101 protein-coding genes and 5 tRNA genes (2 of these 106 only partly in view) are annotated in these 115,343 nt (G+C 57.6%); 30 read left to right on the forward strand and 76 right to left on the reverse strand.

What is annotated here, in order from left to right; all coding sequences use genetic code 11:
- Both R5R33_RS06175 and R5R33_RS06180 read left to right on the forward strand, forming a co-directional pair.
- Window positions 1-5,087, forward strand: partial view of a non-ribosomal peptide synthetase gene (locus R5R33_RS06175; RefSeq protein WP_318955165.1) — the 3' portion only. 709 nt of this gene lie to the left of the window's left edge; 5,087 of the gene's 5,796 nt are visible here — the last part of the coding sequence; the start codon falls outside the window, past its left edge; the stop codon is at window positions 5,085-5,087.
- Window positions 5,088-5,161: 74 nt separating this feature from the next.
- Entirely contained in the window at window positions 5,162-6,412 is a 1,251-nt protein-coding gene (locus R5R33_RS06180; protein WP_318955166.1) for a GNAT family N-acetyltransferase, read from the forward strand.
- 24 nt (window positions 6,413-6,436) lie between these two features.
- On the opposite strand, the gene R5R33_RS06185 is transcribed toward R5R33_RS06180, so the two are convergent.
- The 4 genes from R5R33_RS06185 to R5R33_RS06200 form a co-directional block, all read right to left on the reverse strand.
- Window positions 6,437-7,282 (reverse strand): glycosyltransferase, encoded by an 846-nt coding sequence (locus R5R33_RS06185; RefSeq protein WP_318955167.1) that lies wholly within the window; start codon window positions 7,280-7,282, stop codon window positions 6,437-6,439.
- 1 nt (window position 7,283) lies between these two features.
- Window positions 7,284-8,222, reverse strand: a complete 939-nt coding sequence (locus R5R33_RS06190; protein ID WP_318955168.1) for a glycosyltransferase family 2 protein — start codon at window positions 8,220-8,222, stop codon at window positions 7,284-7,286.
- A gap of 30 nt (window positions 8,223-8,252) precedes the next feature.
- The gene (locus R5R33_RS06195) at window positions 8,253-9,602 is read right to left on the reverse strand and encodes a hypothetical protein (protein ID WP_318955169.1); all 1,350 of its coding nucleotides are present in this window, start codon (window positions 9,600-9,602) and stop codon (window positions 8,253-8,255) included.
- A 234-nt stretch (window positions 9,603-9,836) separates the two neighbouring features.
- The gene (locus R5R33_RS06200) at window positions 9,837-11,102 is read right to left on the reverse strand and encodes a polysaccharide pyruvyl transferase family protein (RefSeq protein WP_318955170.1); all 1,266 of its coding nucleotides are present in this window, start codon (window positions 11,100-11,102) and stop codon (window positions 9,837-9,839) included.
- A 354-nt stretch (window positions 11,103-11,456) separates the two neighbouring features.
- Between R5R33_RS06200 and R5R33_RS06205 the strand changes: the two genes are divergently transcribed.
- The 14 genes from R5R33_RS06205 to R5R33_RS06270 all read left to right on the forward strand — a co-directional run bounded on the left by R5R33_RS06205 (window position 11,457) and on the right by R5R33_RS06270 (window position 27,692).
- Window positions 11,457-12,941 (forward strand): oligosaccharide flippase family protein, encoded by a 1,485-nt coding sequence (locus R5R33_RS06205; protein WP_318955171.1) that lies wholly within the window; start codon window positions 11,457-11,459, stop codon window positions 12,939-12,941.
- A gap of 114 nt (window positions 12,942-13,055) precedes the next feature.
- Window positions 13,056-13,523, forward strand: a complete 468-nt coding sequence (locus tag R5R33_RS06210; RefSeq protein ID WP_318955172.1) for a thioredoxin family protein — start codon at window positions 13,056-13,058, stop codon at window positions 13,521-13,523.
- A 166-nt stretch (window positions 13,524-13,689) separates the two neighbouring features.
- Entirely contained in the window at window positions 13,690-14,118 is a 429-nt protein-coding gene (locus R5R33_RS06215; protein WP_318955173.1) for a hypothetical protein, read from the forward strand.
- A 134-nt stretch (window positions 14,119-14,252) separates the two neighbouring features.
- Window positions 14,253-15,668: an undecaprenyl-phosphate glucose phosphotransferase gene (locus R5R33_RS06220; RefSeq protein WP_318955174.1), complete on the forward strand. Its 1,416-nt coding sequence runs from the start codon at window positions 14,253-14,255 to the stop codon at window positions 15,666-15,668.
- A gap of 160 nt (window positions 15,669-15,828) precedes the next feature.
- Complete coding sequence (locus R5R33_RS06225; RefSeq protein WP_318955175.1) at window positions 15,829-17,013, forward strand: outer membrane beta-barrel protein; 1,185 nt, start codon at window positions 15,829-15,831, stop codon at window positions 17,011-17,013.
- A gap of 18 nt (window positions 17,014-17,031) precedes the next feature.
- Complete coding sequence (locus tag R5R33_RS06230) at window positions 17,032-17,595, forward strand: polysaccharide biosynthesis/export family protein (RefSeq protein WP_318955176.1); 564 nt, start codon at window positions 17,032-17,034, stop codon at window positions 17,593-17,595.
- 12 nt (window positions 17,596-17,607) lie between these two features.
- On the forward strand, window positions 17,608-20,361 hold the full coding sequence (locus R5R33_RS06235; RefSeq protein WP_318955177.1) for a GumC family protein: 2,754 nt from the start codon (window positions 17,608-17,610) through the stop codon (window positions 20,359-20,361).
- A 400-nt stretch (window positions 20,362-20,761) separates the two neighbouring features.
- A complete protein-coding gene (gene wecB / locus R5R33_RS06240) occupies window positions 20,762-21,895 on the forward strand; it encodes a non-hydrolyzing UDP-N-acetylglucosamine 2-epimerase (protein ID WP_318955178.1) in 1,134 nt (377 codons plus the stop codon).
- On the forward strand, window positions 21,870-23,213 hold the full coding sequence (gene wecC / locus R5R33_RS06245) for a UDP-N-acetyl-D-mannosamine dehydrogenase (RefSeq protein ID WP_318955179.1): 1,344 nt from the start codon (window positions 21,870-21,872) through the stop codon (window positions 23,211-23,213). Before wecB ends, wecC begins: the two co-directional genes overlap by 26 nt.
- An 11-nt stretch (window positions 23,214-23,224) precedes the next feature.
- A complete protein-coding gene (locus tag R5R33_RS06250; RefSeq protein ID WP_318955180.1) occupies window positions 23,225-24,247 on the forward strand; it encodes a polysaccharide deacetylase family protein in 1,023 nt (340 codons plus the stop codon).
- Between the two features lie 110 nt (window positions 24,248-24,357).
- Window positions 24,358-25,149, forward strand: a complete 792-nt coding sequence (locus tag R5R33_RS06255; protein ID WP_318955181.1) for a WecB/TagA/CpsF family glycosyltransferase — start codon at window positions 24,358-24,360, stop codon at window positions 25,147-25,149.
- 106 nt (window positions 25,150-25,255) lie between these two features.
- Window positions 25,256-26,005: a 5-oxoprolinase subunit PxpA gene (pxpA, locus tag R5R33_RS06260; RefSeq protein WP_318955182.1), complete on the forward strand. Its 750-nt coding sequence runs from the start codon at window positions 25,256-25,258 to the stop codon at window positions 26,003-26,005.
- A complete protein-coding gene (pxpB, locus tag R5R33_RS06265) occupies window positions 26,002-26,769 on the forward strand; it encodes a 5-oxoprolinase subunit PxpB (protein WP_318955183.1) in 768 nt (255 codons plus the stop codon). The genes pxpA and pxpB overlap by 4 nt, the downstream gene beginning before the upstream one ends.
- Complete coding sequence (locus R5R33_RS06270) at window positions 26,769-27,692, forward strand: 5-oxoprolinase subunit C family protein (protein WP_318955184.1); 924 nt, start codon at window positions 26,769-26,771, stop codon at window positions 27,690-27,692. Before pxpB ends, R5R33_RS06270 begins: the two co-directional genes overlap by 1 nt.
- Window positions 27,693-27,712: 20 nt before the next feature.
- Here the strand turns inward: R5R33_RS06270 and R5R33_RS06275 are convergent, their stop codons facing one another.
- The 29 genes from R5R33_RS06275 to rpsJ all read right to left on the reverse strand — a co-directional run bounded on the left by R5R33_RS06275 (window position 27,713) and on the right by rpsJ (window position 42,275).
- Window positions 27,713-27,994: a DUF1315 family protein gene (locus tag R5R33_RS06275; RefSeq protein WP_318955185.1), complete on the reverse strand. Its 282-nt coding sequence runs from the start codon at window positions 27,992-27,994 to the stop codon at window positions 27,713-27,715.
- A gap of 109 nt (window positions 27,995-28,103) precedes the next feature.
- Window positions 28,104-28,496, reverse strand: a complete 393-nt coding sequence (gene rplQ, locus R5R33_RS06280) for a 50S ribosomal protein L17 (RefSeq protein ID WP_105101947.1) — start codon at window positions 28,494-28,496, stop codon at window positions 28,104-28,106.
- A 121-nt stretch (window positions 28,497-28,617) separates the two neighbouring features.
- Complete coding sequence (locus R5R33_RS06285; protein WP_318955186.1) at window positions 28,618-29,622, reverse strand: DNA-directed RNA polymerase subunit alpha; 1,005 nt, start codon at window positions 29,620-29,622, stop codon at window positions 28,618-28,620.
- Window positions 29,623-29,667: 45 nt separating this feature from the next.
- The gene (rpsD, locus tag R5R33_RS06290; RefSeq protein WP_318955187.1) at window positions 29,668-30,288 is read right to left on the reverse strand and encodes a 30S ribosomal protein S4; all 621 of its coding nucleotides are present in this window, start codon (window positions 30,286-30,288) and stop codon (window positions 29,668-29,670) included.
- A 15-nt stretch (window positions 30,289-30,303) separates the two neighbouring features.
- Entirely contained in the window at window positions 30,304-30,693 is a 390-nt protein-coding gene (gene rpsK / locus R5R33_RS06295) for a 30S ribosomal protein S11 (RefSeq protein WP_043320820.1), read from the reverse strand.
- A 45-nt stretch (window positions 30,694-30,738) separates the two neighbouring features.
- Window positions 30,739-31,095, reverse strand: a complete 357-nt coding sequence (gene rpsM / locus R5R33_RS06300; protein WP_138236927.1) for a 30S ribosomal protein S13 — start codon at window positions 31,093-31,095, stop codon at window positions 30,739-30,741.
- A 452-nt stretch (window positions 31,096-31,547) separates the two neighbouring features.
- Window positions 31,548-31,664, reverse strand: coding sequence for a 50S ribosomal protein L36 (gene rpmJ, locus R5R33_RS06305; protein WP_105101951.1), 117 nt, complete (start codon window positions 31,662-31,664; stop codon window positions 31,548-31,550).
- Between the two features lie 39 nt (window positions 31,665-31,703).
- Window positions 31,704-33,050 (reverse strand): preprotein translocase subunit SecY, encoded by a 1,347-nt coding sequence (secY, locus tag R5R33_RS06310; protein ID WP_318955188.1) that lies wholly within the window; start codon window positions 33,048-33,050, stop codon window positions 31,704-31,706.
- Between the two features lie 12 nt (window positions 33,051-33,062).
- Window positions 33,063-33,497, reverse strand: a complete 435-nt coding sequence (gene rplO, locus R5R33_RS06315; RefSeq protein WP_318955189.1) for a 50S ribosomal protein L15 — start codon at window positions 33,495-33,497, stop codon at window positions 33,063-33,065.
- A gap of 1 nt (window position 33,498) precedes the next feature.
- Entirely contained in the window at window positions 33,499-33,684 is a 186-nt protein-coding gene (gene rpmD / locus R5R33_RS06320; RefSeq protein ID WP_105101954.1) for a 50S ribosomal protein L30, read from the reverse strand.
- A 67-nt stretch (window positions 33,685-33,751) separates the two neighbouring features.
- The gene (gene rpsE / locus R5R33_RS06325; protein ID WP_105101955.1) at window positions 33,752-34,261 is read right to left on the reverse strand and encodes a 30S ribosomal protein S5; all 510 of its coding nucleotides are present in this window, start codon (window positions 34,259-34,261) and stop codon (window positions 33,752-33,754) included.
- 10 nt (window positions 34,262-34,271) lie between these two features.
- Complete coding sequence (rplR, locus tag R5R33_RS06330) at window positions 34,272-34,622, reverse strand: 50S ribosomal protein L18 (RefSeq protein WP_138236930.1); 351 nt, start codon at window positions 34,620-34,622, stop codon at window positions 34,272-34,274.
- A gap of 9 nt (window positions 34,623-34,631) precedes the next feature.
- Window positions 34,632-35,165 (reverse strand): 50S ribosomal protein L6, encoded by a 534-nt coding sequence (gene rplF, locus R5R33_RS06335; RefSeq protein ID WP_318955190.1) that lies wholly within the window; start codon window positions 35,163-35,165, stop codon window positions 34,632-34,634.
- 12 nt (window positions 35,166-35,177) lie between these two features.
- Window positions 35,178-35,570 carry a 30S ribosomal protein S8 gene (gene rpsH, locus R5R33_RS06340; protein ID WP_318955191.1) on the reverse strand — a complete coding sequence of 131 codons (393 nt, stop codon included), beginning with the start codon at window positions 35,568-35,570 and terminating at the stop codon, window positions 35,178-35,180.
- A gap of 26 nt (window positions 35,571-35,596) precedes the next feature.
- Entirely contained in the window at window positions 35,597-35,902 is a 306-nt protein-coding gene (gene rpsN, locus R5R33_RS06345; RefSeq protein ID WP_318955192.1) for a 30S ribosomal protein S14, read from the reverse strand.
- Window positions 35,903-35,911: 9 nt separating this feature from the next.
- Window positions 35,912-36,451, reverse strand: coding sequence for a 50S ribosomal protein L5 (gene rplE, locus R5R33_RS06350; RefSeq protein WP_318955193.1), 540 nt, complete (start codon window positions 36,449-36,451; stop codon window positions 35,912-35,914).
- 14 nt (window positions 36,452-36,465) lie between these two features.
- Entirely contained in the window at window positions 36,466-36,783 is a 318-nt protein-coding gene (rplX, locus tag R5R33_RS06355) for a 50S ribosomal protein L24 (RefSeq protein ID WP_105101961.1), read from the reverse strand.
- Between the two features lie 20 nt (window positions 36,784-36,803).
- A complete protein-coding gene (rplN, locus tag R5R33_RS06360; protein ID WP_318955194.1) occupies window positions 36,804-37,172 on the reverse strand; it encodes a 50S ribosomal protein L14 in 369 nt (122 codons plus the stop codon).
- A gap of 34 nt (window positions 37,173-37,206) precedes the next feature.
- Window positions 37,207-37,470, reverse strand: a complete 264-nt coding sequence (rpsQ, locus tag R5R33_RS06365) for a 30S ribosomal protein S17 (protein WP_318955195.1) — start codon at window positions 37,468-37,470, stop codon at window positions 37,207-37,209.
- A gap of 2 nt (window positions 37,471-37,472) precedes the next feature.
- The gene (rpmC, locus tag R5R33_RS06370; protein ID WP_043320803.1) at window positions 37,473-37,664 is read right to left on the reverse strand and encodes a 50S ribosomal protein L29; all 192 of its coding nucleotides are present in this window, start codon (window positions 37,662-37,664) and stop codon (window positions 37,473-37,475) included.
- Window positions 37,664-38,077, reverse strand: coding sequence for a 50S ribosomal protein L16 (gene rplP / locus R5R33_RS06375; RefSeq protein ID WP_105101964.1), 414 nt, complete (start codon window positions 38,075-38,077; stop codon window positions 37,664-37,666). Before rplP ends, rpmC begins: the two co-directional genes overlap by 1 nt.
- Before the next feature lie 11 nt (window positions 38,078-38,088).
- Window positions 38,089-38,769 carry a 30S ribosomal protein S3 gene (gene rpsC, locus R5R33_RS06380; RefSeq protein WP_318955196.1) on the reverse strand — a complete coding sequence of 227 codons (681 nt, stop codon included), beginning with the start codon at window positions 38,767-38,769 and terminating at the stop codon, window positions 38,089-38,091.
- A 19-nt stretch (window positions 38,770-38,788) separates the two neighbouring features.
- Window positions 38,789-39,121, reverse strand: coding sequence for a 50S ribosomal protein L22 (gene rplV, locus R5R33_RS06385; protein WP_318955197.1), 333 nt, complete (start codon window positions 39,119-39,121; stop codon window positions 38,789-38,791).
- Between the two features lie 15 nt (window positions 39,122-39,136).
- Window positions 39,137-39,415 carry a 30S ribosomal protein S19 gene (gene rpsS / locus R5R33_RS06390; RefSeq protein ID WP_105101967.1) on the reverse strand — a complete coding sequence of 93 codons (279 nt, stop codon included), beginning with the start codon at window positions 39,413-39,415 and terminating at the stop codon, window positions 39,137-39,139.
- 37 nt (window positions 39,416-39,452) lie between these two features.
- The gene (rplB, locus tag R5R33_RS06395) at window positions 39,453-40,277 is read right to left on the reverse strand and encodes a 50S ribosomal protein L2 (protein WP_318955198.1); all 825 of its coding nucleotides are present in this window, start codon (window positions 40,275-40,277) and stop codon (window positions 39,453-39,455) included.
- Between the two features lie 14 nt (window positions 40,278-40,291).
- Entirely contained in the window at window positions 40,292-40,588 is a 297-nt protein-coding gene (gene rplW / locus R5R33_RS06400) for a 50S ribosomal protein L23 (protein WP_318955199.1), read from the reverse strand.
- Entirely contained in the window at window positions 40,585-41,199 is a 615-nt protein-coding gene (gene rplD / locus R5R33_RS06405; protein WP_318955200.1) for a 50S ribosomal protein L4, read from the reverse strand. Before rplD ends, rplW begins: the two co-directional genes overlap by 4 nt.
- An 18-nt stretch (window positions 41,200-41,217) precedes the next feature.
- The gene (gene rplC / locus R5R33_RS06410; protein WP_318955201.1) at window positions 41,218-41,853 is read right to left on the reverse strand and encodes a 50S ribosomal protein L3; all 636 of its coding nucleotides are present in this window, start codon (window positions 41,851-41,853) and stop codon (window positions 41,218-41,220) included.
- A gap of 110 nt (window positions 41,854-41,963) precedes the next feature.
- Entirely contained in the window at window positions 41,964-42,275 is a 312-nt protein-coding gene (gene rpsJ / locus R5R33_RS06415; protein WP_066967210.1) for a 30S ribosomal protein S10, read from the reverse strand.
- A gap of 206 nt (window positions 42,276-42,481) precedes the next feature.
- Here rpsJ and R5R33_RS06420 point away from each other — a divergent pair, with 206 nt between their 5' ends.
- The gene (locus R5R33_RS06420; RefSeq protein WP_318955202.1) at window positions 42,482-42,958 is read left to right on the forward strand and encodes an aminoacyl-tRNA deacylase; all 477 of its coding nucleotides are present in this window, start codon (window positions 42,482-42,484) and stop codon (window positions 42,956-42,958) included.
- Between the two features lie 72 nt (window positions 42,959-43,030).
- Here the strand turns inward: R5R33_RS06420 and tuf (R5R33_RS06425) are convergent, their stop codons facing one another.
- The 25 genes from tuf (R5R33_RS06425) to R5R33_RS06545 all read right to left on the reverse strand — a co-directional run bounded on the left by tuf (R5R33_RS06425) (window position 43,031) and on the right by R5R33_RS06545 (window position 69,798).
- Window positions 43,031-44,224 (reverse strand): elongation factor Tu, encoded by a 1,194-nt coding sequence (gene tuf, locus R5R33_RS06425; RefSeq protein ID WP_318955203.1) that lies wholly within the window; start codon window positions 44,222-44,224, stop codon window positions 43,031-43,033.
- Between the two features lie 41 nt (window positions 44,225-44,265).
- The gene (fusA, locus tag R5R33_RS06430) at window positions 44,266-46,374 is read right to left on the reverse strand and encodes an elongation factor G (protein ID WP_318955204.1); all 2,109 of its coding nucleotides are present in this window, start codon (window positions 46,372-46,374) and stop codon (window positions 44,266-44,268) included.
- A 107-nt stretch (window positions 46,375-46,481) separates the two neighbouring features.
- Complete coding sequence (gene rpsG / locus R5R33_RS06435) at window positions 46,482-46,952, reverse strand: 30S ribosomal protein S7 (RefSeq protein ID WP_010130334.1); 471 nt, start codon at window positions 46,950-46,952, stop codon at window positions 46,482-46,484.
- 116 nt (window positions 46,953-47,068) lie between these two features.
- Window positions 47,069-47,443, reverse strand: coding sequence for a 30S ribosomal protein S12 (rpsL, locus tag R5R33_RS06440; protein ID WP_105101976.1), 375 nt, complete (start codon window positions 47,441-47,443; stop codon window positions 47,069-47,071).
- A 258-nt stretch (window positions 47,444-47,701) separates the two neighbouring features.
- Window positions 47,702-51,931 (reverse strand): DNA-directed RNA polymerase subunit beta', encoded by a 4,230-nt coding sequence (gene rpoC, locus R5R33_RS06445; protein ID WP_318955205.1) that lies wholly within the window; start codon window positions 51,929-51,931, stop codon window positions 47,702-47,704.
- 123 nt (window positions 51,932-52,054) lie between these two features.
- Window positions 52,055-56,128, reverse strand: coding sequence for a DNA-directed RNA polymerase subunit beta (gene rpoB / locus R5R33_RS06450; RefSeq protein ID WP_318955206.1), 4,074 nt, complete (start codon window positions 56,126-56,128; stop codon window positions 52,055-52,057).
- Between the two features lie 309 nt (window positions 56,129-56,437).
- Window positions 56,438-56,803, reverse strand: a complete 366-nt coding sequence (gene rplL, locus R5R33_RS06455; RefSeq protein WP_318955207.1) for a 50S ribosomal protein L7/L12 — start codon at window positions 56,801-56,803, stop codon at window positions 56,438-56,440.
- Between the two features lie 89 nt (window positions 56,804-56,892).
- Window positions 56,893-57,387 carry a 50S ribosomal protein L10 gene (gene rplJ / locus R5R33_RS06460; protein ID WP_318955208.1) on the reverse strand — a complete coding sequence of 165 codons (495 nt, stop codon included), beginning with the start codon at window positions 57,385-57,387 and terminating at the stop codon, window positions 56,893-56,895.
- A 266-nt stretch (window positions 57,388-57,653) separates the two neighbouring features.
- Complete coding sequence (gene rplA / locus R5R33_RS06465; RefSeq protein ID WP_318955209.1) at window positions 57,654-58,352, reverse strand: 50S ribosomal protein L1; 699 nt, start codon at window positions 58,350-58,352, stop codon at window positions 57,654-57,656.
- On the reverse strand, window positions 58,353-58,784 hold the full coding sequence (gene rplK, locus R5R33_RS06470) for a 50S ribosomal protein L11 (RefSeq protein ID WP_318955210.1): 432 nt from the start codon (window positions 58,782-58,784) through the stop codon (window positions 58,353-58,355). It abuts the gene before it with no gap.
- Window positions 58,785-58,953: 169 nt separating this feature from the next.
- Entirely contained in the window at window positions 58,954-59,487 is a 534-nt protein-coding gene (nusG, locus tag R5R33_RS06475) for a transcription termination/antitermination protein NusG (RefSeq protein ID WP_105101983.1), read from the reverse strand.
- Window positions 59,488-59,497: 10 nt separating this feature from the next.
- Window positions 59,498-59,866, reverse strand: a complete 369-nt coding sequence (gene secE, locus R5R33_RS06480; RefSeq protein ID WP_318955211.1) for a preprotein translocase subunit SecE — start codon at window positions 59,864-59,866, stop codon at window positions 59,498-59,500.
- Window positions 59,867-59,983: 117 nt separating this feature from the next.
- Window positions 59,984-60,059, reverse strand: a tRNA-Trp gene (locus R5R33_RS06485).
- A 121-nt stretch (window positions 60,060-60,180) separates the two neighbouring features.
- On the reverse strand, window positions 60,181-61,374 hold the full coding sequence (tuf, locus tag R5R33_RS06490; RefSeq protein WP_318955203.1) for an elongation factor Tu: 1,194 nt from the start codon (window positions 61,372-61,374) through the stop codon (window positions 60,181-60,183).
- Window positions 61,375-61,541: 167 nt separating this feature from the next.
- Window positions 61,542-61,616: transfer RNA gene (locus tag R5R33_RS06495), tRNA-Thr, on the reverse strand.
- A 105-nt stretch (window positions 61,617-61,721) separates the two neighbouring features.
- Window positions 61,722-61,795, reverse strand: a tRNA-Gly gene (locus tag R5R33_RS06500).
- Between the two features lie 81 nt (window positions 61,796-61,876).
- Window positions 61,877-61,960 (reverse strand) — tRNA-Tyr (locus R5R33_RS06505).
- Window positions 61,961-62,069: 109 nt separating this feature from the next.
- Window positions 62,070-62,145: transfer RNA gene (locus tag R5R33_RS06510), tRNA-Thr, on the reverse strand.
- A 170-nt stretch (window positions 62,146-62,315) separates the two neighbouring features.
- Window positions 62,316-63,041 carry an SPOR domain-containing protein gene (locus tag R5R33_RS06515; RefSeq protein ID WP_318955212.1) on the reverse strand — a complete coding sequence of 242 codons (726 nt, stop codon included), beginning with the start codon at window positions 63,039-63,041 and terminating at the stop codon, window positions 62,316-62,318.
- A 188-nt stretch (window positions 63,042-63,229) separates the two neighbouring features.
- Window positions 63,230-64,003 carry a type III pantothenate kinase gene (locus R5R33_RS06520; RefSeq protein WP_318955213.1) on the reverse strand — a complete coding sequence of 258 codons (774 nt, stop codon included), beginning with the start codon at window positions 64,001-64,003 and terminating at the stop codon, window positions 63,230-63,232.
- Window positions 64,000-65,037 (reverse strand): bifunctional biotin--[acetyl-CoA-carboxylase] ligase/biotin operon repressor BirA, encoded by a 1,038-nt coding sequence (gene birA, locus R5R33_RS06525; protein WP_318955214.1) that lies wholly within the window; start codon window positions 65,035-65,037, stop codon window positions 64,000-64,002. The genes R5R33_RS06520 and birA overlap by 4 nt, the downstream gene beginning before the upstream one ends.
- A gap of 37 nt (window positions 65,038-65,074) precedes the next feature.
- Window positions 65,075-66,202, reverse strand: coding sequence for an alanine racemase (gene alr / locus R5R33_RS06530; RefSeq protein WP_318955215.1), 1,128 nt, complete (start codon window positions 66,200-66,202; stop codon window positions 65,075-65,077).
- Window positions 66,203-66,263: 61 nt separating this feature from the next.
- Window positions 66,264-67,466 (reverse strand): ABC transporter permease, encoded by a 1,203-nt coding sequence (locus R5R33_RS06535; RefSeq protein ID WP_318955216.1) that lies wholly within the window; start codon window positions 67,464-67,466, stop codon window positions 66,264-66,266.
- A complete protein-coding gene (locus R5R33_RS06540; RefSeq protein ID WP_318955217.1) occupies window positions 67,463-68,218 on the reverse strand; it encodes an ABC transporter ATP-binding protein in 756 nt (251 codons plus the stop codon). Before R5R33_RS06540 ends, R5R33_RS06535 begins: the two co-directional genes overlap by 4 nt.
- The gene (locus R5R33_RS06545; RefSeq protein WP_318955218.1) at window positions 68,215-69,798 is read right to left on the reverse strand and encodes an alpha/beta hydrolase; all 1,584 of its coding nucleotides are present in this window, start codon (window positions 69,796-69,798) and stop codon (window positions 68,215-68,217) included. The genes R5R33_RS06540 and R5R33_RS06545 overlap by 4 nt, the downstream gene beginning before the upstream one ends.
- Window positions 69,799-69,986: 188 nt before the next feature.
- Here R5R33_RS06545 and R5R33_RS06550 point away from each other — a divergent pair, with 188 nt between their 5' ends.
- Window positions 69,987-70,943 (forward strand): hypothetical protein, encoded by a 957-nt coding sequence (locus tag R5R33_RS06550; protein WP_318955219.1) that lies wholly within the window; start codon window positions 69,987-69,989, stop codon window positions 70,941-70,943.
- 377 nt (window positions 70,944-71,320) lie between these two features.
- Here R5R33_RS06550 and R5R33_RS06555 read toward each other — a convergent pair whose 3' ends face one another.
- The 3 genes from R5R33_RS06555 to R5R33_RS06565 form a co-directional block, all read right to left on the reverse strand.
- Complete coding sequence (locus R5R33_RS06555) at window positions 71,321-72,235, reverse strand: aldo/keto reductase (RefSeq protein ID WP_318955220.1); 915 nt, start codon at window positions 72,233-72,235, stop codon at window positions 71,321-71,323.
- Window positions 72,236-72,331: 96 nt separating this feature from the next.
- Entirely contained in the window at window positions 72,332-74,263 is a 1,932-nt protein-coding gene (locus R5R33_RS06560; protein ID WP_318955221.1) for a phytase, read from the reverse strand.
- Between the two features lie 174 nt (window positions 74,264-74,437).
- Window positions 74,438-77,029, reverse strand: coding sequence for a TonB-dependent receptor (locus tag R5R33_RS06565; protein ID WP_318955222.1), 2,592 nt, complete (start codon window positions 77,027-77,029; stop codon window positions 74,438-74,440).
- Between the two features lie 204 nt (window positions 77,030-77,233).
- Between R5R33_RS06565 and R5R33_RS06570 the strand changes: the two genes are divergently transcribed.
- From R5R33_RS06570 to R5R33_RS06580, 3 genes are all read left to right on the forward strand, one after another.
- Entirely contained in the window at window positions 77,234-79,195 is a 1,962-nt protein-coding gene (locus R5R33_RS06570; protein WP_318955223.1) for a PhoX family protein, read from the forward strand.
- 188 nt (window positions 79,196-79,383) lie between these two features.
- Window positions 79,384-80,610 carry a hypothetical protein gene (locus R5R33_RS06575; RefSeq protein ID WP_318955224.1) on the forward strand — a complete coding sequence of 409 codons (1,227 nt, stop codon included), beginning with the start codon at window positions 79,384-79,386 and terminating at the stop codon, window positions 80,608-80,610.
- Entirely contained in the window at window positions 80,610-81,494 is an 885-nt protein-coding gene (locus R5R33_RS06580; RefSeq protein WP_318955225.1) for a hypothetical protein, read from the forward strand. The genes R5R33_RS06575 and R5R33_RS06580 overlap by 1 nt, the downstream gene beginning before the upstream one ends.
- A gap of 113 nt (window positions 81,495-81,607) precedes the next feature.
- Here R5R33_RS06580 and R5R33_RS06585 read toward each other — a convergent pair whose 3' ends face one another.
- Complete coding sequence (locus R5R33_RS06585; RefSeq protein ID WP_318955226.1) at window positions 81,608-82,228, reverse strand: protein-methionine-sulfoxide reductase heme-binding subunit MsrQ; 621 nt, start codon at window positions 82,226-82,228, stop codon at window positions 81,608-81,610.
- Window positions 82,228-83,238, reverse strand: a complete 1,011-nt coding sequence (gene msrP, locus R5R33_RS06590; RefSeq protein WP_318955227.1) for a protein-methionine-sulfoxide reductase catalytic subunit MsrP — start codon at window positions 83,236-83,238, stop codon at window positions 82,228-82,230. Before msrP ends, R5R33_RS06585 begins: the two co-directional genes overlap by 1 nt.
- Before the next feature lie 244 nt (window positions 83,239-83,482).
- Between msrP and R5R33_RS06595 the strand changes: the two genes are divergently transcribed.
- Complete coding sequence (locus R5R33_RS06595) at window positions 83,483-83,629, forward strand: lmo0937 family membrane protein (protein WP_160154582.1); 147 nt, start codon at window positions 83,483-83,485, stop codon at window positions 83,627-83,629.
- A gap of 155 nt (window positions 83,630-83,784) precedes the next feature.
- Here the strand turns inward: R5R33_RS06595 and R5R33_RS06600 are convergent, their stop codons facing one another.
- Window positions 83,785-84,393 (reverse strand): MarC family protein, encoded by a 609-nt coding sequence (locus tag R5R33_RS06600; protein WP_318955228.1) that lies wholly within the window; start codon window positions 84,391-84,393, stop codon window positions 83,785-83,787.
- A gap of 69 nt (window positions 84,394-84,462) precedes the next feature.
- Between R5R33_RS06600 and aceK the strand changes: the two genes are divergently transcribed.
- Window positions 84,463-86,226 carry a bifunctional isocitrate dehydrogenase kinase/phosphatase gene (gene aceK / locus R5R33_RS06605; RefSeq protein ID WP_318955229.1) on the forward strand — a complete coding sequence of 588 codons (1,764 nt, stop codon included), beginning with the start codon at window positions 84,463-84,465 and terminating at the stop codon, window positions 86,224-86,226.
- Between the two features lie 99 nt (window positions 86,227-86,325).
- On the forward strand, window positions 86,326-86,835 hold the full coding sequence (locus R5R33_RS06610; protein ID WP_318955230.1) for a hypothetical protein: 510 nt from the start codon (window positions 86,326-86,328) through the stop codon (window positions 86,833-86,835).
- A gap of 25 nt (window positions 86,836-86,860) precedes the next feature.
- On the opposite strand, the gene ppk1 is transcribed toward R5R33_RS06610, so the two are convergent.
- Window positions 86,861-88,909 (reverse strand): polyphosphate kinase 1, encoded by a 2,049-nt coding sequence (gene ppk1, locus R5R33_RS06615; protein ID WP_318955231.1) that lies wholly within the window; start codon window positions 88,907-88,909, stop codon window positions 86,861-86,863.
- A gap of 174 nt (window positions 88,910-89,083) precedes the next feature.
- Between ppk1 and R5R33_RS06620 the strand changes: the two genes are divergently transcribed.
- Entirely contained in the window at window positions 89,084-90,574 is a 1,491-nt protein-coding gene (locus R5R33_RS06620; protein ID WP_318955232.1) for a Ppx/GppA phosphatase family protein, read from the forward strand.
- On the forward strand, window positions 90,571-92,055 hold the full coding sequence (locus tag R5R33_RS06625; protein WP_318955233.1) for a protein adenylyltransferase SelO: 1,485 nt from the start codon (window positions 90,571-90,573) through the stop codon (window positions 92,053-92,055). Before R5R33_RS06620 ends, R5R33_RS06625 begins: the two co-directional genes overlap by 4 nt.
- 122 nt (window positions 92,056-92,177) lie before the next feature.
- Here R5R33_RS06625 and R5R33_RS06630 read toward each other — a convergent pair whose 3' ends face one another.
- Window positions 92,178-93,647, reverse strand: a complete 1,470-nt coding sequence (locus R5R33_RS06630) for a CehA/McbA family metallohydrolase (protein WP_318955234.1) — start codon at window positions 93,645-93,647, stop codon at window positions 92,178-92,180.
- A 78-nt stretch (window positions 93,648-93,725) separates the two neighbouring features.
- A complete protein-coding gene (locus tag R5R33_RS06635) occupies window positions 93,726-96,191 on the reverse strand; it encodes a TonB-dependent receptor (RefSeq protein ID WP_318955235.1) in 2,466 nt (821 codons plus the stop codon).
- Window positions 96,192-96,484: 293 nt separating this feature from the next.
- Here R5R33_RS06635 and R5R33_RS06640 point away from each other — a divergent pair, with 293 nt between their 5' ends.
- The gene (locus R5R33_RS06640) at window positions 96,485-96,907 is read left to right on the forward strand and encodes a DUF2147 domain-containing protein (protein ID WP_318955236.1); all 423 of its coding nucleotides are present in this window, start codon (window positions 96,485-96,487) and stop codon (window positions 96,905-96,907) included.
- Window positions 96,908-97,089: 182 nt separating this feature from the next.
- On the opposite strand, the gene R5R33_RS06645 is transcribed toward R5R33_RS06640, so the two are convergent.
- The 6 genes from R5R33_RS06645 to R5R33_RS06670 form a co-directional block, all read right to left on the reverse strand.
- A complete protein-coding gene (locus R5R33_RS06645) occupies window positions 97,090-98,613 on the reverse strand; it encodes a DHA2 family efflux MFS transporter permease subunit (protein ID WP_318955237.1) in 1,524 nt (507 codons plus the stop codon).
- Window positions 98,614-98,628: 15 nt separating this feature from the next.
- Complete coding sequence (locus R5R33_RS06650; RefSeq protein WP_318955238.1) at window positions 98,629-99,708, reverse strand: HlyD family secretion protein; 1,080 nt, start codon at window positions 99,706-99,708, stop codon at window positions 98,629-98,631.
- Window positions 99,705-100,151: a MarR family winged helix-turn-helix transcriptional regulator gene (locus R5R33_RS06655; protein WP_318955239.1), complete on the reverse strand. Its 447-nt coding sequence runs from the start codon at window positions 100,149-100,151 to the stop codon at window positions 99,705-99,707. Before R5R33_RS06655 ends, R5R33_RS06650 begins: the two co-directional genes overlap by 4 nt.
- 168 nt (window positions 100,152-100,319) lie before the next feature.
- Window positions 100,320-101,693, reverse strand: a complete 1,374-nt coding sequence (locus R5R33_RS06660; protein WP_318955240.1) for a DUF1329 domain-containing protein — start codon at window positions 101,691-101,693, stop codon at window positions 100,320-100,322.
- A 12-nt stretch (window positions 101,694-101,705) separates the two neighbouring features.
- Window positions 101,706-103,562: a DUF1302 domain-containing protein gene (locus R5R33_RS06665; protein WP_318955241.1), complete on the reverse strand. Its 1,857-nt coding sequence runs from the start codon at window positions 103,560-103,562 to the stop codon at window positions 101,706-101,708.
- 183 nt (window positions 103,563-103,745) lie between these two features.
- Window positions 103,746-104,783 (reverse strand): AraC family transcriptional regulator, encoded by a 1,038-nt coding sequence (locus R5R33_RS06670; RefSeq protein WP_318955242.1) that lies wholly within the window; start codon window positions 104,781-104,783, stop codon window positions 103,746-103,748.
- Window positions 104,784-105,056: 273 nt separating this feature from the next.
- Here R5R33_RS06670 and R5R33_RS06675 point away from each other — a divergent pair, with 273 nt between their 5' ends.
- Together R5R33_RS06675 and R5R33_RS06680 are read left to right on the forward strand one after the other, a co-directional pair.
- Entirely contained in the window at window positions 105,057-106,166 is a 1,110-nt protein-coding gene (locus R5R33_RS06675; protein WP_318955243.1) for a YCF48-related protein, read from the forward strand.
- Between the two features lie 14 nt (window positions 106,167-106,180).
- Window positions 106,181-108,637, forward strand: a complete 2,457-nt coding sequence (locus R5R33_RS06680; protein ID WP_318955244.1) for an efflux RND transporter permease subunit — start codon at window positions 106,181-106,183, stop codon at window positions 108,635-108,637.
- A gap of 54 nt (window positions 108,638-108,691) precedes the next feature.
- Here the strand turns inward: R5R33_RS06680 and R5R33_RS06685 are convergent, their stop codons facing one another.
- Both R5R33_RS06685 and R5R33_RS06690 read right to left on the reverse strand, forming a co-directional pair.
- Window positions 108,692-111,223: an arylsulfatase gene (locus R5R33_RS06685; protein WP_318955245.1), complete on the reverse strand. Its 2,532-nt coding sequence runs from the start codon at window positions 111,221-111,223 to the stop codon at window positions 108,692-108,694.
- A 220-nt stretch (window positions 111,224-111,443) separates the two neighbouring features.
- Entirely contained in the window at window positions 111,444-112,901 is a 1,458-nt protein-coding gene (locus R5R33_RS06690) for a coniferyl aldehyde dehydrogenase (RefSeq protein WP_318955246.1), read from the reverse strand.
- Between the two features lie 338 nt (window positions 112,902-113,239).
- On the opposite strand from R5R33_RS06690, the gene R5R33_RS06695 reads away from it, so the two are divergent.
- Window positions 113,240-114,853, forward strand: coding sequence for a GMC family oxidoreductase (locus R5R33_RS06695; protein WP_318955247.1), 1,614 nt, complete (start codon window positions 113,240-113,242; stop codon window positions 114,851-114,853).
- Window positions 114,854-114,913: 60 nt separating this feature from the next.
- Here R5R33_RS06695 and R5R33_RS06700 read toward each other — a convergent pair whose 3' ends face one another.
- Window positions 114,914-115,343, reverse strand: the end of a protein-coding gene (locus tag R5R33_RS06700; RefSeq protein WP_318955248.1) for an AraC family transcriptional regulator. Its footprint extends 590 nt past the window's final position; 430 of the gene's 1,020 nt are visible here — the last part of the coding sequence; its start codon lies off the right edge, out of view — the gene reads right to left on this strand; the stop codon is at window positions 114,914-114,916.

Below are 115,343 nucleotides of genomic sequence, written 5' to 3' on the forward strand. Positions count from 1 at the left end.
ACGACTTTCACCGCGACGGCGTGGAAAAACTCGCGGACTGGCTCAAGTCCCGGCGCATTACCATTTATCATTCGGTCGCGTCCCTGTTCCGCGAATTTGCCGCACACTATCGTCGTCAACCCGATGACCACTTCAGTATCCGCCTGGTGACATTTGGCGGCGAGCGGGTTCTCACCAGCGATGTGGAACTGGCGCGTCTGGTCTTCTCCCCGTTTATCGAGTTCTATACCGGGCTCGGTTCCACCGAGACCGGCACCATCCGCTACTTCCACATAGGCCCCGACACCCGCCTCGAGGGCGACGTGGTCCCGATCGGGTACCCGGTGGAAGGGGTTGAGGTAGTACTGCTGGGTGATGACGGCCGCGAAGTGGCGCAGGGTGAGATCGGCGAGATTACTGTGCGCAGTCGCTATCTGGCCCTGGGTTACTGGAAAAACCCGCAGGCGAGCGCCAGCGCCTTCAGCCGAGATCACGAAGATCCCTCTATCACCATCTACCATACGGGCGACCTCGGCCAGATGGATGCCGATGGGCTGCTGCACCACCGCGGACGCAAGGATTTCCAGGTGAAAATCCGCGGCTTCCGCGTTGAGGTCAGCGAAGTGGAAGCTCGCCTGCTTGCACACCCTGACATTGCCGAAGCGGTGGTGGTCGCTCGCGATTTCCGCGGAGAAACCCAGCTGGTGGCCTACCTGGTGCCACTGGAGGGTGCTGCGCCCAGTGTGCAGCAACTGCGCGATTTTCTCGGTGAACAGCTCACTTACTACATGATCCCCACCGTATACGTACGCCTGGATCAACTGCCGAAAACACCCAACAACAAGGTCGATCGCAACGCGCTGCCATCACCGGAAAGTGACAACTTGCTGGCGGGAGCCCCACTGGTAGCGCCGAACGGGCACATCGAGGAATCCCTGGTGGGCTTCTGCCGGGATTTGTTGGCAAGGGACGATATCAGCGTCCGTGAGAATTTTTTTGCCCTCGGTGGCCACTCCCTGAGCGCCGCGCAACTGCTGGCCCGCATCAACGAACAGTTTCATGTGAATCTGGATATGCGCAGTATTTTCGAGGCAGTGGATCTGCGCGCCCTGGCCCAACGTATCGACGCCGCGGCACCCGCGATATCGCAGGACGGTCACAGAGCACCACTCGAGCATGCGCCCGCGGGCGCCCGTATCCCACTCAGCTCCGCCCAGAAGCGCATGTGGCTCGCGGAAAAACTGTGGGGCAACAGCCACGCCTATAAGATTTCCAACACCGTGCTGCTGCGGGGCAAGCTGGAATTTTCCGCGCTGGAGCAGGCCCTCGCCACAATCCTGGCACGCCACGACATACTGCGTACCCGCTTCCCAGAAGACGCCGAGGGTCCGTATCAGCAAGTCGTAGCTGCGGGAGAATTCCACCTGCCGGTAATTGACCTGCGCACGCAACCGCAGCGCGGGCGCGCCAGTCGTGCCAGCCGCGCCCTGGCCTATTGCCGCAAACTTCTGAACGAGCCGGAGTCTTTGGCGCAGGGCCCCCTGTTTCGCGCACTGTTAGTTCGCATCGACGATTCGGCGGCCGTGCTCGCCCTGAGCTTCCACCACATCATCTACGACAATATCTGGTCCAGCGGAATTTTCTTTCGCGAGCTGGGTTTGTGCTATCAGGCATTTGCCCACAACCAGCCTGTGTCACTGGCACCGCTGCCACTGCAGTTCGCCGACTATTCCTACTGGGAGCAGCGGCAGCTCGAGAGCCCAGAGTATCAGCAGCAGCTGGCTTACTGGCGAAACCAGCTCGCCGATTTGCCTGCACCGCTGGATTTCCCGGCAGATCGCCTACGACCACAAACACCAGACTTCAGCGGTGGGATGATCACGTTCAAGTTGCCGGCGGCACTGTCGGCGGCAGTGCGCACCCTCGCGCGGCAAGAGTCCGTGACCAGCTTCATGCTACTGCTTGCCGCCTGGCAACTGTTCCTGCACCGCTATACCCAGCAGACGGACATTGTTGTCGGCACGCCCAGCGGCCGCCGTCAGTATACGCAGACCGAGTCGATGATCGGGCTGTTCATCAACACGTTGGTACTGCGCACCGATTTTTCCGGGGAACTGGATTTCCGCACATTGCTACAGCGCGTGCGCGCGACCACCATTGACGCCTTTGCCAATGACCGGGTGCCGTTTGAAAACCTGGTGGCGGAACTGAATCCCCCCCGCGGAGCGGGCGAATCACCTTTCTTCCGCCACCTGTTTATTCACCGTAATGAGCGCGCCGATCACTGGAAAATCCCGGGATTGAATGTCACCCCGCTGCATACCCACAGCGGTGGGGCGAAATTCGATCTCACCCTCTCCGTTCTCGAGGGCGACAAAGGGATTTCCGGCACGCTCGAATATCGTTCCGCCATGTTCGATCGCGAAACTGCCGTCAGCCTGTGTCGTAACTTTGAACAACTGCTGACGAGTATTGTGGAAATGCCGGAATGCCCACTGCCGCAACTGCCTCTGGTGGCGGCCGCTGAACGCAAGCTGCTGTGCGAAGAGTGGAACCACAGTGAAGCGGAATTGCCGCTGCAGTCGACCGCCGCGCAACTGTTCGAGCGACAGGCGCAGGCGTGTGGAGAGCGCACCGCGCTGGTAAGCCAGGGCGAGCGCCTGAGTTACCGCCAGTTGAATCTGCGAGCCGATGGTCTGGCGCGACAACTGCACGCGCGCGGCCTGCACACCGGCGGACTGGTTGCGGTATGCATGGAGCGCTCGGCAAACCTCATCGTCGCACTGCTCGCGGTATGGAAAGCCGGCGGCGCCTATGTGCCGCTGGACCCGATGTTCCCGGAGGATCGCCTTGCCCACATACTGGAAGACAGCGCTGCAGGTTTTCTGATCACCGATACGGCAAGTAGCGGCAAGCTTGCGAACTTTGCTGGAGAAGTCGTGCTGCTGGACGACAGCCGCCACTTTGAAGCCCGTGACGACGCGGAGCTATCGGATCCCGGCACGCCACTGCCAGGTGCGGACTCCAGCAATACCGCCTATGTAATCTATACCTCCGGGTCCACCGGCAAGCCCAAAGGCGTGCAGATTTCACAGCGCAGCCTGGTCAATTTTCTCTGTTCAATGCAGGCCAAGCCCGGTTTCAGCGCAGACGACACCCTGCTGGCGGTCACCACCGTCTGCTTCGATATCGCCATGCTGGAGCTGTTCGTACCCCTGCTCAGCGGTGGGCGTCTGGTCATTCAGGACTGGAAGCAGTCCCGTGATCCGCTGGCACTACAGGAGAGCCTGCGCCGCGAGAACGTGACCGTTATGCAGGCGACCCCCTCAACCTGGAGAATGCTGCTTGACCACGGCTGGCAGGGCGACCCCGCTGTGCGCGTCTTGTGCGGCGGCGAGGCCATGGGGCGCGACCTGGCCGCACGCCTGCTGGAGCGCCGCCTGGAGATCTGGAACCTCTACGGCCCCACAGAAACCACCATCTGGTCGTCCATCAGCCCCATCCTTGCCCCGGAAGATGCCGCATTTATCGGCGAGCCGATCGCCAATACCAGCCTGTACGTCCTGGACCCGGCGGCGCAGCTGTTGCCCATAGGCGTTCCCGGCGAGCTGTGTATCGGCGGCGAAGGACTGGCGCAGGGCTACCTCAACCGCGAAGAGCTCACCCGCGAAAAATTCTTTGATTGCGCAGCGCTCGACGGCAAACGGCTGTATCGCACCGGAGACCTGGTCGTGCGCCACCGCGATGGCCGTATTGAGTATCTGGGGCGCATGGACCACCAGGTAAAAATCCGCGGCTTTCGTGTCGAGGTGGGTGAAATTGAAGCACTGCTTACGGAAATACCCGCCGTGCGCCAGAGTGTGGTCATTGCCCACGACGACGACAGCGGCAGCAAATACCTGGTGGCCTACCTGATTGCAAACGACAGTGGTGAAGAGTGTCGCGTGCCCGATAGTGAATTACTGCGTCGACACCTGCGGCATTCGCTACCGGAGTACATGGTGCCCTCAGCATTTGTCAGCCTAACGGAGTTTCCGCTTACGCCCAATGGCAAAGTGGATCGCAAGGCGTTTGCGCCACCTAGCGCAACGACGATCAGCGAAATTCCCGACGATATTACCGCGACGATCCGCGGTGTTTTCGAGGCCCTGCTGAAAATCCAGGTTTCCTCTTTGGACACCAGCTTTTTTGACCTCGGCGGACATTCACTATCCGCACTGAATGTCATTGCGAGGCTAAATACACTGTTTGGTATCGAGCTGCCGCCCACCCTGCTGTTCGATTTCCCGAGCGTGAAAGCGCTCGCCCAGGCGGTACAACAGTTCCGCAACGGACAATCGGAACAACAGGTACTGGCCTCCGCCAGTGTGGATGAAAAAACGGAGCAACAGGTCAATGCGATTCTGAACAAATTGCAGCACCTTAAGCACGCCGATGACCTGCCCAACTTCCCCCATGGCATGAAGATGCGCCGCTCTTGGCTGGCGTCACGTGTACTCGCGCCGCTGTTCGCCATTCCCCGTCATTTCGTGCGCGAGCGGGTGCAAAAGCTCATCCTCAAGCTCGAAGGAGGCTCCACATTCAGCCTCACCATGCGCGAACTCTATCGCAAGCACTTCAATATCGAGGTGGGCGATTTCACCAGCGTTACCTTTGACAAGTTAAAACTGCGGGCCAACACCCGCGTTGGCAAGTACTGCACAATTTATCGCACGGTGCGCTTTCAGACTGCGGATCACCCGCGCAATACCTTGTCGACGCACGGCATCTTTTACTATGCGGGCATGGGCTTTAGCGCCGGGTATGCCCTGGACCGGGTGCGCATCGAGGTGGGCAACGACGTATGGATCGGCGATGGAGCCAAAATCCTCTACCCAACGAGCAAAATCGGCGACGGTGCCGTGATCGCTGCCGGTGCTATCGTCATTGAAGATGTCCCCCCCTACGCCGTGGTTGCGGGATATCCCGCGCGGGTGGTGCGCTACCGCTTCTCCCAGGAAACCATCGCCAAACTACTCGATCTCCAGTGGTGGAAAATGTCACCCAATGAACTGCACCGCGGCAGGCGCGAGTTCCTGAAACCAGTGGAAGGTGAGCGAATTCGCTGAATCCCGGACATCTAGAATAAAAACCGTAAAAAATTAACAAGGATCTGTAAATGAACTCGGAATTGGATACCGGAATGGAATCGGATGTCAGTACCGAACTGGAACCATCCAGCAGCACTGCGGCCATTAGCAAAGAACACCGCAGATCCACTGCTGCGACCACGACCCCGCGGATCGCGGTCACCCCGGAAGGAGCGCGCGACCTGATGCAACTATGGGAGCAGAGTGAGGACAGGCGCACCCATGCGCCCCGGCCAGCCAATGCATCCCACGACTTTTTCCTGCCATATATCGCGGCCAACGACTGCTACCTGTCGCCACACGTTGCACTGTGGGAGTCCGCCGGGGAACCCACCGGTATCCTTATCGCGCGCATGGCGATCGCGCGCCCCAAGCGCACAATAGGTCCGCTGTCGGTGCCAATGCCGCAACTGAAAACACTGGAAGTCATCCACGGCGGACTTGAAGCCAATGACGAGATGACCGCATTGTTACAGCTCGACTATATTCGCGACTTCCTCGCCAGTGGCGATGTCGATGCCGTATCCATCCACCACCTACCATGTGAAAGTGAAACCGGAAAACTGATTTCCGCTACATTTTCCGGACCTGGTGGTTGCACCCCAGTCATTACCGACCACTGGTTTACCGAGCTTACCGACGCCAGTGGCAAACCCGTAGTAACGAATACCGCCAAGAATCTGCGCAATTTTCGTCGTCAGGATCGAAAATTCGAGGCAGTGTTTGAGGGAAAACTCCAAATCCGCGAAATGAACACAGAAAAAGATGTCATTCCGTTCATTGTCGCCGCCACAGCGATCAGCCAGCATACTTACCAGGGTAGTTTGGGGATAGGCGTACGCAACGATAAACGCTGGCACACAAACCTCAACATCCTCGCCGCAAACGGCCAGTTGCGCGGTTACCTGCTGCAAGCCGACGATGTCATCGTCGCTTACGCTGTTGGGGGCACGTGCCGCAACACCTTTAATTACCTCGCCACTTCTTTTTTGCCAGAGTACCGCGAACTCGCACCAGGTGCTTATCTGATGCGACGAATCATGGAGAGAATGCCGGATGAAGGAGTTTGCTGGTTCGACTTCGGCTTTGGTAATGCCACCTACAAGGAGCGAACCGGCAGCCTGTGCAGGAAAGAGGCTACGTACTACCTCTATGGAAAATCGCGCGCCGCATGGATCGCGCGACGCCTGGACGGAGTGGTGCAAGGGGCAAATCGTGGGTTGCGCAAAATCCTGACCAGTACCAATATGCTGGATAGAGCCCGGAGACTATGGCGGCGCGCACTCGAGCGGGTCAAACAATAACTGAATATCAATAGCAAAGCGCTTTCACGACGCCTGGCGACTGGACTCGTCCCTGTGCCAGCGATAGCTGGAAACCCGGCGCTGGAAGCGCAGTGCATTGAAGTAAGCAAACGCGTTTATCGCGTAATACACCAGCAACTCGCTCAGTGAGAGTTTGCGGGTAAATGCCGAAGTTCCACGCTCTTTCGGAGTGTGACATTCGCGCTGGCGAGATAACTGCAGCTTGCCTAACTTGCTGCGGGTTTTTATTTTCAGTAAATCCCAAATATTTCCCGGTGTACTGACGCGACTGCGCGCCTGTTCGCACACCGCAATATTCCGATAAGAGAACAACGCACGAATATAACCGTCGTCGGAAATAATATCTGGAAACTTTGTAAACGTTTCGCGCGCGGCGCGGTTAAGCCCATAGACCCCGGAACCGTAGCCAAATTCGGTGTAAAAACGGGTTTTCTTCCACGCCTGATAATAGGTCCTAACCAGGAAATCACTCTGCGCGGCATCCAAAGTGCCGCGCGGAGCCACCACCAAAGGTTCTTTTGTCCCCTTGCAGCGTTCAATCAAAAGTTGTAATGAAGATTCACTGATAAGGACGTCGGCATCTACATAAATCCTCGGGAAGCCAAGCCCCAGAGCCTCGGCTTCATTGAGTGCATTTGTCTTTCCGGCACGCACAATATCCAGACATCGCACCTGAGGAAATTCGTCCCGAACCACCGCCGCGGTATGGTCTGTACATCCGTTGCAGACAACGGATACCGTATAGTTTCCAAGAACTACACCAGGATATATCGCCTGCAGTAACTTGCGGATAGTCTTTGCTTCATTGTGCGCGGGGATGATCACCGCCGGTAGTGCTTCCTCTCGCATATCAGTTCGTCCACTGCCGCTGACTGATCAGAAATTCCCCCCACAACTCCCTCTGTGTTTCATACTGTTTGCCGGCCAGAGCAAGCGTAGAGAATGCCAGAAAGCGCAACCAGCTTCCCAGTGCGATCAACGCCCGGGCCACCACAACCTGCTGTTCGGCGCCGTGTTTGCGGAAATAGCGCAACTTGGAGCGATAGAGATGGTTCAGCTTGTTGATACCCGACAGGGTCTGGCTGCCGGCATGCATAATCAGTGCGCGCTCCGTCACCCTCGGTCGCGCCCCCAACAAACGCCCGCGACGACATAGATCGATTTCCTCGGAATACAGAAAGAAGTCTTCATCAAAACCGTCGAGCTGATGAAATAGGGTCTGGTCGATCAACAGGAAGCATCCCGACACCGCGTCCACATCACCAGATTTACTCAGTGATCCCGGGGAATAACCACCACTGGTGCGTCCTAGCAGTTTTCTGAGCAAAATATCGCCACCCAAACTCCAGCACAGCAGATCCACCAGTGATGGCTCACGCCAGGCTGACTTTCCGTCAAACTCACCGAGCGCGTTACAGGTAGCGCCGCCCCAGATGCCACAGTGTGGATTTTCTCTGGAAAATTCCAAAAGGTTACTCAGGCTATCGTGCTGCAATCGCACATCCGGGTTGAGGAAGAGAATCGGCGCGGAATTGGCGATCGCCTTCACTCCCAGGTTACATCCGGCGGCAAATCCGAGATTTTTCTCAGATTCGATCAGGTTAATCTTCGGCAATGACAGCCCTCGCAACTGTGCACGCGAGTCGTCTTGTGAGGCGTTATCCACAACAAAGAACTCAATCGTATCGAGGGCAAGATCGCCGTCGACAATATCGTCTAGTAACCGAAGTATCTCCCCACCGCAGTTGTAGCAAACAATCACAATGTTGAGCTGGGTTGAATTCGACATACGTAAACCCTGGATTTTTGAAAATAAACTTCAAGCGCCGACCGTAGCTACTGGTGCCCGCCGTCCAGCTCGCACCAAGGCGCGAGCGGGTTGGCGATATTCGGTTACCGCGGCGACGGCGCCGACGAATATGTAAAACACGCTAACCATCTGTCCAAAGTAAGACACCGCGAGGAAGCTCGTGCAGTGCACAAACAGCGCAACCGCCATTCCCCACAACAAGCGGCTCTCGGCCACGGAACGGGTCAGCCGCTGTGCTCGCCCGAGACGAATGAACAAAACCAACAGAAAGGTAACGAACAGCAACAATTGCACGATGCCGCCAGCCACGCCCTCGCGAACGTACTGGTTGGTGATATCCTGCATACCCCAGCCCCAGTGTGCCGTGGCGGAAGTTCCGAGCGCCCACCATTCTCCAAAGTGATTTATCGCCTGCTGGATCAGGTTGTAGCGGTGCCAACCGGTAGAGCCTCCGGTGATATCGATGCGAGCGAGCAGATGCCATACCGGCATATTCATCGCCAGATGCAGAGCAAACAGCAGCGCCACCAGGGCTAACGCCGCGGACCGCATGTAGTGACGCCACCTATAGCACGCAAGGCCAACAAAGCCGCACATCAATGCCACCACTGGAGTACTGGAGGCGGATGCGATAACGATCAGTGGCATGGCAACAATGCCCGCGGCGACTAACACTCGTGCACCGGTCCTGGCCTGCCACAGTGCAATCAAACACGGCAGAATCGTTGCCCAGCAGATTCCTGCCAGGATCGGGTGCGCAAACGGGCCCTGGGCGCGCAACCGGCCATTACGTGCAATCGTCTGCTCCGGGACGCTGCCAAATACCGAGAAAATATTGTGTCCGCTAAACTGTTCCAACATGAAAAATACGAGCATCGGCAGCGACAGGAACGCAAAACAAAGCAGTAGTCGGCGAAAGTCCGCCAATGAACGTAAATAGACCCGCCCCAGGAGATAAGCTCCAAACGTATTGATGGAACCGCCGGCGCTGTTAGTGAAGCCATCTAGTCCGTCCCGGACAGCACCCGATACCAGCACGTTCCACAATACCGCAGTAAGGATCAGCGTATCCGGCAATCCCCAACGTATTGTGCGCAGCTGTCCGCGCAGCGCCGCCACCGCGAGAGTCGCGAGAATCATGATACGCACAAAGGTAAAATCCAGCCCCAGGATCACTATGCGCTGCGCCCCCGGCAACGCGAGTGCAATGACGACGAGGGGGAAAAGTTGGAAGCGTCTAGGCAAAATCAGCAGCGTGCCAAGCGCCATCAAAAGCGCCGCAATACCCACCGGATGCGCCACGGTTTGGTCCGCCCATAGGCCGCCGCCAAAAAAGACCGGCATGACGCGTTCATACATCTGAAATCACTCCCGAAAAAATCTGAAGCTTGGCACCACGATTCCCCAATGCGGACTACGTGGCGAGGCATATCTGTTTCTAAGCCCGGCCAGAAAAACTCAGCGCGATAATTCGAAACGCTGATGAAGGGCAAGAGATTCAACAATTTTTTAAATTATCAAATTCCGTGATTCCTATCGGCCCGATTTAGACATCTATCTCGCAACTAACAACCAGCGAACGAAGCTATCGAATCATGTGTTGAGACACATCTTGGCAATTTCATCCATCTGGGAGTTCGCCCTGGCGATGACAGCGGGCAATTTCTGTTGCAGCGGATACCGCAAATCTGAGCGTTCAAGAAATGACTGATAGACACAATCCACCAGATCCGCGGTGTCCATTTGGCGCGGATCAAACACCTGTGCCTGTTGTCCACAACTTGCAAACACCCCTAGGGTCTTGTCACTGTAGGCTATCGATGCACACGGCACACCCGATGAGAGCGCGGCAATCGTTGAGTGCATACGCGTACCGCAGAACCACTGCAACTGTCCGATAATCCATTTGATTTCCATTTCGTTGTATTCGCCCGCAAGCACACGCACACGACTACCAGCGTGCGGACCGAGCCGTTCAAGCAGCTGACGACAAGCGCGCAAGTCGGACTCACATTTTGTTGGCGGAGCTTTTACATGGGGAACCAGTAAAATATTTACATCAGAAGTTGCCAGCAAACGCTCTATCAATTGCAAAACGGATTTTGCATAGTCTGCAGAAATGCCATATTGGCGTGCGGCATCTTGTCCGCCATTGTAAATAAGGCCACTTACATTCAGGCCCACGACTTCACCACAGGTACCTTCCAGCCAGCTTTGCAGGGGACTTTCAATATATTCCGGGCGGGTCTTCGGCAGCAGAAAGGCGACGTCAACGCCGCAGCGATGGCGGGCAGCGTCAAAGTCAGAGCCGAGAAGATCCACCAGAATTTCGAAACTGCGTGAATCGCGTGCCCATGCTGAATCGCACCCCCGCACGATATCCGCCGCACGCGCACGATTTTTTTTCTCGCGAAAGGGACCGTATGTCTGCGGCAGCAAAATCAGAGGACGATTTTCACGCATGACAATCTGCTTTGGCCTGCTGATCAATTCAAAGCGCCGGGAACCATACAGGTCCGTAAAACTGTCGCCACCACTGATATCGAGTACAGCGCGCGATTGTGCAATCGTGCGCACGCCGTTATTCAAAAGCTGTGGAAAAACCTGGCTTAGCCGCATGTGTGCAAGGCTTTCACGGCGGTAAACGCGCCGACTGTTACTCAAGCCGCAAAGTCGAACGAACCACTCGTCATCACCGATCCGCAATTTACTGCGACGCAGCCCACGGCCGTTGTCAAAGATGCACAAATCTGCATTCGGGATCCGCTCCCGAAGCGCAAAAGCGACCGAATGCGAAAGCGCGCTGACGCCCAGATTTCCTGTATCGGGAGCCGCACCTAGCAGAGAAATGGACGTCACTATTCTTTCTCCTCGATTTATACGTACATTTTATTCATGCGAGGTAGCCGATGAATTTTGCAGTGGCACAGGATCTGGATCCTCATGCACGCTGCAACGCCGTGGCTTCTACTGAAGGGAAAGGTAGTATATGGGTGCTGAACCTGTTCCTATTTCACAGGAAATGGCGCTTATTTTTTCATAAACACTAATAAGCTTTTATGCGCGAACGGAACAATTTGTAACCCGCTCCTAGCGGAACTTACTACACTGTGATGGCTTGTCGTTGAGCGCGTCACGGCGCCCTGCCGAAGCGAACGCATCATAATTAAGCGGCGCACTCAGCACTCGCAGTGCGATGAACAGGGGGTTGGCTTGTCTGTCCGAAATAAAATCGTAAAAGGCGCTTCCGTACTCGCTGCGAGCCAGGTACTTGTAGCCCTGTGTTCATTGCTGCGAAACATCATCATTGCCCGCCATATAGGTAGCGAAGAAACTGGTATTGGCACCACGTTTGCTCTGACGATTACGCTGGTGGAAATGACCAGTAACCTGGCGCTCGATCGTGTTCTGGTACAGGACGATGAAGGTGGCAGTGATGCCATGCTCGCATCGGCCCACCTGATGCAATTCTTCAAGGGAGTCATCCTGGCACTCATACTGCTGCTGACAGCCGCGCCGGTAGCAAACCTCTTCGACCTACCGCATCTGGTCCACGGTTTTCAGTTGATGGCACTGGTTCCCCTGTTGCACGGTTTGATGCATTTTGATCTGGTGGTGCGCCAGCGACAGCTGGATTTTTTGCCAACCGCATTGTTTGACATCTTGCCGGAATTGCTGACGCTGCTGGCGGCATTCCTGGCCTCACTGCTGTTCGACGACTACCGGCTGATGCTGACGGTTATTATTCTGCAGACGATACTAGCTGTGTCGGCATCACACATTTTGGCGCGCCGACCCTACCGCTGGACGGTCAACAAGGATCTGGCACGACGCAAACTGCATTTTGGTTGGCCATTGCTCATCAACGGATTTCTGATGTTTGGTATTTTTCAGGGAGACAGGGTGATCATCGCCTCGCTCTTTGATAAGCACACCCTCGGCTGGTACAGCGTGGCTTTCTCCCTTTGCATGCTGCCGACGATGATTTTTGCGAAACTCAGCGCGATATTGCTGATGCCAATACTGTCGCGCAATCGGGAAAATTTCGAGCTATTCGGGCGCTGTTCGTCTATGGCGCTCACTGCCTGCGCCTCCTTTGGGCTACTGATGGTTTGCGGTTTCACGCTGGCGGGGCCAGCGCTGCTCCAGTTAAGCTATGGTAGTGAATTTATGCAGGCAACCAGCGTGATCGGCCTACTGAGTGTCATGCAGGCATTGCGCGTTTTACGTATCGCCCCCTCGATCATTGCCAATAGCCAGGGACATACGGAAAACGCGATGATCGCGAATATCTTTCGCAGTTTTTCCCTGCCGCTCGCGGTGTATTTTGCGACAGCCGGTTATTCCGTTCAGGTTATCGCGGCCTGTGGGATAGCCGGTGAGCTAGTCGCGCTCGCGGTATCGGTAATTATCACCCCACTCGCCCACGGTAAACGCGCGTTTGTTGGCCGCCTGCTATTGCTGTTCGGCACTGCTGCGGGCGCCGCCATAGCAGTCACCTTGCTCGCTGGTGACGCACAGCAACCGACCACTACTGTCGGTGTACTACTACAACTATTGTACGGTGCAGGCGGCGCACTGATCCTCGCAGGCCTGCTCGCCCTGACAGATGCCCAACTGCGCGAAGAATGCCGGAATCTATTGCGCCGGTTTAACGCCGCCGAGCGCAACCAGTCACTGGCAGGCAATGATACATAAAGATATCCACACGCAGGTTTTCCACCCAAATCGCTACTTACACAGCGCCCAGGAACCCAGGTATTGGCGGTGCAGTAGAGTTGGCAAGAGCTTGAACACATTCAGGAGGAATGTATGAGGAGCTTGGTTTTGGTTTTCGCCTTTTTTATCAGCCTGAGCGCGTCGGCTTTCAATGACAAACCCTACAACCAGAACTACGACCCCAAAAGAGACCCGTTTGACGATTTCAGAATGGCACAACAAGACGCGCAAGAAGATGGGAAATTAATACTAATCATACTTGGAGGAAACTGGTGCGGCTGGTGCCATCGATTAAGCGCATTCATCAAGAAGAACGAATCGTTAAAAATGGATTTAGAGGAAACCTTTGTTGTCATGAAAATAAATGTCAGCGGGGAAAACAACAATGCGGATTTCCTGAGCCACCTTCCCGAACCAAAGGGTTATCCGTATTTTGTTATCGTCAATAATGAAGGCAAGGTTATTGGCGCGCAAAATACCAGTGGCATTGAGGAGGGAAAATCCTACTCTGTCGCAAAATTTTCTGGTTTTATCGATAAATGGAAAGGTGCCAAAAGGTAGCAGGTAACACGAAAATTTTTCGTTCTCCCTGACCAAAAAATATACACTTGTCGGTGTACTGCAACTCCTGAGACAACAATGTCGGCCCCTCTCAATTCATTCGTTTTCATGTGGTCTGGATTACGCCATACGCCCATGACTCCGTGCTGTTGCTCGGGGTGATTTCATGGACCGGAGAATACCAATCATTGCCAGTTCGGAACGTCATGCGGGCAAATGGCGCTTGCTACTAAGCGGTATCCTGCTCGCCTGCTTGTATGCCGGCCTCCGACCCACCCCGCTACCGCAACCATTTCTTCATTTCGACCTGGTGCTGCACTTCAGCGCCTGCCTCGTGATCGCCTATATATCGGTATTCGCCTTTCAACCCCCCTCACGCAAATACGTAATGGCCGCCCTGCTTCTCGCGGCCATCGTACTGGAGCTGGCTCAGGGGGCTTTCCTGACACGCCGGTCCGCTTCAATGGCTGATTTTTTCGCCGGTGTTTCGGGTATCCCATTGGGCTGGCTGCTCGCACGCTGGGTACGGCGCCACCTGCGCCGCTGGTGCAAAGAAAAAAATTGGCGCATCCAGCGTATCCGAAAGCATTGGTGACAATATTTGATCAAACGACTTGCGCTGTTGTGATACACAGCCCACCTTATGAGCAAAAGATGCTCAATAAGGTTGTTTTGAAACCACCCCGAATAAAGCATCGATGTTGAGGTTTAAGTAGGAATCCTGGAGGTATGGTTGTGCAGCAGGGATGGATTCGCACGCATCAAAGTGATCTGGCGGCGGTTTATCGACTTTTGGATGGCGCGTTGATTTTGGGGGCACTGATGATCTGCACTTTCTGTGCAGGTCAGGAGCTCAGTAAAGATTGGTTGATCGCGGGCCTCACCGCGGTAGTGCTGTTTGCATTTATTGGAGAGTCGTTAGAGCTGTACCGCTCATGGCGCACCGACAGCTTCCGGAATATGCTTTCGACCACCGCACTCGCATGGTCTCTGGTGTGCCTCTTACTGTTACTGATGGCCTACTTTGCCGCCCGGGGTTCAACCTACTCCCGCCTGATAGTTGGCAGCTGGTTTTGCCTGACGCTAATCTGCCTGGCACTCTGGCGTTATGCCCTGCGCCGTGCACTGACCTATTTACGAATTCACGATCACAATACCCGCGCCGCGGCTATCCTTGGCTTCAATGAAGCGGCTCTGAAACTGGCCCGGGAACTCCAACAGAACCCGCAGCTCGGCATTCGACTGAACGGGATTTATCGCCTGCCAGGTGACGATAGTAATGCTGACGGGATTTCCCTCAAGCACAACGCTCTATTGGCAGGCGAGCTGGAACAGGCACTCGAGGCGGCGCGTCGCGGCAAACTCGATTTGATCTATATTGCGCTGCCGATCAGTGAAGCCAAGCACATCGGACAATTGCTATCGGCGCTTGCGGACACCACCGCCACGGTATTTTTATTACCGGACATTTTTGGCAGTAACCTGTTGCGCACACGCTGGCAACATATCGGTGGCAGTGTCGTATTGAGTATTTACGACAGCCCGATTCAGGGAATCAACAGCTGGCTAAAAAGGCTGGAAGATCTGGCGGTGTCGACGCTTGCTCTGGTACTGCTAAGCCCTTTGATGCTACTGATTGCTCTTGGCGTAAAAATTACCAGTCCCGGTCCGATATTCTTCAAACAGCGGCGCTATGGGCTGAACGGCCTCACCATCGATGTCTGGAAATTTCGTTCCATGACATGCACCGAAGATGGAACCAATATTCGCCAAGCCAGCCGCGATGATGCCAGGGTTACTCCGTTCGGCCGCTTCCTGCGCTGCACATCGCTGGACGAACTACCACAGCTATTCAATGTGCTCGGCGGCAGCATGTCAATTGTCGGACCCAGACCACATGCCATTGCCCACAACGAACAATACCGGTCCATTGTCAGCGGCTACATGTTGCGTCACAAGGTCAAACCGGGCATTACCGGCTGGGCGCAAATCAACGGCTGGCGTGGAGAGACCGATACCCTCGAAAAAATGCACAAGCGGATCGAACACGACCTGGACTACATTCGCAACTGGTCAATTCTCCTCGATATATACATCCTATGCCTGACAGTGGTGCGCGGCTTCGTTGGAAAAAATGCATATTGAAACAAGCGTGCGCCTATTGCAGAAAATTTTTCATGCAAAGGCGTGCACTCTTTCTGAGTACTTCTAAACTCAATTCTCGAACGGCCATGTAGCCGAGATTTTACGGACGGGTTATAGCAGTCCCCGCCTGAAAGCGATATCGCAAGCAGGAAGGCAAAACATGCTAAAAAAACCCTTCTCTACCGCAGCCAAATTATCTTGTGTTGCATTCAGTGCACTTTGGTTACCCGCGGTGGCCGAGCCCATAAAACTGGGCTCCGGATTTTTACTGTCGCCCGCCATCAGTATGGATACGCGTTATGATGACAATATCACTAACGCACCTGAGGATGGCATCGACAGTTTCCTTCTCCTGACCAACCCGCGCATCGGTCTGGAATATGATCGCGGCACAATCCTTTACTCCCTACAATACTCGCTATCCTATGGCGATTACCTGGACAGCGAGCGCGACTCCTTCACAGACCATTCGGTGACTGCCAGTGCCGACTGGGAAATCAGCAACCGCCATAGCCTATCCGCCGGCGCGGCCTATCTGAATATTAACCAGGAATTCAATGATCAGGTCACGGAGGACCTCGATAGCCTGATCTTTGAACGTGACCGCTATCACCAGTCTGATCTGTTCATTACCTACGGCTATGGTGCCGAAGGTGCACGCGGTCACCTCGAACTCACGCTCGGTGCCACCGACCGTAACTACGTTGATGAAATTGTCGCGCGCGATCGTCGTACCCCCTATGGAAGCGCACTCCTTTCGTTAAACCTGGGTGGGAAAACTGCACTGCTCACCCGCCTGGAGGGTCGCAACATACGCTACGAAGACAACCTCCTGACCATTCCCGACCGTGATAATGATGAAGCCACCCTGATGCTCGGCATCGAGCGCAATACGGAACAGTTAACCGCACTATTGATGGGAGGAATGGTAAGAAAGCAGTTTCTAAATGATGGCACACCCGACTACCAACGGCCACGTTGGATCGCTTCTTTCGCCTGGAGCCCATTGGAAACAAGCAGGCTTACCCTCACCGCAGAGCGGCGCCCTATTGACTCCGCTGCGGGTATAGCAAACTTCGTCGATGCCACTTCCGGACTCGTTGAATGGCAACATTCCTGGAGTGAAAAAATAAGCAGCAACGCGTTTTTCCGTTACACCGATGCCGAGTACGCCGGTGCCGAGTTAACGGAAAATATACGTCGATGGGGAATGACGCTGCGTTACCAGTTTCGACCCTGGCTGGACTTCCGCACCGGTGTTTCCGCACTTGCGAAGAACGCCAGCGATGAAATTCTTTCCTATGAGCGCAATCAGGTTTTTCTCGGTTTTGATGCATCCTACTGAAGATGCAAGGAGCTTTCTATGTACAAGAATAATTTCCGCTGGCCCAAAATCTTGGTGGCACTTTGGTTGCTGACTGGCGCAGCTAACCTAACGACCGCTGAAATTCCGGCATCGGTACTTGAGGATCAGTACCAATTAGGTGCCGGCGACATCATAACCATCCGCGTTTATGGCGAAGAAGACTTATCCGTGGAAGTGCGCTTGAGTGACAGCGGAGTAATCAACTACCCATTTCTGGGGGAAGTAAAGATTGCCGGACTCAGCGCATCACTGGTCGAAAAGAAAATTGCTGCCGGACTGTTAAACGGGTATCTGGTTAATCCGAGCGTGGAAGTAACCATCAAGCAATATCGCTATTTTTTTGTTGATGGAGAGGTAAACACACCAGGTAGTTATGCCTTCCTTCCTGGCCTCACCATCAACAAGGCGGTTGCAATGGCCAGCGGCTTTACGCCCCGCGCCTCCCAGAGAAACATCGTAATCAAGCGAGGCCAGGGAGAAGATCAGGAAATAATTGACGCAGATCTGGATACAAAGCTGTATCCGGGCGACATCATTACCGTTAAACAAAGCTTTTTTTAATAGAGAAACGATATGAACCATGCAAATGGCAATGACGTCGATGAACTGAATCAGGAACAGGGAATCGATCTGCTACGCTATTGGAAAATTATTTTCGCCAAGCGTTGGATGATTATCGGCCTGACGGTGGCGATCACCGCGATTTCCGTTGCGATCATTCTCGCACTACCATCGCGTTATCAGGCAACGGCTTCTCTCGTTTTTGAAGTCGATCAATCAAACCCAATTTCTGTAGAAGAAATCTACGATCTTGGCTCTCAACGCCGGGACTACCTTCTTACGCAAACAGAAATGCTACAGTCTCGACAGGTGGCCGAGAGGGTCATTCTGCGCCTGAACTTGATGGACAACCCCGAGTTTTCTGGTCGGAGCTCCAGCAAAAAACCGCTGGACGCGATCACGGGGTTATTCAAAAGTGATAGCACTTCAACCAGCGATAGCCTCCCCCCCTTGGATCTTGACGATATCGCTACCGCGTTCCTCAAACGGCTAACTATCGAGCCATCAAGGAATACCAACCTGGTACGGGTAAAATTCGAAGCGAAATCTGCAAAACTCGCAGCGCAGGTTGCCAATGCTACGGTTGAAGAGTTTATTGCTTTGCAATCAGAAGCAAAAAACCAATTCACCAGTCGAGCCACTTCCTGGCTCAATGAACGACTGGAGAAGCTCCACCAAAAGCTGGACACATCAGAGAAAAACCTCCAGGCCTTCCGCGAAAGTGAAGACCTGCTTGATATCAGCGGTGTAAACGGCCTTTCCGAGAGGGACCTGAATACGGCAACAGCACAACTTCAGGACATGCGGCGTGAACTCAAGCAAATCGACAGCGTATTTGCGCAATTCAAAAGAAATCAGGGTAACGAGATAGCTCTTGCCAATCTGCCCGAGGTCATCAGCAATCCCCTGATTCAGGAAATAAAACGCAATGAGGCTGTCGCAGAAAGAAACGTAGCTGAATTGGCCCGCCGCTATAAGTCAAAACACCCAGCGATGGTCGCCGCCAGTAATGAATTGAAAATGGTTCGCAGCCAACTGGCCAACGAAGTACGCATTATCGCCAAGGCAATCGAAAGTCAATATAACACCGCTCTCGCGCGCGTACAGGCACAAGAGCTTGAAGTGGAGCGCGCTAAGGAAAATTACCAGAACGTATCCCAGAAGGAATTCCGTTATCAGGAATTGGTCAGGGAAGTGGAAGTGAATAGGCAGCTCTATGACACTTTCTTTACGCGAGTAAATGAGACTCGGGAAGCCTCCGGATTCGAAATCTCCCCGGCAAGACTGGTCGATTCTGCGGTAGCACCCCGGCAAGCCAACAAACCCAATAAGAAATTACTTGCTGGTATGGCTCTAATTGTAAGCCTGGTGTTTTCGACCGCACTAGCGCTGCTACTCGATTTCCTGCACCTGGGTGTTCGCAGTCCTGAAGACGTGGAAGTCTACCTTGGGCAACGCCTGATTGGACTTTTGCCAAAAGTCACCAATGGAAAAGATGGAGGCCTTAAATTAGGCACATATTTCGACCCAGATCAACACACTTTCAGTGAAGCGGTGCGCACTTTGCGGACGGGGGTGGTGCTTACCGGTCTTGGGAAGACGATGCGTGTAATCATGGTGACATCGTCCGTACCTGATGAAGGTAAATCGACTGTCGCAGAAAATCTTGCCTTTGCGATGAGCCAAGTCGAACGGGTTCTTCTCATCGATGCAGATTTACGAAAACCTACAATTGGCACGGATTTCGGTATCGTTCGTGAAAGCCCAGGGTTAACAAACCTAATACAGGGCACCTGTTCGGTTGATGAGTGTGTGCATGCATATAGCAGCAGCGGCCTCAGCGTGATGTCAGCAGGGACCTACTTGCCAGACCCGCAAAGACTTATCGTTGCGCATCAATTTAGTGATGTCATCAAGCAACTAGCCGAGAACTACGACCGAATTATTATTGATACACCTCCGATCCAGGCTGTCAGCGATGCTCTGATTATTTCACACCTGGCAGACGCCATTCTTTATGTTGTGAAATATGACTCAACCAACAAACGCACTGTAAACCGGGCTATCGGTCGGCTTACGCAAGTTGGTTCAAAAATTGATGGCGTAGTACTAACACACGTAGACACAAGTAAAGATGCCATCTACGCAGATGAATACTACGACTACAATTATGGCAAAGGGTTGCCTGCGTATGGCTCAACAGAGCACACGCAAGCGAATCCGGAGCAGCTCTCGCCAGTTAATATTGATGAAGAGCCGCGGATGTCCAATGAGGAGCATGACCTACCTGAGTTTAAAGAAGAAATAAACCCTGATGAATCCAACCTTGCAATGCTTGAATCCGAAGAACTGGAATTGCAAGACAAGCCTCAGGAAGAAAATTCGCTAGAAACCGATAACATTGAAAAAAATCCGAATACCGATTCCGGCGATATTTGCGAAGAAAGCTCCACAGAAGTCGAGGACAACTTAGCTGAAACAATTACAGAATATATCAGCGAAGAGTCCTCAGAAGAATCGTGTTTGAACATATCCGAGGAAACTCCAGAAGATACTACAGAGGAACCCTTCGCAGAAGCCATAGAGAATGATGAAGAAATTGTTTCCGAGGAAATTCCAGAGGAAATTCCAGAGGAAATTTTAGAGGCTTCTACAGAAGAAGCTTTTGAAGAAATTACACAAGACGCCTCTGATACAGAGGCTGATGTAAAAACATCAAAAAACAAGAGAAGACGCAAACGGGCAAGAAAGCTCCAAACTACCTGATTGGAAATCAGGATAGAAGACTCATCTGAGATCTATAATTTTTTAAAATCGTTCACCCCCCTAACGACTCGCGCGGGCCTGACAAGCCCGCGACTCTTTTTACAGCCCACCCGTATTCGTCCCCATCGTAAAAAAGGCACTCCAGAACCTGTCTCTCGCTTCTTTCGCCCATACATTCCGATCCAGCACATAACTGGAAGAAATAAAATTTATTTTGTGGAAAAAAATGGGCATATATTCCAACTGAAACCATAGTCTCAAGTGGGATAAACAATGAGCACGCGACTATAAAGAGTATGTGCTGACCTGTTTGAGATCAGTGCCCGCTGGTTCCGGGGGGCCCAGGCAACGGTTGCCGACGCCCTCGAAATAAAATTTTCAAGGTTGGAAGCGACGAGTTATGCGAGTGTTGCTGGTATTCGGGACCCGTCCCGAAGCGATAAAAATGGCCCCTCTTGTCAACCTGCTGCGTCAGGACTCGAGATTTGAAACCAAAGTTTGTGTTACCGGCCAACACAGAGAAATGCTGGATCAGGTCCTGTCGCTGTTTGACATTGTTCCGGACTACGACCTGAACGTCATGGAAGCCAATCAGGATCTTTTTCAGGTTACTTCGCGTATTTTGTTGGGCATGCGCGATGTGCTAAACGACTCCAAGCCGGATCGGGTGTTTGTGCACGGAGATACCACCACTACACTGGCGGCAGCGCTTTCTGCCTATTACTGCAAAATCCCTGTGGCCCATATAGAGGCGGGGTTGCGCACCGGTGACATCTACAGTCCCTGGCCAGAAGAGATGAATCGAAAGCTTACCGGGGCAATCGCTGAATTCCATTTTGCACCAACCGCGCTATCTCGGCAGAACCTGCTGAACGAGTCCATTTCTGACGAAAGAATTACGGTGACGGGAAATACCATCATTGATGCGCTCATTGATGTGGTCCGCCGTATCGAGACAGACGACACCCTGAGCTCAGAGCTTGAATCTCAATTCCCTTTCCTGAATCCGGACAAGAAGATCATCCTGGTTACCGGCCATAGAAGAGAAAATTTTGGTGCAGGCATGGAGAACATCTGTCACGCCATTCGTGAGCTCGCGACGCGCGACGATATTCAGTTTGTCTACCCGGTACATATGAATCCACGGGTACGGGAACCGGTCAACAGAATGCTCGCAGGGCTCGACAACGTGCACTTGATCAGCCCGCTCACCTACCTTCCGTTTGTCTACCTGATGCACCGCGCCCACCTGATTCTGACCGATTCCGGTGGCATCCAGGAAGAGGCCCCTTCGCTGGGTAAGCCGGTACTGGTAATGCGCGACATCACCGAACGTCCTGAGGGCGTGCGCGCAGGTACCGTCAAGCTGGTGGGCACCGACAGTAAAAAAATTGTGGCTGGTGTCACCGCACTACTCAATGACGACTTTGCCTACGAAGCAATGAGCGCAGCCCAGAACCCCTATGGCGATGGATTCGCCTGTGAAAAAATCATAAAAGGAATTTTGCATGCTACCCAGGAACTTGCCGTTTAATCGTGTATCCGTTGTCGGACTCGGATATATCGGCTTACCCACCGCAGCGATTCTGGCTTCCACTGGTGTTGAAGTAATCGGCGTCGATATTCGTCAGTCCGCAGTAGCCGCCATCAATGCGGGACGCATTCACATCTATGAACCGGGACTGGATTTTCTGGTCAAGAGGGTGGTCGATGCGGGCTTGCTGCGCGCCGTTACTACACCAGAACCCGCAGATGCCTTTGTTATCGCGGTACCCACGCCATTTTCGGAAGGACCAGAACAGCTTACCCCCGAGCCAGACTTGAGCTTTATTCGTGCTGCCACTGAGTCCATCGCACCGGTACTCAAATCCGGTGACCTGATCATACTTGAGTCGACATCACCGGTTGGCACCACCGAAAAAATGTCCCAATGGATTCAGGCCGCGCGTCCGGATCTTAGGGTTCCACACCCCGGTGGCACAGTCGCTGCAGATATACACATCGCGTACTGCCCGGAACGGGTACTACCTGGGCGTGTACTGGAGGAGCTGGTTACCAACGACCGCATAATTGGCGGACTGAGCGATGCCTGTAGTGCCGCCGCAATGGGACTGTACCACTTGTTTGTGGAGGGCGACTGCATCGTTACCGATGCCCGCACTGCGGAACTGACCAAACTTACGGAAAATGCCTATCGGGATGTCAATATTGCCTTTGCCAATGAAATGGCGCTTATCTGCGACCGCCTGGATATTGATGTCTGGGAGCTCATCCGACTGGCGAATCGCCATCCACGCGTACGCATTCTGAATCCCGGTCCCGGCGTTGGCGGTCACTGTATTGCCGTTGACCCCTGGTTTATTGTGAGTAGCGCACCGCAACAGGCCAAGTTGATTGCGCAGGCACGAGCCGTAAATGACAGTCGGCCACCCTATGTGGTCGCCCAGGTAGAACAAGCAGCCCGCGCAATCGACAACCCAGTGATTGCCTGCCTGGGCCTCGCGTTCAAGCCGGACATTGACGACTTGCGGGAGAGCCCTGCAATGCAGGTGGTGAAGCAACTGGCAAGCAAGCACTGCGGCACGCTGTTGGCCGTAGAACCGAATATCGCCGCACTCCCCGCTGAGCTCAACTCTCTCGGGGTTACGCTTTCCCCGCTCGACGCTGCCTTGGCCCGCGCCGATATTGCCGTGATCCTGGTTGATCACAAAGAGTTTCTGGATATCGATGCAAAGCAGCTTTCTGGTAAGGCGGTAATCGACACACGGGGCCTGGTATCACGACTGACCAATAACGCGGATGTCTTTCGCCAAAACGCGAGAGTTCCCGGCCTGATCCGGGACAGTGTCTGAACATGCGGGTTATGCTGACGCTCGATTACGAGCTATTTTTTGGCAAGCAAACCGGTACACCGCAGGCCTGTATGATCAAGGGCTGCGATGCGTTGCTGAAAGTACTGGAAAACCATTCAGCGTCCGCCGTCTTTTTTGTCGACGCCAGTTACCTGGTACGACTGCGAGAATACAGTCGCCGCTCCGTCAAACTTGCGCGCGACTATTCGGATGTAGTTTCGCACATACGCCAGCTCGAAGCGTGTGGCCACCAGATACAACTTCACATACATCCGCACTGGTTCGATTCTTGGCACGATGGCGGCCGTTGGCACATGGTTACCGACCGCTACCGGCTTGCACAGTGGTCGCGCCAAGATATCGCAAGCCTGGTCACCCGATGTGTACGGGAACTCAACTCCCATCTCACGCGCAAAGTTTTCGTTTTTCGCGCGGGCGGCTGGTGTGTGCAGCCATTTTCCTCCATCGCCGATGCACTCTGCACAAATGGTATTCGAGTGGACAGCTCCGTATTCCATGGTGGTGCCGCCGAGTCCGAAGTGCACCGGTTCGACTTCCGCTCAGCACCCCGGCGTTGCTGCTGGAGATTTGATACCGACCCTTGTCAACCGGAGCCTAACGGCGCTTTCACCGAAATGGCGATATCGTCCCAGTATGTTTCGCCGCTCTTCTACTGGCGGTTTGCGCTTGTCCGGCTGTTTGGCCAGGCAAATCGACACACAAGGTTTGGTGACGGCTCTCCGATAGAAAATGGGCGCCGGGATTTATTGCACTTGCTGACGCACTACTCCCATATGGCAGTGTCGATTGACGGCTACAAGGCAACGCTACTGCGCCGGGCCTTTCAACAGGCCAAAAAGCATCAACACACACATTTCGTCGCCATGGGCCACCCGAAATCCCTTACTCCCTTTGGACTTGAACACCTCAGCTCGTGGCTCGACGAAGTCTACAGTAACGGCGGACAACTCGAAGGTTATCCACAACCGAAAATCAACACACATGCACCGGCCCCTGCACTCGCGGATGGGTAAGCGCTATTCGTTGTTTATCTCGCGCCTATCGGTTTTCCCTGCAAGCCCCATGGGATAACGCACTCCTTTTCCGCGGCGATTTGAACTCATAAATTGGAGATATAGCCATAATGCACAGAATCGAACTACTAGGCGTACCGATGGATGTGGCCTCCATGCCCGATACCGTGGCATCTATTGCAGAAAGAATACGCAGCGGAGTGTTCACCCAGCACGTGGTTGTGAACGTGGCCAAGTTGATTCATATGCAGCGCGATGCGGAGCTATCTGCGTCGGTTAAGTCCTGTGACATCATCAATATTGACGGAATGGGTGTCGTTTGGGGGGCACGTTTTCTCGGCCATGACATACCCGAGCGGGTAGCGGGAATAGACCTGTTTTACTCACTGCTCCACATGAGTTCAGAACATGAATTTCCGGTATATTTTCTCGGCGCCCGGGAGCAGGTGGTGCAGGATGCGGTTTTAAAGCTAAAATCGCGTTTCCCCCAGCTAAACGTTGCAGGCTGGCATCATGGCTATTTCTGGGACGAGGAGGAGGCCGTGGTGGAGAAAATCCGCCAATCCGGTGCGCGATTGCTTTTTGTCGCCATCACTTCACCTCGCAAGGAAAATTTCATCCACCGCTGGCGCGATACCCTGGGTGTCGATTTCGTGATGGGTGTCGGTGGCACCTTCGATGTGGTCGCAGGAAAGGTCCAGCGAGCACCGCTGTGGGTGCAACGGGCCGGTCTCGAGTGGATGTTCCGGATGCTGCAAGAGCCCGGACGCATGTGGCGCAGGTACCTTTTTACCAACAGCGCCTTTGCATGGCTATTGCTCAGGGAAAAATTGCGTAGCCGGCTTTCACGCCGCACACCGAAGCGGGCTCAATTCCAACAAGTTTCCCGCACGAGTAAATAGCTAGCCGGTAAGAGAATAAGTCGCTTCGGCAATTACACCCGCGACCATCTGGCAGCGGTTTTTTCCGTGCCTGAAAATCAGCCTTTGGATAACCGGATTACAGCCTGTGCAAATTGATATTAACTGCGATCTCGGTGAGGGTGTCAACATCGATGACTGCGCTCGCGATGCGGTATTAATGGGCTTCATCTCCCGCTGTAATATTGCCTGCGGCGGACATGCCGGCGATGACACCACCATGGCGCTTACAGTGGAAAATGCCTTGAAGCAACAGATCGCCATAGGTGCGCACCCCGGCTATCCGGACCGGGACAACTTCGGGCGGAAGTCACTTACGCTGCCGGAAAGCGTGTTACTGCAAAGTATCGCCAAGCAGATCGAGAGCCTGTACGACATTACCGCACGAGCCAACGCCGACCTCAGTCACGTCAAACTGCACGGTGCACTCTATAACGACGCGGAAGGCGACCCGAAACTGGCGCACGCGATAGTCGCCTTGTTTCATAAGCGCTTCCCTCAACTGACGGTTCTCGGCTTGGCCAATGCAGCGATGGAAAAGGCCGCGCGGGACCTGGGGCAGCCTTTTTTACGCGAAGGATTCATGGATCGCCGCTATCTGAATGATCACCAGCTCGCCCCACGCTCCCAGGCCGGTGCGGTAATAGACGATTTCGTCCTGTGCCGGCAACAGACAATGTGCCTGATCAAAGGCGAAACATTTTCTTCCATCGAAGGCAAACCTCTGGCCTTCACCGTAGACAGCATTTGCCTGCACAGCGACAACCCACAAGCCCTGCACATAGCGTCCCGACTTCAACAGGCGTTGCATGAGGCGGATATCCGCATTTGCGCATGATCCCGCCATTCACACTGCGCCAGAATGGCGATGCGGCACTGGATATATGCTTCGACGCTACTCCGGGTGAATCCCTGAGCCGGGTCGTCATCAGCCTGAAAAATACGCTGGAGCGCGCTGTACAACGGGGAGATTGGCCGGAGTTGAGGGAGCTGATCCCGGCCTATCAATGCCTAACTGTCTGCTATGACCCGTTAGCGGCACAAGAGCCGGTGAATGTTTCACTGCAACAGCGCATTCGGGAATTTGTGGCTGAGACCATTGTCTCGACAAGCTTCCCGGACGCGGCGGATCAATCACAGGGTTCACAGATAGTGGTAATCCCTGTGTGCTACGACGCCCCCTACGCGCCGGACATGAGTGCAGTCTGCGCACATACCGGCCTGAGTCAAAGCCGTGTCATCGAACTGCACTGCCAGCCGGATTATCTGGTGCATATGCTCGGCTTCACCCCGGGGTTCCTGTACCTGGGCGGCCTCGCTCGCGAACTCCAGTGTCCCCGCAAGGCAAAGCCTGAGCTGCGCGTGGCTGCTGGCTCTGTCGGTATCGGTGGGGCTCAGACCGGTATTTATCCACAATCCACCCCGGGCGGCTGGCAGATTATCGGCCGCACCCCTCTCTCGCTATTTGCTCCCTACCGGGAATATCCTTTTATCGCCCGCCCGCTGGACCGTATACGTTTTGTGTCGATCACCTCACAGGAATTCGAAGCCATGAAACAAAGCGCCGCGAATACCTCAAATCCAGTGAAAGAGACCACCTGATGCTGCGCATTCTGAAGGCAGGATTGCAGACAAGTATCCAAGACGGCGGGCGCAGCGGCTGGATGCAGTACGGCATTGCAAAAGGCGGCGCGGCCGATCCGGTGGCGATGCAGCTCGCCAACAGTCTGCTGGGCAATCCACCGCATCACCCGTGCCTGGAAATTACACTCACCGGCCCCGATATCGAGTTTGGCTGTGACCTTTCCATCGCCATTTGCGGTGCGCAATTTGATTTAACGCTAAACGGGCAAAGCATCGATAATGACCAGGGAATCGCGGTCAAAAAGGGTGATCATCTCGCCTTCGGTCCACTGCAAAGCGGCGCGCGCGCTTACCTCGCGCTCTCCGCAGAAACGGTGTTACCAGCGGCCTTTGGCAGCTTGTCCACGCACATACAAACCGAATTCGGCGGCTATTGCGGTCGCGCACTGCGCGCGGGGGATGAAATTCGGCTACGTAATTGCCGCCGGGAACCGCCCCGGCAATTATCGAATGATTACCAACTGAGATATTCAGCCAGGCCACAGATACGGGTAATCGACGGGGCCGAGGCAGAGATGTTCGCCGACACTGCACGGGAACTGTTTTACCGCACGACCTACAGCGTTTCAGCGCAAAGTAATCGTATGGGGATAAGACTGGCGGGAAACGGTTTGGATACTGCCGGCTTGCCGCAAATGACGTCATCAGGACTCTGCCCGGGTAGCGTACAGATCCCACCGGATGGAAGTCCGATCATTTCATTTGTAGAGGGTCAGACAATTGGGGGCTACCCCCGCCTCGCCCACGTGATCTCGGCTGACCAGCATCTGCTCGGCCAGCTCAAACCGCATGACCGGATAGATTTCTTTCGGGTTGACCTGGATACCGCCATCCGCATTCTGCGCGACAAGACGGCGGAGCTAAGCAGACTTATTGAATAAATGTGCGCACGTTATGGATTTCAGGAAGCCACCCAGGTGACCGCCTCTTCCTCATGGTCATGGTCATGGTCATGGTCGTGCTTATCGGCACAGGGCGTCGCCTTCGGTGGGACGTAGCCCACGCGCTCCACAGGCGCCGCGTGCTTTTGCTCCCAGTAGGCCACAGCCTCCGCACACAGCATTTTCTGTTGCGGGGACAGCACAACACCGTTTGGCCACTTACCCAGCTCAATTGCCCTTTTTAGGCTGCCTACAATTTGCGGATTGAGGATCTGCAGCAATTCATCCAGAGACTGGAACATCGAGACTCTACCGTCGAAATTACACTATCAGAAAAAAAGAAAGCCGGTCTGGGACCGGCTTTCCTTCGCTCGGCACAGGTATGTACCGATCAACCTAAAGCGCAGGGCCTCAGGCTTCCGCAGCCTCTACGGCTTCGCCCGCTACCGGACGATCCACCAGCTCTACGTAAGCCATCGGAGCCTTGTCGCCGGCACGGAAACCGCATTTCAGAATGCGGATGTAACCGCCCGGACGGGCTTCGTAACGAGGACCCAGCTCGTCGAACAGCTTGCGCACAGCATCCTTGTCACGGATACGGGCGAAAGCCAGACGGCGATTGGCAACACTGTCTTTCTTGGCCAGGGTGATCAGCGGCTCGGCAACGCGACGCAGCTCCTTGGCTTTCGGCAGTGTGGTTTTGATCAGTTCGTGCTCTACCAGAGAAGCGGTCATGTTTTTGAACATGGCCTTGCGGTGAGAGCTGGTACGACTGAATTTACGGCCACTATAGCGATGACGCATAACTCAATTCCTCACGACTTCAATTGCTTTCTCAGCAAGTCGTCTGGGAGTGGTATTTACCAAAGGTACACACCACTCGGTTTTCTTCACAAGGGCGGGCAGAACCCGCGCCACAAATGCTTTACAGGGAGCTCAGCTTGCTGTCGCCCTTGAGGCTGGCCGGCGGCCAGTTCTCGAGGCGCATACCCAGGGACAGACCGCGGGAAGCCAGAACGTCCTTGATCTCGGTCAGGGACTTCTTGCCCAGGTTCGGGGTCTTCAGCAGCTCTACTTCGGTACGCTGAATCAGGTCGCCGATGTAGTAGATGTTTTCCGCTTTCAGACAGTTCGCCGAACGTACGGTCAGTTCCAGGTCGTCAACCGGACGCAGCAGTACCGGATCAACTTCCTCTTCCTTCGCTTCTGGCAGGGAGTCTTTCTCACCTTCCAGGTCCACAAACACTGCCAGCTGTTGCTGCAGGATGGTGGCGGCGCGACGGATCGCTTCTTCCGGGTCCAGAGTACCGTTGGTCTCCAGATCCAGAACCAGCTTGTCCAGGTCGGTGCGCTGCTCTACACGCGCGGATTCCACGCTGTAGGAGACGCGACGAACCGGGCCAAAGGAGGCATCCAGCTGCAGGCGGCCGATGGAGCGAGTCTCATCCTCGTCTTCGCGACGGGCGTCGGCGGGCTGGTAGCCACGGCCGCGCACAACGGTCAGACGCAGGTTGAGCTGCACGTCACCGGTAATGTTGGCGATGACATGCCCGGGGTTCACGATTTCGATGTCGTGATCCACCTGGATGTCGCCAGCGGTAACCGGGCCCGGGCCCTTCTTGCTCAGACTCAGCACTGCCTGGTCCTTGCCGTGCATCACCACCGCAATTTCCTTGAGATTGAGCAGGATTTCAATCACATCTTCCTGCACGCCTTCAATTGCACTGTACTCGTGCTCGACACCGTCGATTTCCACTTCGGTGACGGCGCAGCCGGGCATGGAGGACAGCAGGATGCGGCGCAGTGCGTTGCCGAGAGTGTGGCCGAAACCACGCTCCAGCGGTTCCAGAACCACTTTGGCGTGGTTCTGGTTGTACTCGGTGACGTCAATACGACGAGGTGTCAAAAACTCGTTGACAGCAGTCTGCATAGCCATACCTGTATTACAGTTTTATTCCTTAAATGGAACAGAGCCTTACTTGGAGTAGAGTTCCACGATAAGGTTTTCATTGATTTCTGCCGGCAGATCAACGCGGTCAGGAACACGCTTGAAGGTACCTTCCAGCTTGCTCGCGTTCACGTCTACCCACTCAACGTCACCGCGCTGTGCAGCGAGAGCAACGGAGTTCTGGATACGCATCTGCTTTTTGGCCTTCTCGCGAATGGAGATGACGTCGCCTTCCTTAACTTGGTAGGAAGGGATGTTCACGGTAGTACCATTCACCAGGATCGCCTTGTGGGCAACCAGCTGACGCGCTTCGGAGCGAGTAGAGCCGAAGCCCATGCGGTAAACCACGTTGTCGAGGCGTTTTTCCAGAAGTTGCAGCAGGTTTTCACCGGTTGCACCTTTCAGGCGCGCCGCTTCCTTATAGTAGTTTGCGAACTGCTTTTCCAGCACGCCGTAGATACGACGAACTTTTTGCTTTTCACGCAGCTGAACACCGTAGTCGGACAGGCGACCGCGACCAGCGCCATGAACGCCAGGCTTGGTTTCCGCGCGACACTTTGACTCGTGCGGGCGAACGCCACTTTTCAGCTGAAGATCGGTACCTTCCCGACGGGAAAGCTTACATTTTGGTCCAATATAACGTGCCATTTCGTCAACCCCCTCTTACACGCGACGTTTCTTGGGCGGACGACATCCGTTATGCGGGATAGGCGTCACGTCGGTGATGTTGGTGATCTTGTAGCCGCAGTTGTTCAGAGCGCGAACGGCAGATTCGCGACCCGGGCCTGGGCCCTTAACTTCGACATCAAGGTTTTTCAGGCCGTATTCCTGGGCGGCAGTACCTGCGCGCTCAGCGGCAACCTGGGCTGCGAAAGGGGTGCTCTTACGAGAACCGCGGAAACCGGAACCACCAGCGGTAGCCCAGCTCAGAGTGTTGCCCTGACGGTCAGTGATCGTCACGATCGTGTTATTGAACGATGCGTGGATGTGGGCAACACCGTCGACAACGGTCTTTTTGACCTTTTTGCGAACAGTAGTTTTTGGCTTAGCCATACCTGTATCCTAAATCCTGTACTTGTGAAGACTTGCGCGAAACGCTTACTTGCGGATCGGCTTGCGCGGACCCTTACGGGTACGGGCGTTAGTCTTGGTGCGCTGACCGCGAAGCGGCAGGCTGCGACGGTGACGCAGACCGCGGAAGCAACCCAGGTCCATCAGACGTTTGATGTTCATGGACACTTCACGACGCAGATCGCCTTCAACGGTCAGTTTCGCAACTTCACCGCGGATGGTTTCAATCTGCTCTTCGGACAGATCACGAAGTTTGGTGGATTCAGCGATACCTACCGCTGCCAGAATAGACTTGGCCGTAGTGCGACCGACACCATAGATATGGGTCAGGGAGATCACGGCGTGCTTGTGGTCTGGTACGTTTACACCAGCAATACGTGCCATAGAGGCATACTCCACGTATTGTGAACCGGCGCTACTTGGTAATGGCGCGGTTCAATTCTCAATTCGGCGCTGACAGCGAATAAAAAGCCATCAACACCACCAAAAAGGCGCGCAAGAATAGCTTTTCATACACCAAATTGCAATAGCCCACCCTCCCAGGGCCCTAACCCGGGGAAAGCGGACGACAGTCAACGCCCCCTTTTGAGACCTTCAAGACAACAATAAAGTGACTTTTCGGTCTCGCCGCAGACCGGGAGGTTTGCGGTGCGCCTTTTTACACGGGGCTGTGCAGAAAGGCAAATTCTTGATCACTCTATGCAAAACCGGCGCTAGGTCCGGCTTTGCATAGATCGACGTCGCTAGCAGCCCTCCCTGGGGCGGACGCCGACCCGGCCTTCCATGGCCGGTCGCTAAGCAATGCTGCGGAATGCCAACGGCATTCCGGTCACTGCTTAGCCCTGCCGCTGCTTATGACGCGGCTCGGCGCTGCAGATTACCCGCAGAACGCCTTTGCGACGTACGATTTTGCAGTTACGGCAGATCTTTTTGATAGAAGCGCGTACTTTCATGACCTTACCTCAATTCACTCCTGCTGCAGCGACTGCCGATTAACGGCGGCCGTAGCCTTGCAGATTCGCCTTTTTCATCAACCCCTCGTACTGGTGAGACAGCAGGTGCGATTGAACCTGTGCCATGAAGTCCATCACTACGACCACAACGATCAGCAGCGAAGTACCTCCCAAATAGAAGGGAATGTTCAGCCCGACCACCAGGAACTGCGGCAGCAGGGAGACCAGCGCGATGTAAACAGCACCCACCAGAGTCAGACGAGTCAGAACGGTGTCGATATAACGCGCGGTCTGTTCGCCGGGGCGGATACCGGGCACATAGGCACCGGATTTTTTCAGGTTGTCCGCTACTTCATTCGGGTTGAACATCAACGCCGTATAGAAGAAGCAGAAGAAGCCAATCAACAGTGCGAACAGAATAATGTTCAGCGGCTGACCGGGACCCAACTGCAGTGCCATCCACTGCAGGATCTGGGCACCGATACCCTCGCCACCCTGACCGAACCACTGCGCAAGAGTCGCAGGGAACAGCAGGATACTGCTGGCAAAGATCACCGGAATCACACCGGCCATATTGACCTTCAGCGGCAGGTGGCTGGACTGAGCCGCCGGCGCCTGGGAGTAACGACCAGCCTGACGACGTGCGTGGTTGATGGTGATACGGCGTTGGCCGCGCTCCATTACCACGACGAAGTACACAACAGCAATCGCTACGAAACCAATCGCCAGCAGCATCAGGATGTGCAGCTCACCCTGGCGCGCCTGCTCGAAAGCCTGGCCAATGGCACTGGGCAGACCAGCGACGATACCGGCAAAAATCAGCATGGAAATGCCGTTGCCAACACCGCGCTCCGTAATCTGCTCACCCAGCCACATCATGAACACCGCACCGGTCACCAGTGACACAACGGCCACAAAGTAGAAACCGAAGGCCGGTTCAGCGGAATAAGCCAGGTTCTGACCGGCGAGACCAAAGGTCATACCGATGCCTTGAACCAGTGCCAGCAACACCGTCAGGTAACGGGTGTACTGGTTGATCTTACGGCGCCCTGCATCGCCTTCCTTCTTCAACGCCTCCAGCGAAGGCGTTACCGCGGTCATCAACTGCATGATGATGGACGCGGAGATGTACGGCATGATGCCGAGGGCCAGAATACTCATCCGCTCCAGTGCGCCACCGGAGAACATGTTGAACAGACCAAGGATGGTTCCCTGGTTCTGGTTAAACAGGTTCGCCAGCTTTTCCGGATCAATACCGGGCACCGGAATATGAGTTCCCAAACGATAAACAAGTATCGCGAGAAACAGAAAACGAAGGCGAGCCCAGAGCTCGCCTAATCCCTTGCCGTTACCCAGGGAGTTAACACCAGATCCTGGTCGTGCCATTGGGGCCTCGATTTAGTCTTCTACTTTTCCGCCAGCAGCTTCGATGGCTGCTTTAGCACCTTTGGTGACGCTCAGACCTTTCACGGTAACCGCTTTGGTCAGTTCACCAGACAGGAACACTTTGGCGCGTTTAATGTGGCCGCCGATAATATCGGCATTTTTCAGCGCTGCCAAATCAATAGTGTCACCGTCTACCTTCGCCAGCTCCGCCAGACGCACTTCCGCTACAAAGCGGCCAACGCGAGAGGTGAAACCGTACTTCGGCAGGCGCTTCTGCAAAGGCATCTGACCGCCTTCGAAGCCCGGACGTACACGTCCGCCGGAACGGGATTTTTGACCCTTGTGGCCACGGCCACCGGTTTTACCCAGGCCGCTACCGATACCACGACCAACACGCTTGGGAGCGTGCTTGTGGCCTTCAGCTGGAGACAACTCATTCAAACGCATGTTATGCCTCCTCCACTTTTACGAGGTAATTCACCTTGTTGATCATGCCGCGCACAGAGGGAGTGTCTTCCACTTCCACAGTGTGACCGATGCGACGCAGACCCAGACCAGCGACGCACGCCTGATGATTTTTCAGACGACCGGCGACGCTCTTGACCTGGGTGACTTTGATGGTCTTCTTAGCCATGACTCATTCACTCAAAGCAAGTTCAGATCGGGCCACAGCGATTCTGCTGCTGTGACCCGGAACCGAATCAGTTCAGGATTTCTTCCACAGACTTGCCGCGCTTGGCAGCAACGTCTTCTGGGCTACTCATTTTGCCCAGCGCACTGAAGGTGGCGCGAACGACGTTTACCGGATTGGTAGAGCCGTAGCACTTGGCCAGTACGTTGTGGACACCAGCCATTTCCAGTACGGAGCGCATGGCACCGCCGGCAATAACACCGGTACCCTGGGAAGCGGGCTGCATGTAAACCTTGGAACCGCCGTGACGACCGTTGGTAGCGTACTGAATGGTGTCACCGTTCAGGTCTACCTGGATCATATTGCGACGCGCAGCTTCCATTGCCTTCTGGATGGCAACCGGCACTTCACGCGCCTTGCCACGACCGAAACCGACACGGCCATTGCCGTCGCCAACTACGGTCAGAGCGGTGAACGCGAAAATACGACCACCCTTTACGGTTTTGGCAACACGGTTGACCTGGACCAGTTTCTCCTGGAGGCCTTCGTCGTTGCCTTTCTCGACTTTTTCTCTAGCCATAACTCAACCCTTAGAATTTCAGACCGGCTTCACGGGCAGCGTCTGCCAGGGCCTTAACACGGCCGTGGTATTTGAACCCGCTACGATCGAAGGCTACCGCTTCAACGCCGGCGGCTTTCGCGCGCTCAGCGATCAGGGTACCAACGGCTGTAGCAGCGTCGACGTTACCGGTTTTGCTTTCACGCAGGTCCTTGTCCAGAGTAGAGGCTGAGGCCAATACCTTGTCGCCGTCGGCAGACAGGATCTGTGCGTAAATGTGGCGGGGCGTGCGGTTCACTGTCAGGCGAACGGCGCCCAGCTCACGCATTTTGGCGCGGGCACGACGTGCACGACGCAAGCGAGATTGCTTTTTAACGTTCATATCTATGCCTTACTTCTTCTTGGCCTCTTTGCGATACACACGCTCGTCAGCGTAACGGACACCCTTACCTTTGTAGGGCTCCGGCGGACGGAACGCGCGGATCTCAGCGGCCACTTGACCTAACAGCTGCTTGTCGCTGCTCTTCAGTACGATCTCAGTCTGAGTCGGAGTTTCGGCGGTCACGCCTTCCGGCAGATCGTAATCGACCGGGTGGGAGAAGCCGAGGCTCAGGTTAACGGACTTACCGGCGGCTTTCGCACGGTAACCCACGCCGACCAGTTGCAGTTTCTTTTCGAAACCCTGACTGACACCGACCACCATATTGCTAACCAGCGCGCGGGTAGTACCGGCGAGGGCACGTGCCTGCTTGGAACCATTGCGTGCAGCAAAGGTCAGCTGGTTTTCTTCCTGCTTCACTTCCACATCGCTGTGGGCAGAGAGGTTCAGGTTGCCATTTCCGCCTTTAATTACGATGTCCTGACCTTTCAGGTCTACGGAAACGCCAGCGGGGATGCTTACGGGACTATTAGCTACTCGAGACATATCAACCCCCGCTTAGAATACGGTGCAGAGCACTTCGCCGCCGACACCAGCCTGACGGGCCGCACGATCGGTCATCACACCCTTGGAGGTGGAGACGATAGCGATACCCAGGCCACCGCGAACGGAAGGCAGTGCTTTTTTACCGGTGTAAGCGCGCAGGCCAGGACGGGAAACCCGATCCAGCTCCGCGATTACCGGCTTACCCTGGAAGTATTTCAGTTCGATGGTCAGCTCGGGCTTGGCGCCTTCGCTCACAGCAACGTCAGAAACATAACCTTCGTTCTTCAGAACGTTGGCTACGGCTACTTTCAGTTTTGAAGAAGGCATAGAAACACTGCCCTTTCCGCGCGCCAGGGCGTTGCGGACGCGGGTCAGCATATCTGCCAACGGATCTTGCATACTCATTACTTAAGACTCCTCAAGTCTGCCTTTTACCAGCTGGACTTAACCAGACCGGGGACATCACCACGCATGGCGGCTTCACGCAATTTGTTACGGCACAGGCCGAATTTGCGGTAGACAGCGTGGGGGCGACCAGTGATCCGACAGCGACGTTGCTGACGAGTCGGGCTTGCATCGCGCGGCAATTGTTGCAGCTTGAGTTGAGCCTCCCAGCGCTCTTCATCAGAAGCGCTGGCACTGGCGATGATCGCCTTCAGCTCTTGACGCTTTTCGGCGTACTTAGCTGCGGTTCGAGCGCGCTTTACTTCACGCGCAATCATGGATTTCTTCGCCATGGAATCCTCTTAACCCTTGAAAGGGAAGTTGAATGCTTTCAGCAGTGCACGACCTTGGTCGTCGTTGGCCGCTGTAGTAGTGATACAAATATCCAGACCGCGGATCTTGTCTACTTTGTCGTAGTCAATTTCCGGGAAGATGATTTGTTCGGTTACACCCATCGAGAAGTTACCACGACCGTCGAACTGCTTCGGGCTGATGCCACGGAAGTCGCGAATACGCGGAATCGCGATACCGATCAGACGCTCCAGGAACTCGTACATACGCTCGCCGCGCAGAGTTACCTTACAGCCGATCGGCCAGCCATCACGGATCTTGAAGCCCGCAATTGACTTGCGAGCATTGGTGATGATGGGTTTTTGACCAGTGATGGCAGTCATGTCACTGACTGCGTGTTCCAGCACCTTTTTGTCACCAACCGCTTCACCAACACCCATGTTGATGGTGATTTTGGTGATGCGAGGCACTGCCATCACATTCTCGATACCCAGCTCTTCTTTCAGCTTGGGCGCGAGTTCTTTGGTATAGAGCTCTTTAAGCCTTGCCATTTTTTCCACCTGACTTATGCGTCAACGGCATCGCCGCTGGATTTGAAGACGCGGATCTTAGTACCGTCTTCCAGTACTTTAAAGCCTACCCGGTCAGCTTTCTGGGTGCTCGGGTTGAAAATGGCCACGTTGGAGGCCTGGATAGCGGCCTCTTTCTCAACGATGCCACCAGCAACACCCAGTTGTGGATTCGGCTTCTGGTGTTTTTTGATCATCTGAACACCGGATACGATCAGGCGACCGTCATTCAGCACCTTGCGTACGGTGCCGCGCTTGCCTTTGTCGCGACCGGCGATAACGATCACTTCGTCGTCACGCTTGATCTTGCGCATGTCTTTTCTCCACTCGTGGCTTAGATAACTTCGGGAGCCAGTGAGATGATCTTCATGAACTTCTCACCGCGCAGCTCGCGAGTTACCGGGCCAAAAATACGGGTGCCGACCGGCGCCAAGTTGTTGTTCAGCAACACCGCAGCGTTGTCGTCAAACTTGATCAGGGAACCATCAGCGCGACGCACACCTTTTCTGGTGCGAACCACAACTGCGTTCATTACCTGACCCTTTTTCACTTTACCGCGTGGAATTGCTTCCTTAACGGTCACTTTAATGATGTCGCCCACGCTGGCGTAGCGACGGTGGGAGCCGCCCAGCACCTTGATGCACATGACGCGGCGAGCCCCACTGTTATCGGCTACTTCTAAGTAGGATTCGGCTTGAATCATCGTTCCTCTCCGAAACTCTTCAATGCGCTAGGGGTTAAACCTTCGCCGCACGCTCTACAATTTGCTGCAAGGACCAGGACTTGCTCTTGGACAGCGGACGAGATTCTTCAATGATTACGACATCGCCGATGCCGCATTCATTGTTTTCGTCATGTGCCTTGAGCTTGGTGGACTTGCTCACGATTTTGCCGTAGATCGGGTGCTTCACACGGCGCTCGATCAAAACGGTGATGGTTTTATCCATCTTGTCACTCACGACCTTGCCGGTCAGAGTACGCTTCAGTTTTGCTTCAGCCATGATCAGTTACCTGCCTTCTCAGTCAAAACAGTCTTAATGCGAGCAATGTCGCGACGAGTCTGCTTCAGCAGATGGGTCTGAGTCAGCTGACCGGTGGACTTCTGCATACGCAGCTTGAATTGAGCTTCAAGCTGGCTCAGCAGTTCCTGGTTCAGTTCTTCAACTGACTTTGAGCGTAGATCTGCAGTCTTCATCACATCACCGAACGCTTAACGAAAGTTGTCTTTACAGGCAGCTTGGCTGCAGCGAGATCAAATGCCTCACGAGCCAGTTCTTCGGAAACACCCTCCATTTCATAGAGGACTTTGCCCGGTTGAATCTGGGCAACCCAGTACTCAACGCCACCCTTACCTTTACCCATCCGCACTTCAAGAGGCTTGTTGGTGATGGGTTTGTCTGGAAACACACGAATCCAGATCTTGCCGCCACGCTTAACGTGACGAGTCATTGCGCGACGAGCCGCTTCGATCTGGCGCGCAGTAATGCGACCGCGACCGATGGCCTTAAGGCCGAACTCGCCAAAGCTCACTTTGGAGCCGCGCTGGGAAAGACCGCGGTTGCGACCCTTCTGTACCTTGCGGAATTTTGTACGCTTCGGTTGTAGCATCTGCGCACCCCTTAATTAGCAGCTTTCTTGCGAGTCTTCGCTGGCTTCTCTTCGGGGATTTCGTCACCGATGACTTCGCCTTTGAAGATCCAAACTTTCACACCGATGATGCCGTAGGTAGTACTGGCTTCATAAGTGCCGTAGTCGATGTTGGCACGCAGAGTGTGCAGCGGTACACGACCTTCACGGTACCATTCGGTACGCGCGATCTCGGCGCCGCCCAGACGGCCGCTCACCTGGATCTTGATACCTTCTGCGCCCTGACGCATGGCGTTCTGTACGGCGCGCTTCATGGCGCGACGGAACATAACGCGACGCTCCAGCTGCTGGGCAACGTTCTGGGCTACCAGAGTGGCGTCCAGATCCGGCTTGCGCACTTCTTCGATGTCGATGTGCACCGGCACGCCCATCTGAGCGGTCAGGTCGTTGCGCAGACGCTCTACGTCTTCACCTTTCTTACCGATCACGATGCCCGGACGCGCAGTGTGAATAATCACACGAGCGGTGTTGGCCGGACGTTCGATCTCGATGCGGCTCACGGAAGCGTGGGCCAGCTTCTTGCGAATGTATTCGCGAACTTTCAGGTCCGTGTACAGCTTGTCTGCGTACTCGTCACTGCCGGCATACCACACAGAGGTATGCTTTTTAACGATACCCAGACGAATGCCGGTAGGATGTACTTTTTGTCCCATGGTTTTATCGCCTGCTCTGTTATTTCTCGGCTACTTTCACAGTGATGTGACAAGTACGCTTGAAAATGCGGTCAGCACGACCCTTGGCGCGCGGTTTAATGCGCTTCATGGTCATACCTTCATCTACGAAGACGGTGGAAACCTTCAGCTCGTCTACGTCAGCACCTTCATTGTGCTCGGCGTTGGCGATGGCAGATTCCAGAACCTTCTTGATGATCTCGGCACCCTTCTTGTGGCTGAAAGCCAGGATATCCAGGGCTTCCTCGACACCTTTACCGCGAATCTGATCTGCTACCAGACGCGCTTTCTGTGCCGACAGACGAGCACCGCGTAATTTTGCTTGTACTTCCATCTTTATAACCTCGGCTTAGCGCTTCTTCGCTTTCTTATCCGCGGCGTGGCCACGGTAAGTGCGGGTAGCAGCAAACTCGCCCAGCTTGTGGCCAACCATTTCTTCGTTGACCAGCACAGGCACGTGTTGACGACCGTTGTGCACGGCAATCGTCAGTCCAACCATTTCCGGCATAATCATGGAACGGCGGGACCAGGTTTTAATCGGTCGACGATCATTGGATTCAATCGCCGCCTCCACCTTCTTGATCAGATGCAGATCAATGAAGGGACCTTTCTTTAATGAGCGTGGCACTGTCGATTCCTCTCTAGCAGCTCAGACATCGCGCGGCTTATTTGCCGCGACGACGTACAATCATGTTGTCGGTGCGCTTGTTCTTACGCGTTTTCTTACCCTTGGTCGGAACACCCCATGGCGTCACTGGGTGACGACCACCGGAGGTACGACCCTCACCACCACCATGCGGGTGGTCTACCGGGTTCATCGCCACACCGCGAACGGTCGGGCGAACACCGCGCCAGCGTTTTGCACCGGCTTTACCCAGCTTGCGCAGGCTGTGCTCGGAGTTGCTCACTTCACCCAGGGTGGCGCGGCACTCGGTCAGAACCTTACGCATTTCGCCAGAACGCAGACGTACAGTCGCGTACTGACCATCACGGGCAACCAGCTGAACAGAGGCACCGGCAGAGCGGGCCAGCTGAGCGCCTTTACCAGGCTTCAGCTCGATACCGTGAATTACGGAACCAACCGGGATGTTGCGCAGCGGCAGGGTGTTACCCACAGCGATCGGCGCAGCGTCACCAGACTGGATTTTTGCACCGGCCTGCAGGCCTTTCGGTGCAATGATGTAACGACGCTCGCCGTCGGCGTAGCACACCAGAGCGATGTGTGCGCTGCGGTTCGGGTCGTATTCCAGGCGCTCAACAGTGGCAGTAATGCCATCTTTGTTACGCTTGAAATCCACCATGCGGTAGTGTTGCTTGTGACCACCACCGATATGACGAGTGGTAATGCGACCGTTGTTGTTACGACCACCAGTCTTGGACTTCTTCTCTACCAGCGGTGCATAGGGCGCGCCCTTGTGCAGCTCAGAGTTGACGATCTTGACCAGGTGACGACGGCCGGCTGAGGTCGGTTTTGTTTTTACAATAGCCATTGCAACTTTCCCCTTTACTCAGCAGCTTCGAAGTTGATGTCGCTGCCTTCGGCCAGACGAACGTAGGCTTTTTTCCAATCGTTGCGCTGACCAACGCCGTAGCGAGTGCGCTTGGTTTTGCCTTTTACGTTCACGGTGCGAACCTGCTCAACAGAAACATTGAACAGTTTTTCGACCGCGGCCTTGATATCGGCTTTGGAAGCGTCGGTGGTAACTTTGAAAACTACCTGGTTGGCGGAATCCGCCAGCACAGCAGCCTTCTCGGAAATTACCGGGCCCAGCAGTACTTTGTAGAGTCGCTCTTGGATCATCCCAGCACCTCATCAATTTTCTTGAGTGCAGAAACGGTAACCACGACCTTGTCAAAGCGAATCAGGCTTACCGGATCGATACCCTGTACATCGCGGACATCGATCTTGTGCAGGTTGCGCGCGGCCAGGTAGAGGTTTTCGTTAACCTCTTCGGTCACGATCAACGCGTCAGTCAGATCGTACTGAGCCAGTTTGGTTACCAGTTGTTTGGTCTTTGGCGCGTCAACGTCGAAAGACTCAACTACAACCAGACGCTCCTGACGAGCCAGCTCGGAGAGAATGCAGCGCAGTGCAGCGCGGTACATTTTCTTGTTCAGCTTTACACTGTGATCACGCGGCACAGCGGCGAAGGTTACGCCACCAGTACGCCACAGCGGGCTGCGAGTGGTACCAGCACGAGCACGACCAGTGCCCTTCTGACGCCACGGCTTCTTGCCGCCACCGGATACATCGGAGCGACTTTTTTGAGCCTTGGTACCCTGACGAGCGCCTGCCATGTAGGCAACCACTGCCTGGTGCACCAGGTCCTGATTGAATTCACGACCGAAAGTCACTTCAGAAACTGCAACAGTGCCTTTAGCGCCTTCGGGAGTAGCGATATTCAGTTCCATATCTATTTACCCTCAGCCTTAGGCTTTTACTGCCGGACGAACGATTACGTCGCCACCGGGCGCACCAGGAACGGCGCCTTTCACCAGCAGCAAGTTACGCTCGACGTCTACACGAACCACTTCCAGGTTTTGCGTGGTAACACGCTCAGCACCCATGTGACCGGCCATTTTCTTGCCTTTCCACACGCGGCCAGGAGTCTGGCACTGACCGATAGAGCCGGGTGCGCGGTGAGACAGAGAGTTACCGTGAGTAGCGTCCTGGGTACGGAAGTTCCAGCGCTTGATACCGCCTTGGAAACCTTTACCTTTGGAAGTGCCGGTTACGTCAATCTTCTGGCCAGCTTCAAAGCTAGCAACAGTGATTTCAGAACCGATTTCGAAGGACTCGTCAGAACCGTCAGTGCGCAGTTCGAAGAGTGCAGAGCCAGCCTCAGTGTTGGCTTTGGCGAAGTGGCCCGCGAGGGGCTTGGAGACACGGGAAGCCTTACGGGAACCCACAGTTACCTGAACTGCGGTGTAGCCATCAGTTTCCAGAGTTTTCACCTGAGTGACGCGATTCGGAGCTACCTCGATAACAGTTACCGGGATAGACGCGCCATCTTCAGTGAAGATGCGAGTCATGCCGCTCTTGCGGCCGACAATACCTATAGTCATCTTTTCAACCTCTCAGTGCACGGGGCTTTAACCCACTGCGGCCGCCCAATTTCAGAGCGTTACACTACCCAGACCTTTTTCGCCTGGGATTCGGTAGTTAATTTGAAGTGTTAGCCGAGACTGATCTGAACCTCAACACCGGCCGCCAGATCGAGCTTCATCAGCGCGTCGACGGTTTTCTCGGTAGGCTCGACAATGTCCAGCAAACGCTTGTGAGTACGAATCTCGTACTGGTCACGCGCGTCTTTGTTGACGTGCGGAGAAATCAGTACGGTGTACTTCTCTTTACGAGTCGGCAGCGGAATGGGACCGCGTACTTGAGCGCCAGTGCGCTTGGCCGTCTCTACAATCTCCTGAGTAGAGGTATCGATCAGCTTGTGATCGAAAGCCTTCAGGCGAATTCGGATGCGTTGACCCTGCATGGAATCAAACTCCAATCATTTAAACCAAAGAACGTCCTTTTACACAGCCCCGAGGGCGGGCGAAAAGGAGCGCGAAGTCTACGGGCGATTATTTGATCTGTCAACACAGTTCAAGAAACAAACCGCAGCGGCGCAATTTCGAGCTGCGCCGATGCGAACCTACACTAGAGCAAGCCAACGAGATCCACCTTCAGGAGGGCCAGCTCATGACCATTGCAAGCACGGTCAGTCAGTACCTGAATGACCACTCGGTACACTACCGAGTTATCCCCCATGACCACAGCGCCACCAGCCGCGAAAGCGCCCACAAAACAGGCTTGCGTGAGGACTCGGTTGCCAAAGCCATCATGCTGAAGGATGACCATGGCATGGTGATGGCCATCATTCCCGCCAGCAGCAGCCTCGACATGCGCGCCGTTCACGACGAAACCGGACGCAATCACCTGGAAATGATGCAGGAGGGCGAATTTGGCAACATCTTCACTGACTGCGAACTCGGCGCCCTACCCCCACTCGGACCGGCCTATGGAATCACCACCCTGGTCGACAGCAGCCTGAACAAGTGGGACACCATTTATCTGGAGTCCGGCGACCATGAATCACTGGTCGCAATCGACGGAAGGGATTTCGAACAGCTGATGTCTCACTGCAGACACTGCGACCTTAGCCGCGACTGGTTCTAAACAGTACAGACAAAAAAAGGCCGCAGCGTTGCCGCTGCGGCCTTTTTTTGTCGTTCAGATCAGGAGTAAGGATTACTCGATGATCTTGGCAACAACGCCAGCACCAACGGTACGGCCACCTTCGCGAATCGCGAAGCGCAGACCGTCTTCCATGGCGATCGGGTGGATCAGGGTAACAGTCATCTGAATGTTGTCACCCGGCATCACCATCTCAACGCCTTCCGGCAGCTCACACGCACCAGTCACGTCGGTGGTACGGAAGTAGAACTGCGGACGGTAGCCTTTGAAGAACGGGGTGTGACGACCACCTTCGTCCTTGGACAGTACGTACACTTCCGCTTCGAACTTGGTGTGCGGAGTGATGGAACCCGGCTTGGCCAGTACCTGACCACGCTCTACTTCGTCACGCTTGGTGCCGCGCAGCAGGGCGCCGATGTTCTCACCAGCACGGCCTTCATCCAGCAGCTTGCGGAACATTTCCACACCGGTACAGGTAGTGGTGGTGGTGTCTTTCAGACCAACGATGGCGATTTCATCACCAGTCTTAACGATGCCACGCTCCACACGACCGGTTACTACGGTACCGCGACCAGAGATGGAGAACACGTCTTCGATCGGCATCAGGAACGGCTTGTCGATAGCGCGCTCCGGCTCCGGAATGTAGGAGTCCAGGGTTTCTACCAGCTTCTTAACAGCGGTGGTGCCCAGGCCATTCTCGTCTTCGCCATTCAGCGCCATCAGAGCAGAACCAACCACGATCGGGGTGTCGTCGCCCGGGAACTCGTACTGGTCCAGAAGTTCGCGAACTTCCATCTCTACCAGTTCCAGCAGCTCTTCGTCGTCGACCATGTCGGCTTTGTTCAGGAATACCACGATGTACGGTACACCTACCTGACGGGACAGCAGGATGTGCTCACGAGTCTGCGGCATGGGGCCGTCAGCAGCGGAACATACCAGGATCGCGCCGTCCATCTGGGCAGCACCGGTGATCATGTTCTTAACGTAGTCGGCGTGTCCCGGGCAGTCTACGTGCGCGTAGTGGCGAATCGGGGACTCGTACTCTACGTGAGAGGTAGAGATGGTAATACCACGCTCACGCTCTTCCGGAGCCTTGTCGATACCGTCGAAAGCAACGGCAGCGCCGCCCCACACTTCGGAACATACGCGGGTCAGCGCAGCGGTCAGAGTGGTTTTACCGTGGTCAACGTGACCGATGGTGCCCACGTTTACGTGGGGCTTGGAACGTTCAAACTTTTCTTTTCCCATTTTCAGGATCCTCTAACTAAAAGTTTCAAAGGGATTAAAGCTTAAGCCTTGTTTTTGGCGATGATTTCATCAGCCACGTTGCGCGGCGCTTCAGCGTACTTTTCGAATTCCATGGTGTAGGTAGCACGGCCCTGGGTCGCAGAACGCAGGTCGGTGGCGTAACCGAACATTTCGGCCAGCGGCACTTCCGCGTTGATCACCTTGCCGGAGGAGTTCTCATCCATACCCTGGATCAGACCACGACGACGGTTCAGGTCACCGACCACGTCACCCATGTTTTCTTCCGGAGTAACTACCTCTACCTTCATGACCGGCTCAAGCAGTACGGCACCACCCTTCTGGGCCAGCTGCTTGGTCGCCATGGAAGCAGCGATCTTGAACGCCATTTCGTTGGAGTCCACATCGTGGTAGGAACCGTCAAATACAGTAGCCTTCAGGCCCAGCAACGGGTAGCCCGCCAGAACACCGTTCTGCATCTGCTCAGCAATACCCTTCTGGATCGCCGGGACGTATTCCTTAGGAACCACACCGCCGACCAGCTCGTTCTGGAATACCAGACCGTCTTCTGCTTCCGGATCCAGGTTCGGCTCGAAGCGAATCCAGCAGTGACCGTACTGACCGCGACCACCGGACTGGCGAACGAACTTACCTTCGATCTCACAGGTGTTGGTGATGCGCTCGCGGTAGGCTACCTGCGGCTTACCGATGTTAGCTTCCACGTTGAACTCGCGACGCATACGGTCGACGATGATGTCCAGGTGCAGCTCACCCATACCGGAGATGATGGTCTGGCCGGTCTCTTCGTCGGTCTTCACGCGGAACGACGGGTCTTCCTGAGCCAGTTTTCCCAGAGCGATACCCATTTTTTCCTGGTCCGGCTTGGACTTCGGCTCAACTGCTACGGAGATTACCGGCTCCGGGAACTCCATGCGCTCGAGAACAATCTTGTTGGCCTCGTCACACAGGGTGTCACCGGTAGTGGTGTCTTTCAGACCGATCGCCGCAGCAATGTCACCAGCCAGTACTTCTTTGATTTCCTGGCGGTTGTTCGCGTGCATCTGCACCATACGGCCGATACGCTCACGCTTGCTCTTCACGGAGTTGAATACACCGGTGCCGCTCTCCAGCTTACCGGAGTAAACGCGGAAGAAGGTCAGGGTACCAACGAAGGGGTCGGTGGCGATCTTGAACGCCAGCGCAGCGAACGGCGCATCGTCGTCGGCTTCACGGGTAGCAACGGTTTCACCGTCGTCCAGGGTACCTTCGATCGCTTTAACTTCGGTCGGCGCCGGCAGGTATTCGATAACCGCGTCCAGTACCGCCTGCACGCCCTTGTTCTTGAACGCAGAGCCGCCCAGAACCGGCACGATTTCGTTGGCCAGGGTGCGCTGACGGATAGCTGCCTTGATTTCCTCTTCGGACAGCTCACCTTCTTCCAGGTACTTCTCCATCAGCTCTTCGCTGGCTTCGGCCGCTGCTTCCATCAGGAATTCGCGCATTTCGTTGCACTGATCGACCATGTCTGCAGGGATGTCTTCGTAGGTGAAGGTCATACCCTGGTCTTCTTCGTTCCAGATGATGGCTTTCATCTTGACCAGGTCGACAACGCCTTTGAACTCATCTTCAGAGCCAATGGTCATCTGCAGCGGAACCGCGTTTGCGTTCAGACGGGTTTTCAGCTGTTTTACGACGTTCAGGAAGTTGGCACCGGTACGGTCCATCTTGTTGACGAAGACCATGCGCGGCACTTCGTACTTGTTGGCCTGACGCCAAACGGTCTCGGTCTGCGGCTGCACACCGGAGGAACCGCACAGCACAACAACGGCGCCATCCAGTACACGCAGGGAGCGCTCTACTTCAATGGTGAAGTCAACGTGTCCGGGGGTGTCGATAATGTTGACGCGGTGTTGGTCGAACTGCTGACGCATACCAGCCCAGAAACAGGTGGTAGCTGCAGAAGTAATGGTAATACCACGCTCCTGCTCCTGTGCCATCCAGTCCATGGTGGCCGCACCCTCGTGCACCTCACCAATTTTGTGGGACAGACCGGTGTAGAACAGTACGCGTTCGGTGGTGGTGGTTTTACCGGCGTCTACGTGGGCGCAGATACCGATATTACGATAGCGTGCGATAGGCGTTTTACGTGCCACAGTTGTATCCTCGATATAACGGCAAAAGGCAGCGCGGAAATTCCCTTGCTGCCTTTCGGTATTAATTTCCGATGGTAATAATCATCAGAGTTAGAAGCGCCACTATCTTAGAAACGATAGTGAGAGAACGCCTTGTTGGCTTCCGCCATACGGTGTACATCTTCACGCTTCTTGACCGCGCCGCCCTTGTTCTGGGATGCATCGATCATTTCATTGGCCAGGCGCTGAGCCATGGACTTCTCGCCGCGCTTACGGGAGAAATCTACCAGCCAACGCATTGCCAGAGCGGTACGACGCGCTGGACGCACTTCTACCGGCACCTGGTAGGTAGCACCACCAACACGACGGGATTTTACTTCCACCATCGGGGCGATGTTTTCCAGGGACTCTTCGAAAATTTCAATCGGATCTTTGTTCAGCTTCTCTGAAACCAGATCCAGTGCACCGTATACGATGCTTTCCGCCACGGACTTCTTGCCGCTGATCATGACATGGTTCATGAACTTGGCCAGAGTCACGTTCCCGAACTTAGGATCGGGCAGCACTTCGCGCTTGGCGACTACACGTCTTCTTGGCATGGGATTGCCTCTCTTCAGGGTTACTCCGAGACGCCGCCGTAAACACTTACAACTCGGCGAGCTCAGCCTTACTCCGGTTATTCGTTAAACCGAAACGCAAATTGTGACCTAGGGAATTAACCCTTAGGACGCTTGACACCGTACTTGGAACGGGCCTGTTTGCGATTGTTTACGCCGGCACAGTCAAGTGCGCCGCGTACAGTGTGGTAGCGCACACCCGGCAAGTCTTTTACACGACCGCCGCGAATCAGCACCACGCTGTGCTCCTGCAGGTTGTGGCCTTCACCGCCGATGTACGAAGTTACTTCGAAACCGTTGGTCAGGCGCACACGGCAAACTTTACGCAGTGCAGAGTTCGGCTTCTTCGGTGTAGTGGTGTACACACGAGTGCAGACTCCGCGACGCTGCGGGTTGGCTTGCAATGCAGGCACATCGCTTTTTTCAACTTTGCGTTTTCTCGGCTTACGAACCAACTGGTTGATCGTTGCCATTAAAAATCACTCCAAAAATAAAACGCCCCCACCATCAACTGCAGTGAGGGCCTATCGTCAGTGCGTAACCATCCGCGTACCTCAATGCGCAGAAGCGCAACGAGAGCGAAAGGTTCCACCCCATTAGCGGGGGCCGCATTCTATAAGCCGCGACACCCCTAGTCAATCACCGTGTACAGTAATTGCTCACTGTCCCCGCTGACTGCGATTCGACACCGACCAGGATTGGGACTACCTGGTCGGTGGTATACCGCCGACTTATTCCCCGGAAGATTTCAGGGCTTCGGTCAGCGCCGCTTCTACCTCTTCCGCAGACGGGCCTTCGGCATAACCGAAGCTCACCTGCGCAGTGCGCTTGCGCTTGCGCTCGGTGTGGTAGGCGAGACCGGTACCGGCCGGGATCAGACGACCCACTACCACGTTTTCCTTCAGGCCGCGCAGGCTGTCTTCCTTGCCGGTTACCGCCGCTTCGGTCAGGACGCGGGTGGTCTCCTGGAAGGAGGCCGCGGACAGGAAGGATTCGGTCGCCAGAGAGGCCTTGGTGATACCCAGCAGCAGACGCTCGTACTGCGCCGGCTGTTTGCTCTCGGCACGCAGACGCTCGTTCTGCTCGATGACCGCCTGGTACTCAACCTGTTCACCCTTGATGAACTCGGAGTCGCCCATCTCCAGAATTTCAACTTTGCGCAGCATCTGACGCACGATGGTCTCGATGTGCTTGTCGTTGATCTTCACACCCTGGAGGCGGTAAACCTCCTGGATCTCGTTGGTGATGTAACGCGCCAGTTCCTCTACGCCTTTCAGACGCAGGATATCGTGCGGGTTGGACGGACCGTCGGAAATAACCTCGCCCTTCTCTACGGTTTCGCCCTCGAACACGGTCAGCTGACGGTGTTTCGGAATCAGAACCTCGTAGGAGTCTTTGCCATTGGCCAGCGGCTTGCCGTCTTTCGGGGTGATCTGCAGACGTACCTTGCCTTTGGTCTCTTTACCGAAAGACACAGTACCGGAGATCTCCGCCAGGATGGACGGCTCTTTCGGCTTACGCGCTTCGAACAGGTCGGCAACGCGCGGCAGACCACCGGTGATGTCCTTGGTTTTGCCGGATTCCTGCGGAATACGCGCGATAACATCACCCACGCTCACCTTGTCGCCCTCTTTCAGGCTCAGGATCGCGCGCGGCGGCAGCGCATAGTGCGCCGGTGCGCTGGAGCTGGCCAGGGTCAGCTCCTCACCGTTCTCATCCACCAGGGTCACAGCCGGGCGCAGGTCTTTACCCGCTGCCGGGCGCTCTGCCGGATCGATCACCTCGATGGAGGACAGGCCGGTGATTTCGTCGGTCTGCTTGCGGATGGACAGGCCATCTTCCATACCGGACAGTTTCACCCAACCGGCAACCTCGGTGATGATCGGGTGGGTGTGCGGGTCCCACTTGGCCACAATCTTGCCACCGTCAACCTCGGCACCCTCGTCAACACTGATCTGTGCACCGTAGGGCAGCTTGTAACGCTCGCGCTCGCGACCGGCGCTGTCGGCAATCGCCAGCTCACCGGAACGGGAAACCGCCACCAGGTTGCCGCTTGCGGCCTTCACCGTCTTCACATTGTGCAGACGTACGGTACCGCCCAGCTTCACCTGGATGCTGTCCGCCGCAGAAGCACGGCTCGCCGCACCACCGATGTGGAAGGTACGCATGGTCAGCTGGGTACCCGGTTCACCGATGGACTGGGCAGCCACAACGCCCACAGCCTCACCCGGGTTGGCGCGGTGGCCACGGGCCAGGTCGCGGCCGTAGCACTGGGCACAGATACCGTGCGCAGTCTCACAGGTGATCGCAGAACGCACGATAACTTCGTCGATACCCATGCCTTCGATGCGCTCTACCCACGCTTCGTCGATCATGGTGCCAGCCGGGACCGCGATCTCGTCGCTGCCGGGCTTGGGCACATCGCGGGCCACAACGCGACCGAGGATACGGTCACCCAGGGACTCGATCACGTCGCCACCCTCGATCACCGGCGCCATGGTCAGACCTTCATCGGTGCCACAGTCGATCTCGGTGATGACCACGTCCTGGGCCACGTCCACCAGACGGCGGGTCAGGTAACCGGAGTTCGCGGTTTTCAGTGCGGTATCCGCCAGACCTTTACGAGCACCGTGGGTGGAGATGAAGTACTGCAGTACGCTCAGACCTTCACGGAAGTTCGCGGTAATGGCGTTTTCAATAATGGAGCCGTCCGGACGCGCCATCAGGCCGCGCATACCGGCCAGCTGACGGATCTGGGCCTCGGAACCCCGCGCGCCGGAGTCGGCGTACATGTACACGGAGTTGAAGGAGTCCTGCTCGGTCTCTTTACCTTCGCGGTCGATGACCTTTTCCTTACGGATACCGGCCATCATCGCCTGGGTTACCTTGTCGTTGGTACGGGACCAAACGTCGATAACCTTGTTGTATTTCTCGCCCGCGGTGACCAGACCGGAAGCGAACTGGCTCTCGATCTCTTTCACTTCCTCTTCTGCGGAAGCGATCAGGTCGGCCTTGGCCGACGGGATCTCGAAGTCGTTCACCCCGATGGAGGAACCGGACTTGGTGGAGAAGTCGAAACCGGTGTACATCAGCTGGTCAGCAAAGATGACGGTCGCCTTCAGGCCTACCTTGCGGTAACACTCGTTCAGTACGCGGGAGATCGCCTTCTTCTTCATGGGCTGGTTGACCATGTCGAAGGGCATACCGTCCGGCACGATGTTCCACAGCAGCGCGCGGCCAACGGTGGTGTCATACACGGTGCGGGTCTGGCGCTTCTCGCCGTCTTCACCGATTTCCACTTCGTCGATACGCACTTTTACCTTCGCCTGCAGGCCAACCTGCTTGGCGTAGAAGGCGCGGCTCACTTCCTTGATATCGGAGAAGAACATGCCTTCGCCTTTATCGTTCACGCGCTCGCGGGTCATCCAGTACAGACCCAGTACCACGTCCTGGGACGGTACGATGATCGGCTCACCGTTGGCGGGCGACAGGATGTTGTTGGTGGACATCATCAGCGCGCGGGATTCCAGCTGCGCTTCGATGGTCAGCGGTACGTGTACCGCCATCTGGTCACCGTCGAAGTCGGCGTTGTACGCCGCACACACCAGCGGGTGCAGCTGGATCGCTTTACCTTCAATCAGCACCGGCTCAAACGCCTGGATACCCAGACGGTGCAGGGTCGGGGCGCGGTTCAGCAGTACCGGGTGCTCGCGGATCACCTCATCGAGGATATCCCACACCACCGCTTCTTCGCGCTCGACCATTTTCTTCGCCGCCTTGATGGTGGTGGCGAGGCCGCGGGCTTCCAGCTTGCCGAAAATGAACGGCTTGAACAGCTCGAGTGCCATTTTCTTCGGCAGACCACACTGGTGCAGACGCAGGGTCGGACCTACCACGATCACCGAACGACCGGAGTAGTCAACGCGCTTGCCCAGCAGGTTCTGACGGAAACGACCCTGCTTACCCTTGATCATGTCGGCCAGGGATTTCAGCGGGCGCTTGTTGGAACCGGTGATGGCACGGCCGCGACGACCGTTATCCAGCAGTGCGTCTACTGCTTCCTGCAGCATGCGCTTTTCGTTGCGCACGATGATATCCGGCGCGTTCAGCTCGAGCAGGCGCTTCAGACGGTTGTTGCGGTTGATCACGCGACGGTACAGATCGTTCAGGTCGGAGGTCGCGAAACGGCCGCCGTCCAGCGGTACCAGCGGACGCAGGTCCGGCGGCAGTACTGGCAGTGCCTGCATGACCATCCACTCCGGCTTGTTGCCGGACTTGTAGAAGGCTTCCAGCAGCTTCAGGCGCTTGGACAGCTTCTTGATCTTGGTCTCGGAATTGGTGGACGGAATCTCTTCCCGCAGACGCTGAATTTCAGACGGCAGGTCGATATCGTTCATCAGCTCCTGGATGGCTTCCGCACCCATTTTCGCTTCGAACTCGTCGGCGAACTCTTCCATCGCTTCGAAGTACTGCTCATCGTTCAGCAGCTGGCCGCGCTCCAGGGTGGTCATACCCGGATCGGTTACCACATAGGATTCGAAGTACAGTACGCGCTCGATGTCACGCAGGGTCATGTCCAGCAGCAGGCCGATACGGGACGGCAGGGACTTCAGGAACCAGATGTGTGCAACCGGGCTTGCCAGTTCGATGTGGCCCATGCGCTCACGACGCACCTTGGCCTTGGTCACTTCAACACCGCACTTCTCACAGATGATGCCGCGGTGCTTCATGCGCTTGTACTTGCCGCACAGACACTCGTAGTCCTTTACCGGGCCAAAAATCTTGGCGCAGAACAGGCCTTCACGCTCCGGCTTGAAGGTACGGTAGTTGATGGTCTCCGGCTTTTTCACTTCGCCGTAGGACCAGGAGCGGATCATGTCCGGGGATGCCAGACCGATGCGGATCGCGTCAAATTCTTCCAGCTGATCCTGGGCTTTCACCAGGTTTAACAAATCTTTCAAGGCCTTTCCTCCACTGGGGGGTAGTCAACCCGGCCAACTGCCTCTGGGGCCGGGAGCGCCGGTGGTGTCAATTTCTGGTAGCCACCACCGGCCTCTGTCTACTAAATCCGATAGTTACCGGTCTTACTCGTTTTCCAGCTCGAAGTTCATACCCAGCGAGCGGATTTCCTTGACCAGTACGTTGAAGGACTCGGGCATGCCCGGCTCCATGCGGTGGTCGCCATCCACGATGTTCTTGTACATCTTGGTACGACCTTCCACGTCATCGGATTTGACCGTGAGCATTTCCTGCAGGGTGTAAGCGGCACCGTATGCTTCCAGTGCCCACACCTCCATCTCACCGAAACGCTGACCACCGAACTGCGCCTTACCACCCAGCGGCTGCTGGGTAACAAGGCTGTAGGAACCGGTGGAACGCGCGTGCATCTTGTCGTCCACCAGGTGGTTCAGCTTCAGCATGTACATGTAACCCACGGTTACCGGACGCTCGAAGGCATCACCGGTACGGCCGTCGTGCAGGGTGATCTGGCCGGAATCCGGGATATCCGCCAGACGCAGCAGCTGCTTGATCTCGGATTCCGCGGCGCCGTCGAACACCGGAGTCGCCATCGGCACACCGCCGCGCAGGTTCTCGGCCATCGCCAGGATTTCCTGATCAGACAGCAGGTCCAGCTCTTCCTTGTTACCGCCAGTGGAGTTGTACACCTCTTCTAGGAAGCCGCGCACTTTGGCTACTTCCTGCTGCTCCTGGATCATGCGGTCGATCTTGGCACCGAGGCCCTTGGCCGCCATGCCGAGGTGCATTTCCAGTACCTGACCGACGTTCATACGGGACGGAACACCCAGCGGGTTCAGTACCACGTCGACCGGCATGCCGTTTTCGTCGTACGGCATGTCTTCCACCGGCTTGATCACGGAGATAACACCCTTGTTACCGTGACGACCGGCCATCTTGTCACCGGGCTGGATGCGACGCTTGATCGCCAGGTAAACCTTGACGATTTTCAGCACGCCCGGCGCCAGGTCGTCGCCGGATTCCAGTTTCTTCTTCTTGTCTTCAAACTTCTCGTCGAGCAGTTTGCGACGCTCTTTCAGCTGGGCCTCGGCCTTTTCCAGCTGCTCGTTCAGGCTGTCTTCCGCCATGCGCAGCTTGAACCAGTCTTCACGCGGCAGTGCGGACAGCACTTCTGCGGTCAGCTCGTCACCTTTCTTGACGCCCTTGCCGCCGGCTACCTTCTGGCCTTCCAGCGCTGCCTGCAGACGCTCAAAGGTGGCGCCTTCGACAATGCGGTATTCCTCGTTCAGGTCCTTGCGCACTTCGTCCAGCTGCGCCTTCTCGATGGCGATGGAGCGCTGGTCTTTCTGCAGGCCGTCGCGGGTGAACACCTGGACGTCGATCACGGTACCGCGGGTGCCGGAGGGCGCGCGCAGGGAGGTGTCTTTAACGTCGGACGCCTTCTCACCAAAGATGGCGCGCAGCAGTTTTTCTTCCGGGGTCAGCTGGGCTTCGCCTTTCGGAGTTACCTTGCCTACCAGGATGTCGCCCGGGCCCACTTCCGCACCGATGTACACGATGCCGGACTCGTCCAGCTTGTTTAGCGCAGATTCGCCCACGTTGGGGATATCCGCGGTGATTTCCTCACTGCCCAGCTTGGTGTCGCGGGCAATACAGGTCAGTTCCTGGATGTGAATGGTGGTGAAGCGGTCGTCCTGCACCACGCGCTCGGATACGAGGATGGAGTCCTCGAAGTTGTAGCCGTTCCACGGCATGAACGCGATGCGCATGTTCTGGCCCAGGGCCAGCTCACCCAGGTCAACGGACGGGCCGTCGGCCAGGATATCGCCGCGCTCAACCACGTCGCCGGTCTTCACGATCGGGCGCTGGTTGATGCAGGTGTTCTGGTTGGAGCGGGTGTACTTGGTCAGGTTGTACAGATCCACACCCGCGTCACCGGCTTCCACTTCGCTGTCGTGTACACGCACAACCACACGGCTCGCGTCCACGCGCTCGATTACACCGCCACGCTTGGCCACCACGCACACGCCGGAGTCGCGCGCAACGGTGCGCTCCATACCAGTACCTACAAGCGGCTTCTCAGCGCGCAGGGTCGGAACCGCCTGACGCTGCATGTTGGAACCCATGAGTGCGCGGTTGGCGTCATCGTGCTCAAGGAACGGGATCATCGCCGCTGCCACGGACACTACCTGACGGGCGGACACGTCCATGTACTGGATCTCGTCCGGGTTCTTCAGGGTGAACTCGTTCTGGTGACGCACGCTGACCAGGTCATCGGTGAAGCGGCCGTTCTCGTCCACCGCAGCGGACGCCTGTGCAATCACGTAGTTCGCTTCGTTGATCGCAGACAGATACTCGATGTGATCGGTTAACTGGCCGTCCACCACTTTGCGGTACGGGCTCTCGAGGAAGCCGTAGTGGTTGGCGCGGGCATAGGTAGCCAGAGAGTTGATCAGACCGATGTTCGGACCTTCCGGCGTTTCAATCGGACACACGCGGCCGTAGTGGGTCGGGTGTACGTCGCGCACTTCGAAGCCCGCGCGCTCGCGGGTCAGGCCACCCGGGCCCAGTGCGGATACACGGCGCTTGTGAGTAACCTCGGACAGCGGGTTGTTCTGGTCCATAAACTGGGACAGCTGGGAGGAACCAAAGAATTCCTTCACCGCGGCCGCTACCGGCTTGGCGTTGATCAGATCCTGCGGCATCAGGCCTTCGGACTCTGCCATGGACAGACGCTCTTTCACCGCGCGCTCTACACGCACCAGGCCGACGCGGAACTGGTTTTCCGCCATCTCGCCCACGGAACGCACACGACGGTTACCCAGGTGGTCGATATCGTCCACCATGCCGCGACCGTTGCGGATCTCGATCAGGGTCTTCAGAACATCAACGATGTCGTCTTTGCTCAGGGTGCCCTCGCCGGTCTCGTCTTCACGGCCCAGGCGACGGTTGAACTTCATGCGGCCAACCGCGGACAGATCGTAGCGCTCGTCGGAGAAGAACAGGTTCTCGAACAGAGACTCTGCAGACTCCTTGGTCGGCGGCTCGCCCGGGCGCATCATGCGGTAGATTTCTACCAGCGCTTCCAGCTGGGTGCGGGAAGGATCGGCACGCAGGGTGTCGGATACGAACGGACCGCAGTCCAGATCGTTGGTGTACAGGGTCTCGAACTGTTTGATGTTCAGGACACGCAGCTTGTTGATGACTTCATCGGTAATTTCGGTATTACACTCGATCGCCACTTCACCGGTGGATTCGTCGATGATGTCGTTGGCCAGTACGCGACCGTTCGCGTAGGCAACCGGCGCCTCCAGGGTTTCCACCCCGGCCTTTTCCAGCTGGCGAATGTGACGCGGAGTGATACGGCGTCCTTCCTCAACAATCACCTTGCCGCTGCCATCACGGATGTCAAAGGAGGCAACATCACCGCGCAGGCGCGACGGGATCAGTTTTAGGCTGACGGTATCGTTGTTCAGGGTGAACTTGCTGGTTTCGAAGAACATTTCCAGCATTTCCTGGGAGCTGAAGCCCAGGGCGCGCAGCAGGATGGTCGCCGGCAGTTTGCGGCGACGGTCGATACGCACGTATACCAGGTCTTTCGGATCAAACTCGAAGTCGAGCCAGGAGCCACGGTAAGGAATCACGCGCGCGGCGTACAACAGCTTACCGGAAGAGTGGGTCTTGCCCTTGTCGTGATCGAAGAACACACCCGGGGAACGGTGCAGCTGAGACACGATCACGCGCTCGGTACCGTTAATGACGAAGGTACCGTTTTCGGTCATGAGCGGAATTTCGCCCATGTACACTTCCTGCTCTTTGATGTCCTTGATGGACTTATTCGCAGATTCTTTATCGTAAATAATCAGGCGCACACGCACGCGCAGCGGGCACGCATAAGTTACACCGCGCAGGGTACATTCCTTGACATCGAATACCGGCTTGCCGAGGGTGTAGCTCACGTACTCGAGCGCGGCGTTGCCAGAGTAGCTGACAATCGGAAATACAGACTTGAACGCCGCCTGCAGGCCCATATCCAGGCGCTCATCCGGGCGCGTGTCGGCCTGAGTGAATTTGCGATACGAGTCCAGCTGTATCGCAAGCAGGAAAGGCACGTCCATGACCTTAGGCAGTTTGCCAAAATCCTTGCGGATACGTTTTTTCTCAGTGTATGAGTAAGCCATTCATATTCCCCAGCTTGATCGGTGACAAGACTTCAGTCGAACTGCGGTCAGCACGCTGACGATACGCAGCCCATCCGGGCGAGAAGTCTCTGTACATTGCGCTACGCTTTAAGAAGTTGTTCAAAAAACGCACCGAAATCTACACAAACGTCTCGGATTTTCTTCAATCGTGCGGCCGGAAATTTAAGTTACCCTTGGCGGGAAAAACCCCGGTGTCGCAAACGGCAAAAAGGCCGGCGGACAAAAGTCCACCAGCCTTTCCGCCAGCGGTTGATTACGCAGCCACTGGCGGTGCTATGCAGATCCGAATTACTTCAGTTCTACGCTAGCGCCAGCTTCTTCCAGCTCTTTCTTGGCAGCTTCGGCTTCAGCCTTGTTAGCGCCTTCTTTCAGGGTGCTCGGAGCGCCGTCAACCAGTTCTTTGGCTTCTTTCAGGCCCAGACCGGTGATGCCGCGAACAGCCTTGATCACGTTTACTTTCTTGTCGCCAGCGGAAGTCAGAACGATGTCGAAAGAGTCTTTCTCTTCAGCCGCTTCAGCAGCCGGACCAGCAGCAACTACAGCAGCAGCTGCGGTTACGCCGAATTTCTCTTCCATAGCGGTGATCAGCTCAACAACGTCCTTAACGGACATCTCGGCGATCGCATTGATGATATCTTCTTTAGTCAGAGACATGAGTTAGTACCTGATTTCGTGTGAGCAGCAAGCTGCTCGTAAATTCAATAAAAAGTCGTTGAAAACTGCGATTTCGCGAGGCGAAACAATTACGCAGCTTGCTGCTCTTTTTGGTCGCGAACGGCCGCAATAGTGCGAACCAGCTTGCCAGCAGAGGCTTCTTTCAACACGCTCATCAGCTGGGCGATAGCTTCGTCGTAAGTCGGCAGGCTTGCCAACAGTTGGACGTCAGTAGCTACGCCTTCGAAGGCGGCACCTTTCAGTTCCAGCTTGTCATTCTTCTTCGCGAAGTCACGCAGGATGCGCGCACCGGCACCCGGGTGTTCCTTGGAAAAAGCAATGATGCTGGGACCGACGAATTTCTCAACGAGACATTCGAATTCGGTACCGGCCAGAGCGCGACGCGCCAGAGTATTACGAACAACTTTCAGCCAAACGCCGTGTTCGCGAGCCTCTTTGCGCAGGGCGGTCATGTCATTTACGGTTACGCCGCGGGAATCCGCAACAACCGCTGACAGGGCGCCCACAGCAGCCTGCTGGACTTCCGCGACAATCGCTTTCTTGTCTACGAGTCCAATAGCCATAGTGTCACTCCTGGATTTGAATGAAGGCCGGGAACTACATGTCACCCGACCCGTTCCGGTGCTTAAAGCTCAAATCCAGTAAAAAATACTGGTTTGGGCACACCGTCTGCGTAGGCTCGATGCCGTTAGTGGCCAACCTGGCCTGGCGTCGGATTAAGCGGTGGGCGTTTAAACCTCAAACACCCGCCGCACCTACGGTCTTTGACGGCCCGCCATTCAGCCAAAGCAAAATGGCGGACCCCAAAGTTCTTTTTACTGAACGCTAATTATTTAACGTCCAGAGAAGCCTGGTCGATGGTCAGACCCGGGCCCATGGTGGTGCTCAGGGTGATCTTCTTCAGATACACACCCTTGGCAGAAGCCGGCTTGACCTTTTTCAGGTCCGCAACCAGAGCTTCCAGGTTTTCTTTCAGCGCGCTCAGCTCGAAAGAAACCTTGCCGATACCACCGTGGATGATGCCGCCCTTGTCAGCGCGGAAACGCACCTGACCAGCCTTGGCATTCTTGACCGCGGTTACCACGTCCGGGGTTACGGTGCCGGTTTTCGGGTTCGGCATCAGGCCGCGCGGGCCGAGGATCTGACCCAGCTGACCGACAACGCGCATGGCGTCCGGAGAGGCGATGACTACGTCGAAGTCCATGTTGCCGGCTTTGATGTCGGCAGCCAGTTCGTCCATACCCACCAGCTCAGCGCCGGCTGCCTTGGCAGCTTCAGCGTTGGCACCCTGGGTAAATACGGCTACGCGCACGTCTTTACCGTTACCGTGGGGCAGAGTGGTCGCACCGCGAACAGCCTGGTCGGATTTACGCGGATCGATACCCAGGTTGATGGCGGCATCAACGGTTTCCGCGAACTTGACGTTGGAGAACTCTTTCAGCAGAGATACAGCTTCTTCGATGCCGTAAGCCTTGCCAGACTGGAGTTTTTCAGCGATAGCGCGCTGACGCTTGGTCAATTTGGCCACTTACACGCCCTCCACTTCGATACCGGCACTGCGTGCGGAACCAGCGATGGTACGCACAGCTGCTTCCAGGTCGGATGCAGTCAGGTCTGCCTTCTTCATTTCCACGATCTCTTCGATCTGAGCGCGGGTAACTTTACCCACTTTCTCAGTGTTCGGACGGCCGGAACCGCTCTTGATCTTGGCAGCCTTGCGCAGCAGAACCGCGGCGGGCGGGGACTTCATGATGAAGGTGAAGGAGCGATCGCCGTATACAGAGATCACAACAGGAATCGGCAGACCCGGCTCAATGCCTTGAGTCTGGGCGTTGAACGCCTTACAGAATTCCATGATGTTCACACCTTTCTGACCCAGCGCGGGGCCGACGGGCGGACTCGGGTTGGCCTGACCGGCCTTAACTTGCAGCTTGATGTAAGCTTCTACTTTCTTAGCCATTACAGCTTCCTCTTTAACTGGGTATTAGCGCCTGCGCTGTACACTCTTACAAACGTGCAACGCTCAGCTCCCCTGCTTGTGCCCCCAAACCCGTCAAATGCGGTTTTCAGGGACGCGAAAGCCCTCTTCCGCTTGTCGCGAAAGAGGGCCGAATCCTTTCAGCTCGAAATCAGCCTTTTTCTACCTGACTGAATTCCAGCTCTACCGGTGTGGAGCGACCGAAGATCAACACCGCCACCCGCAGGCGACTTTTCTCGTAGTTGACCTCTTCCACCACACCGTTGAAGTCGTTAAACGGACCGTCGATAACCCGCACCATTTCACCCGGTTCGAACAGGGTTTTGGGCTTGGGCTTCTCTGCAGCGTCATCCATACGATTCAGGATGGCCTGCGCCTCACGGTCGGTAATCGGTGCCGGCTTGTCCGCCTTGCCACCGATAAAGCCCAGCACACGGGGAGTTTCCTTCACCAGGTGCCAGGTGTCGTCATTGAGCTCCATTTCCACCAGTACGTAACCGGGGAAAAACTTGCGCTCACTCTTGCGCTTCTGACCGGCACGCATTTCCACCACTTCTTCCGTGGGGACAAGCACTTCACCAAACAGGTGATCCATTTCGTGCAGCTCAATGCGCTCCTTCAGGGAAGACGCAACGCGCTTCTCATAGCCGGAGTAAGCCTGAACCACATACCAATGCTTTGCCATGGATTAACCTTTAGCCAATGATCTTGGAAGCGAGCCAACCGAGGCCGGAATCCAGCGCCCACAGAATGATCGCCATCAGCAGCACAAACACCACCACGATCAGCGTGGTCTGGGTTGCCTCCTGGCGGGTCGGCCATACTACCCGACGCACTTCATTCTGCGCTTCCCGCAGAAGATTCCAGAAGGAGCTGCCTTTTTCGGTTTGCACAGCAACAAACGCCGCCACAAGGCAGAGCGCAACAATTGCCAGAACACGATACAACAGGGGGATTTCGGCGTAGTAGGAATTGCCCGCTACAGCGGCACCAACAAGCAGCACCACCAGCAGCCACTTCAGGCCGTCAAGACGAAAGGTTTTCGCCTCTACTTTAGCATTCATACAAAGAAGCCTTTAGCGCGCCCCAATACCGCAAGGCGCCTTTATTGCCAACGACCACTAAGAGCGACAGCAGTACAGGATAGCCCAACTGCAGGCCCCTTGCGGGCATCTGAAAGTTGGCAGGCCAGGAGGGACTCGAACCCCCAACACCCGGTTTTGGAGACCGGTGCTCTACCAATTGAACTACTGGCCTGGAACACTTCCGGAAGCAAACTGCGTCACTTCCGGAAAAAATGAGGGGCGGATAATACCAGCCGCCCCAGCATTTGCAAGTGTGACTTCCGATTCACTCGAAAGTCACACCTATTCACCGATTACTCGATGATCTTGGCAACAACGCCAGCACCAACGGTACGACCACCTTCGCGAATCGCGAAGCGCAGACCGTCTTCCATGGCGATCGGGTGGATCAGGGTAACAGTCATCTGAATGTTGTCACCCGGCATCACCATCTCAACGCCTTCCGGCAGCTCACACGCACCAGTCACGTCGGTGGTACGGAAGTAGAACTGCGGACGGTAGCCTTTGAAGAACGGGGTGTGACGACCACCTTCGTCCTTGGACAGTACGTACACTTCCGCTTCGAACTTGGTGTGCGGAGTGATGGAACCCGGCTTGGCCAGTACCTGACCACGCTCTACTTCGTCACGCTTGGTGCCGCGCAGCAGGGCGCCGATGTTCTCACCAGCACGGCCTTCGTCCAGCAGCTTGCGGAACATTTCCACACCGGTACAGGTAGTGGTGGTGGTGTCTTTCAGACCAACGATGGCAATTTCATCACCAGTCTTAACGATGCCACGCTCTACACGACCGGTTACTACGGTACCGCGACCAGAGATGGAGAATACGTCTTCGATCGGCATCAGGAACGGCTTGTCGATAGCGCGCTCCGGCTCCGGAATGTAAGAGTCCAGGGTTTCTACCAGCTTCTTAACAGCAGTGGTGCCCAGGCCATTCTCGTCTTCGCCGTTCAGCGCCATCAGAGCAGAACCAACCACGATCGGGGTGTCGTCGCCCGGGAACTCGTACTGGTCCAGAAGTTCGCGAACTTCCATCTCTACCAGTTCCAGCAGCTCTTCGTCGTCGACCATGTCGGCTTTGTTCAGGAATACCACGATGTACGGTACACCTACCTGACGGGACAGCAGGATGTGCTCACGAGTCTGCGGCATGGGGCCGTCAGCAGCGGAACATACCAGGATCGCGCCGTCCATCTGGGCAGCACCGGTGATCATGTTCTTAACGTAGTCGGCGTGTCCCGGGCAGTCTACGTGCGCGTAGTGGCGAATCGGGGACTCGTACTCTACGTGAGAGGTAGAGATGGTAATACCACGCTCACGCTCTTCCGGAGCCTTGTCGATACCGTCGAAAGCAACGGCAGCGCCGCCCCACACTTCGGAACATACGCGGGTCAGCGCAGCGGTCAGAGTGGTTTTACCGTGGTCAACGTGACCGATGGTGCCCACGTTTACGTGGGGCTTGGAACGTTCAAACTTTTCTTTTCCCATTGCGGGCCTCCCAATATAAGCGTGAGCCGAACTAGCGACCTTACCTAAGAACAGCTCCCGCGCACTCACAAAAGAGCTTACTCGGGAACCGCCGCACCCGGCCCGCAAAAGCATATAAGCCGGATACAAATAGCCGCGGAGACACAGGTCACCGCGGCCACGAATAATGGAGCTCATGGGCGGATTTGAACCGCCGACCTCACCCTTACCAAGGGTGTGCTCTACCCCTGAGCTACATGAGCTTACTCCGATTGCCAACACTTAGTGCCGGCGCAGGCGGGGCCGCCTGCAATGCGCCAAATCAAAGATTTCAGCGACTTAGACCGACCAAGCTCCGCACTGCTAATTGGAGCGGGCAGCGGGAATCGAACCCGCATCATCAGCTTGGAAGGCTGAGGTTCTACCATTGAACTATGCCCGCGCTACCGCGTGCGTTACTCCTTAAATAGAAGACCAAACAACTTCTTCTACCTTCGATGCCAGCACACAGGCATCTGAATAATGGTGCAGGGGGGTGGATTCGAACCACCGAAGCTTGCGCGTCAGATTTACAGTCTGATCCCTTTGGCCACTCGGGAACCCCTGCCTCAAGGTGGTGCGCATTCTCCACACCATCCTATCCGCTGTCAACAATTTTTCTTTCAAATTCACACACTTACCTGAATTTCTTCAACGAACCGTGCGACTGAAAGAAATGGAGCTGGCGAGAGGAGTCGAACCCCCGACCGGCTGATTACAAGTCAGCTGCTCTACCAACTGAGCTACGCCAGCTTCTTCCAGATCGACCTTTTCAGGCCGAATCTTCCACCGGGGTTGTTGACTCCCCCTTAAGTGGAGGCGGGATTCTAGGGGAAGTGTTCACGACACGCAACAGGCTCTTGTCGCTTTTTTTCACCTCGAATGTGGACTTCCGAAATTCATCTGCAAGGCCACTTCCACACTCACTCAATTTCCTTTTCGCGAATTTCACTGCACAGGTTCTGCCGGCGGTCGATTTCCGGGTAATCCAGCTGGAGCTGCTGCCAAAACCCATCGGCAATCTCGCCATTGCCAGTGTTTTCCACCACCACCCAACGCTCGAGATAGGTCTGCGGTTCCTCGCGATATTGCGCGGCGAATCCGCGTCCCTGCAGCTCGTTGGTCAGGATGCGCGCGCGCTCTTCCTCGGAAAAGATGCCAAAGGAAATCCCATTTTCCAGTGACCCCTTGGGGATTACGTAGCTGTCGATACCGGCCGCCTGCAGCTCGCGCAACTTGCGAAACGCCTCCTGGGAGGAGTTCAGTGGGGCCAGGAAAACCCAGTAGCGCATCTGGCCCTGCATCTCGATTTCCTTCATCGCGGCCGGCACCTGCAGCGCCTGCAGCCGACGCGCCACCTCCTCCCCCTGATAGGCCTCGTCAAACGGGCCCACGAGACTACACAGCTGTGCAGTGGATTTGGCCGCACGCACGGGCGCTTTTTGCCGCGTAACGCTGGCCGGGGGGGCCACCTCCCGCGCCGGCGCGCTCAATTGTGAGGAGTCCGCTTCACTCACCAGAGCAATACTGCCGGCATCCCCTTCTACCACCTGTGGCGCAACCCTGGCCGCAGGCGCGGTGTCCGTGGTGACAAACCAGGCAAGCAGGCCGAGATTCGCTGCCGCCAACAAGAAAAATATCCAGCGCATAGTCGTCAGTCAGTTGTTATCTATCAATGTTCGGAATCGACTTTGTATGTTCGGGTGGGTTTGACCAACGATGCCAGCCCACTCGCCCCCACAATTTCGTGAAGTGCGGATTCTAGCCTCACTCCGCCTCAGCTGGCAGTGACTGGCGCACAGGTCGCCAGCCCGCCCACTTCAGGCGATCACGGCCCTCAGGGATTGGTAAGCGCCAACCCCTCCATCACCAGGTCCTCCAGCAACACAAAAGGCCGCTCACTGAGGGATGCCAGTAATGCGCCATCCCCCCCGGTCAGCAGCAACCGGGGCGCCGCAGCGCCGGTGGCTGCGCATTGCTGCTGCAGAAAACCGAATGCCTGGTCCACCGCGCCGAGGACCATCAGCGGCAGGCCGCGATTGACCGCATCCTGGGTATTTGTCCCCGGGGCAAGGGACATGCCCGGCGCAAAGCTTTCGGCAACCTTGACCGCATCGGTGTCACTGTAGAGCGCCCGGCGCATCAACCCGAGCCCGGGCACGATATACCCCCCCAGATGCTCGCCGCCGCCACCCAGCAGATCCAGGGTTACCGCGCTGCCACAGTCCACCACCAGCGCCGGTGCCGGTGAGCGCCGGTAAGCCGCAAGCACCGCCAGCCAGCGGTCAACCCCCAGCTTTTCCACCTGCGCATAGGCACAGCGAACACCATCGCACGCGGCAGACACCCGCGCGAACTCTGCAACAACACCCAGGTCTCGCAGCAGGCGCGCTTCGATTGCGCTCTCGACATCACGCCCGGCCACATTGGCAACGCGCACCCGCCGGGGAGCACACTCCAGCCAGCACACCGGCAGGGCAGCTTCAAGCCACCAGGGGCCGGGCGCGAAAACGCCGCGGGCGACAATCTCCGTCTCCCCACCTGCAACCGGGGTCGCGCGAATCAGCCGCCACTTGCCCCGGGTATTGCCCTGATCCAGCTCGAGAATCACGGGGTGTCGCTCCCGGCGGGCCGCAGGGAAATCTCGCCCCCGTGAAACGCACGGCACTCACCATCGATTTCCAGCAGCAGCGCGCCGCTGCGATCCACCCCGCGCTCGATGCCACACCAGCGCTGCTGCGCGGACTGCAGGCACACTTCGGCATCGGCGAACTGATCCAGCGCCTGCCACGCTTCCCGCCACGCGCTGAAACCGGACTCGGGATAGGTCGCCAGCAACGGCAACAACTCGTCCAGCATCGCGGCCACCAGGGCATTGCGCGAAATACCCGGGCGCACCTCAGCGAGATCGATCCAGGGCTGCCCTATCGCCTCCGCCGCCGCCGCGGGCAGACGTATATTCAGGCCAATACCGATCACCACCGCACAGCGGTCGGTGAGATCGCCGCTCAGCTCCAGTAACACGCCCGCCAGCTTGCGCCCCCGGCACCACACATCGTTGGGCCATTTGAGGCGTACATCCGGTACATCAAACCGCGCCAGCGCGCGTGCCAGGGCCACCCCCACAGCGAGGCTCAACCCCTCCAGCTGTTGCACCCCGCCACTGAAGCGCCAGCCGATGGAAATACTGATCCCCGAAGCAAACGGGCTCTGCCAGGTGCGCCCGCGGCGCCCGCGGCCGGCGGTCTGCTGCTCGGCGAGCAGTACCCCGCCGTGGCCGGCGCCCGCATCCAGCGCTGCCAGCATACGCGCGTTGGTGGAATCCACCTGGTCAAAAACCTGCAGCTCGCTCAGCAGCGGCGTGGCCAGCCCCGAAACCTGCGCGCGAATGGCCCGCTCGTCCAGCAAGTCCAGGCCATCGCACAGGCGGTAACCGCGGCCCTTTTCCGATTCCACCCGCAACCCCAGCGCTTCGAGTTTCTGCAACTGCTTCCATACCGCAGCGCGGCTCACCCCCAATACCTCGCCGAGGGATGCACCGGAGTGCACTTCGCCGTCGGCCAGCAGTGTCAGCAGCGGCCGCAACCGGCCGCTGAGCAGGTCTGTGCTTGGGATAGCAGGTTCGTCGGATTTACGTAGCGCCAAAACTCGGTTCTCCATCGGGTTGGCAGTGGCAGAAAGGTCAGAGATAGCGGCGACAGTAGCGTCGCCCGAGGGACGTGAGAATTTCGTAACCGATGGTGCCGGCAGCGGTGGCCATGTCATCCACGGTCCAGTCATCGCCCAGCAGTTCGATAACCTCGAGTCGATGACGCTGATCCTCGCTGAGCGCGGAAATATCAAAGACACAGGTATCCATGGACACGCGCCCGAGCATAGGCACTGCGATTTTTTCGTCGCCGGCAACGGCCATTCCGCGCCCGCGACCACTCTGGGTGCGCAGTATACCGTCGGCGTACCCCCCCCTCACCACCGCCAGCCAGCTGCCAGCCGCGGCATGACCGGCAGCGCCGTAGCCCACCGCGCTGTCGCGGGTAATCTCGCGCTGCTGTAGCACCGGCACTCGCAGACTCACCACCGGGCGCATGGGGTTTTTACGGCCGGGCAGTGGATTGATGCCGTAGAGGGCAGAACCCGGACGCACCAGGTCAAAGTGATAGGCCTCGCCGAGGCAGATGCCGGAGGAATTGGCAAAGCTCGCCTGCACCCCGGGGCAGATCCGCCGCAGCCCGCTGACAAACTCGTTAAACACCGCCAGCTGGGCGGGATTTTGCGGGTGATCTGGCTCATCGGCACAGGCCAAATGGCTCAGTATCAGCTGCAGATTGGCGCCCGCCAGCAGCTCCGGCATCTGCAGCAACTGGGCAAATTCATCGCCGCCCATACCGAGCCGGGTCATGCCGGTGTCCACCTTGAGCGCACAGGGTGCGGCAAGACCACTGGAAGCGGTGAGCGCACACCACTGGCGCAACTGCTCGATGGTGACCAGCACCGGAACCAGATTGGCGGCGGCACAGCGCTGCTCACTGCCAGGGCGCACGCCGGTCAGCAGATAGATTGTCACCTCCGCGGGCAACAGGTTCCTCAACTGCTCACCCTCCGCCAGGGTTGCGACGAAAAAGTCCCGACAGCCAGCGCGGTAAAGCGCCGGCGCCACTTCGCCAACTCCCAGACCGTAGGCATCCGCCTTCACCACTCCCGCGCAGCGGCCGCCATTGACCAGGTGCTGGCGCAGCCAGGAGTAGTTGTCGACGACGGCGCCCAGATCAATGGTCAGCAATCCCTCGTGCTCGTGTTCCGAAATGCTCACACTTACCGCCCAATTACAGATAAATCAGATACGAACGAATCAGTTAAGAATTGATCCGGGCTCAACTGGCGGACAACAGGCTTTCCCGCTGCAGCGCGCGGGCGCCCACCATGATTGCCAATACCACCAGCGCCAGGGTGACCGCAGAGCCGGCCAACATCCACAGCGGGGATACCCAGTCACCCACCAACAACCCCTTGAGCCACTGCTGCTGGCCGATCAGCGGCAGCAGCTGCCAGCTGTCCGCCAGTTTGATCTGCGCCATATCCAGCACCATCAGCAGAACGACCGGCGCTATCTGCAGAATACTCAACTGGGTCTGGGCATCCTTGAACGACTGCGAGCGCAGCGCCAGCAGGATCTGCACTACCGCCACCAGCAATGCCAGCGGCAACAGCACCAGCCCCATGGCGACCACACCGGCCAGCGTAGTGGCCTGCTGTATACCGAATTCGGCAAGCGGCATCACCGGCATCAGCAGTACCAGCGCACCGATCGCCAGCAGCGAACCGAGCCAGCCGAGGCTCGCCACCGCCAGGGTCTTGGCGGTAATGATCTGCCAGCCCGCCAGTGGCTGTACCAGCAGTGGTTCGAGGCTCAAGCGCTCGCGTTCGCCGGCGGAGCTGTCCACCGCCGTGGCGAGGCAGGCGATAAACAGGGTCATGATCAGCAGGCCCGGCACCGTGGCCAGGATCAGCGCACCGCGGCTCGAGGGGGTGCTCACATCGCGGGTTTCCAGACGCCACGGGGCCAGCAGCTGCGGCGCCACCCCCCGTGCCGACAGGCGCTGGGTAACGATCATCTGCTGTAACGCACCGAGGCGCTCCTGCAATTCCCGCTGGGCGCGACCGCTGCCGGTGTCGGAGCTGTTTACATACAGGTAAAGGCGCGGCGCGCGGAAGTCCTGATAGCGCTGCGCGAAATCGTCAGTGACTTCCAGCACCAGATCGTAGTCCGCGGCGAGCAGATCGCGGGGATCGCCCTCGGCCAGCGACTCCACATCCAGCCCGGAAGACTGCAACTGCTCGCCAATCAACGGCGCGCGCTCGGCGCCGATCAGTGCCACGCGGGTGACGTCTTCGCTCTGCTTCTTGACCATGAAGATGGTGCCGCCAGCCAGTGCCGCGGGAAACATCAGGGAAAAACATATCGCCATCAACAGTGCGCGCCGATCGCGCCAGGCTTCCAGCAGCTCCTTGCGCAGCAGCGGTGTCATCTGGGCGAGTCCGTCGAGCAGTGCGCCCGGATTCCATTTATTGCTCATGCCGGCTCTCCTTGCGCTATCGCCACACTTGGCCGCTGGCCATAGGCCAGGGCGACAAAGCTGTCCTCAAGATTGCTGCAGCCGGATTCTGCCGCCAGCTGTTCCGGCGTGCCGGCACCCACGATCTGCCCCGCGGCCATCACCAGCACCCGGTCCGACAACTCGGCCACCTCGGGCATGACATGGCTGGAAAACAGGATGGTGGTGCCGGCGGCGCGCAGGCGCAGCAGCGTCTTGCGCAGCAGCCGCACCGCCAGCACATCGAGACCGCGGGTGGGCTCATCGAGAATCAGGTGTTGCGGACGGTGCACCAGCGCGCGCGCCAGCGATACCTTCATGCGCTCCCCCTGGGAGAAGCCCTTGGTACGCCGATCCCACAGCGCCCCCAGTTCCAGCTCCTCGCGCACGGCGGCGAGCGCCTGTGCCAGAGCCTTGCCGGAAAGTCCCTGCATGCGGGCAAAAATGTCCAGGTACTCGCGCACCGTAAGGCGCTCATACAGCCCCTCGCGGTCGCCCACCACCCCCAACTGGCGGCGCGCGCCCCTGGGGTCCAGGGCCGGGTCGGCATTCCCCACCAGTACCCGACCGCCATCCGCCTTCAACAGGCCGCAGACGATGCGCAGGCAGCTGGTTTTGCCTGCACCGTTAGCGCCCAGCAAAGCGGTGATGCGACCGTCGGGAACCTCAAAACTGAGATTGCGCAGCACCGGCTTGCCGGCGAAGGATTTGCTGATGTTGTCGACGCGAATCATTGCTGCCCTCCTTCGACATCGCCCGCCATCTCAGGGCCGGCGTTATCCTCTTCCTGCTGATGCTCGCCCGCGAGCCGCGATCCCGCCTCGGGAAGCTCTGGCAACAGCGCGGGACCGAAATTACCCGCGGTGAACGGCGGACGGTGGATATCCCCGAGACAGTTCTGGTCGAGCTCCGCCTGCGGGTGATCGAGGAATTCGAGAATCAGATCCGGCACGCAGCCGCGCATGGAATTGATATGCCCCCCGCCCTGCACCACAAGATGCTGCTTGTGATCCAGGTACGCGAGTTGTTCGTCGGCGTATTTTGGCGGAGTGATCGGGTCGGCACTGCCGGAAATCAGCAGTACCGGATGATGGCGCGGTTGCGGGGCGTCATACGGCTGCGCCGGTACCGGCCACACCTTGCAACCCTCGGAAAACACGCGAATAAATCCGTCGCCGATAAATGTACCCGCAGCATCGCTGGCGATATCTTCCACGCTGATGCGGTTCATTTCCTCAGCACAGGCAACGGAGAAGGTGAGCCCCATGGACATCGCGCCTTCCATTTCCGCAAACAGGCCGACGATACCGGACAGCGGCACATAGTTGCCGCGACCGGCCTGATCCACCGCGAACGGCAGCTGGGCTGCGGCACCCGGATCGTAGAGTGCGGTGCGCACTGCGCCCGCCAACACCCAGGCCTCTAGAGGTTCGTCGACGGTTTTTCCGGTGAGCGGGTCGGGGAAATTTCGCGCCTGTTCATCGGTCCAGTTGGCGAGCAGGGCATCCAGCTGGGTTCGCCAGTCGCCAAATCCTGCACACACCGGGTCGCCGCTGCAGGCTTGTTGTAATTCCACCAGTGCCGACTCCGCGGCAGTGGCGGCGAGAAAGACTTGGGTATCGATGGGGGCCACGCCGTCGAGCACCAGACTCTGCAGGGATTCCGGGTACCATTGCTGGTACAGCAACGCAGTGCGTGTGCCCCAGGAACCGCCCCACAGGGAAATACGCGCGTGCCCCAGCGCCTTGCGCACAGCTTCCAGATCGGCCACGGTCTGGCGGCTGTTGATCGTCAGCGGACGATCGCCCGAATTAATCCGGCACACTGCCAGCTTTGCCACGAACTGCTCGACGTTCGATGGTGCATCCACGCCGAGACCGCAATCAAAGGCATCGGAGCGGCCGCCGCCGCGGCGGTCGACCATCACGATATCGCGTCCGCGGTTCAGCTTGCGCAGGGGATTCAGCAACCGCGCCAGGTCGCTCGCCGCCTGACCCGGGCCGCCGGCCAGCAGGTACAGCGGCTCGTGCTGACCGCCATTGACCGCCGGCGCCACCAGTACCGAAAGCGCCACCTTGCCGTCGTCACTGACGGGAATGCGATAACACTGCAGCGACTCTGCCCAGCCATCGACGTAGCAGGTTTCACTGGCCGGGGGCGCAGGCATAACCTGTGCAGCGGATTCCGCCTGTGTCATGGAGGCAACGCTTGTCAGTGTGCCAGCCAGAACACAAAGCGAGGACATTCCCAGCCAGCGCCGCAAGCCGCGGGCGATGGGTCGTTTCCTTCCGTCGAATACGCGTTCCTTTTTCACGTCCGTTTCCCGTGGATGTCAAAACCCGTCCAGTCTACCGGACTTTTTCCGCCCCCGCCCATGTCTGCCGGGGCATGTCCACCACAGCGCGCTCGGCAATATCCGTGGCAGAGTGCTGCGGGCAGTGGTAAGGTTTGCGGTCATTTGCCGATTCGAATAATTTTCAGTCACCGACACTCTGGCGAACAATGAGCTTTTCAGACCGAGAAAAACAATTAATACGGGCCGCTTTTGCCTGGGGGCAGATTACCCAGAAAGAAGGCTACACCCTGTCTGACCTGGAAATTGAAAAGTCGGTGCTGTTCCGCCGCCTGCTGGCGGGCCGCCCACCCCTCGCCTTCCCCCCACCTCTGCGGCACGGCTTCCCCTGGTACGAAGTAATCGAGGGGCGCAACGAGCATGTGGTGAACGCATCTGAAGCCTCACCCGAACACAGCATCATCGCCCCCGGTAGCAAGCCGGGAGACACCTGTATTCTGATCGACGGCGCCTTCTGGCGCGTGGCGGAAACGCTGCGCGAGCGCGAGGAGTACATCGTCGAGTGGGGTGAATACCCGATGCAGTGGCGGTTGCAGAAGCAGTGGGAAGTGAATTACGAGATGACCCAGCAGCTGCACAATTTCCGCAAGGAAAACCCTGATGCAAACGTGAACCTGGCGAGCCGCAACGGGCAGCGCGAATACAGCGAGTTCCGGGTGGACGACGACCAGACGGTATGGCTGTCGGAATGGCACCTGACCCGCATCGGTTTGCCGGGCTGGGTGTGGGTTGGACTGGAAGTGGACCCCGAGCCCTCCGTGCACAGCCTTGCGCCGCTGTGCCAAGACCAGTTGGGCCCCCTGGTTTTGGGTGTTGCCGGCGCAGAACGCGGAGCGGGCTGGCTGCGCATCGAACAGGTAGGTTGTGAAGCGCGCTATATCAAGCTGGGCGACGAGCTGGGATACAAAACCCTGATTGCCTCAGCAATGACCGAATTCGAGCGCCTGTTGCACGGTATCGCCGGCGATTACCTCGAGGTGATGGACTGCCGCGACGGCGAGCTGCTGCGCTGCTACCGCGTGCCCATGCAACTTGCGCCGCTTGAGCAGTTCGATCTCGGGGATGTGAATTACGATCTGGTGCCAGAGAACGCCTACGCCGGGTGATTCTGACCGCCTAATTTTCCGCACGCTGTTTTAACTCTTGTGGCGCAGGCGCACTGGGTAGGTGTTTTTGAAACCGCTGTGAATACATCCCTGTCGCCGACGCTTTCAAAAACACCTACCCAGCACACCAGCTTCAATTCCTATTACCGAGCGCTGTAAGCAGTTTCAGCTCATCCTTCGTACATCTTAATCACTGCCACCTAACGAAGTGCCCACTATCCGCAAAGGTGCTGACGACGGGGATCTGTTCGCGAGACCTTCCGCGAGAGGGACCTCGCGGAAGAGCCCCCATGGATGGGTTCACGGCGTGTCTCGCGAACAGATACCCGACGGCAGGACCGCCACAGGGCTGGCTTTAAACGACACCCTAAAAAGGTTCAATCCACGTCCCGCCCACGCCCAGCACGCAACATCTCAAACCACTCTTCCCGATCCAGCTCTAAATCCAAAGCCTCAAGCGAAGCGATGAGACGTTCAGGATTACCACTCCCCAACACCGGCACCATCCGCGACGGGTGCTTCAGCAACCACGCCAGTGCCAACTGCATAACCCCAACATCCGGATTCAAACCGCGCGCCTCGCAAAGCTGTTGCAGGCAACTCCGCACCCGCGCCGAGTCCGCATCTTCTCCGGCAAACAGCCGGCCACCGGCAAACGGCGACCAGGCCATGGGAATGATCCGGTGCTGTTGGCAGTGATCCAGCTGGCCGTCAAACATCGGCTGCGAATGTAGCAGGGAAACCTCGATCTGATTTGCCACCAGTGGCAGTGTCAGACGCGACTGCAACAGATCAACCTGATGCGGCAGAAAATTGGAAACACCGAGATGTTTCACCTTGCCCTCCGCCACCAACTGTTCCAGCACCGCCGCCAGCGCATCCGCATCCATCAGCGGGTCCGGGCGATGCAGCAACAACAGGTCCATCTGCTCGATCCCCATATCCCGCAGACTGGCTTCCACCGCCGTACGCACGTGCGCGGCACTGGTGTCGTAGTGATTGATACGCGCACCGGAAGCTTTTCCAGCGAGGCGGATACTGCACTTGCTCACAATCTCCATACGCTCGCGCAGTTCGGGCTTCAGCTTCAGCGCCTCACCGAAAAAATGCTCGCAGCGGTAATCCCCGTAAATATCTGCGAGGTCAAACGTGGTCACCCCCAGGTCGAGCATCTGCTCGAACAGGGCAACGCGCTCGCGCGGGGTGTAATTCCAGTCGGTCAATCGCCACAGGCCAAAGGCGATACGGGAAAAGGAGAATTCGGGAACGAGAGAAGAAGATACGCGCTGCATAAAAAAATCCGCCGGATCAAACGATTCCGACGGATTTTCGCATAAATACCCGGGGGGAAACTCCACCCTCGGGACAGGCCAGCCTGGACCCGGAACCTATTTCAGCTGCAGGGTCTCGGCGATATCCGCCCAGGACACCAGCTTGAAGTTCTGTGTCTGGCTCGGCATACGGTTGCGGCCGTCCTGTACCACCAGCAGGCCCTGCGGGTACTGGTCGCCGAAGGACGCACTGGACACCTCCAGACCGTCGGTTTCCGAACTGCCGTCAAGGCTCTTGTCGAGGTTGATATCCACCTTGAAGTGGCCGACAAACTGGCTGCCGTCGCGGCTGAACAGGGCGTAGCTGTTGTTGCCCTGACTGGACACCACCAGATAGCTGTTGTCGCCGGCGTGGTAGAGGCCCATGCCCTCGACATCCGCGGCGAGACGCTCGCCATCCACGGGCGCGATCAGCTGCGGTTTGGCTTCGCCGGCGAGAAACGCGGCGATATCGAGGCGCCAGATACCGCCGTCTTCCTCACCGAAGAACAGCATCTGCATCTCGTCGTCCACCACGCAGCCTTCCACCTGGCTCTTCACGTCGAGCTCGGCAACCTTTTGCAGGCGCCAGTCCACATTGCCCTCACCGGGGACAATCTGAAGCAGCTGCACCGGACCGTCCTTATCTGATACCCAGGCCATCAGGTCGGCACCGCGACGGTATACACACAGGCCGTAAGGATCGCCCATGTCCAGACTGCGCAGCCCCAGGTCCTCCACCTTGCCCTCGCCGGTGATGCCGAACAGGCTGATACCCGGATCGGTGCGGTTGCTGGCGGCGGCAATGGCGACATATTTGCCGTGCTGGATCGGGCGCAGGTCCACGTTGTTCACACGGCCGACCGGGAAGTGTTCCACCAGCTCGCCGCTCAGCTTGTAGACACTGAGTCCGCTTTTCTTGTCGGTGCCGAGGATCAGGCTCGCGGACGGGTTGGCCGGGTTGACCCAGATGGCAGGGTCGTCGGCGGCATCACCACCGGACTGCACCGGCGCGGTCTGGCCGCTCGCGCGCACCCGCGGGATTTCCACCGGCCCGCGGAAGGCCTGTATTTCCGCCGCGGGCTCCGGCAGTTTCACCGCAAACTGCTGCACGCGATCGCTCTCTTCCTCGAGGGCCAGTAGGGAACCCCGCTGTACCGCCGCCGAAACCGGCTCCATATCTGCAAGAGATTCCACAAAATGCGGTTTCCCCGGAACATTGATATTGAACGCCAGCACCCGCTCGCCGGAGGTCAGCCACAGATTGCCACTGGCGCTGTCCAGCCACAGGCCGCCGAACTCGCCGTCGCCCAGCTCCGCAGGGGTAGCGAATACCTGGCGGTCTTCATCCATTTCCGCATCGCTGTTGAGGCTCCAGATGCCCAGCGGCGGTTGCGCCACCAGCAGTTTACCGCTGTGGTCGTCCACGGTGCAGGAGGACACCTGCTCGCCGAAATACAGCGGGCGCACGCCGGTAAATTCCCAGGCCTGTTCACGGGGGTGCACCACATACTCCTGGCCGAGACCATTTTCGTCGATGGCAAACAGGTGCGTGCGCTCCGCCTGGCGGGAGAAACACAGCGCCACCTGCGGCGCGGTAGTGGCCATGGCGGCCAGGTAGCGGATGCGCGGGCTGCCCTGCTCCAGATCCAGCAGGCGCAACTGCAGCTGTGCGCTGTCTTCGTCGTAGACCGCGATCAACCAGCGGTCCTGCTCCAGTTGCTGCAGTGCAAAGCGTTCCACCTTACCGCCATCCAGCGCCAGTTTTTCCTCGCCCTCGGCGCTCACCAGCACCAGGCCGCGCTTTTCACTGGCCAGCAACAGGTAATCGGCACCACCCAGCACCAGGGGTGCCAGCTGGCTGGAAACCACATTGCTGAGGGACAGCGCACCCTGGGGTGTCAGGGGTTTTTGGGCCGCTGCCGTCTTGTCGATCTGCGGGCCACAGCCACCGAGCACAACGGCCAGAGCCAGCGCCGCAGCGGAAAAAATTAATGTTTTACGCGTCATAGTACTCACGCTTTGCAAAGAGCCGATTTACGGTTTCGACCGCGCCGGGCACCAAAATACGCCCCACCGATGACAAAACCATGTCAAACGGATGACGGTCGAATCCCATGTAAAAAAATAGCAGAAAGCCCGGGCGCCCCTGGCGCCCGGGCTTTCTGCCAATCAACCTGAAACTCAGAAGCTCGAGTAAGTCAGGCCCAGCACATAAGAAGTGCCGTACTCCTCATAAACACCGTTGTAACCGGAGTTATTGGTGAAGAAGGGTTCATCGGTCAGGTTCACCGCGCTGAAGGACAGCTTCAAGCCGTTGTTGAAACGGTACTTGGCGGAGAAATCCACCTGCATATGGTTGTCTTCATAGAGGTCGTAGGCTTCGTCTTCCATGTTCACCTCCAACAGACGCTCACCCTTGAAGGTGGTGGACAGGCGCAGGCTCAGCGCATCGCGCTCGTAGCCGACGATGAAGTTGCCCACCAGGTCCGCCTGGGAAGGCAGGCTGATCTTGTCGCTGCGCTCAGCATCCGCACCGAGGCCGAGGCTCGCTTCGGAATCGGTGAAGGTGGCGTTGGCGCGCAACAGCAGGCCGTTGTCAAAACCCTGGGTCCAGGACAGTTCGGCACCGGTCAGCTTGGCACTGTCACCGTTGATCGGTTGGTAAATCTGCGCTTCATCCACCGCCAGCGCACCCACATACAGGGAAGGGTCGACGGTACTGGAGACATCGGCAGTCACGATGAAGTTGTCGATATTCTTGTGGAACACGCCCACGGAGAACATACCCAGCTTGTCGGCGTAGTACTCCACGGAGAAATCCAGGTTCTGGGCCTCGTAGGGATCCAGCGCCGGGTTACCCGCTTCCACCTCCAGCTCGCCCTCGTCGTATTCGATGGCTTCGGGAGACGGATTCAGGTCGCCGAAGGAGGGACGCGACAGCGACTCGGTGTAAGCCGCGCGCAGCACAATGTTGTCGGTGTAGTCGTACTTGAAGTTCACGCTTGGAAACAGCTTGCTGTACTTGCGCTTGAAGTTTACTTCGGTGGCGTAAACATCCTCTGCGATCTCCTCGGCACCCTCGATCGCCTCGGAAGATTCGGCGACGCTGTAACCCTGGGCACTGAAATCGGTGGTTTCGTAGCGCACTCCGTACACAAGATTGGCGCGACCGAAGTCGATATCGTTCATTACGTAAAGCGCGGAAATATCCTCGTTCATCACGTAATCGCGCGCTGAGCTCAACGCGGTCTCGGTTTCGTCGATTTCGAAACTGCCCAGGTTCTCGTTGATGAACGCGTTCAGCTTCGCCTTGCTGATCCCCGGGCCGAACGCGGCCAGGCCGTAATCCACATCGTTCATGACAAAGTCGGCGAGGGTGTAGTCGCCGCCGAAGTCGCTGTACACAGTGGCATTCAGGTCGCCGGATTTTTCACGACGACGCTCCTGCAGACCGAACTTCAGCTCGGACGGGTTGCCGGCCATTTCGATATCGCGACGCACGTCGACGCGGAAGCTCACTTCTTCGTCTTCGGTGTAGTTGTCTTCGATGACAATTTCATCCAGATCAAACTGGGAAGCGTCCATGGCGGCGGCGTCGCTGGCAAACAGGGTGGGGATGTCGCCGGCGGAGCTGTAGCCGAGCTCCAGGTGCTTCTGCTCAAAACCGGTATCGCGGCGGTGCGGCTCGGCCTCTTCCGCGTGGGAGTAACCCAGTGCGTATTCGATCCCCCACTCGTTCAGGTTGTGCTCGCCACCGAACACCAGTGACAGAATTTCCTGCTCTTCCTTACGATCTTTCAGGGACTTGTCCAGGGTGGCATCGGACCAGGTGGCGGAGTTTGCGCTGATGGTCTGCAGATCGCCCTTGTCCAGTTTGAAGGAGTTGCGCTGACGCTCTTCGGCGTCGGAGAAATCGGAGTACAGGGTGTGCAGATACACCAGGCTGCTATCAGATACTTTCAGGTCGAAGTTGGCGGCAAGGCCGGTGCGCTCGCGGGTGATGGTGTAGTCGCGCTGCTCGATTTCCGGCGCGCCGATGGCTTCGGTGCCATCTTCCGCTTCCATCATTTCCCACACGCCGTCGGTTTCGATGTTCTCGGAACCGAACTTGCGCTCCTGATGACTGGCGGCCAGTGCCACACCCAGCTCGCTGCCGCCCAGGTCAAAGCGATTGGTGTATTTGCCGGAAATTTTCGGGCTGTTTTCATCCTGCAGATCGCTGTAGCCGTTTTCGATATTGACGCTGTAAGTCTGACCGGGCTTGTCCAGCGCGTTGATGCTTTTGATCTCAATCGCGCCACCGATGGAGTCGGCGCTCATATCCGGGGTCAAAGTCTTGAAGACTTCCAGGCTCGCCAGCAGGTCGGACGGGATTACGTCCAGCGCCACCGCGCGGCTGTCGGTTTCCGGCGCCGGCAGGCTCATGCCGTTGATGGTAGAAGCGTTCAGGTTCGGGTCGATACCGCGCACGCCCACAAAACGTCCTTCGCCCTGGTCGCGCGCAATAAACACGCCAGCCATACGCTGCAGCGCCTCGGTCACGTTGGCATCCGGCAGCTCACCGATGGCCTCGGAAGTCTGCACCGCGATCACCTTGTTGGAGTCGCGCTGGCGCTCGATATCGCTGCGGGCGTTGGCGGCCTGGCCGGTAACCACGATGGTTTCCATCGGTTCACCCTGCGCAGTCGGTGCTTCCTGTGCAGCAGCATTGATACTGATGATGGCGGCGGCAAGCGGCGCCACCAGTTTGAGGTTGAATACAGTTTTAGTCATGGCTGCCCGTCCCGTTTTCATGGCGGTTATTTTGATGGGGCGCAGGCTAGTCTCGGGATGTGAAGTTTGCGTTACGCTTTTTTTAAATTTGTCATATAGCGTCGCTACGCTGGGCGCAACATGAAAAGGGTCAGCGCGGAGATTGCCTAAAATTGAACTATCCGCAAACAGGCCAGGGAAATATTGCAGCCAGGTGAATAATTTATGACAGACAATAACCCGAAAGCTCCGGACACCGCGCCGTACGATCCCAGCCGGCGCACACTGCTCAAAACCCTCGGCACTGTTACCGCAGCCGCCGCTGCCAGTGGCGGTGCCAGCCTGCTGACCGGCTGCGGTGCAGATAAAACAAGCGCCACCGGACAAAACCTGGCATTTGCAGAAATTCCCCACCGGCTGGATCACCGCCACCATATTCCCGACGGCTACGCCACGGACCTGCTGTTGCGCTGGGGTGATCCACTGGACGCCTTTGCCGGCAGCTTCGCACCGGAAAAACTGGACGCCGGCGAACAATCGCGCCGCTTCGGCTACAACAACGACTTCATCGCCTTCCTGCCACTAGACCCCGAGGCCGGGCCCGGCGAGGGCGACAAGCACTGCCTCAGCAGGAACAGCGAGCGCGGTCTGCTGTGTGTCAATCACGAGTACACCCAGCCCCACCTGATGTTCGCGGGATACACCGAGGCGAGTTCCATCCGCGGCACCAGCGACCAGCATATCGCGGTGGAACAACAGGCCTGTGGCCACAGTGTGGTGGAAATCGAGAGGGCCGCAGACGGCTGGCAGCCAGTGGTGGGCAGCACCTACAACCGCCGGATCTCCCTGACCACCGCCATGGATATTGTGGGCGCTGCCGCCGGCGACTCCCGCCTGCAAACCAATGAGGACCCCAGCGGCACACGCGTGTTCGGCACTGTCGGCAACTGCGCCGGCGGTAAAACTCCCTGGGGCACAGTACTGATTGCCGAGGAGGGTTTTGGCGGCGCTTTTCAGGGCGACCCGGACAATGTCGCGGACGAGGTGGAAGCACGCAATCACCACGCCTTTGGCATTTCCCCGGACAATCGCAACTGGGGCGACTACGACCGCCGCTTCGATATCGCGGTGGAACCGAATGAGCCAAACCGCTTCGGCTGGATGGTGGAATACGACCCGTACGATCCCCAGTCAACGCCACGCAAGCTCACCGCGCTCGGTCGCTTCGAGCACGAGGGGTTTACCCTGGTGAGCAAACCGGGCCAGCCGATCGTGGCCTACGGCGGCGACGACGATGAACACCAATTTGTGTACCGCTTCGTCTCGTCAGGTATTTATCGCCCAGGGGAAAACCCGCACAACCGCAACCTCCTCAGCGAGGGCACGCTGTACGCCGGGCAATTCCGCGAGGGCGGCGCCGGTACATGGCTGCCTTTGTTATTCGGCCGGGGTCCGCTGACGCCGGAAAACGGATTCCGCAATCAGGCGGATGTGCTGATCGACTGCCGGCGCGCGGCCAAGCTGCTCGGGGCGACGCCGATGGATCGACCGGAAGATGTGGAGACGAATCCGGTAAACGATTGTACCTATGTGATGCTGACCAAAAATAAAAAGCGCGCACCGGGCGATGAAAATGCGGCGAATCCGCGCGCGCGCAACAGTACTGGTCACGTATTGGAAATTGTGCCGCCGGGGCGCAGTGGGGCTCGGGATCATGTGAGCGATACGTTTCACTGGAACACATTTCTCCTGGGTGGTAATCCCAATGCCGAGGAGCCGGAGGTGCGCGGCGCCTACGGCCAGCAAATCCCGGGCACGATCTCTGCCAACGGCTGGTTTGCGAATCCGGACAATGTGGCGTTTGATCCCAAAGGCAATATGTGGATTGCCACCGACGGCTGTGAGAGTTTCGGTTTCCACGATGGGCTCTGGGCGATGGCGACCGAGGGCGAGCTGCGCGCGGCACCGAAGCACTTTTTTGGCTGCCCGCAGGGGGCGGAAATCTGCGGTCCGGAATTTACCCCGGACGGAACCACCCTGTTTGTCTCGGTACAGCATCCGGCAGACGTGCGCCGCTCCACCTTCGACAATCCGTTGCACCGCTGGCCGGACAATGATCCCGGTTTACCACCTAGGCCTTCGGTGCTGGCGATTCGTCGCAAGGATGGTGGGGTGGTGGGTAGCTGATTGTTCGGTAGCCTGGGTTTTAATACTGACGCAGTGGCGGCAGCGCTTCTCGAATAAAAAGGGAGCACCGCCGATCAAGAATCGTTATCTGCTACTTGGTACAGATGCTCCATAGAATTTTACGGCCATCCCAGTAAAATTCCTGCAGTCGCTAGTCGACAGGGAATTTTCAGAAGGGAATCCGTCACATGTTTTCAACCGCCCCTGCGCGCGCGAATACCCTTATCGCCGGTAATCATGCCGGCAAGCGCGTCACCATTACTCCGCAAGCAGAGCTAATTTGGCGAGAACTGGTAAAGCTTGCCAACACCGGTAACTACTGGGCCCTGCTCACCGTACGCGGCATCGAGCAGCTCGCTGCCGGTCGTCTGAGCCGCAAGGATATCTTCGTCAACCCCGGCTCAATCCATCGCGGTGGCAATGAAGAATTCGTGGTGATACTGCCGGGTTGCCGGGTAACTGCAGAGAAACTGGCCGATGACAGTTATCAGTTACTGCATTTTCAGGCGGACCTGGGTTACGGGCAGCTAATTAAGGAAGGGAAAGCGCCGGGGCTCTATGAGGTGCGAAAAAACCGTAACATCTGGCAATCAAAACCGAGATCGTATGGAACGCTAAAAAATGAAAAACACCGGGTTCTGGCAGTAAGCGATAGCGGCTATGACACTCTCGACGTAGCTGCAAATTCAGTTGCGCCCAACCTTTCTGGAGGTGCGGTTTCAGAGGTGTCCGGTGGAGGTGTGACTCTGGACACCAACGGTTTTGATATGCACTTTACTCCCGGGGAGGCGCGTATCGGCGGCCTTAAAAACTACCGCAAGGCCATCAACCCACTAAAGGATGAGAACCTACATGAATCGGCCCTGCTGCTGGCCCGGACTATCTATATGGCGCGTAAGGTTCAAGATGTGCGCATCATCTCCGAATTCGGTGGTTCTGCCGTGCTCACCCAGGCCCTACGTATACTGGCAGATCGTAAGGTCACACTGGAAGACCACACGGTATTTCTGGTGAGACCCACCACCTCTCCACACGAGGCCATCAAGGCGGCACACGGTGTAATGGGGTTGAAGCTGCAGCGAAATTTCAATGAGACTGGCATGCTGGACTATATCGGCAATCGCGATCAGCTGGAGCTGATCCAGGCGCGCCGTCGCCATGAACACAAGAGTTATACATACTTGCACGCCGCCACGGACGTAGTGCTCACTGGTAAAAGCCTGCAAGGAGCCATCGGCTTTATTGCCGGTGCCGCGGCGTTGGTGGGGCTCTCCATCAGTGCGCCCGCCACCGGTGCCTTTCTCGCCGCCCTCGGCGCAGCCGCTGGCAAGGTGGCCGCGGCCAGCAAGCTGGGGGATATTGCCATGCAGGCCTGGTTGCCCAGGCAGTACAACAAGCTCAAGGGGAAATTCTGATGCTTGATATCCTTAAGTATTCTCCATTGGAGCTCAGGAAACATCAGGGCCAATGCACACCGCAGGGTCCGTCGTTCGAGCGCACCAGAGTAGCCCAGGTGCTGCTGCCCGGTGGCACCCTGCAATTTCGCGCGCCGCGCCACGCACCCAAGCGGGAGTTTCGTACAGAACAGATATCACTCGTTCCTGGTCGTTCTTACGATCTGAGCTGTGCCATGCGTTGCTCCGATTTGTGGATGCCGAGCCGCAGCTGGAAATTCGAGTCAATCTGTAGCAGAAGCTGGGCCTTCTACGGCCCCTGGTTTACCGGTTACAAGGGAAACGTCGATTTCTCCATGGAGTTATTGGGGACATCCAAGGAGAACCCAGATATAAATTTTCTATATCCGGCAGCTCTGGAAACCGCGGTGCAAGGCTATATAACTGCATACAGCGGACACGAAGTATACGATGAAAGAAAACAGACACCTTACCTCCGAGCCCCAGTTGAATGGACGCCGATCACGACACTGCCATTGCCAGCAGTGCAATTCAACGTTGAAGAGATCACCGCGTACTCTAGGCATATACGTTATGTAATATTTCCTGTGGCACAAGATACCTTGGTTGCGCTGTACTTCGCATATGGTCAGGCCTGCGTCGGTGATTGGGCCGAAAAAGATGCAAAAATCAATCCGGCCCCTTTCCGCCAGCTGGTAGAAAACATCATCGCCAGTATCCGTTTTACCCCGACAACAGAATTCCAGCGGGAGATAGACGAGGCGAAAGCCGCTTGTCACGCTGAATACACAGTACCCCGCCACTGCCAGCCCTTTCACTGGCCCGCAGATGTAGACAAAGATGGTCTTACTCTCCTCGAGTACAAGCCCGATCGCTACAAATAATCTGCAACGGTAGGATTTTAGAAATTAGCTGTTCTAGCGCTGATCATTGCTGACACAGCAGCCGACCTATCAGGTTCACGCTAGTTATTGACCCGGCAATCAAATATCGCCGGTCAATGGCTGCGTCCGAATGATTTCATCCAGCGGATGACGGAATTTTTTCGCCACAAAAGCAATAACAGTGCGACGACAAGATAAATCGCCGGTTCAATCCAACCACTTTTCACCGACCACCAGAAATGCCAGCAGGCCAGCAGTACCGCAACGTAAAGCAAACCGTGCAGCTTTTTCCAGTTCTTGCCCATTTTCCTGAGCAGTGCCGGTATCGAGGTGATCGCGAGTGCGAGCAGGATCAGCCAGCAGGTAAAGCCCAGCAGAATGTAGGTGCGCTTGACCAGCTCCTCGCCGATCAGCGACCAGTCGAGACCGAGGTCCAGTGCCAGCCAGGCGCTGAAGTGCAGGCTCGCCCATACAAAACACCACAACCCCAGAGGCCTGCGCAGTCGGTTCAGCTGACCGAAGCGCAGTGATTTGGCCAGAGGGGATACCAGCAGGGTCAGCAACAGCAATCGAATGGTGCCCATGCCCAGATAGTGGATCAGTTCCACCACCGGGTCGCCCCCCAGACGCCCCGCGTTAATCGCATAAAACAGCCACAGCAGCGGCAATAGCGCACCAATATGCACACCGATCTGCAGCAGTCCTGCAACGGCGTTCTTAGAGATAGCAGCCACTAGTAGAACTTCCGCAGATCCATGTTTTTGTAGAGTGACGCCACTTCCTCACCGTAGCCATTGAACGGCAGCGTTGGCTGTCGTTTCACCGCGAACACGCCACCGGGACCGATAAAGCGCTCGCTAGCCTGAGACCAGCGTGGATGATCGACGTTCGGGTTTACGTTGGCGTAGAAGCCGTATTCATTGGGAGCGAGTTTGTTCCAGCTGGTGGGCGGCATTTTTTCCACGAGTTTGATTTTGACGATGGACTTGATGCCCTTGAAACCGTATTTCCACGGTACGACGAGGCGGATCGGCGCGCCATTCTGCGGTGGCAGGGTCTTGCCATAGAGGCCGACCGACAGGATGGTGAGGGGATGCATAGCCTCGTCCATACGCAGGCCCTCCACATAGGGGTAATCCACGCCACCACCGATATAGCGGTTGCGCTGGCCTGGCATCTGCTCCGGGTCGTACAGGGTCTGAAAGGCGACGAATTTGGCGCGGCTGGTGGGTTGGAAGCGCGCGAGGAACTTGCCCAGTTCAAACCCAACCCAGGGGATGACCATGGACCAGGCCTCAACACAGCGCATGCGGTAGATACGCTCCTCCAAGCCTATATCGTGCATCAGTTTCCACACGTCCACGGTGCCCGGCTTTTCCACCTCCCCTTCCACGGTCAGGGTCCAGGGTTCGGTTTTCAGCCCCTGGCTGTTTTGCGCGGGATCGGTTTTGCCGGTGCCGAATTCGTAAAAATTGTTGTGGTTGGTGACCTTGGCCTCGGGAGTAAGAATCAGGTCCGGGGCCGGCTGCTGCGGCGAAAAGTTCAGCGATTTGCGCGGTGCGTCGCCGGCGGCTTCTTTTTTGTCACCGCCAAACAGGTCCAGGCCGCTGGCGCCCCCCGACAGTAGCAGCCCCCCAAGACCGGCGCCGAGTCCGCGGATCACACTGCGGCGGGAAACATAAGCTGCCTCGGGTGTGGTTTGTGTTTCGCCAAGGGTACTGCGGGCGGGTGTTTTGATCAGCATGGATTGGGGTCTCCTCTAGCGATTCCGGCCGTTGCAATGGTATTCCGTCGGAACGGAACATCGGCTTCAGAGTTATAAGAGCGCGTACTTATAGTTTTGTTCACAATAGTTTCGCGCACATTTATACCCAATCGAAATGTGGAACGATTTTCTTTGTGACGCGGTGAACGGCAAATTACTGTTTCTTCACTCCAGTCGGCTCTTGTCCTGAGCCTCGGCTGGTAACCAATACGAGGTAGCACAAATGCTTGAGACGATTATCGTTATTCTGGTTGTGCTCTGGTTACTGGGGCTGGTGAGCTCCTACACCATGGGTGGCTTCCTGCACATATTGCTCGTCATCGCCGTGATCCTGCTGATCCTGCGGTTGGTGCGGGGACGCGGGCCGTAACCCACTGCTCGCAGCCCCCCAGCGGCGGCTGGGACGAGCTGATACAGACGGTTCTTCTGCGCCGGCGCCGCAATCCATGCGCGCGCCGGCGTTGCGATTTAGCAGCGCCGGCTACCGAGGGCATGTCCTCATGGGTGCAGTCCGTGGCCTACCGATCACATCAGGAAAAACTGCTGGATACCCAACAGCACGTTGGTGGTAGCCACAGAGGCGAGGATCAGCCCCATCACGCGACTGACGATACTGGCACCGGCATCGCCAATCCAGCGATAGATCCAGTTGGCGGTGAGCAGCAGCACAAGAACGATCGCCAGCACCGCAAACATGGCACTGGCAGTATTGACCTGGTGAATGGGATCGAAGCGGTGGTTATCCGTTAACACCACCGCCGCCATCATCGCGCCCGGTGAGGCAATTGAAGGAATCGCCAAGGGAAAAATGGCGGTTTCATGCCCGCTGCGAATCAGCTCCACCTCGCGCTCCGGTTTGCCCTCGCCAAAAATCATGGTCAGCGCAAACAGGAACAGCACTATGCCGCCCGCCACCTGGAAGGCCGACAGCGGCACGCCAATGGCTTCCAGCAGGTACTGACCGAAGATAAGGAAAAACAGCAGGATGCCTGTGGCAACCGCCACTGCAAGGAATGCGATTTTGCGCCGCTGCCAGTTTTCGTGGCGGCTAGTGACGGCGATAAACACCGGCAAGGTGCCCACCGGATCAATAACCGCAAAGAAAAAGACAAAGCTGCTGATCCAATCGTTCAATTGGTCCCCCGGAGGTCCGTGCTAACATCGGCCACATGGTATGAAAACGGATCCAATTGAGTCTAGTGCATGACGAACCACTCCCCGACCGCCCGCCGCATCGCCAAAACCATTCTCAATGGTTTTGATGCGTACTTCGCGGATTTCCAGAATATTACCCTGGGAGCCAAGGCGCGCTTTGAAACCGCAGCCTGGCCGGGCGTGCACGAGGCCAATAAGGAACGTATCGATCTGTACAAGGTGAAGGTAAACCAGGTGCTGAAGCTGGTGCACTCGGTCACCAGCAAGGACACCACCCAGCTGGAGTTGTGGGGTCAGGCCAAGGAAACTTACGCGCAGCTGATCGCCAACAACAACAATTACGAAATTGCCGAAACATTTTTCAATTCGGTGTTCTGCAGCCAGTTCCAGCACGCGCATATTCACGACAGCCATATCTTTGTGAAATCCTCCCGCGCACCGGATGAAAAGCCTCTGCGGGATTACAGCATCTACATCAGCTACAGCGGTCGCGATGGGATGCGCGCAATGCTCGAAGACATACTCGCCGATTACGGTTTCTCCATTCCCTGGGAAGACCTGGACCGCGACCTCGACCATATCTGCGATGCCCTGCGTGAGGGGCCGCTGGCCGGCAAGCTGGAAACGGAAGAAGATGAGCAGCGCCTGCGGGTGGACATGCTGGAATCCGTGTTCTACCGCAACAAGGCGGCATACCTAGTGGGTCGCCTGATGTTTGCCGGCGAAGTGATCCCCCTGATCCTGCCCTGTCTGAACAACGGTCGCGGACAGGTGTTTGTGGACACAGTGATTTTCGACAACGATTCCGCCAGCATCATTTTCAGTTTTACCCGCTCCTACTTCATGGTGGACGCACCGATTCCCTCACGCTTTGTGCGCTTTCTCTCCACCATCATGCCGCTCAAGGAAAAATCCGAGCTGTACAACTCCATCGGTTTCCACAAGCACGGCAAGACCGAGTTCTATCGCCATATCCTCGCGCACATGAAGGTGAGCAACGACAAGTTCATTATCGCGCCCGGCATCAAGGGCATGGTGATGAGCGTGTTTACCCTGCCCTCTTACCCGGTGGTATTCAAGGTCATCAAGGATCGCTTCGATGCGCCGAAAACCGTCACCGAGGAAATCGTCAAGGATAAATACAAATTCGTATCCCGGGCCGACCGGGTCGGGCGCATGGCGGATACCCAGGAGTACACCAACTTTATTTTCTATCGCAACCGCTTCAGCGAGGAGCTGCTGGCAGAATTGCAGAAGCTAGCGCCGAGCAAACTGCTGATGGACGACAAGTGGGTCATCATCAAGCACCTGTATGTGGAACGGCGCATGGAACCGCTCAACCTGTATCTCGACACCGCGGACGAACAGCAGACGGTGGAAGCGATGGAGGAATACGGCAACGCCATCAAGCAGCTGGCGGCGGCGAATATTTTCCCGGGCGATATGTTGCTGAAAAACTTCGGCGTAACCCGCCACGGGCGAGTGGTATTTTACGATTACGACGAGCTGTGCCCGCTCACAGAGTGCAATTTCCGCAAGATTCCCGAGCCGCACACCGCGGAGCAGGAACTGGCGGACCGCCCCTGGTACACGGTGGCGGAAGCGGATGTTTTCCCGGAAGAGTTCCGCCTGTTTTTCTCCGGCAACCCGGTGGCCCGCAAGGCATTCGAGGACCAGCACAGCGACCTCTATGACTACCGCTACTGGCAGCGGTTGCAAGAGCGTATCCGCGCCGGCCGTGTGGAGAGTACCTTCCCCTACCGCCGCAAGGTGCGGTTCCGCCGCCTGCCGATCAAGCGCAGCAGCCCATAGCACAAAAACAACGGTGACTCCCATGTCGACAGCCCCCCAGCCTGTCGCGGAAGTGTGGCTATAGTAATAGGAGCGGTTTGGTACCGATGGAGGTTGGAAGTGCGGTATTTCGGCTGTGGCGCCCTGTGCGTCGGCGTGGCGCTATGCAGCGTGACCATGACGGGCTGTGGTTACCTGCCCAGTGAAATGGACGGCAAGCCCAAGACCGACAAGTCAAAGTCACCGGAAGCAGCCGCAGGTGTAGCACTACATACCGCCAGCTGTGAGGTGCGCGCCAAGGGCTACACCCTGCTCAAGTTCGACGATCTCTACGAATTCACCGATGACCCCAGACACCCCTTCCAGCCCGCCGCCGACCTGCCCGCGAAGTACGATGTCCACGCTTTTGTGTGGGGCTATGACAACTGTATGGAAAGGGGCGCCTGTCAACACGGTGACTATTACTGGCTGATCAGGCGCGGTCCGGAAGACGATTTTACCACCTGGGTGGTCACCCCCCAGTTTCCCCGCATTACCATCGAGTCCCGCTGCAAGGATCGCCTGAAGGTGGGCGAGGGTTACCGCCTTTCCTTCGAAAATGGGAACTTGGTGGGGTTTAGCAAAAACTGATCTTTAATGCATTAGCTCGTTACATTCAAACTTCCCGCTTTTTCAGGTACCGGTAAATCGCATCCTGCGAACGCACATTGCGCGCACTGTTGCGATTGGCGATCAGGCTGTTGCTCTGGTCCGCGTCCATCAGCCGCGCCTTCTGGTTGTCCTGCCACTGCAACTCGAGAATATCCAGCACCGTCTTGCGGTGATCCGCCGATAACAGCGGGAAGGTAACCTCCACCCGATGGTCCAGGTTGCGGGTCATCAGGTCGGCGGAAGACAGATATACCTGCGGATCGCCATCGTTGTGGAAGGCGTATACACGGGCGTGCTCGAGGAATTTGTCCACCAGGCTGATCACTTCGATATTTTCGGAAATACCTTTTGTCTGGCACACCAGTGCACACATGCTGCGCACGATGATCCGTACCCGTACGCCGGCCTCCCCAGCGCGATACAGACGCTCGATCACTTCCGAATCCACCAGGTTGTTGCACTTGATAAAGATATCCGCAGGCTTGCCGGCGACCGCCGCTGAAATCTCGCGGTCGATCGCGGCCAACAGGTTGGGGCGGTTCGAGTGCGGGGAGACCCAGATGTGGCGGTAGTCCGGCAGCAGGTGGGCCTGCTTGATAAAATCGAATACCCGGTAGGCGTCTTCGCCCAATTTACTGTCGCCGGTAAGCAGGCTGAAATCGCAGTAAAAGCGCGCAGTGCTTTCGTTGAAATTGCCGGTACCAAAGTGGCTGTAATAGCGGTCGCGGCCGTCTTCTTCGCGCACAATGGACACGAGTTTGCAGTGCACCTTAAGGCCCGGCACACCGTAAATGACATCCACACCCGCATCACTCAGTTCACTGGACCAGTGCAGGTTGGCCTGTTCGTCGAAGCGCGCCTGCAGTTCCACCACCGCGGTCACCTGCTTCTGGTTGCGCACGGCGTTGACCAGTGATGCCACCACACGGGAGTTCTTCGCTACCCGGTACAGGTTGATGCGAATTTCCCGCACCTTGGGGTCGATGGCGGCGGAGGCGAGCAACTTGGTGATAACGCGGAAGTCGTGATACGGGTAGTAGCACAGGCGGTCGCGCTCGCGTAGCCAGGCAAAAATATTCGCGCTGTCGGGCAGCGTGGGAAGCGGTTTGATCCGGCGGTAGGTGTGCTGCCGGCTGTCCGCCGGAAAGCTCATGAAGTCTTTCGAATTGTGGTAACGGCCACCGGGCGTGAAGCTGTCGTAGCTGCCCATCTTGAGCTTTTTCTTGATCAGCTGCAGCAGTGCCTCCGGCATGCTGGAGTCGTACACCAGCCGCACCGGCTCCGCCTGCTTACGCTTTTTCAGCGACTTGGCCAGCCGATCGACGATATTCTGGGTGACGTGCTCACCGAGTTCCAGTTCCGCATCGCGGCTGATTTTGAAGGTATAGGCGGATGCCTTGTTGATGGGCATCACATAGCGGAATACATCCAGCAGACAGGCGCGGATTACATTGTCGAGCACGATGTAGACTTTTTCGCTTTTCTTCTCCCGGTGGGGGATGGCGATAAAGCGCGGCAGGATATCCGTGGGAATTTCCAGGGCCGCGAAGCGCAGGCTGCCGTCTTCAAGTTCGAGATAGATACCGAAGTAAATGCTCGCTTCGTTCAGCAGCGGCATCGTTTCGCGATCGTCGATAAAAAAGGGCTCGAGCTCCGGCAACACTTCGCGGTGAAAATATTCCTCCACGTAAGCGCGCTGGTTGTCGGTAAGCTGGCGCTCACTGATCAGGTGGATATTGTTGCGCCCAAGATCTTTCAGGACCTTGCCGTAGGCGTTGCCAAAGCGGGCCTGCAGGCGCAACACCTTTTCATTGATATTCCCCAGCAGTTCACCAAATTGGTCTTTCTGGGCACTGCCCTTGGCAAAGGTGGCCAGGCGCCGCACATCCGCCACACGCACGCGGTAGAATTCATCCAGATTGTTGGAAAAGATGCCAAGAAAACGCACGCGCTCGATAATCGGCACGCTCTCGTCTTCCACTTCCTGCAATACCCGGGCATTGAAGGAGAGCCAACTGAGCTCTTTGGGGTACAGGGGGATGTCGTTTGCCATACTCTCTGGTGCTTTCTCGTTGAGACTTTCGCTAGCCCCCGCGTCATCATTGGACATAAAGCCGAATGGCAATACAGTTTCTATGGTTTTCAAGATTATAGGAACACGCTATGGCCAGGTTGAAGGTCGCGCAGTTTGCTACATTTTTGTTTCAGATATTTGACAAGAAAAAACATGACAAATGACAACAACGCGGAACCCAACCACGAGCGCTATGCAGCGCTCGACCTGGGTTCCAACAGCTTCCACCTATTGTTAGCAGAATTCCGTGAACAACGCATGGTACGCCTGCACACCGACCGCGCCATGGTCCGCCTGGCGGATGGTCTGGACAGCGAGCGCAACCTGGCGCCGGAGGTGGTGGAGCGGGCGCTGGAAGCGCTGCGGCGTTTTGCCCCGGTGATCCAGGGGCTGCCGGCGGACAATGTGCGCGTGGTGGGTACCAATACCCTGCGCCTCGCCAGCACACAGGCGGATGGATTTCTGGAGGCGGCGGAAGCCATTCTCGGCGCACCCATCGAGATCATCTCCGGGGTGGAAGAGGCCCGACTCATTTTTTCCGGCGTGATGGCCGCCGCAGAGGGTCCGCCTCGCTTGCGCTGCGCGGTGGATATCGGCGGCGGCTCAACCGAACTGGTGCGCGGAGTGGAAGGCCCGCGCCAGTTGCAGAGCGTGAATATGGGTTGCGTGGCGTTCAATCGCCGTTTTTTTGACAGCGGCAAGATCGACGCCGGCAAACGCAACAACTTTGTGCGCGCCCGCCGCGCGGCCCAGGCCGAGCTGCAGGAGCTGCGGCATATTGCCGACGACTCGGTGGTCATCGGAGCCTCCGGCACCATCAAGTCGGTGGCGCGAATCCTGAATGATGGGGAACTTCTGCCGATTCATCGCAACGACCTGGACAAACTCGCGGACAAGGTGGCCGACTTCAAAACCGTGGACGCCATTGACCTGCCGTACCTGGATCCGCAACGCCGTCCGGTGTTCGCCTCCGGTCTCGCCATTCTGCATGGAATTTTTCGCGAGCTGAATATCGAGGTCATGCAGGTTTCTCCCTATGCGATCCGCGAGGGTATCGTCCACGACTTGGCCGGGCGTGCCCACGGTGGCGACCGCCGTGCGGATAGCATTGCCAACCTAATGGAGCGCGGAGAAATCGATCGTGAGCAGGCCGCGCGGGTCGCCAGTACAGCGCTGCAATTCTTCGCGCAGCTGAATCCACATTCACTGAAAAGCCAACGCCGCATGCTGAGCTGGGCCGCGGATCTGCATGAAATCGGTCTCGCCCTATCCCACAGCAGTTTCCGCAAGCTCGGCGCCTTCATGATCGAGCACGCGGATATGGCGGGCTTCAGCCGCAGCGAACAGGAAAACCTGGCCTACCTGGTGCGCAACCAGCGCGGCGATATCAAGGCGACCCAGGAACACTACGGCTTCCACCCCAACAATGACCTGCTTCTGTGCCTGCGTCTCGCCTGTATCGTGCACCGGGACCATATGGACCGCGACATCGCGGGCCTGGTCCTTGCCGCCGACGGCCCCGGTTATCAGCTGGAGATTCCAGCGCAGTGGCTGTACCACTACCCGGCCATCGAGGACCTGTTGGAGCTGGAAGTAGAATGCTGGGCCGACAAGAACATCAAACTGACCCTGAGCAGCTCGTGAATAATCCCGATTTCCAATCACTCGACCAGCTGAAACTGCAGCACCACTATGCCGATCTCGGCCCGGTTTTCGGCACCCCGCTGCCGCCTACCCCACTGCAGAACCCGCACACCATTCACGTCAATCCGGCGGTAATGGAGCTGCTGGGCATTGATCCGCGGGAAGTAACTAATCCGGACTGGGCGCTGCTCGGCAGCGGCACAAAACTTTTCCGCGGCAGTGTTCCGTTTTCCATGAAATATACCGGGCACCAATTCGGCAGCTACAACCCCGAACTCGGTGACGGGCGTGCGCTGTTGCTGGGGGAAATCGAGCGCAACGGCAAGCGCTGGGATCTCCATTTAAAAGGCGCAGGGCAGACGCCCTACTCCCGCTTTGGCGACGGCCGCGCGGTATTGCGCTCCACCATCCGCGAGTATCTCGCCGGCGAGGCGCTGACAGCGCTGGGTATTCGCAGCACCCGCGCACTGTGTATGGTCGGAAGTCAGGAACCGGTGGCGCGCGAAAAGCTGGAAACCGGTGCGGCGCTGATCCGCGTGGCGCGCTCGCATGTGCGCTTCGGACATTTTGAATATCTGTTCTACACCCGCCAGCTGGAAGCCCAGCACAAACTGGTGGATTTCGTGTGCGCGCAGTTTCTGCCGGAGGTTGCCGATGAACCGGTACAGGTTCAGGCGGAGGCACTGTTGCGGTTTACGGTGAAACGCAGTGCGGAACTGGTGGCCGGCTGGCAGTCGGTGGGTTTCGCCCACGGGGTATTGAACACGGACAATATGTCGATCATCGGCGATTCGTTTGATTTCGGCCCCTATGGTTTCCTGGATGACTATGAACCCGGATTTATCTGCAACCATTCGGATCACACCGGGCGCTATGCGTTTGATGCACAGCCGGGCGTGGTGCTGTGGAACCTGAATGCGCTGGCCCACGCGTTGTCTTCGCTACTGGATGTCGAAATGCTGAAGGATTGCCTGGGGCAGTATCAGCCGTTGTTGATCGAGTTCTACTCCGGAATGATGCGGCGCAAGCTTGGCTTAGCTATCGAGGACGAGGGCGATCAACAATTCTGTGCGGACCTGATGCAGTTGCTGGAATCGGGGCGGGTGGATTACACGCTGTTTTTCCGCGCCCTCAGCCGTTATTGCGGAGAGCGACCGGCTACTTCACTGGAGGAGCTCGTTTCTCCTTCGCAACATGCGGCGTTGGGGAACTGGCTTTCGCACTACGACCAGCGCTTGCACAAGGAGAGCCGTTCAGCGGAAGAGCGCAGCCGGGACATGTTGTGCACAAACCCCAAGTTTGTGTTGCGGAATTACCTGGCACAGCGGGTAATTGAGGCGGCGGAAGCCGGCGATTTCCAGCCTCTGGAGGTCATTTTTGGTTTACTGCAGTCGCCCTTTGCGGAGCACCCGGGATTTGAAAGCTGGGCGGCGGCGCCGCCGGAGACTGGTAAACACCTGCCCATCAGCTGCTCCTCTTGAGTTGTTGAACAGCGTATTACCAGGTTGCCAGAAAATTTTGCGGTAAACCCTGGATTGTGAACTTTCCAGACTATGGCCCGGAATCCATCGGCTCCGGGCCTTTTCATATACCAACGATGCCTTCAGCTGTTTGCCTCGATATACACCGGATTGCTCAGTAGTTGCGGATTACCATTCGCGTCGAGAATTTCCACCCGCAGCCACTTCAGGTCACGGCCCTTCGGCAGCGTGAATTCTGTCTGCCATAGATCGCCTTCAAGCTCACCCTGCTGCTCGATGGCCTTTCCTCCGGCAATCAGGCGCATTTTCGCATCGGTAATTCCCTGCACGCGAACGGACACGGTAACCGGGCCATCCACATGCAGTACAGCCCCCATTCCCGCGTTCCGATCGGCACTACGCGCTTCAATCTCCAGCGAGCGATCGGTCTTTCCCTGCAGGTCGATAAACACGCGTCCGGCGCGCAGGCCATCCAGCAACGACGGCTGTGACAGGGACTCTGCGTAGATAGCCGTAAGCGGCAGGCCGATACCAGACAGCTGATCTTTTTCATGAATCGCGTCGTGATTGTCGCTGCCAGCAATGGCACTGATGCGATAGCCCTGGTCGAGCAGCGCTTCCCAGAACGGGATACCAGAAAACGGGTGATTCAGTTGGCCGCTCGCGCGTTTCAATACCGAGCCGTTCACCACTTCAATGGCGGTTACGCGAGTGTAGTCCGTCTCCGCAGTCCAACCACAGCCCATACAGGCCTCGCCGGAGGGAAGCCCCGGGTGATTGATAGACATGATCGCACCTATTTCCGGTAATTTATCCTGCAGCGGTCGCACATTGCCATCGGTTACCCGAAAATCGACAAAACCGGTGGAACCGAAAATATTCGCATGGCCGTAGAAGGTAGTGATTTCGCGGCCGGGAATCAGTAACAGACGATCATAGTAGGCCTGCAGTTCCCGCAGGCCATTGTACTGGGAGCGGGCGTTGTGCTCGCTGATGGAAATAAAGTCCAGCCCACGCTCGGCTGCCGCCTGCACAGTGTGGAGCAGCGGACACGGCTTCTTTTCCCCGGACTGGGCGCGACAACCGCCGTCGCTGTGGCCCGTGTGGGCATGTAGTTCACCGCGATACCAGCGGGCGCCGTCCGCCAGTTTTTGATCGGTAAAGGATTCTGTGAACGCTTCCGCCCCATGCTGCAGGGTTATGCGCGCGGTGTATGCGGTGGTTATCCCTTCACGGATATTCGGTATGCCCAGTAGCAGGCGCCATTCACCAGCCGGCAACGGGCCAGGCAGATAAGATGGCGTCGCATCGGTTTCTGCAAGGGTGAAGTGGGACTTGTTGCCGCCACTCCAGCCGCGCAAGCGTTCGCTGTCGAGTAGCCCCAGATCAATGGTGGTGCCCTCGCTGCGGTCATAGGAAAACTCTACCGTGACCCGGTCGGTGCCCGCCGGCACTTTGAACGGCACTTCAAGGTAGGTCTGGTGATCCTTTCGGGTAAGTTTGCCGTCAAGGACAATGACCGTTGGCGCGGCCTGAACCGCGACACTCAAAAGCATGATCAGCGCGCATAAAAAATAATTTTTCTTTTGCATTGGAATACCTCCGCTTAAAACAAAAAAGGCCAGGGGATAACCCTGGCCAAGCATTGCGATGATTCTTATTACTTTGAATTAAAAGTTGTAACGGATGCTCGCGGTGTAGGAGCGGCCAAGGATCGGGCGTGCCATAAAGAACTCCTTGCCGGCATCCGCACTTTCAAACTGACCAGCGCGGGGATTGCCCTCGGTCAAGCCGATTTCATTGGTCAGGTTATGGCCATTGAATTGCAGCGCCATCTGCTCACTCAGATCGTAGCGCATGCTAAGGGACCAGGTAGTGTAGGCCGGCAGTTCTTGGGTGTTGGCAGTATCCGCATAGCGATCGGAGAAGTGCTCCATCACCAGCTCACCGCGCAGCTGGTCGTTCAGTAGATTGAAACCGGCGGTACCGCGGTAGGACATTTCCGGCACGCGGATCAGCTGGTTGCCACTGTAATCCTTCACCTCACCACTGGCTTCGGTGAAGGAGAAAGTTTTGTATTCCGGCGACTGGAAAGTGGCAGCGAGACCAAAATCAAACATGTCATTGGCACGGAACAGGGCTTCCAACTCCAGACCCAGGGTCTCGGTATCCCCGTAGGCGGTTTTGCTGGTGTACTCGTTGTTGATTGAATCAAACACCCAGTCAGTAAAGCGCATATTGTCGAAGTGGGTGTAAAACGCGGTGGCAAAGACATCCAGCTTTTCGCCGGTATGCTTGATACCGCCTTCCATCATCTTGATCGGCTCCACCCGCAGATCGGTACGCTGGGGGCTGCCGTTGAAGTCAGCGGTGCTCGGTGCACGGAAAGAGTCGGTGTAGCGCGCGAAGGCACCCAGATCGTCGCTGAACTGGTAGTTCATGCCCAGGGTCCAGGCGAACTCATTGTATTCGCGATCGATCGCGGTGAACTCGCCGTTGCCGGTGATGAACTGGTCGTCCGCAAGACTCGCACTCTGCTGCAGATCCACCACATGCTTGCCTTCTACGGAACCACCCAGGGTAATCATTTCGTAGCGCAGGCCGCCGTCAATGCGCAGCTGGTCATTGACCTGCCACTCGTCGGACGCGTACAGCGCGGTGGTTTCGCCAGTGCCGTGCACATTGTCGTACAGGGAGCCGTAGCGCAGGATACCGTGCTCTGTTACCGCAATTTCCTGGCCGCCGATATTGGCAACTACGTCCAGCAGGCGCGCCTGCTCGGCCACTTCAAACATTGCGGTGGCCATGTAGCGGATGAAGTCGTACTCGAAATCCGCGTAGTAGATACCGAAGGCCACGTCGTGTTGCTGCTCGCCCATGTCGAAGGTGCGAGTCAGGCGGACGTCATTAATCATTTCATCCAGCGGCACGTCTACGGACAGCAGGTTGCCGTTCAGTACCAGGCCATTGCCGGCATTATTTTCGAGGTCAAAAGTGGCACTCGGGTCGTTGGCAAAACGGATGCTCAAGTCGGCAATACCACCGAGCATGGCCGAGTATTCTGCCAGACGCTCTTCCGCGCTCTGCAGGCTGCCGGTGGGGAAGAGACCGTTACGCAGGGTTTCACTCACGCGGTAGCGGAAAGTGTTGTGCAGGTCCCATTCACCCAGACGATGGTCGGCGGTAAACGTGAATTGGGTCAATTCGGTGTGGGTGCCGTCGCCGAGGTTGAAATCGTAACCATTGCCCAGGTTGCGATACACATTGTGTTCGACCTCCGGCCCCATCATGGTGCCGTAGTTAGCATTGAAGCCGGGAACTGCCGCGACGTCGCCGTTGCTGTCCGTGGTCAGCGGAATCGGCAGCAGGAACGCGACTGTGTCATTCATGTGTTTGAGGTCGAAAAACAGCTCGCCTTCTTCCAGACGCTTACCCAGGCTCAGGCGAACCTGGCCACCGTCGTTGGCGGTAAAGCCGGGATCACGCACGCCGTCGTTCTGGCGATAGAAGCCACCGACGGAGAAAAACATGTCTTCGCCTACCGGCTGGCCGTAAAAACCGTCAATACGGGTGTGACCGTAATCGCCCATTTCCACTTTGACGATGCTTTCAGTGGCATCGTAAGGCTTGCGGCTGATGAAGTTCACCACGCCGCCCGGGGCATTGGAGGCGAAAATCGCAGAGGGGCCACCGCGCACCACTTCAACACGCTCGATGGTTTCGTCCAGGCGGAAGGACTGGTCCGCATTCAGGTAACCTAGGCCACCATCGTGCTGAATTGCGAGGCCATTTTCCTGCAGGGCGATAGAAGAGTAACCATCGCGGGGAATACCGCGCGCGCGAATATTATTACTGGCTTCACCACCAGAAGATTCCACCCAGAAACCCGGAACCTGGCGCAGTACATCGGCAGTGCTCTGCGGGTTGGCAGCAGCCAGTGCGTCAGAATTCAGCGTGGAGATGGCGTAGCTGGCTTCTGCTTTTTGCAGCGCGCTGGAACCGGCACGCCCAGTAACTACAACTTCTTCCAGAGATTTGATCTCGGCGCTGGATTCCTGTGCCTGCACGCCAGCGGCAGAACAGAGAATGGCGACCACTGCGGCCAGCGGCGCCTTGATGAATTTTTGCGATTGCATTGAATTGCCCCCAATAAAATGTGTGATGTATTTGTTTTGTATTTATGGGGCGGGAGATTAATTACGTCATCTGACAACTTGATGGCATATAAAAGACAGCACCATGAAAAATTCAACGACAGGTAAAAATTAGCAAAACGAATTAAGGGCGTTTTACATGTGTTGCTTTCGGCCGCGAGGGTGTTGGCATGCGCGCCCTTAACCAGCAGCTACACTCAACTTGGAACTACGAAACAGAAGTTGACCTTCACTTGCAGCATGGTCACTTCTCAATTTCAGCGATGGATACAGCCATGACGACCCTTACCAGAACTCTCCTGCTCACACTGGCCAGCCTGCTCTTTACCCAACTCGCCTTTGCCGATGTGGTGGGGCGCTGGAAAACCATCGACGATGAAACCGGGCAGGCCAAGTCGATCGTGGAGATCTATGAGAAGGGCGGCAAATATTACGGCCGCATTGTGGATCTGCTGATGAAGCCGGACGACACCGTGTGCGATGCCTGCCCCGGTGACAAGAAAGGTCAGAAGCTCGTCGGCATGGATATCATCACCAATATGGTGAAGACCGGTGATGTGTACGAAGGTGGCCAGATTCTGGACCCGGTAAAGGGCAAGGTATACGACTGCAAGATTTGGGAGGAAGGTGGCAACCTGATGGTGCGGGGGTACCTAGGATTCTTCTACCGCACCCAGACGTGGTATCCGGCGAACTAACTCAAGTTTTTCTCGGAATTATTGGCGGTCTGGAACAGGGGCTTGGGATTTCGGAACCGCGGTGAATACATCCCTGTACGCTGCGTCGGTGACGTCACTGTCGCCGACGCTTCCGAAACCCCAAGCCCCTGCCCCAGCCCTTCGATTCAGGGTTCTGCGCACTTGCTCAATTACGATGTTTGCTAGCTCTTTCTGTCCGGATTAGAAAGCAACAGCACCAGCGGCATCGCCGCGATATTGATCCACATCAGCATCTGGAAATCGTTCACATACGCGATCTCTGCCGCCTGCTGGGTAATGACGGTCATCAGCTCCGCCGGCAGCGCCGCGAGCTGATCTGGCGACGGCAAGTTCATTCCCGGCGGCATCTGTACCCGCTCCCCCAGCTGTTGCTGGTTTATCCACAGATTGCGAGTCAGCGCCGCCATCACAATGGAGACACCGATACTGCTACCGAGGTTGCGCGACAGGCTGAACAGCGCGGTGGCTTCGCCGCGCAGGCGCGGCTCTAGGGTGGCGTAGGCCAGGGTGGAAATCGGTACGAACACCAACCCGAGCCCCAACCCCTGCACGATGCCGCTCACGACCAGGTCGCGTTGGCTCACTTGCAGGTTGAAGCCGGTCATGTCCCACAGGGATAGAGAGATCAGTCCCATCCCCAGCAGGATCAGTGCCCGCGCGTCGAAGCGCTTCATCAGCTTGCTCACCAGCATCATGGAGATCATGGTGCCGATGCCACGTGGCATCAGGATCAGTCCGGTGGTCACCACCGGATAGCCCTTCCACTGCTGCAGGAACGACGGCAACAGGGCCATGGTCGCAAGCAGGGTGATACCCACCACAAAGATGAACACCACGCCGGACGCGTAGTTCTTGTCATGGAACAGCTCTGGAGACAGGAACGGGTTGCTGGTGGTGCGCGAGTGCACCACAAACAGGTACAGGCCCAGGGCCGCAGCGATGGCATAGAGCTGGATTTCCAGTGCCTCGAACCACTCCACCTGCTCGCCGCGGTCCAGCAGCATCTGCAGTGCACCTACCGCCAGCGCCAGCATGGCGAAGCCGAAGGCATCGAAACGCAACTTGCGGGTTTCGGTCTCGGGTACGTAGAAGTAGATCCCGAGCATGGAGAGGATGCCGAATGGCAGGTTGATGTAGAACACCCAGCGCCAGGAGTAGTACTCGGTCAGCCAGCCACCGAGGGTTGGCCCGAGGATCGGGCCGATCATCACGCCGACACCCCAGATGCCCATGGCCGAGGCGTGCTTTTCCTTGGGATAGGTGTCGAGCAACGTGGCCTGGGACAGCGGCACCAGCGATGCGCCGAACACGCCCTGCAACACGCGCCACAGGATCATTTCATTCAGGCTGCCGGCCTGGCCGCAGAGCATGGAGGTGACGGTGAAGCCGCCCACCGACCACAGGAACAGCCGGCGACGACCGAACCGCTGGGCGAGAAAACCCACCGGCGCAGTCATGATGGCGGCGGCGACGATATAGGACGTGAGCACCCAGGTGATCTGGTCGCTGCTGGCACCGAGGCTGCCCTGCATGTGCGGCAGGGCCACATTGGCGATGGTGGTATCGAGTACCTGGATGATGGTGGCCAGCATCACGCTGAGTGCAACCAGCAGCTCGCTGCCACCGGACGCCTTCGCCTGCGCTCCCGGCGCAGCGAGGGCGCCGGGCTTTGCCATCTGACTCATGTTGGTAGCGCCCGGTTACATTGTGACGCGACTGTCACCGCCATTGGCGGCGCGGGCGGAAACCAGTTTCTTGTCTTCGGAGGTATCGATCTCAACCTCCGCACTCATACCGGCGCGCAGTACCGGAGCGTCCTCAGCGGGCAGCAGGCGCAGGCGCACCGGTACCCGCTGCACCACTTTCACCCAGTTGCCGCTGGCATTCTGTGCGGGAATCAACGCGAATTCACTGCCGGCGGCGCCGCTCAGGCTCTCTACCAGAGCCTGGAATTTAACCCCGGGATAGGCATCCACGGTGACCTCCGCCTGCTGCCCCGCGTGCACATGCTCCAGCTGGGTTTCCTTGAGGTTGGCCTCGATCCACATTTCATCGGTGGCGAGCAGCGTCACTACGGACAGGCCCATGGCCGCCAGTTCACCCACCTGCGGTGCTTCGTTGGCGATGACCCCGGAAACCGGCGCGACGATACGGGTGCGCGACAGCTGATAGCGGGCCTTGTCGAGCTGCGCCTGGGCAACCATCACATCGGCCTGCTGTTCCAGCGGCACCTGGGAGTTACCGCCCAGCTCCGCGCGCAGACTGGCGAGTTTCTCCGAGTTGATGGCAATTTTTGCGCGGGCCTGCTCGAGCTTCTGGCGGGATTCGTCCAGCTGAGACTCCGACAGCGCCACTTTGCCGAGCTTTTCATTGCGATCCAGCTGGCGGCGGTAGAACTCCGCATCGGTCTGCGCCTGCTGCAGCTCCGCATCCGCTTCGGCGTAATCCGCCTGGCGCGCGTGCACCTGATTCTTGACCATTGCCAGATTGGCTTCGGCTTCTGCCACCGCCAGGCGGAAAGTGGTGTCGTCCAGCTGTACCAGCAGGTCGCCCTTGTTAACGTGCTGGTTGGCCTTGATCGGTACCTCGGCGACGATACCGCTCACCTCCAGGGCGAGGGACAGTTTGTCCGCCTTCACATAGGCGTTATCGGTGTGCACGCTGCTGCCGCCACCCCAGATACACCAGGCGGCAACCGCACCTGCCACCGCGAGACCCAGCCCGAAAACCAACGGGCGTGATTTGGATTTCTTTACTTCCTGATTTACCACCTCAGTCACTCCACAGTCTCCTCTCGGCTCAGGTTTTCACGCACCCGACTCAGTAAATGCATCAGTTGTTGCTGCTCGTCCGCGCTTATCCCGGCCAGCGCCTGGGTGCGGGTTTCCCCGGCGAGCCCCTGCAGGTTGTCCAGCACAGGTGCCGCGGCAGCGGTAAGAAAAATACGAAAACAACGGCGGTCCTGGGGGTCGGGCCTGCGCTCGACCAGGCCCTCCGCTTCCAGCAGATCGATTTGGCGGGTCAAGGTAATCGGCGCCACGTCCATGCGCTCGGCCAACGCCGCCTGTTTCATGCCCTGATCCTTGTTCAGGATCCAGAGCACCTGCCAGCGGGCGCGGGTGAGGCCGTGGGACTTGGCGCGGCGGTCGAAATTGCGCTTCAGCAGGCGTGCGGCGGTGTGTAGCTCGAACCCCAGCTGCGATGCGGTGTCGGTTTTATTCACGGAATTACTGTTATGTCACGCTTCTTGAGGGCGCTTATTGTAAGCATGCTTATCAATTTGGCAAGCCGTCTGCCCTGTGCCTGACACCTGGCCGCGGAAAAACAGAACCGGGAAATAAAAAAGGGCCGGCAATGCCGGCCCCCAAGAAAAGGAGATGAGATTGTCGGATCAGCGACCGATGCGGCGCAGCGCAGCAGAGGAGAAGTCGGTGCGGTTGGCTTTTTTGCCCCACTCCATGAACTTCGGTTCCTCGTTGGCGAGGCCGGTCACCAGGTAGCGGCCGGAATCCAGGTCGTGCAGGGCTTCTGCAGACATCCAGGGGGTGTCCACGTCGTAGAACATGACCTGGTGGCCCTCACCCACACGCCACAGGTTACCGCGGCCGTCGTAGTGGTCAATCACGGAGGCACCCCAGGTGTCTTCGTCGATGTACATGGTGCGCTTGGCGTAAATGTGGCGCTCACCTTCTTTCAGGGTCGCTTCCACCACCCACACGCGGTGCAGTTCGTAGCGCAGGTACTCCGGGTTCAGGTGACCGGCTTCCACCAGTTCGTCGTATTTCACCGAGGTATCCAGCAGCTGGTAGCTGTTGTACGGCACGTACATCTCTTGCTTGCCGATCAGTTTCCACTCGTACTTGTCCGGGGCACCGTTGTACATGTCCAGGTTGTCCGCGGTGCGCAGGCCGTCAGTACCCTCCGCCGGGCCGTCGTAGGCCACGTTCGGTGCGCGGCGCACGCGGCGCTGGCCGGAGTTGTACACCCAGGCGCGGCGGGCTTCCTTCACCTGATCCAGGGTTTCGTGTACCAGCAGTGCGGTACCGGTCAGACGTGCGGGCGCGGTGATCTGCTGCAGGTAGTAGAAGAGTACGTTGCTGTCGCCGTCAGCGCTGCGGCCATCCGCCAGGAATTCCGGCCATACCAGCTGGTCGGTGAACTTCACCGGTACGAAGGAGCCATCGGTCTGCACCGGAATAGCGGTGGTGTTGCGCACCGCGGCGCCGCCGCGGTAACGGGTAATGTGGTTCCACACCACTTCCAGCGCGCTCTGCGGCATCGGGAACGGAATCACGGTGTCGAAGTTGGTGATACCGTTGCCGCCGGAAACCAGCTCAGCGTTGACCGCGTTTGCCTTCACCACGTCGTACAGATTTTCCGGGTAAGCGGCGGTGCGGCGACTCTGGTACACCGGCATGCGGTAGTCGGGGTACTTCTTGAACAGGGCGAGCTGACCCGGGCTCAGCTTGTCCTTATACTGCGCCAGGTTGGCATTGGTGATTTCGAACAGCGGCTTGTCGTTCGGGAAGGGGTTCACCGGGCGACCTGCGTCACCGCTTTTCACTTCACCACCGCTCACCAGGCCGCCGGTCCACGCCGGAATGGTGCCTTCCGCGTTCCCTGCCTTGACCGCACCCAGCGGGGTCAGGGAATCGCCCAGTTTTGCCGCTTCCTGCTCAGAGACTTTGGCGAAGGCGCTGCCGGCCATCAGTGACACCAGCAGCGTCGCTGCCACGGTCATTTTTTTGTGCATGGTCTTTTTCATGTCCGCTACCTCTTAGTAGGAGAGTTTGAAGCTCAAGGAGACGAAGTCCTTGTCTTGCAGAGTGTTGTGGCTGCCGCCGTCAAACGCGGTGTAGCCGAAGGTGGCGCTGTATTTCATTTTGTAGACCGCCTCGACCGCCAGGCCGAGAGACTTGGCGCCCTCGTTGAACTGCTGGCCGGGCTCCGCAGAGTAACCGGACACATCGTGGGACCAGGCCAGGGTCGGGTTCAGGGAGACACCGGCGAACACATCCGGGTACTCCAGTGCTGCGCGCGCGCGGTAGCCCCAGGCGGTATCGGTGACGAAGCCATCGGCACGACAGTCGCCGGCGATCTGACCCGCCGCCACCAGGTTGGTACAGTTGATTCCGTTGCCCAGATCGAAGTCGCCGAGGCCGAACACGGTGTTGCGGCCGTAGCGCTGATCCGAGTCTTCCACCCCGTCGAGCATGGAAACACCCACTTCGCCGATCAGGGACAGGCGCGACGCACCCAGTACACGCTCGAAGAACTTGATCGCGGTGACCTGTACCTGGGTCTGGTCAAAGGTGTCGTAACCCTGCACCACCTCGCCGTAGCCGACTTCGTTGACGCGGCTGGTAAAGGCGAAGATCGGGCTTTCCGACAGCGCGCCGTTGAGAAGTTCTGCACCGTTGATCTGTACCGGGGTATCCGGCTTGTAGGAAACCTCACCGGACAGGGCCACGCCGGCCACATTGGTGGAGAAACTCAGGCCGTAGAGCTTCAGGTCTTCCGGGAAGCTGATCACATAGGCCGGGTTCAACGCGGACAACACGCCGCCGGTCGGATCCAGCGCCTCGGGCACAAAGATCAGGGGACTGCCGTCCTCATTGGTCGCGCCGGTTACCGGAACCATGGTGCGCACGGCATTGATCATCGGCATGCGCGAGTGGATATTCATGAAGTAGACGCCGAACTCGGTGTCGTTCAGCGCGGCGGCGTAGTAGCGCGCAGCGAAACCATACTGGCCGCCATCTTTCGCTTCCAGGTCGGGCTGGCGATCGGCGAACAGCCCCATCGCTACCGCCGTCTGGTCCGGTACGCTGATGGTCACGCGGTTACAGCCGTCGGCGGCGAAGTCCGCGGAGGAGAAATAGGTACCACACCCTTCAATCTGGGTTTTTTCCCACTCGTACTGGTAGAAGCCCTCGACGCTCAGGTTTTCGGTAACGCCGGCGTTGAAGTAGCCCATGCCCACCGGCAACAGGCCTTCCTTGAGCTCCGCGCCCGGACGGCGGAATGCGCTCACGTCAAACGGGTTGGTGGAGTTGATGCCGCCCTGGATAAAGGTACTTTCACCCCAACTCAATACCTGACGACCAACGCGCAGGCTCAGTGGCATTTCCGCGACTTCGGTATCCAGGTAGGTGTAGGCGTCCAGCAGTGTGGCACCGGAGAACTTGGCGAAGTCAGAGAAGCCCTCGTCCGACAGCGGGGTACCCGGCATGTAGTCGTTGGCGTTGTTGCCGTGGGGACGGTTCTCGTCCTCCAGCTCTTTGTCGTACCAGTATTTGACGCGCATGAACACGCCGAAATTGTCCTTGGACAGTTCGAGGTCGTGCACACCCTTGATGATTTTGGAGAAGGTCTCACCGCCGGCGAAGTTGAGGTTGCCGTCATCGGTGGTAGGCGTGAATCCGCTGCCGCCGTTCTGGAATGAGATGAAATCGGAGTCCGCATCGTTCAGACGCCAGCTCGCACCCACGTCCAGCTGCGACGTAACGCGCACGGAAATGTCTTCATTCTCGCCAAAGTAAAACTCGGCCGCCTGCGCAGGTACCAGTGCCGAGCCAATGGCTGCGGCAAGCAAAGCGCGACTGAAACCGGGTAACTTTATTTTTATCTGCATTGGTATTCTCCCATTCTTGCTGGGGAGAAATTGCCATGGGGCGCGCAACAGGTCGATCCCGTTCCATTGGCGCAGCGCGCCAACCTCTTATCCGCTCGCGCCGAAAGGGATTCTGGGTGTGAGAATGGATAAGGGCAGCACAAGCTCCGTGCACTGCCCCGACCGGGTCAAAGTGACGCTGGCTCAGTTAATCTGACGTGCGGCCTGCCCATCCCGGTATTCGCCGGGGGTAACTCCGGTCCAGCGCTTGAACGCGCGGTTAAAATTGGTCACAGAGGCAAACCCCACCAGGTAGCCAATTTCTCCCAGCGACAGGTGCGCCTCATCGATATATTTAATCGCCAGCCGCTTGCGCGTCTGCTCGAGAATGTCCTTGTAGCTGGTGCCCTGCTCGCTCAGCCTGCGCTGCAGGTTACGCAGGCTCATCCCCAGCATATCCGCCACTTGCGCCTGCGCCGGCGTACTGCCCGGGAGGCAATCGTAGATCTTGCAGCGTATCAGGTTCACCAGGTCGCTTCTGTCGACGCGGGCGAGATACTCATCCAGCATCGTCTCGTGATTGCGCGCCACCAGGCTGTTGTGGGTAAGCAGTTTGCGGGTGGCATTTTCGCGGCTGAAGACCACCGCGTTGTAGGCGTGACCGTATTTGATTTCACAACCGAAAAAGGTATGCAGGCGATCGTTTCCCTGCTCCGGCCCTTCGGCCTCGAGAAAGACGCACAGCGGTTTCAGCTCGCGCTCCACCAGATCCCGGGCGAATTTGACCAGTGACGCGAGCAGCACTTCCGCCTCGCGCAGCCCCAACCCCGGCACCACTCGCTGCTCTGCACGCACAGGGCGGATGCTGAACTCGAACCCGCTGGGAACCTCCTGCAGGCGCACGTTGCAAAGGCTGGACACGATGCGGCGATAGCGCACCACATACTGAAGACTGTCGTGCAGGGTCGGCGCCGACATCATCGCGTAGCCCAGCACATGCAGAACCCCGGGATGAAAATTTTCCGCCAGACGCACCCGCAGGTCGTCTTCAGGCGCCAGTGCACTGGCATAGCTGAGCAGCTTGACGAGTTTGGACAGGGTCACCCGGGAATCGGGGTTACCCACTTCTTCCAGATCAATGTCGCAGGCCGCCAATGCGGCCTGGATATCGATACTGTAGGACTGCATGATCCGCACAAACGGGATCAGCCAGCCCCCCATGACCGCATGTTCGATATTCACTTTGCGTACCTACCTCAGTGACAAACCGTCACCACCGCAAGAGATTAACAACGGAGCCCGCACCAGACTTGACCTTACTCGCCGGAATGAAGCGCGCAATCTACCAATTTCCGCGGGTCTGACGGGGGATTTCGACCAAAACGCCATCATGGGTCGCCAATGACGGGGTGTCTGGATGCGGGACGGGATAACAAATTGGCGCGAATGACATATCGGACACTTTAACAGCTGCCAGATAATCAGGCGACCGAATAATAACCAGTTACGCGACCTATGAGACTTTCCCGAATCCTGTTGTCGACCCTGGTGGCATCCCATGTGCTGGCTGCCAGCGCTAACGTCGAATTGCTGCAGACGCCAGCGCCACAGAGCGCCCACGCCACCCGCAATGTCATCACCAATCTGTCTCCACATGCCGGTGGCTACCTGCTTACCGGCGAGCGCGGCCTGTTGCTGCAGTGGCAGCCGGATGGCCAGTGGCAGCAACTGCAGACACCGGTGAGTGTCGGCCTCACCGCCATCGCCACCCTTGCCGATGGCAGCGCCGTAGCGGTCGGCCACGACGCCGCCATCCTGCGCCGCGAGGCGAGCGGCGAGTGGCACAAGGCCTTTGACGGATACGACCTCACCCGCCTGCAGATCGCCGCCCTCGAGCGCCGCCAGGCAGAGCTCCAGGAAGCCGTGGACAATCCCGCGCAAGATGCCGATATGGAGGAGCTGGAATTCCAGCTGGAGGAGACCGGATTCAACCTGGAAGACACTCAGGCTGAACTGGAGTCCGGCCCCAACAAGCCCCTGTTGAGCATTGTCGCCGCCGCCGGTGAGCGGCTGTTTGCCTGCGGCGCCTACGGCACGCTGCTGCGCAGTGACGACGGCGGCAAGCACTGGGAACTGCAGAGCGCCAGCCTCGACAATCCCGATCGCTTCCACCTGAACGCGCTCAGCCGCAGCGATGACGGCAGCCTGTATGTGGTCGGAGAAAGCGGCCTCGGTTTTGTCTCCCGCGACAACGGCGACAGCTGGCAGGCCATGGACCTGCCCTACGACGGCAGCCTGTTCGGCATCATCGCCCAGCCCGGCTCCGCAAACCTTGTGGCCTTTGGTCTGCAGGGACACGTGCTTATTTCCCGTGACGGCGGCGAAAACTGGCAGCACCAGAAGATCGACGCCGGTGCCAGCCTGCTCGGTGGCACCATCGACGCCCAGGGCCGCGTGGTACTGGTGGGACACGGCGGTATCGTCGCCAGCTTCCCGGTTGCACAGCCGGACGCCGTAACCGTGCGCAAACACCCCTCCGGCGCCGCCTTCTCGGCGGTCGCAGTGCAGGGAGAACAACTGATTCTGGCGGGCCAATTCGGCGTCACCGCGTGGAAGATGAACTGAGGTAGCGGCAAGTCATGAACAATCCAACCCCAAAACCGCAGTCCGCCGCATCCGGGTCGCGGACCGAGGCCTTTTTCGAATCGCTGGTGTTCGGCCACCGTGCCGCCGTACTGGCCGTGCTCGCTGCCCTGCTGATGGTGCTCACCTGGCAGGGACTGCAGGTGCGCCCCGAAGCCAGCTTCACCAAGATGATTCCCGGCAACCACGAGTTCATCAACAACTACATGGACTACCGCCAGGAACTCGCGGACCTCGGCAACGTGGTGCGTATCGTGGTGGAGAGCAAGGAAGGTGACATCTTCACCCCGGAATTCCAGGAGGTGCTGAAGCAGGTCACCGACGAGGTGTTCTATGTTCCCGGCGTCAGCCGCGACGGCATGAAGTCCCTGTGGACGCCGAATGTGCGCTGGCAGGAAGTTACCGAGGAAGGGTTTGTCGGCGGCGCCGTGATTCCCAACGGCTACGACGGCAGCGACGCGATGATCGCGCGCCTGAAAGCCAACGTGTTCAAGTCCGGCCAGGTGGGCGTGCTGGTAGGCAACGACTTCCAGTCCGCGATCATTCTCGCCCCGCTGCAGGATGTGAACCCGGAAACCGGACAGCCGCTGGACTACCGCGAGCTGTCGGATTTCCTTGAGCAGAATGTGCGTGACAAATACGCCAGTGACAATGTGCAGATCCGCATTGTCGGCTTTGCCAAGGTCATCGGCGACCTGATCGATGGCGCCGTGCAGGTAGTGCTGTTCTTCGTGCTGGCGGTAGCCATTACCTTCGCCCTGCTGTGGCTCTATTCCCGCTGCCTGCGCAGCACCTTTGCCGTGCTCGCCTGCTCCATTTTTGCGGTGTTCTGCCAGCTCGGCGTGCTCAACCTGCTGGGCTACGGCATCAACCCCTACTCCATGCTGGTGCCGTTCCTAGTGTTCGCCATTGGCGTCAGCCACGGGGTGCAGATTATCAGCGCGGTGCTACACAACACCGTGAAGGGCGCCGACAAGATTACCGCGGCGCGTCTCGCGTTCCGCTCCCTGTACCTGGCCGGCATCACCGCGCTCGTGAGTGACGCCATCGGTTTCACCACGTTGATGGTTATCGACATCGGCGTCATCCGCGAGCTGGCGATCGCCGCGAGTATCGGGGTAGCGGTGATTATCGTCACTAACCTGGTGGCACTGCCAATCATTGCCAGCTACGTGGGCGTGTCCAAGGGCGGCCTGGCCTATGCCCGCGCCAACCAGGACAAGGCGTCACTGGTGGAGCGCCTGTTCGCCCGCTTCGCGCGTCCGGCCCAGGCCAAGGCGGTACTGGCTATCGCACTGGTACTGTGCGGCGCCGGTGCCTATTACTCCCAGTTCATGAAAATCGGCGACCTCGACGCCGGTGCCCCGGAACTGCGCCCGGACTCCCGCTACAACCGCGACAACGCCTATCTGGTGGAAAACTACAGCACCAGCACCGACGTGTTTGTGGTGATGGCGCAGACCGAAGCGGAACAGTGCGTTGCCTATGGCAACCTGGTGTGGATGGATCAGCTGGCTGCCCATCTGAGCAATGTGCCGGGCGTGCAGAAAGTTTCCTCGGTGGCGGACGTGTCCAAGTTCGGCAACTTCGGCATGAACGAGGGCTCGCTGAAATGGTACGGCCTCAACCGCAACCAGTTCATCACCAACGCCTCGGTCGCCAAGGCGCCGGAGGGCCTGATCAACGCCGAGTGCACCATGGCGCCGGTACTGGTGTTCCTCAACGACCACAAGGCGGAAACCCTGGATCGTGTGGTGGCGGCGATGCGCGAGTTCAACGCCGAGCGCGCCCCGGATTCAGTGGAATTCCTGCTGGCCGCGGGTAACGCCGGCATCGAAGCGGCCACCAACGACGTGATTCAGCAGGCGCAGATCAAGATGCTGATCTGGGTTTACGGCGTGGTCATCGCCCTGTGTCTGTTGACCTTCCGCTCGCCGCGCATCGTGCTCGCGGTGGTACTGCCGCTGATGCTCACCTCACTGCTCGGCCAGGCGCTGATGGCGCTGATGGGCATCGGCGTGAAGGTAGCCACCCTGCCGGTGATCGCCCTCGGCGTCGGCATCGGTGTGGACTACGGCATCTACATTTTCACCAAGGTGCGCGAGGCGCTGGCGGACGGTAAGAACCTGATCGAGTCCTACGCCTACACCCTGCACCAGACCGGCAAGGCGGTCGCGTTTACCGGCGTGACCCTGGCCATTGGTGTTGCCACCTGGGCCTTCTCGCCGATCAAGTTCCAGGCGGATATGGGCCTGCTGCTGACCTTCATGTTCCTGTGGAACATGCTCGGTGCCCTGGTACTGGTACCGGCCATCGCCTGGCTGCTGCGTATCGACAACCTAGCGGCCAAGCCGGCTGTGGATAACAGCGCATCGGCACCGGCCGATCAGCGCATCGACGCAGCCGTCCAGTCTCCGGTTGCCGCCAAGAAGGCGGAAACCGAACCGGCATGATGCGCGGATAAACAAAGGGCGGCTTGAAGCCGCCCTTTTTTTTACGTGCGCCGGTTACTGCTGGTACATCAGACGTTTCGCTTCGGCCTCAAGATCTTTGTAGGGTTCGCCCTTGACCGTTACGCCGACGGCCTGGATCTCACCGCCCTCGAATTTGCCGGGGGTCTTGTACAGCCTGCTGACCGCATCACCGCTGTCGTAGCCAATACACAGGCCGTCGCCGGACAGGGTGAACTTGGCCGGCTGGGTGCGCATCTCGCCGGAGGCGACGGCCTTGTCGTCGATATACAATGTCGTTTTGCCCAGCGTCTCGCCCTTGTCGCCCTGACCGGTCTTTTCAAACTCCATGCCGAAGGTGTACTTGCCGGGTTTCAGTTTGACGTCGGACGTGAATACCTGCTCCGGCTCAATGCCGAGGAAGTTGTACACGTAGTAGAGCTTGCTGTCCTTGAGGAACAGCGAGTGGCCGCCGAAGCGCGAACCGTGGGCGAAGATCACACCAGACGCATCCGGCTTCTCAATCTCGACGTTGCCGAGAATCTTGTAGGAGCGGCCGCGCACATTGACCGCGACACTCTCCGGAATACAGGCCGCGTCCGGGTAATAAATATAAGTATCCCGCGGCGGCTCCTCGCTGGGCCGCTCGACGGTCAGCAATTCCGCGGCGCTGCGGTCGTCGAGTGGCAACACATTGTTTTTCTTCGCCTCGGCGAACCAGGCGTCCTGCAGCTCCTTGAGTTTTTCCGGATTTTCCTTCGCCAGGTTTTTCGATTCGGAGCGGTCCTCTGCCAGGTTGTAAAGCTCCCAGCCGTCCTTGTCGAAATTACCCTTACCGGTTAGCGGCGCATGCACCGCCGCCGCCTTCCAGCCGTCCTTCCAGATGCCGCGGGTGCCGAGCATCGTGTAGTACTGGACCTTCTTCTGCGTCGGCGCGTCCGGCGCCGCGTCAAAGGTGTAGACCATGGAGACACCGGACAGCGGATACTGCTTCACACCGTGATTGGTTTCGGGCATTTCCGCACCGATGATCTCGAGCAGCGTCGGCACTATATCCACCGAGTGGTGGTACTGGTGGCGCAGTTCGCCTTTGGCCTTGATGCCCTTCGGCCAGGAGATAATCAGCGGATCGTTGGTGCCGCCTGCGTACTGCGAATAGCGCTTGAACATCTTGAACGGCGCCGAGAACGCCGCCGCCCAGCCGGTGGGATAGTGGTTGTAGGTTTCCGGGCCGCCGAGGACGTCGAGGTATTTCAGGTTCTCGGCGAGATCGTCCGGATATCCGTTGAAGAATTTGTTTTCGTTGACCGAGCCGTTGGGCGAGCCTTCGCCGGAGGCGCCGTTGTCGGCGGCGTAAATGATGATGGTGTTTTCGTACTGGCCGGTTTGTTTCAGGTAATCGACGATGCGCCCAATCTGTACGTCCGTGTACTCGGAAAAGCCGGCGTAGACTTCCGCCATGCGCGCGAACAGGCGCTTCTCGTCGTCACTCAGAGAATCCCACGCGGGCACGTAATCCCCCGGGTAGGCCATCTCCTCGGGGATCGGGTTGAGCGCGGTGTTGACCGTGCCCTCCGGCACGACACCTTTCTCGATCATGCGCGCGGTGACCCACTTGCGGTACTCGTCATAGCCGTCGTCGAACTTGCCCTTGTACTTGTCGGCCCACTCCTTCGCCACATGGTGCGGGGCGTGGTTCGCGCCCGGGTTGAACCACAGGTACCAGGGCTTGGACGGGTTGGTGGCATTCTGGTTGCGCAACATCTGGATTGCCTGATCGGCCAGATCCTTCGACAGGTGATAGCCTTCTTCCGGCCCGTAAGGCTGCTCGATAAAGTGGTTGTCCTCCACCAGATCCGGGTACCAGTTGTTGGTCTCGCCGCCGATAAAGCCGTAGAAACGGTCAAAGCCCATCTGCGTCGGCCACTGTCTGCGGCTCGCACCCGGCGCCACGTCCGTCTCCGGCACATTGTGGTTCTTGCCCAACCAGAAGGTGCTGTAGCCGTTGTCGCGCAGCACTTCGGCAATGGTGGTGACCTGGGGCGGGAAGCGGCCGCTGGAGCCGGGATAGCCTGTCGCTCCTTCAGTGATTGAGGCCATGCCATTCAGATGGTGGTTGCGGCCGGTGAGCAGTGTCGAGCGGGTGGGAGAGCACAGCGCGGCGGTGTGCCACTGGGTGTAGGTCAGGCCTTCGGCGGCGATGCTGTCCAGGGTCGGCATATTGATGCGGCCGCCATAGGGCGACCAGGCGCCGAGGCCGGTATCGTCATAGAGGATGAACAGGATATTCGGCGCATCCTTTGGCGCGCGCTTCGGTGTGAACGGCGTCCAGTCCGGTGTCGAGTTACGGATGTCGAGTTCGATCCTGCCGTTGAAACCATCCGCCCCCGCGGTTTGCTGTTCCGCTGCGGCTGCCTTTTCCCCGGTAGCGTCCGACACCGGCTTGCTCGATGCCACCGGTGCTGTTTGGGCGGAATCGTTTACCGATGTGCGGGTGGAATCGGTCTTCTCGCCACAGGCCGCCGCGAGCGCGATCCAGAGTGCGAAAAGTGTCCTTGCCCAGAACTGCGGAGAGCGGAGGTATTCCATGGTGTCGTCCCTGCCATGTTTTCCGATACCGGTCGCGAGAAACTGCACCTACCGGCGGTAGAGAAAAGTCTGCAAATAAACATTAGTACAGCGCACAGACTTCGCCCCACACACCGGAGTTAAGGCAGTTGAATCGACGAACGGCAAGCCCTGAATAGCTTGCAGGCGAACTGTTCCGGAGTTCCTTTCCGGTTCACCTGCAAACAGGCTGCTACAATGGTCAGCGCGCTAGACGGATCATGATGTCGAGGATCTTTTTGGACGCTTTTCCGTAGGGCGGCATCAGCAGTTTCAGCGGATCCAGCGGCCCCTGGTAGAACACCGGGCGAAGCTTGGAGAAGGTGATAAAACCCTCGTAGCCGTGGTAATGCCCCATACCGCTCTCACCCACGCCGCCGAAGGGAATATCGTGCTGCGCCACATGCAGCACCGCGTTGTTCACACTCACGCCGCCTGAAATCATGTGCTGGATATAGAAGTCGCTCACGCTGCGGTCATTGGTAAAGGGGTAGATCGCCAGAGGGCGCGGGCCGCCATTCACGTGATCCACCACCTGCTGGCGGTCGCGATAGGTCATCACCGGCAGCAGCGGACCAAAGATCTCGCGCTGCATCACCAGCATGTCTGCGGTCACGTTGAGCAAGATATGCGGCGGGAACTTGCGCAGCTTGTCGTCGCGACGGCCCTGACCATTGGAAAGGTCAATCGCGGTTGCGCCCTTGGCAACCGCGTCATCCAGGGTTTCCCACAAGCGCTGGTAGGAGCGGTCGTCGATCACCGAGGTGTAATCCTCGCTCTGCAGGTCCGGGTAAGATTTCCGTACCCGTGCGCGCGCCTTGTCCACAAAGGACTCGACGCGATCCTCCGGCAGGAACAGATAGTCCACGGTGGTACAGATCTGGCCCGCGTTCAGCAGCTTCCAGAACAGGATGCGCTCGGCAGCGGTGTCGAGGTTGAAGTCCGGCGCCACAATCGCCGGCGACTTGCCACCCAGTTCCAGCGTCACCGGGGTGAGGTTTTCCGCGGCGGAGCGCATTACCGCGCGACCGGTCTGGGTGGAGCCGGTGAAAATAAGGTGGTCGAATTTCAGTGCGGAGAACAGAGGGCCGACGCCGCCACTATCCGCCACGAATGACAATTTTTCCGGTGGAAAATATTCGCTGCTGAGCCGCTGTAACAGCGCGGTCAGGCGCGGCGAGTTTTCCGACATTTTCACCATGGCGCGGTTGCCGGCGGCGAACACGCTGGTGAGCGGCGCAAAGCTCAGGTTGGCGGGGAAATTCCACGGTACGATAATGCCGACGACACCCAACGGCTGCGGAATCACCCGGTTGCGGGAGCTGGGGTATGCGGAAATGGCCGCGTGGCGCCGCTGCGGCCGCATCCACTTTTTCAGTTTCTTGATGGTGTCCTTGATACCGTCGAGCACCACATAAACTTCGCAGAACAGGGTCTCATTGCGCGAGCGATTGCCATAGTCATCGCTGATCGCCTGCGCGATCGCATCCTGGTTGTCACTCACCATACGCGACAGTGTGCGCAGGTCCGCCACCCGCTGTGCATACTCGGGAACCGGGTCATCCAGATAGGCTTGTCGCTGTTGCGATAGCAACTGTTGCAGCATCGCACCCATTTCTGCTGGGTTGGTCTCATTAATTGACTGGAGGGGCATATTCATAAATCTTTCCCATTCTGGTGATCGAAAACTTACCACGGAGAAAAACCCGGTAGTCCGAGAAGTATTCGCGCGACGCGCCAACCTGTTTCCCGCGCGTGCCTTCTATACCCATATACCGCCTGTTCCACACAGAACCTGGCTCGCGCCAGGCGTCAATGCGGGCCATGTCGGGATAGGACAAATGATTGGCGCGCGGAACATATCCATATCTGGCCCCACTGCCGGATAATCCGGTCATCTAACAACAAAAAACACATCGCAGGCATCCTGCTAACCGCCGCGACTGGAACCCAGGCCCACGCCCTGGCAATCCAACGCGTACAGACGGAGAAGATGAGATGAAGACCGAATTTGATTACATCGTTGTCGGCGCTGGCTCTGCCGGCTCAGTACTCGCCAACCGTCTGTCGGAAAACGGCAAATTTTCTGTGTGTGTGCTGGAGGCCGGCCCCGACGGCAGTGCCTCGCCGCTGATCAATATTCCCGGCGCCTTTGCCGCGCACATGTTTGTCAAAAAATACAACTGGGCCTACGACGCCAGGCCAGATCGCAAGCTGCGCAAAGGCTCGGCGATTTTTACCCCCCGCGGCAAGACCCTCGGCGGCAGCTCCGCGGTCAATGGCATGCTGTACATTCGCGGCCAGAAAGAGGACTACGATGGCTGGGAAGCGCTGGGCAACCCAGGCTGGTCTTACCGCGACCTGCTGCCCTATTTCAAAAAATCCGAGCACCACGAAAAATTCGCCGGTAGCGACTACCACGGTAAGAATGGCAACCTGAACATTAGCGCACCAGGGCCGGAATACCCGATGTCCGAGGCGTTTATCAAGGCGGCGCAGCAGGCCGGATTCAACTACACCGATGACTTCAACGGTGCCGAGCAGGAAGGTGTGGGCTACTTCCACCTGAACGTAAAAGACGGCCGCCGCTTCGGCACCGCCGCGGCCTACCTGAAACCGGCCCGCGCGCGGACCAACCTCACCGTGCTCACCGATGCCCAGGCAAGCCGTATCGTGATGGAGGGGGAGCGCGCGGTGGGTGTGGAACTCCGCCACAAAGGCACCATGTACACACTGAAAGCGACACGGGAAGTGATCCTGAGTGGCGGTGCGATCAATTCCCCCCAGCTGCTACAACTCTCCGGTATCGGCGACCCGGAACAATTGAAAGCGGTGGGCATACCCTGCATTCATGCTCTGCCTGGCGTCGGCAAAAACCTGCAGGAGCATGTGGATGCCTGCGTACTGGTACGCAGCAAGATCAACAACGGTTTTACCGCGTCTGTCGGCGGCCTGCTGAAAATGCTGCCTGACACGCTCAAATATGTAGCAAGCAAAAAAGGCAAACTGGCGAAATCCATCACCGAGGCCGGCGGCTTTATCAAATCATCGGACGAAGTGGAACGCCCGGATGTACAGCTGCACATGCTGCCGCTGCTGTTCGACGACAGTGGCCGCGACCTGAAACTGATGTCACAGCCGGGTTACTCCATACACGTGTGTGTGCTGCGCCCGAAAAGCACCGGCAGCATCACCCTGCGCAGCGCCAATCCGTTCGACAAGCCGGACATCGACTACAACTTTTTCGCCGATGCGGAAGACCGCAAGGTGATGATCAACGGTATCCGCCAGGCCCGCCGGATTCTCGCGGCACAGGAGTTCGACGGCTATCGCGGTGAGGAAATTCACCCGGGTGCAGAGCGGGAGAGCGACGAGGAAATTTTTGAAAAGGTGCAGGAAAAGGTTGGGCTTGTTTACCACCCTGTGGGCACCTGCAAAATGGGTAATGACCCGCTATCGGTGGTGGATTCACAACTGAAGGTGCACGGACTAATGGGACTGCGGGTGGTGGACGCCTCCATCATGCCGACCCTGACCAGCGGCAACACCAATGCTCCCACCGTTGCCATTGCCGAGAAAGCAGCGGATCTCATTCTTGCGGAGGTCGGTTAATCGCTCGGATCAACCTCGGTGGCGGTACTGCTACCGGGGGCAACCTTCTCTGATCAGACCTCAAGCCGCGTGACTTACGCGGAACTCCCCCGGGGTTGATCCTGTCCAGCGCTTGAATGCGCGGTTGAAATTCGCCACCGAGGCAAAGCCCACCAGATACCCGATCTCACCCAGGGAAAGGTGCGACTGGTCCATATATTCCAGCGCGAGCTTCTTGCGGGTGTGCTCGAGAATTTCCTTGAAGCTGGTGCCCCGCTCCTGCAGTTTGCGCTGCAGGTTGCGCAGGCTCATGCCGAGATCGTCGGCGATTTCGGCCTGCGATGGTGCACCGAGGGAAAGGCGCTCGTAAATTTTGCACTTCACCAGATTGGCCAGATCGCTCCGGTCGATACGGGACAAATATTCGTCCAGCATTTTTTCGTGGCTCTGGGTGAGCACCATATTGTGGGTCATCAGTTTGCGCTGGGCCTGGGCGCGATCGAAAACCAGT

The sequence above is a fragment of the Microbulbifer pacificus genome (assembly GCF_033723955.1).
Taxonomy (GTDB): domain Bacteria; phylum Pseudomonadota; class Gammaproteobacteria; order Pseudomonadales; family Cellvibrionaceae; genus Microbulbifer; species Microbulbifer pacificus.

Bases quoted from the DNA above. Each gene is read 5' to 3' on its own strand.
- R5R33_RS06575 (WP_318955224.1), top strand. From the start codon at position 79,384: ATGTTTTCAACCGCCCCTGCGCGCGCGAATACCCTTATCGCCGGTAAT.
- R5R33_RS06690 (WP_318955246.1), bottom strand. From the start codon at position 112,901: ATGAATATGCCCCTCCAGTCAATTAATGAGACCAACCCAGCAGAAATG.
- R5R33_RS06285 (WP_318955186.1), bottom strand. From the start codon at position 29,622: ATGCAGACTGCTGTCAACGAGTTTTTGACACCTCGTCGTATTGACGTC.
- rpsH (WP_318955191.1), bottom strand. From the start codon at position 35,570: ATGAGTATGCAAGATCCGTTGGCAGATATGCTGACCCGCGTCCGCAAC.
- rpmC (WP_043320803.1), bottom strand. From the start codon at position 37,664: ATGAAGACTGCAGATCTACGCTCAAAGTCAGTTGAAGAACTGAACCAG.
- nusG (WP_105101983.1), bottom strand. From the start codon at position 59,487: ATGGCAAAGCATTGGTATGTGGTTCAGGCTTACTCCGGCTATGAGAAG.
- wecB (WP_318955178.1), top strand. From the start codon at position 20,762: ATGCGAGTGTTGCTGGTATTCGGGACCCGTCCCGAAGCGATAAAAATG.
- R5R33_RS06695 (WP_318955247.1), top strand. From the start codon at position 113,240: ATGAAGACCGAATTTGATTACATCGTTGTCGGCGCTGGCTCTGCCGGC.
- rpsC (WP_318955196.1), bottom strand. From the start codon at position 38,769: ATGGGACAAAAAGTACATCCTACCGGCATTCGTCTGGGTATCGTTAAA.
- tuf (WP_318955203.1), bottom strand. From the start codon at position 61,374: ATGGGAAAAGAAAAGTTTGAACGTTCCAAGCCCCACGTAAACGTGGGC.
- R5R33_RS06555 (WP_318955220.1), bottom strand. From the start codon at position 72,235: ATGCAGCGCGTATCTTCTTCTCTCGTTCCCGAATTCTCCTTTTCCCGT.
- rpoB (WP_318955206.1), bottom strand. From the start codon at position 56,128: ATGGCTTACTCATACACTGAGAAAAAACGTATCCGCAAGGATTTTGGC.
- R5R33_RS06275 (WP_318955185.1), bottom strand. From the start codon at position 27,994: ATGTTCCAGTCTCTGGATGAATTGCTGCAGATCCTCAATCCGCAAATT.
- pxpB (WP_318955183.1), top strand. From the start codon at position 26,002: ATGATCCCGCCATTCACACTGCGCCAGAATGGCGATGCGGCACTGGAT.
- rplF (WP_318955190.1), bottom strand. From the start codon at position 35,165: ATGTCTCGAGTAGCTAATAGTCCCGTAAGCATCCCCGCTGGCGTTTCC.
- R5R33_RS06675 (WP_318955243.1), top strand. From the start codon at position 105,057: ATGAGACTTTCCCGAATCCTGTTGTCGACCCTGGTGGCATCCCATGTG.
- rpsE (WP_105101955.1), bottom strand. From the start codon at position 34,261: ATGGCTAGAGAAAAAGTCGAGAAAGGCAACGACGAAGGCCTCCAGGAG.
- R5R33_RS06560 (WP_318955221.1), bottom strand. From the start codon at position 74,263: ATGACGCGTAAAACATTAATTTTTTCCGCTGCGGCGCTGGCTCTGGCC.
- R5R33_RS06225 (WP_318955175.1), top strand. From the start codon at position 15,829: ATGCTAAAAAAACCCTTCTCTACCGCAGCCAAATTATCTTGTGTTGCA.
- rplX (WP_105101961.1), bottom strand. From the start codon at position 36,783: ATGCGCAAGATCAAGCGTGACGACGAAGTGATCGTTATCGCCGGTCGC.
- msrP (WP_318955227.1), bottom strand. From the start codon at position 83,238: ATGCTGATCAAAACACCCGCCCGCAGTACCCTTGGCGAAACACAAACC.
- R5R33_RS06680 (WP_318955244.1), top strand. From the start codon at position 106,181: ATGAACAATCCAACCCCAAAACCGCAGTCCGCCGCATCCGGGTCGCGG.
- R5R33_RS06580 (WP_318955225.1), top strand. From the start codon at position 80,610: ATGCTTGATATCCTTAAGTATTCTCCATTGGAGCTCAGGAAACATCAG.
- rpsM (WP_138236927.1), bottom strand. From the start codon at position 31,095: ATGGCACGTATTGCTGGTGTAAACGTACCAGACCACAAGCACGCCGTG.
- rpsQ (WP_318955195.1), bottom strand. From the start codon at position 37,470: ATGGCTGAAGCAAAACTGAAGCGTACTCTGACCGGCAAGGTCGTGAGT.
- rplK (WP_318955210.1), bottom strand. From the start codon at position 58,784: ATGGCTAAGAAAGTAGAAGCTTACATCAAGCTGCAAGTTAAGGCCGGT.
- R5R33_RS06515 (WP_318955212.1), bottom strand. From the start codon at position 63,041: ATGCGCTGGATATTTTTCTTGTTGGCGGCAGCGAATCTCGGCCTGCTT.
- ppk1 (WP_318955231.1), bottom strand. From the start codon at position 88,909: ATGGCAAACGACATCCCCCTGTACCCCAAAGAGCTCAGTTGGCTCTCC.
- R5R33_RS06420 (WP_318955202.1), top strand. From the start codon at position 42,482: ATGACCATTGCAAGCACGGTCAGTCAGTACCTGAATGACCACTCGGTA.
- R5R33_RS06640 (WP_318955236.1), top strand. From the start codon at position 96,485: ATGACGACCCTTACCAGAACTCTCCTGCTCACACTGGCCAGCCTGCTC.
- rplN (WP_318955194.1), bottom strand. From the start codon at position 37,172: ATGATTCAAGCCGAATCCTACTTAGAAGTAGCCGATAACAGTGGGGCT.
- rpsD (WP_318955187.1), bottom strand. From the start codon at position 30,288: ATGGCACGTTATATTGGACCAAAATGTAAGCTTTCCCGTCGGGAAGGT.
- rpsJ (WP_066967210.1), bottom strand. From the start codon at position 42,275: ATGCAGGGTCAACGCATCCGAATTCGCCTGAAGGCTTTCGATCACAAG.
- secE (WP_318955211.1), bottom strand. From the start codon at position 59,866: ATGAATGCTAAAGTAGAGGCGAAAACCTTTCGTCTTGACGGCCTGAAG.
- rpsK (WP_043320820.1), bottom strand. From the start codon at position 30,693: ATGGCTAAGCCAAAAACTACTGTTCGCAAAAAGGTCAAAAAGACCGTT.
- R5R33_RS06535 (WP_318955216.1), bottom strand. From the start codon at position 67,466: ATGAGCAATAAATGGAATCCGGGCGCACTGCTCGACGGACTCGCCCAG.
- rplO (WP_318955189.1), bottom strand. From the start codon at position 33,497: ATGCGTTTGAATGAGTTGTCTCCAGCTGAAGGCCACAAGCACGCTCCC.
- rplW (WP_318955199.1), bottom strand. From the start codon at position 40,588: ATGATCCAAGAGCGACTCTACAAAGTACTGCTGGGCCCGGTAATTTCC.
- R5R33_RS06230 (WP_318955176.1), top strand. From the start codon at position 17,032: ATGTACAAGAATAATTTCCGCTGGCCCAAAATCTTGGTGGCACTTTGG.
- wecC (WP_318955179.1), top strand. From the start codon at position 21,870: ATGCTACCCAGGAACTTGCCGTTTAATCGTGTATCCGTTGTCGGACTC.
- R5R33_RS06620 (WP_318955232.1), top strand. From the start codon at position 89,084: ATGACAAATGACAACAACGCGGAACCCAACCACGAGCGCTATGCAGCG.
- rplV (WP_318955197.1), bottom strand. From the start codon at position 39,121: ATGGAAGTACAAGCAAAATTACGCGGTGCTCGTCTGTCGGCACAGAAA.
- rplQ (WP_105101947.1), bottom strand. From the start codon at position 28,496: ATGCGTCATCGCTATAGTGGCCGTAAATTCAGTCGTACCAGCTCTCAC.
- rplD (WP_318955200.1), bottom strand. From the start codon at position 41,199: ATGGAACTGAATATCGCTACTCCCGAAGGCGCTAAAGGCACTGTTGCA.
- R5R33_RS06190 (WP_318955168.1), bottom strand. From the start codon at position 8,222: ATGTCGAATTCAACCCAGCTCAACATTGTGATTGTTTGCTACAACTGC.
- R5R33_RS06665 (WP_318955241.1), bottom strand. From the start codon at position 103,562: ATGCAGATAAAAATAAAGTTACCCGGTTTCAGTCGCGCTTTGCTTGCC.
- R5R33_RS06660 (WP_318955240.1), bottom strand. From the start codon at position 101,693: ATGAAAAAGACCATGCACAAAAAAATGACCGTGGCAGCGACGCTGCTG.
- R5R33_RS06565 (WP_318955222.1), bottom strand. From the start codon at position 77,029: ATGACTAAAACTGTATTCAACCTCAAACTGGTGGCGCCGCTTGCCGCC.
- R5R33_RS06220 (WP_318955174.1), top strand. From the start codon at position 14,253: ATGGTTGTGCAGCAGGGATGGATTCGCACGCATCAAAGTGATCTGGCG.
- R5R33_RS06550 (WP_318955219.1), top strand. From the start codon at position 69,987: ATGAGCTTTTCAGACCGAGAAAAACAATTAATACGGGCCGCTTTTGCC.
- R5R33_RS06215 (WP_318955173.1), top strand. From the start codon at position 13,690: ATGGACCGGAGAATACCAATCATTGCCAGTTCGGAACGTCATGCGGGC.
- R5R33_RS06635 (WP_318955235.1), bottom strand. From the start codon at position 96,191: ATGCAATCGCAAAAATTCATCAAGGCGCCGCTGGCCGCAGTGGTCGCC.
- R5R33_RS06685 (WP_318955245.1), bottom strand. From the start codon at position 111,223: ATGGAATACCTCCGCTCTCCGCAGTTCTGGGCAAGGACACTTTTCGCA.
- rpsN (WP_318955192.1), bottom strand. From the start codon at position 35,902: ATGGCGAAGAAATCCATGATTGCGCGTGAAGTAAAGCGCGCTCGAACC.
- rplB (WP_318955198.1), bottom strand. From the start codon at position 40,277: ATGGCTATTGTAAAAACAAAACCGACCTCAGCCGGCCGTCGTCACCTG.
- rpmD (WP_105101954.1), bottom strand. From the start codon at position 33,684: ATGGCTAAGAAGACCATCAAAGTCACCCAGGTCAAGAGCGTCGCCGGT.
- rplJ (WP_318955208.1), bottom strand. From the start codon at position 57,387: ATGGCTATTGGACTCGTAGACAAGAAAGCGATTGTCGCGGAAGTCCAG.
- R5R33_RS06210 (WP_318955172.1), top strand. From the start codon at position 13,056: ATGAGGAGCTTGGTTTTGGTTTTCGCCTTTTTTATCAGCCTGAGCGCG.
- rplL (WP_318955207.1), bottom strand. From the start codon at position 56,803: ATGTCTCTGACTAAAGAAGATATCATCAATGCGATCGCCGAGATGTCC.
- rpmJ (WP_105101951.1), bottom strand. From the start codon at position 31,664: ATGAAAGTACGCGCTTCTATCAAAAAGATCTGCCGTAACTGCAAAATC.
- R5R33_RS06255 (WP_318955181.1), top strand. From the start codon at position 24,358: ATGCACAGAATCGAACTACTAGGCGTACCGATGGATGTGGCCTCCATG.
- R5R33_RS06195 (WP_318955169.1), bottom strand. From the start codon at position 9,602: ATGTATGAACGCGTCATGCCGGTCTTTTTTGGCGGCGGCCTATGGGCG.
- R5R33_RS06645 (WP_318955237.1), bottom strand. From the start codon at position 98,613: ATGAGTCAGATGGCAAAGCCCGGCGCCCTCGCTGCGCCGGGAGCGCAG.
- rplC (WP_318955201.1), bottom strand. From the start codon at position 41,853: ATGACTATAGGTATTGTCGGCCGCAAGAGCGGCATGACTCGCATCTTC.
- rplE (WP_318955193.1), bottom strand. From the start codon at position 36,451: ATGGCAAGGCTTAAAGAGCTCTATACCAAAGAACTCGCGCCCAAGCTG.
- R5R33_RS06185 (WP_318955167.1), bottom strand. From the start codon at position 7,282: ATGCGAGAGGAAGCACTACCGGCGGTGATCATCCCCGCGCACAATGAA.
- secY (WP_318955188.1), bottom strand. From the start codon at position 33,050: ATGGCACGACCAGGATCTGGTGTTAACTCCCTGGGTAACGGCAAGGGA.
- R5R33_RS06630 (WP_318955234.1), bottom strand. From the start codon at position 93,647: ATGCAAAAGAAAAATTATTTTTTATGCGCGCTGATCATGCTTTTGAGT.
- rplP (WP_105101964.1), bottom strand. From the start codon at position 38,077: ATGCTACAACCGAAGCGTACAAAATTCCGCAAGGTACAGAAGGGTCGC.
- rplR (WP_138236930.1), bottom strand. From the start codon at position 34,622: ATGAACGTTAAAAAGCAATCTCGCTTGCGTCGTGCACGTCGTGCCCGC.
- R5R33_RS06540 (WP_318955217.1), bottom strand. From the start codon at position 68,218: ATGATTCGCGTCGACAACATCAGCAAATCCTTCGCCGGCAAGCCGGTG.
- tuf (WP_318955203.1), bottom strand. From the start codon at position 44,224: ATGGGAAAAGAAAAGTTTGAACGTTCCAAGCCCCACGTAAACGTGGGC.
- R5R33_RS06270 (WP_318955184.1), top strand. From the start codon at position 26,769: ATGCTGCGCATTCTGAAGGCAGGATTGCAGACAAGTATCCAAGACGGC.
- rpsL (WP_105101976.1), bottom strand. From the start codon at position 47,443: ATGGCAACGATCAACCAGTTGGTTCGTAAGCCGAGAAAACGCAAAGTT.
- R5R33_RS06235 (WP_318955177.1), top strand. From the start codon at position 17,608: ATGAACCATGCAAATGGCAATGACGTCGATGAACTGAATCAGGAACAG.
- R5R33_RS06250 (WP_318955180.1), top strand. From the start codon at position 23,225: ATGCTGACGCTCGATTACGAGCTATTTTTTGGCAAGCAAACCGGTACA.
- R5R33_RS06570 (WP_318955223.1), top strand. From the start codon at position 77,234: ATGACAGACAATAACCCGAAAGCTCCGGACACCGCGCCGTACGATCCC.
- R5R33_RS06595 (WP_160154582.1), top strand. From the start codon at position 83,483: ATGCTTGAGACGATTATCGTTATTCTGGTTGTGCTCTGGTTACTGGGG.
- aceK (WP_318955229.1), top strand. From the start codon at position 84,463: ATGACGAACCACTCCCCGACCGCCCGCCGCATCGCCAAAACCATTCTC.
- rpsG (WP_010130334.1), bottom strand. From the start codon at position 46,952: ATGCCAAGAAGACGTGTAGTCGCCAAGCGCGAAGTGCTGCCCGATCCT.
- R5R33_RS06180 (WP_318955166.1), top strand. From the start codon at position 5,162: ATGGAATCGGATGTCAGTACCGAACTGGAACCATCCAGCAGCACTGCG.